Annotated in this window: 102 protein-coding genes and 2 pseudogenes (1 of these 104 only partly in view); 44 read left to right on the top strand and 60 right to left on the bottom strand. The window is 61.5% G+C overall.

All coding sequences use genetic code 11. The features are described 5' to 3' along the window. Positions 1-31 precede the first annotated feature (31 nt). The gene (locus FNZ07_RS08705; RefSeq protein WP_091015574.1) at positions 32-283 is read right to left on the bottom strand and encodes a hypothetical protein; all 252 of its coding nucleotides are present in this window, start codon (positions 281-283) and stop codon (positions 32-34) included. 93 nt (positions 284-376) lie between these two features. Here FNZ07_RS08705 and FNZ07_RS08700 point away from each other — a divergent pair, with 93 nt between their 5' ends. Continuing rightward, the gene (locus FNZ07_RS08700; protein WP_091015572.1) at positions 377-1,204 is read left to right on the top strand and encodes an AraC family transcriptional regulator; all 828 of its coding nucleotides are present in this window, start codon (positions 377-379) and stop codon (positions 1,202-1,204) included. A 70-nt stretch (positions 1,205-1,274) separates the two neighbouring features. On the opposite strand, the gene FNZ07_RS08695 is transcribed toward FNZ07_RS08700, so the two are convergent. The 10 genes from FNZ07_RS08695 to osmF form a co-directional block, all read right to left on the bottom strand. Continuing rightward, on the bottom strand, positions 1,275-3,335 hold the full coding sequence (locus FNZ07_RS08695) for a family 2A encapsulin nanocompartment cargo protein cysteine desulfurase (RefSeq protein WP_091015569.1): 2,061 nt from the start codon (positions 3,333-3,335) through the stop codon (positions 1,275-1,277). Continuing rightward, on the bottom strand, positions 3,310-4,242 hold the full coding sequence (locus FNZ07_RS08690; RefSeq protein WP_091015567.1) for a family 2A encapsulin nanocompartment shell protein: 933 nt from the start codon (positions 4,240-4,242) through the stop codon (positions 3,310-3,312). Before FNZ07_RS08690 ends, FNZ07_RS08695 begins: the two co-directional genes overlap by 26 nt. 95 nt (positions 4,243-4,337) lie before the next feature. Further along, positions 4,338-4,658 carry a helix-turn-helix domain-containing protein gene (locus FNZ07_RS08685; protein WP_091015564.1) on the bottom strand — a complete coding sequence of 107 codons (321 nt, stop codon included), beginning with the start codon at positions 4,656-4,658 and terminating at the stop codon, positions 4,338-4,340. After that, on the bottom strand, positions 4,655-5,632 hold the full coding sequence (gene epsC, locus FNZ07_RS08680) for a serine O-acetyltransferase EpsC (RefSeq protein WP_091015561.1): 978 nt from the start codon (positions 5,630-5,632) through the stop codon (positions 4,655-4,657). The genes FNZ07_RS08685 and epsC overlap by 4 nt, the downstream gene beginning before the upstream one ends. Positions 5,633-5,668: 36 nt before the next feature. After that, a complete protein-coding gene (locus FNZ07_RS08675) occupies positions 5,669-6,145 on the bottom strand; it encodes a rhodanese-like domain-containing protein (RefSeq protein WP_091015559.1) in 477 nt (158 codons plus the stop codon). 217 nt (positions 6,146-6,362) lie between these two features. Continuing rightward, a complete protein-coding gene (locus FNZ07_RS08670; protein WP_091015557.1) occupies positions 6,363-6,566 on the bottom strand; it encodes a cold-shock protein in 204 nt (67 codons plus the stop codon). A 196-nt stretch (positions 6,567-6,762) separates the two neighbouring features. Continuing rightward, the gene (locus tag FNZ07_RS08665) at positions 6,763-7,530 is read right to left on the bottom strand and encodes an ABC transporter permease (RefSeq protein ID WP_091015554.1); all 768 of its coding nucleotides are present in this window, start codon (positions 7,528-7,530) and stop codon (positions 6,763-6,765) included. Further along, entirely contained in the window at positions 7,527-8,465 is a 939-nt protein-coding gene (locus FNZ07_RS08660) for an ABC transporter ATP-binding protein (protein WP_091015551.1), read from the bottom strand. The genes FNZ07_RS08665 and FNZ07_RS08660 overlap by 4 nt, the downstream gene beginning before the upstream one ends. Next, complete coding sequence (locus FNZ07_RS08655) at positions 8,462-9,616, bottom strand: ABC transporter permease (RefSeq protein ID WP_245811628.1); 1,155 nt, start codon at positions 9,614-9,616, stop codon at positions 8,462-8,464. The genes FNZ07_RS08660 and FNZ07_RS08655 overlap by 4 nt, the downstream gene beginning before the upstream one ends. Before the next feature lie 80 nt (positions 9,617-9,696). Next, positions 9,697-10,614, bottom strand: coding sequence for a glycine betaine ABC transporter substrate-binding protein OsmF (osmF, locus tag FNZ07_RS08650; RefSeq protein ID WP_091015544.1), 918 nt, complete (start codon positions 10,612-10,614; stop codon positions 9,697-9,699). A 333-nt stretch (positions 10,615-10,947) separates the two neighbouring features. Here osmF and FNZ07_RS08645 point away from each other — a divergent pair, with 333 nt between their 5' ends. After that, entirely contained in the window at positions 10,948-12,054 is a 1,107-nt protein-coding gene (locus tag FNZ07_RS08645; RefSeq protein ID WP_091015541.1) for a porin, read from the top strand. 23 nt (positions 12,055-12,077) lie between these two features. Here FNZ07_RS08645 and FNZ07_RS08640 read toward each other — a convergent pair whose 3' ends face one another. Continuing rightward, positions 12,078-12,971, bottom strand: a complete 894-nt coding sequence (locus FNZ07_RS08640) for a LysR family transcriptional regulator (RefSeq protein WP_091015539.1) — start codon at positions 12,969-12,971, stop codon at positions 12,078-12,080. A gap of 145 nt (positions 12,972-13,116) precedes the next feature. Here FNZ07_RS08640 and FNZ07_RS08635 point away from each other — a divergent pair, with 145 nt between their 5' ends. The 3 genes from FNZ07_RS08635 to FNZ07_RS08625 all read left to right on the top strand — a co-directional run bounded on the left by FNZ07_RS08635 (position 13,117) and on the right by FNZ07_RS08625 (position 16,784). Beyond that, positions 13,117-14,409 carry an MFS transporter gene (locus FNZ07_RS08635; RefSeq protein ID WP_091015537.1) on the top strand — a complete coding sequence of 431 codons (1,293 nt, stop codon included), beginning with the start codon at positions 13,117-13,119 and terminating at the stop codon, positions 14,407-14,409. A gap of 31 nt (positions 14,410-14,440) precedes the next feature. Then, the gene (locus FNZ07_RS08630) at positions 14,441-15,346 is read left to right on the top strand and encodes an amidohydrolase family protein (RefSeq protein WP_091015534.1); all 906 of its coding nucleotides are present in this window, start codon (positions 14,441-14,443) and stop codon (positions 15,344-15,346) included. A gap of 121 nt (positions 15,347-15,467) precedes the next feature. Next, on the top strand, positions 15,468-16,784 hold the full coding sequence (locus FNZ07_RS08625) for an MFS transporter (protein WP_091015532.1): 1,317 nt from the start codon (positions 15,468-15,470) through the stop codon (positions 16,782-16,784). 45 nt (positions 16,785-16,829) lie between these two features. Here the strand turns inward: FNZ07_RS08625 and FNZ07_RS08620 are convergent, their stop codons facing one another. After that, positions 16,830-17,252: a type II toxin-antitoxin system VapC family toxin gene (locus FNZ07_RS08620; protein ID WP_091015530.1), complete on the bottom strand. Its 423-nt coding sequence runs from the start codon at positions 17,250-17,252 to the stop codon at positions 16,830-16,832. Next, entirely contained in the window at positions 17,252-17,497 is a 246-nt protein-coding gene (locus FNZ07_RS08615; protein ID WP_211367811.1) for an AbrB/MazE/SpoVT family DNA-binding domain-containing protein, read from the bottom strand. The genes FNZ07_RS08620 and FNZ07_RS08615 overlap by 1 nt, the downstream gene beginning before the upstream one ends. A gap of 986 nt (positions 17,498-18,483) precedes the next feature. Between FNZ07_RS08615 and FNZ07_RS08610 the strand changes: the two genes are divergently transcribed. Then, entirely contained in the window at positions 18,484-20,436 is a 1,953-nt protein-coding gene (locus FNZ07_RS08610; RefSeq protein WP_091015527.1) for a S53 family peptidase, read from the top strand. Between the two features lie 151 nt (positions 20,437-20,587). Here the strand turns inward: FNZ07_RS08610 and ftrA are convergent, their stop codons facing one another. After that, positions 20,588-21,550: a transcriptional regulator FtrA gene (ftrA, locus tag FNZ07_RS08605; protein WP_091015526.1), complete on the bottom strand. Its 963-nt coding sequence runs from the start codon at positions 21,548-21,550 to the stop codon at positions 20,588-20,590. A 97-nt stretch (positions 21,551-21,647) separates the two neighbouring features. Between ftrA and FNZ07_RS08600 the strand changes: the two genes are divergently transcribed. Then, positions 21,648-22,064 (top strand): rhodanese-like domain-containing protein, encoded by a 417-nt coding sequence (locus FNZ07_RS08600; RefSeq protein WP_091015918.1) that lies wholly within the window; start codon positions 21,648-21,650, stop codon positions 22,062-22,064. A gap of 55 nt (positions 22,065-22,119) precedes the next feature. Here FNZ07_RS08600 and dapA read toward each other — a convergent pair whose 3' ends face one another. Further along, positions 22,120-22,983, bottom strand: a complete 864-nt coding sequence (dapA, locus tag FNZ07_RS08595) for a 4-hydroxy-tetrahydrodipicolinate synthase (protein WP_091015524.1) — start codon at positions 22,981-22,983, stop codon at positions 22,120-22,122. Positions 22,984-23,341: 358 nt separating this feature from the next. Here dapA and FNZ07_RS08590 point away from each other — a divergent pair, with 358 nt between their 5' ends. After that, positions 23,342-24,634, top strand: coding sequence for an aspartate carbamoyltransferase (locus FNZ07_RS08590; RefSeq protein WP_091015522.1), 1,293 nt, complete (start codon positions 23,342-23,344; stop codon positions 24,632-24,634). A gap of 29 nt (positions 24,635-24,663) precedes the next feature. Here the strand turns inward: FNZ07_RS08590 and FNZ07_RS08585 are convergent, their stop codons facing one another. Beyond that, entirely contained in the window at positions 24,664-25,455 is a 792-nt protein-coding gene (locus FNZ07_RS08585) for a substrate-binding domain-containing protein (protein WP_407670685.1), read from the bottom strand. Positions 25,456-25,553: 98 nt separating this feature from the next. Continuing rightward, a complete protein-coding gene (locus tag FNZ07_RS08580) occupies positions 25,554-26,636 on the bottom strand; it encodes a zinc-binding dehydrogenase (RefSeq protein WP_091015520.1) in 1,083 nt (360 codons plus the stop codon). A gap of 101 nt (positions 26,637-26,737) precedes the next feature. Between FNZ07_RS08580 and FNZ07_RS08575 the strand changes: the two genes are divergently transcribed. From FNZ07_RS08575 to FNZ07_RS08550, 6 genes are all read left to right on the top strand, one after another. Further along, positions 26,738-27,682: a LysR family transcriptional regulator gene (locus FNZ07_RS08575; RefSeq protein WP_091015517.1), complete on the top strand. Its 945-nt coding sequence runs from the start codon at positions 26,738-26,740 to the stop codon at positions 27,680-27,682. 170 nt (positions 27,683-27,852) lie between these two features. Beyond that, positions 27,853-28,599, top strand: a complete 747-nt coding sequence (locus FNZ07_RS08570) for a 2Fe-2S iron-sulfur cluster-binding protein (protein ID WP_091015514.1) — start codon at positions 27,853-27,855, stop codon at positions 28,597-28,599. Between the two features lie 11 nt (positions 28,600-28,610). Then, positions 28,611-29,612, top strand: coding sequence for an FAD binding domain-containing protein (locus FNZ07_RS08565; protein ID WP_091015512.1), 1,002 nt, complete (start codon positions 28,611-28,613; stop codon positions 29,610-29,612). Then, on the top strand, positions 29,609-31,834 hold the full coding sequence (locus FNZ07_RS08560) for a xanthine dehydrogenase family protein molybdopterin-binding subunit (RefSeq protein WP_091015509.1): 2,226 nt from the start codon (positions 29,609-29,611) through the stop codon (positions 31,832-31,834). Before FNZ07_RS08565 ends, FNZ07_RS08560 begins: the two co-directional genes overlap by 4 nt. A gap of 119 nt (positions 31,835-31,953) precedes the next feature. Next, positions 31,954-32,556, top strand: a complete 603-nt coding sequence (locus FNZ07_RS08555) for a nucleotidyltransferase family protein (RefSeq protein ID WP_091015506.1) — start codon at positions 31,954-31,956, stop codon at positions 32,554-32,556. A 34-nt stretch (positions 32,557-32,590) separates the two neighbouring features. Continuing rightward, a complete protein-coding gene (locus tag FNZ07_RS08550; RefSeq protein ID WP_091015504.1) occupies positions 32,591-33,307 on the top strand; it encodes a PIG-L family deacetylase in 717 nt (238 codons plus the stop codon). Positions 33,308-33,501: 194 nt separating this feature from the next. Here FNZ07_RS08550 and FNZ07_RS08545 read toward each other — a convergent pair whose 3' ends face one another. The 4 genes from FNZ07_RS08545 to aepX form a co-directional block, all read right to left on the bottom strand. Continuing rightward, positions 33,502-35,169, bottom strand: a complete 1,668-nt coding sequence (locus tag FNZ07_RS08545; RefSeq protein ID WP_245811595.1) for a DUF2957 domain-containing protein — start codon at positions 35,167-35,169, stop codon at positions 33,502-33,504. Positions 35,170-35,808: 639 nt separating this feature from the next. Continuing rightward, positions 35,809-36,876 (bottom strand): 2-aminoethylphosphonate aminotransferase, encoded by a 1,068-nt coding sequence (locus FNZ07_RS08540; protein ID WP_091015502.1) that lies wholly within the window; start codon positions 36,874-36,876, stop codon positions 35,809-35,811. After that, the gene (aepY, locus tag FNZ07_RS08535; RefSeq protein WP_091015500.1) at positions 36,876-38,090 is read right to left on the bottom strand and encodes a phosphonopyruvate decarboxylase; all 1,215 of its coding nucleotides are present in this window, start codon (positions 38,088-38,090) and stop codon (positions 36,876-36,878) included. Before aepY ends, FNZ07_RS08540 begins: the two co-directional genes overlap by 1 nt. Next, complete coding sequence (aepX, locus tag FNZ07_RS08530; protein ID WP_091015497.1) at positions 38,087-39,790, bottom strand: phosphoenolpyruvate mutase; 1,704 nt, start codon at positions 39,788-39,790, stop codon at positions 38,087-38,089. Before aepX ends, aepY begins: the two co-directional genes overlap by 4 nt. A gap of 727 nt (positions 39,791-40,517) precedes the next feature. Between aepX and FNZ07_RS08525 the strand changes: the two genes are divergently transcribed. The 3 genes from FNZ07_RS08525 (at position 40,518) to FNZ07_RS08515 (ending at position 43,501) form a co-directional block, all read left to right on the top strand. After that, positions 40,518-42,242: a peptidoglycan D,D-transpeptidase FtsI family protein gene (locus tag FNZ07_RS08525; RefSeq protein ID WP_091015494.1), complete on the top strand. Its 1,725-nt coding sequence runs from the start codon at positions 40,518-40,520 to the stop codon at positions 42,240-42,242. 203 nt (positions 42,243-42,445) lie between these two features. Beyond that, a complete protein-coding gene (locus FNZ07_RS08520; RefSeq protein WP_091015492.1) occupies positions 42,446-42,706 on the top strand; it encodes a DUF2866 domain-containing protein in 261 nt (86 codons plus the stop codon). Positions 42,707-43,027: 321 nt separating this feature from the next. Further along, the gene (locus tag FNZ07_RS08515; protein ID WP_091015490.1) at positions 43,028-43,501 is read left to right on the top strand and encodes a nuclear transport factor 2 family protein; all 474 of its coding nucleotides are present in this window, start codon (positions 43,028-43,030) and stop codon (positions 43,499-43,501) included. A gap of 15 nt (positions 43,502-43,516) precedes the next feature. Here FNZ07_RS08515 and FNZ07_RS08510 read toward each other — a convergent pair whose 3' ends face one another. Then, the gene (locus FNZ07_RS08510; RefSeq protein WP_170275697.1) at positions 43,517-44,476 is read right to left on the bottom strand and encodes an acyltransferase family protein; all 960 of its coding nucleotides are present in this window, start codon (positions 44,474-44,476) and stop codon (positions 43,517-43,519) included. Positions 44,477-44,643: 167 nt separating this feature from the next. On the opposite strand from FNZ07_RS08510, the gene FNZ07_RS08505 reads away from it, so the two are divergent. Next, complete coding sequence (locus FNZ07_RS08505) at positions 44,644-45,555, top strand: LysR substrate-binding domain-containing protein (protein ID WP_091015911.1); 912 nt, start codon at positions 44,644-44,646, stop codon at positions 45,553-45,555. Positions 45,556-45,568: 13 nt separating this feature from the next. Here FNZ07_RS08505 and FNZ07_RS08500 read toward each other — a convergent pair whose 3' ends face one another. The 4 genes from FNZ07_RS08500 to ampC form a co-directional block, all read right to left on the bottom strand. Beyond that, positions 45,569-46,207, bottom strand: a complete 639-nt coding sequence (locus FNZ07_RS08500) for a 2-hydroxychromene-2-carboxylate isomerase (RefSeq protein ID WP_091015485.1) — start codon at positions 46,205-46,207, stop codon at positions 45,569-45,571. Next, positions 46,204-47,046 carry a CmcJ/NvfI family oxidoreductase gene (locus FNZ07_RS08495; RefSeq protein ID WP_091015483.1) on the bottom strand — a complete coding sequence of 281 codons (843 nt, stop codon included), beginning with the start codon at positions 47,044-47,046 and terminating at the stop codon, positions 46,204-46,206. Before FNZ07_RS08495 ends, FNZ07_RS08500 begins: the two co-directional genes overlap by 4 nt. A gap of 456 nt (positions 47,047-47,502) precedes the next feature. Next, the gene (locus FNZ07_RS08490) at positions 47,503-47,904 is read right to left on the bottom strand and encodes a cupin domain-containing protein (RefSeq protein WP_091015481.1); all 402 of its coding nucleotides are present in this window, start codon (positions 47,902-47,904) and stop codon (positions 47,503-47,505) included. 17 nt (positions 47,905-47,921) lie between these two features. Continuing rightward, positions 47,922-49,094, bottom strand: a complete 1,173-nt coding sequence (gene ampC, locus FNZ07_RS08485; RefSeq protein WP_091015478.1) for a class C beta-lactamase — start codon at positions 49,092-49,094, stop codon at positions 47,922-47,924. Positions 49,095-49,266: 172 nt separating this feature from the next. On the opposite strand from ampC, the gene FNZ07_RS08480 reads away from it, so the two are divergent. Continuing rightward, positions 49,267-49,851, top strand: a complete 585-nt coding sequence (locus FNZ07_RS08480) for an IMPACT family protein (protein ID WP_091015476.1) — start codon at positions 49,267-49,269, stop codon at positions 49,849-49,851. Between the two features lie 9 nt (positions 49,852-49,860). On the opposite strand, the gene FNZ07_RS08475 is transcribed toward FNZ07_RS08480, so the two are convergent. From FNZ07_RS08475 to FNZ07_RS08440, 8 genes are all read right to left on the bottom strand, one after another. Then, positions 49,861-50,802 (bottom strand): TauD/TfdA dioxygenase family protein, encoded by a 942-nt coding sequence (locus FNZ07_RS08475; RefSeq protein WP_091015474.1) that lies wholly within the window; start codon positions 50,800-50,802, stop codon positions 49,861-49,863. A 275-nt stretch (positions 50,803-51,077) separates the two neighbouring features. Beyond that, entirely contained in the window at positions 51,078-52,739 is a 1,662-nt protein-coding gene (locus FNZ07_RS08470; RefSeq protein WP_091015471.1) for a GMC family oxidoreductase, read from the bottom strand. Between the two features lie 9 nt (positions 52,740-52,748). Beyond that, positions 52,749-53,966 (bottom strand): mandelate racemase/muconate lactonizing enzyme family protein, encoded by a 1,218-nt coding sequence (locus tag FNZ07_RS08465; RefSeq protein WP_091015469.1) that lies wholly within the window; start codon positions 53,964-53,966, stop codon positions 52,749-52,751. Continuing rightward, positions 53,963-55,273, bottom strand: a complete 1,311-nt coding sequence (locus tag FNZ07_RS08460) for an MFS transporter (RefSeq protein WP_091015909.1) — start codon at positions 55,271-55,273, stop codon at positions 53,963-53,965. Before FNZ07_RS08460 ends, FNZ07_RS08465 begins: the two co-directional genes overlap by 4 nt. 149 nt (positions 55,274-55,422) lie before the next feature. Beyond that, positions 55,423-56,847 (bottom strand): aldehyde dehydrogenase, encoded by a 1,425-nt coding sequence (aldA, locus tag FNZ07_RS08455; protein ID WP_091015467.1) that lies wholly within the window; start codon positions 56,845-56,847, stop codon positions 55,423-55,425. Positions 56,848-57,048: 201 nt separating this feature from the next. Continuing rightward, the gene (locus FNZ07_RS08450; RefSeq protein ID WP_091015465.1) at positions 57,049-59,709 is read right to left on the bottom strand and encodes a GH92 family glycosyl hydrolase; all 2,661 of its coding nucleotides are present in this window, start codon (positions 59,707-59,709) and stop codon (positions 57,049-57,051) included. 289 nt (positions 59,710-59,998) lie between these two features. Next, positions 59,999-62,950, bottom strand: a complete 2,952-nt coding sequence (locus FNZ07_RS08445) for a GH92 family glycosyl hydrolase (RefSeq protein WP_245811594.1) — start codon at positions 62,948-62,950, stop codon at positions 59,999-60,001. Between the two features lie 586 nt (positions 62,951-63,536). Next, entirely contained in the window at positions 63,537-64,022 is a 486-nt protein-coding gene (locus FNZ07_RS08440) for a GNAT family N-acetyltransferase (RefSeq protein WP_091015463.1), read from the bottom strand. A gap of 318 nt (positions 64,023-64,340) precedes the next feature. Between FNZ07_RS08440 and FNZ07_RS08435 the strand changes: the two genes are divergently transcribed. The 3 genes from FNZ07_RS08435 (at position 64,341) to FNZ07_RS08425 (ending at position 66,899) form a co-directional block, all read left to right on the top strand. Next, positions 64,341-65,003: a GntR family transcriptional regulator gene (locus FNZ07_RS08435; RefSeq protein WP_091015905.1), complete on the top strand. Its 663-nt coding sequence runs from the start codon at positions 64,341-64,343 to the stop codon at positions 65,001-65,003. After that, positions 64,987-66,255 carry a dicarboxylate/amino acid:cation symporter gene (locus FNZ07_RS08430; RefSeq protein ID WP_091015460.1) on the top strand — a complete coding sequence of 423 codons (1,269 nt, stop codon included), beginning with the start codon at positions 64,987-64,989 and terminating at the stop codon, positions 66,253-66,255. The genes FNZ07_RS08435 and FNZ07_RS08430 overlap by 17 nt, the downstream gene beginning before the upstream one ends. A gap of 107 nt (positions 66,256-66,362) precedes the next feature. Further along, a complete protein-coding gene (locus FNZ07_RS08425; RefSeq protein WP_143098118.1) occupies positions 66,363-66,899 on the top strand; it encodes a hypothetical protein in 537 nt (178 codons plus the stop codon). A 5-nt stretch (positions 66,900-66,904) separates the two neighbouring features. Here the strand turns inward: FNZ07_RS08425 and FNZ07_RS08420 are convergent, their stop codons facing one another. Continuing rightward, complete coding sequence (locus FNZ07_RS08420; RefSeq protein WP_143098117.1) at positions 66,905-68,113, bottom strand: MFS transporter; 1,209 nt, start codon at positions 68,111-68,113, stop codon at positions 66,905-66,907. A 142-nt stretch (positions 68,114-68,255) separates the two neighbouring features. Here FNZ07_RS08420 and FNZ07_RS08415 point away from each other — a divergent pair, with 142 nt between their 5' ends. Together FNZ07_RS08415 and FNZ07_RS08410 are read left to right on the top strand one after the other, a co-directional pair. Beyond that, a complete protein-coding gene (locus FNZ07_RS08415) occupies positions 68,256-69,281 on the top strand; it encodes an AraC family transcriptional regulator (RefSeq protein ID WP_407670684.1) in 1,026 nt (341 codons plus the stop codon). Between the two features lie 36 nt (positions 69,282-69,317). Continuing rightward, a complete protein-coding gene (locus FNZ07_RS08410; protein WP_091015455.1) occupies positions 69,318-70,601 on the top strand; it encodes a cystathionine gamma-synthase family protein in 1,284 nt (427 codons plus the stop codon). Positions 70,602-70,735: 134 nt separating this feature from the next. On the opposite strand, the gene FNZ07_RS08405 is transcribed toward FNZ07_RS08410, so the two are convergent. Next, the gene (locus tag FNZ07_RS08405; RefSeq protein ID WP_091015452.1) at positions 70,736-71,494 is read right to left on the bottom strand and encodes a dimethylarginine dimethylaminohydrolase family protein; all 759 of its coding nucleotides are present in this window, start codon (positions 71,492-71,494) and stop codon (positions 70,736-70,738) included. 29 nt (positions 71,495-71,523) lie between these two features. Further along, on the bottom strand, positions 71,524-71,955 hold the full coding sequence (locus FNZ07_RS08400) for an Lrp/AsnC family transcriptional regulator (RefSeq protein ID WP_091015450.1): 432 nt from the start codon (positions 71,953-71,955) through the stop codon (positions 71,524-71,526). A gap of 368 nt (positions 71,956-72,323) precedes the next feature. On the opposite strand from FNZ07_RS08400, the gene argG reads away from it, so the two are divergent. The 4 genes from argG (at position 72,324) to FNZ07_RS08380 (ending at position 76,057) form a co-directional block, all read left to right on the top strand. Next, positions 72,324-73,658, top strand: coding sequence for an argininosuccinate synthase (gene argG, locus FNZ07_RS08395; protein ID WP_091015448.1), 1,335 nt, complete (start codon positions 72,324-72,326; stop codon positions 73,656-73,658). A gap of 37 nt (positions 73,659-73,695) precedes the next feature. After that, positions 73,696-74,490, top strand: coding sequence for a hypothetical protein (locus FNZ07_RS08390; RefSeq protein WP_091015898.1), 795 nt, complete (start codon positions 73,696-73,698; stop codon positions 74,488-74,490). Positions 74,491-74,552: 62 nt separating this feature from the next. Continuing rightward, entirely contained in the window at positions 74,553-75,296 is a 744-nt protein-coding gene (locus FNZ07_RS08385; protein ID WP_091015445.1) for an SDR family NAD(P)-dependent oxidoreductase, read from the top strand. A gap of 119 nt (positions 75,297-75,415) precedes the next feature. Further along, entirely contained in the window at positions 75,416-76,057 is a 642-nt protein-coding gene (locus FNZ07_RS08380; protein ID WP_091015442.1) for a DsbA family oxidoreductase, read from the top strand. Here FNZ07_RS08380 and FNZ07_RS08375 read toward each other — a convergent pair. Beyond that, positions 76,029-76,577 (bottom strand): DinB family protein, encoded by a 549-nt coding sequence (locus tag FNZ07_RS08375; protein ID WP_091015439.1) that lies wholly within the window; start codon positions 76,575-76,577, stop codon positions 76,029-76,031. The two genes, FNZ07_RS08380 and FNZ07_RS08375, sit on opposite strands and share 29 nt — an antisense overlap. Before the next feature lie 565 nt (positions 76,578-77,142). On the opposite strand from FNZ07_RS08375, the gene FNZ07_RS08370 reads away from it, so the two are divergent. Continuing rightward, positions 77,143-79,407 (top strand): right-handed parallel beta-helix repeat-containing protein, encoded by a 2,265-nt coding sequence (locus FNZ07_RS08370; protein WP_143098116.1) that lies wholly within the window; start codon positions 77,143-77,145, stop codon positions 79,405-79,407. A 38-nt stretch (positions 79,408-79,445) separates the two neighbouring features. Here the strand turns inward: FNZ07_RS08370 and FNZ07_RS08365 are convergent, their stop codons facing one another. Beyond that, positions 79,446-80,609, bottom strand: coding sequence for a C45 family autoproteolytic acyltransferase/hydolase (locus tag FNZ07_RS08365; RefSeq protein WP_091015433.1), 1,164 nt, complete (start codon positions 80,607-80,609; stop codon positions 79,446-79,448). Between the two features lie 131 nt (positions 80,610-80,740). On the opposite strand from FNZ07_RS08365, the gene FNZ07_RS08360 reads away from it, so the two are divergent. Further along, a complete protein-coding gene (locus FNZ07_RS08360; RefSeq protein ID WP_091015430.1) occupies positions 80,741-81,622 on the top strand; it encodes a LysR family transcriptional regulator in 882 nt (293 codons plus the stop codon). 3 nt (positions 81,623-81,625) lie between these two features. Here FNZ07_RS08360 and FNZ07_RS08355 read toward each other — a convergent pair whose 3' ends face one another. The 10 genes and pseudogenes from FNZ07_RS08355 to FNZ07_RS08310 form a co-directional block, all read right to left on the bottom strand. After that, positions 81,626-82,201: a GNAT family N-acetyltransferase gene (locus FNZ07_RS08355; RefSeq protein ID WP_091015895.1), complete on the bottom strand. Its 576-nt coding sequence runs from the start codon at positions 82,199-82,201 to the stop codon at positions 81,626-81,628. 108 nt (positions 82,202-82,309) lie between these two features. After that, entirely contained in the window at positions 82,310-83,008 is a 699-nt protein-coding gene (locus FNZ07_RS08350; protein WP_091015893.1) for an MBL fold metallo-hydrolase, read from the bottom strand. Positions 83,009-83,049: 41 nt separating this feature from the next. After that, positions 83,050-84,201: pseudogene (locus FNZ07_RS08345) on the bottom strand (cysteine desulfurase family protein); the annotation flags it as partial. Positions 84,202-84,408: 207 nt separating this feature from the next. Next, the gene (locus tag FNZ07_RS08340; RefSeq protein WP_245811592.1) at positions 84,409-85,137 is read right to left on the bottom strand and encodes a hypothetical protein; all 729 of its coding nucleotides are present in this window, start codon (positions 85,135-85,137) and stop codon (positions 84,409-84,411) included. Next, positions 85,134-85,259, bottom strand: a complete 126-nt coding sequence (locus FNZ07_RS08335; protein WP_133116979.1) for an entericidin A/B family lipoprotein — start codon at positions 85,257-85,259, stop codon at positions 85,134-85,136. The genes FNZ07_RS08340 and FNZ07_RS08335 overlap by 4 nt, the downstream gene beginning before the upstream one ends. A gap of 48 nt (positions 85,260-85,307) precedes the next feature. After that, positions 85,308-86,009 carry an AIM24 family protein gene (locus FNZ07_RS08330; protein WP_091015425.1) on the bottom strand — a complete coding sequence of 234 codons (702 nt, stop codon included), beginning with the start codon at positions 86,007-86,009 and terminating at the stop codon, positions 85,308-85,310. Further along, positions 86,010-86,957 carry a prolyl aminopeptidase gene (gene pip / locus FNZ07_RS08325; RefSeq protein WP_091015423.1) on the bottom strand — a complete coding sequence of 316 codons (948 nt, stop codon included), beginning with the start codon at positions 86,955-86,957 and terminating at the stop codon, positions 86,010-86,012. A 135-nt stretch (positions 86,958-87,092) separates the two neighbouring features. Continuing rightward, entirely contained in the window at positions 87,093-89,435 is a 2,343-nt protein-coding gene (locus tag FNZ07_RS08320) for a cytochrome P450/oxidoreductase (RefSeq protein WP_091015419.1), read from the bottom strand. A gap of 153 nt (positions 89,436-89,588) precedes the next feature. Continuing rightward, positions 89,589-89,936: a VOC family protein gene (locus FNZ07_RS08315; protein ID WP_091015417.1), complete on the bottom strand. Its 348-nt coding sequence runs from the start codon at positions 89,934-89,936 to the stop codon at positions 89,589-89,591. Between the two features lie 217 nt (positions 89,937-90,153). Next, a pseudogene (locus FNZ07_RS08310) lies at positions 90,154-91,564 on the bottom strand (FAD-dependent oxidoreductase). A 169-nt stretch (positions 91,565-91,733) separates the two neighbouring features. Between FNZ07_RS08310 and FNZ07_RS08305 the strand changes: the two are divergent. The 4 genes from FNZ07_RS08305 (at position 91,734) to FNZ07_RS08290 (ending at position 94,814) form a co-directional block, all read left to right on the top strand. Beyond that, on the top strand, positions 91,734-92,693 hold the full coding sequence (locus tag FNZ07_RS08305; protein WP_091015414.1) for an AraC family transcriptional regulator: 960 nt from the start codon (positions 91,734-91,736) through the stop codon (positions 92,691-92,693). 88 nt (positions 92,694-92,781) lie between these two features. Next, positions 92,782-93,411: a TetR/AcrR family transcriptional regulator C-terminal domain-containing protein gene (locus FNZ07_RS08300; RefSeq protein ID WP_091015411.1), complete on the top strand. Its 630-nt coding sequence runs from the start codon at positions 92,782-92,784 to the stop codon at positions 93,409-93,411. Between the two features lie 67 nt (positions 93,412-93,478). Next, positions 93,479-93,847 carry a hypothetical protein gene (locus FNZ07_RS08295; RefSeq protein WP_091015409.1) on the top strand — a complete coding sequence of 123 codons (369 nt, stop codon included), beginning with the start codon at positions 93,479-93,481 and terminating at the stop codon, positions 93,845-93,847. Between the two features lie 139 nt (positions 93,848-93,986). Next, complete coding sequence (locus FNZ07_RS08290) at positions 93,987-94,814, top strand: SDR family NAD(P)-dependent oxidoreductase (protein ID WP_091015407.1); 828 nt, start codon at positions 93,987-93,989, stop codon at positions 94,812-94,814. Positions 94,815-94,840: 26 nt separating this feature from the next. On the opposite strand, the gene FNZ07_RS08285 is transcribed toward FNZ07_RS08290, so the two are convergent. Beyond that, positions 94,841-95,704, bottom strand: coding sequence for a metal-dependent hydrolase (locus tag FNZ07_RS08285; protein WP_170275696.1), 864 nt, complete (start codon positions 95,702-95,704; stop codon positions 94,841-94,843). Positions 95,705-95,730: 26 nt separating this feature from the next. Next, on the bottom strand, positions 95,731-97,260 hold the full coding sequence (locus FNZ07_RS08280; protein WP_091015403.1) for a flavin-containing monooxygenase: 1,530 nt from the start codon (positions 97,258-97,260) through the stop codon (positions 95,731-95,733). Between the two features lie 121 nt (positions 97,261-97,381). Between FNZ07_RS08280 and FNZ07_RS08275 the strand changes: the two genes are divergently transcribed. Next, the gene (locus FNZ07_RS08275) at positions 97,382-98,647 is read left to right on the top strand and encodes a PucR family transcriptional regulator (protein ID WP_211367807.1); all 1,266 of its coding nucleotides are present in this window, start codon (positions 97,382-97,384) and stop codon (positions 98,645-98,647) included. Between the two features lie 169 nt (positions 98,648-98,816). After that, positions 98,817-100,061, top strand: a complete 1,245-nt coding sequence (locus FNZ07_RS08270; protein ID WP_091015399.1) for a saccharopine dehydrogenase family protein — start codon at positions 98,817-98,819, stop codon at positions 100,059-100,061. A 50-nt stretch (positions 100,062-100,111) separates the two neighbouring features. On the opposite strand, the gene FNZ07_RS08265 is transcribed toward FNZ07_RS08270, so the two are convergent. Next, positions 100,112-101,443, bottom strand: coding sequence for an RICIN domain-containing protein (locus FNZ07_RS08265; protein ID WP_091015396.1), 1,332 nt, complete (start codon positions 101,441-101,443; stop codon positions 100,112-100,114). Positions 101,444-101,942: 499 nt separating this feature from the next. On the opposite strand from FNZ07_RS08265, the gene FNZ07_RS08260 reads away from it, so the two are divergent. Genes FNZ07_RS08260 through FNZ07_RS08250 form a run of 3 tightly spaced genes read left to right on the top strand, consistent with a single transcriptional unit; the run spans position 101,943 to position 103,450 of the window. Next, complete coding sequence (locus FNZ07_RS08260) at positions 101,943-102,356, top strand: DUF427 domain-containing protein (RefSeq protein ID WP_091015394.1); 414 nt, start codon at positions 101,943-101,945, stop codon at positions 102,354-102,356. A 53-nt stretch (positions 102,357-102,409) separates the two neighbouring features. Then, positions 102,410-103,159 (top strand): SDR family NAD(P)-dependent oxidoreductase, encoded by a 750-nt coding sequence (locus FNZ07_RS08255; protein WP_091015392.1) that lies wholly within the window; start codon positions 102,410-102,412, stop codon positions 103,157-103,159. Positions 103,160-103,180: 21 nt separating this feature from the next. Further along, on the top strand, positions 103,181-103,450 hold the full coding sequence (locus FNZ07_RS08250) for an NIPSNAP family protein (protein ID WP_245811591.1): 270 nt from the start codon (positions 103,181-103,183) through the stop codon (positions 103,448-103,450). Between the two features lie 111 nt (positions 103,451-103,561). Here the strand turns inward: FNZ07_RS08250 and FNZ07_RS08245 are convergent, their stop codons facing one another. Then, on the bottom strand, positions 103,562-104,653 hold the full coding sequence (locus tag FNZ07_RS08245) for an alkene reductase (protein WP_091015390.1): 1,092 nt from the start codon (positions 104,651-104,653) through the stop codon (positions 103,562-103,564). A gap of 137 nt (positions 104,654-104,790) precedes the next feature. Between FNZ07_RS08245 and FNZ07_RS08240 the strand changes: the two genes are divergently transcribed. Further along, positions 104,791-105,705 carry a LysR family transcriptional regulator gene (locus FNZ07_RS08240; protein ID WP_091015388.1) on the top strand — a complete coding sequence of 305 codons (915 nt, stop codon included), beginning with the start codon at positions 104,791-104,793 and terminating at the stop codon, positions 105,703-105,705. Between the two features lie 182 nt (positions 105,706-105,887). On the opposite strand, the gene FNZ07_RS08230 is transcribed toward FNZ07_RS08240, so the two are convergent. Next, the gene (locus tag FNZ07_RS08230) at positions 105,888-107,978 is read right to left on the bottom strand and encodes a pyridoxamine 5'-phosphate oxidase family protein (protein ID WP_170275695.1); all 2,091 of its coding nucleotides are present in this window, start codon (positions 107,976-107,978) and stop codon (positions 105,888-105,890) included. 51 nt (positions 107,979-108,029) lie between these two features. Then, positions 108,030-108,671, bottom strand: coding sequence for a glutathione S-transferase family protein (locus FNZ07_RS08225; protein ID WP_091015385.1), 642 nt, complete (start codon positions 108,669-108,671; stop codon positions 108,030-108,032). Positions 108,672-108,797: 126 nt separating this feature from the next. Here FNZ07_RS08225 and FNZ07_RS08220 point away from each other — a divergent pair, with 126 nt between their 5' ends. After that, positions 108,798-109,706: a LysR family transcriptional regulator gene (locus FNZ07_RS08220; protein WP_091015383.1), complete on the top strand. Its 909-nt coding sequence runs from the start codon at positions 108,798-108,800 to the stop codon at positions 109,704-109,706. Positions 109,707-109,743: 37 nt separating this feature from the next. On the opposite strand, the gene FNZ07_RS08215 is transcribed toward FNZ07_RS08220, so the two are convergent. From FNZ07_RS08215 to FNZ07_RS08205, 3 genes are read right to left on the bottom strand one after another with little or no spacing between them, the layout of a single operon-like run. Then, complete coding sequence (locus FNZ07_RS08215; RefSeq protein WP_091015382.1) at positions 109,744-111,081, bottom strand: MATE family efflux transporter; 1,338 nt, start codon at positions 111,079-111,081, stop codon at positions 109,744-109,746. 35 nt (positions 111,082-111,116) lie between these two features. Next, positions 111,117-111,776 carry a DsbA family oxidoreductase gene (locus FNZ07_RS08210; RefSeq protein WP_091015380.1) on the bottom strand — a complete coding sequence of 220 codons (660 nt, stop codon included), beginning with the start codon at positions 111,774-111,776 and terminating at the stop codon, positions 111,117-111,119. Between the two features lie 42 nt (positions 111,777-111,818). Beyond that, a complete protein-coding gene (locus tag FNZ07_RS08205; RefSeq protein ID WP_091015378.1) occupies positions 111,819-112,451 on the bottom strand; it encodes an FMN-dependent NADH-azoreductase in 633 nt (210 codons plus the stop codon). A 253-nt stretch (positions 112,452-112,704) separates the two neighbouring features. On the opposite strand from FNZ07_RS08205, the gene FNZ07_RS08200 reads away from it, so the two are divergent. Then, positions 112,705-113,085, top strand: a complete 381-nt coding sequence (locus tag FNZ07_RS08200) for a winged helix-turn-helix transcriptional regulator (protein ID WP_245811617.1) — start codon at positions 112,705-112,707, stop codon at positions 113,083-113,085. A gap of 13 nt (positions 113,086-113,098) precedes the next feature. Here FNZ07_RS08200 and FNZ07_RS08195 read toward each other — a convergent pair whose 3' ends face one another. After that, positions 113,099-113,686 carry a TetR/AcrR family transcriptional regulator gene (locus FNZ07_RS08195; RefSeq protein WP_091015376.1) on the bottom strand — a complete coding sequence of 196 codons (588 nt, stop codon included), beginning with the start codon at positions 113,684-113,686 and terminating at the stop codon, positions 113,099-113,101. Between the two features lie 302 nt (positions 113,687-113,988). Between FNZ07_RS08195 and FNZ07_RS08190 the strand changes: the two genes are divergently transcribed. Both FNZ07_RS08190 and FNZ07_RS08185 read left to right on the top strand, forming a co-directional pair. Continuing rightward, the gene (locus tag FNZ07_RS08190) at positions 113,989-115,062 is read left to right on the top strand and encodes an alpha/beta fold hydrolase (RefSeq protein WP_245811585.1); all 1,074 of its coding nucleotides are present in this window, start codon (positions 113,989-113,991) and stop codon (positions 115,060-115,062) included. A gap of 106 nt (positions 115,063-115,168) precedes the next feature. Continuing rightward, positions 115,169-115,343 carry the 5' portion of an alpha/beta hydrolase gene (locus tag FNZ07_RS08185; protein ID WP_091015374.1) on the top strand. It continues 599 nt past the right edge of the window, so only the first 175 of its 774 coding nucleotides appear in the window; its start codon is at positions 115,169-115,171; the stop codon falls past the right edge of the window.

Raw genomic sequence — 115,343 nt, 5'->3', positions numbered from 1 at the left:
ACGGTGTCTGGCCAGACCAAACGCAGATCATCTACTGCGCGTCGACAAACGCGCGCAGTTCGTCGTCGCGAATCTCGAGCACATCGAACAGCCCCAGCGCACGTAGTGCCGGTAACGCGTCGATGATATCGCGTTGCGCGGTCGCGCGTGCTTCTTCTGTAGCGCTCGCGTCGCGCCAGATCCGCGCGTTGGCAAGGAAGGCGCCGACTGTGCCCTTGCGGACCGGCACGCCATTGAATTCACCCTGGTTGAGGTGATCGGGAAGCAGTTCTTCGGCACGCATCGCGTACTCCTGTGGTGGTTGAGGCTTCCCACTGTAGATTGGCGCACGCGGATCGGCTGCGGTATAAAGGCCATTCGATACGTCATTCGCGCCATGTCAGCTCCCCTGCTCCCTTTTGTTCAACTCGAAGCAACCGACGGCCCACCGATCTACGCGGTCGAGCTGACGGGTGACGACACGCGCGTGACTGCTACGCATCGTCACGCGCGCGGACAACTGTTCGGCGCGATAACCGGGCTCCTGTCGGTGGGTACCGAGCATAGCCAGTGGGTCGTGCCCGCCACGCATGCGGTGTGGATTCCGCCGGATCTCGCGCACTCAATGCAATCGCATGGACCGTTCTCGGGGTGGAGCGTGTACGTCGCAGCCGCCGCGTGCAGGGCGCTGCCGGACGAGCCCTGCACCCTCCCGATGTCGCTCCTGTTGCGCGCCGCGATCAGCCGCGCGGCCACCTGGAGCGACGGCGCACTCGACGAAACGCAGATGCGCATCGCCGGTGTGATCATCGATGAAATCCGCTCGCTGCCGCGCGAGCAGTTCGGTCTGCCGATGCCTCGCGACGCGCGGCTCATACGCATTGCCAATGCGCTTGCGAAAAATCTCGCCGACAACCGTCGCCTCGAAGAATGGGCGCAGTGGGCCGCAATCGCACCACGCACGCTGTCGCGGCGTTTCATCACGGAAACGGGTTTTAGTTTCGCCGAATGGCGGCAGCGCGCACGCCTGATGCGTGCGCTCGAAATGCTAGCTGCCGGCACAGCCGTGACGCGCGTTGCCATCGATCTGGGTTACGACAATGTCAGCGCATTCATCGCGATGTTTCGTCGCGCGCTCGGTGTCACGCCGGCGCGTTATTTCGCGGCTCAAACGTCCGGTGACGGACCTGAGGCGATGAACGAAGCAAACCACGACGCACAATAAAAAAGCGTCGCGCGAACAGACCGAAATCCGTTCGCACGACGCCTACGCTTCCTCTTCCCGATACCTGCGGTCAGTAGCGCCGCGAAGCGAGCTTCTTCACCACCGACACCATCCGGTCGACTTCATCGCACGTGTTGTAGAACGCGAGCGAAGGCCGCACGGTCGCTTCAACACCGAAGCGCCGCAGGATAGGTTGCGCACAGTGATGACCCGAGCGCACCGCGATGCCCTCTTCGTTCAACGCGCTGCCAACCTCTTCCGTCTCGTAGCCCTTCAGCACGAACGACAGCACACTCGCCTTGTCGCGCGCGGTACCGATCAACCGCACCCCAGGCACGGGCGCCAGCACGCTCGTTGCGTACGCAAGCAGATCGTGTTCGTAGCGCGCGATGTTCTCGATGCCCACGCGCGTCACGTAGTCGATCGCCGCACCGAGGCCGACTGCATCCGCGATATTGCCGGTGCCGGCCTCAAAGCGTCCGGGCGGCGGCTGGAACACCGTGCGCTCGAACGTCACGTCCGCGATCATGTTGCCGCCACCTTGCCAGGGCGGCATGTCTTCGAGAATCGCACGCTTGCCGTAGACCACGCCGATACCGGTCGGCCCAAACACCTTGTGGCCGGAGAACACGAAGAAGTCCGCATCGATGGCCTGCACATCGACCCGCATATGCGACACCGACTGCGCCCCGTCGACCAGCGCTTTCGCGCCCGCACGATGCGCGAGTTCGACGATCTCCTTGACCGGCACCACCGTACCGAGCGCATTCGATACCTGCGTCACCGACACGATCTTCGTGCGATCGCTAAGCAGTCGCCGATATTCTTCGAGCAGCACCTGGCCGGTATCGTCGACCGGAATCACACGCAATGTCGCGCCGGTTTGCGCGGCAAGCTGCTGCCACGGCACGATGTTCGCGTGATGCTCGAGATGCGACACGATGATCTCGTCACCCTCGCCGACATGCTTCACGCCCCACGTCTTGGCGATCAGGTTGATCGCTTCAGTGGTGCCGCGCACGAAGATGATCTCGTCCGGCGACGACGCGCCGATGAAGCGCTGCACCTTGCTGCGCGCCGCCTCGTAGGCATCCGTCGCGCGACCTGCCAGTGCGTGTGCCGCGCGATGGATGTTGGAGTTCTCGTGTGCATAGAAGTACGAAAGCCGGTCGATCACCGACTGCGGCTTGTGCGTCGTCGCGGCGTTGTCGAACCACACGAGCTGACGTCCGTTGACGCGCTCCTGCAGGATCGGAAAATCGCGTCGTACGGCGTTGACGTCGAACGGCGGATGGCTCGACGGGCCGACAGCCGGAATGGCGCCGCCGGCTTTCGCGGGTTGTCCGGAAGCCGGCGCCTGCGCCGCATCGTCGATGAAGTAGCGCGAAGTGCTACCGCTCGATGCACCCGCGGAGCCAACGTCGTAAGGAAAACGCGACGTCGTCAAAGGTTCATCGGCACCGGGCAAACCAAACGACTGCGCGCTCACGCTGGTCCAGCCCGGCACGACGATGTCGGGTGTCGCACCGGCCGCAGACCGGTGATCGCTCGAACCGTCCAGAAAGTAATACGGCGATGGAGCCGATGGCGAAGACGGAACAGAGGCCCCACCCGCCGACGGACGCTGCGCCCCCACCCCTTCCGGCACACCCAGCGCAGCACCGCCAAACCGCGGATCGAGCGCAGGCGCCACCGTCACCACGTTATCGGGCAAACCGTTCTGCGCAGCGGCATGCGGTGCAAGCGCCGGCGCCCGATGACCGAGCGACAGCACATGCGTCGGCGCAGCAGGCAGCAGGTTCGCGCCCGCCACCTGCCCTTGCGGAATCGCGGCACCAGGCACGCCGGTACCGGCGCCGCCAGGACCCGCGAGCGGCGAGCCGGCCGGCACAGGGTTGCTCGCTTCCGCGAGCACGGGAGCGGCGAGCGGCAACGCGCCCGCCGTACCCGGCACACCACTCACGGCACCGCTGCGCGCCACCGGCAATGCCTCACCAGGCAATGCCGAGAAGAACGCGTTGGCAAGTTGCGCGAGTGTCGACGGATCGGGCAACCCCGGCGGCGGACCAGCAGGCACATCGAGCGGCAGGGCGCTGTCCATGTGCTTACTTGTAGGTGTCGGTGTAGTCATGGTACTTGCCGATCTCCACGTCATCGAGAACCGCCAGCGCGTCCGGCGAATGCACGGCCAGCGAGCAGTACAGCGAGATCAGATACGACGCGATCGCATGATTGTTGATGCCCATGAAGCGCACCGACAGACCCGGTCCCTGTTCGCCAGCAACACCCGGCTGGAACAGGCCGACCACGCCCTGGCGTTTGTCGCCCACGCGCAGCAGCAGGATCTTCGTCTTGCCGTCCGCGACCGGCACCTTGTCCGACGGAATCAGCGGGATGCCGCGCCAGGTCAGGAACTGCGAACCGAACAGGCTCGTCGTGGGCGGCGGCACACCGCGGCGCGTGCATTCACGACCGAACGCGGCAATCGCGAGCGGGTGCGTCAGGAAGAATGCCGGCTCTTTCCAGACCTTTGTCAGCAGTTCGTCGAGGTCGTCGGGGGTCGGTGCGCCCGTCAGCGGAAACACGCGCTGTTCTTCGGCGACGTTGGCAAGCAGGCCGTAATCGGGGTTGTTGATCAGTTGGCTTTCCTGCAGCTCCTTGATCGTTTCGATCGTCAGGCGCAGTTGTTCCTTGATCTGGTCGTGCGGGCTGCTGTACAGATCGGAGATGCGCGTATGCACATCGAGTACGGTGCTCACCGCGTTCAGGAAATACTCGCGCGGTTCTTCTTCGTAAGGAACGAACGTGCGCGGCAGCAGGCTTTCGTCTTCGCGCGCGGTGCAAGCCGCGACCACTGCTTCCGGATTCTTCACCTGGTTCAGCCGGTAGATACCCGCTTCGACCGGCAGCCATTGCAGCAGATGGGTGAGCCAGCGCGGCGAAATCGTCGAAAGCTGGGGAACGGTCTTGGTGGCATTGGCTAGTTGCCGTGCTGCGGTATCGCCGAGCGCCGTCAGGCCGCCCACTGTTGCTGTCATGTGTCGCTCCGGGGTCTATAGAAGAAAAACTGGAATGCTTATGAGCAAACGTGATTATGGAAACGGCGTCGCAGCCGCTCAACATGCTATAGACGTCACGCGGGTACGTTTGGGGCGGTGGGAGTATTCGATGTGGATGACGCAGTGGCTTTGCCGGAGCTAACGGGCACCACCGCTGGGCTCACGCTTCGCGGAGAATCCGCCGACGCTGCGCATAACAGCACCGCGATGCTTGCATCGAGCGCCTGTGCAAGTTTCTCGACAGTGACGATCGACGCGATCACCGAACCGCGCTCGATCTCGCCGACATACGAACGATTCAGCGCGGCATGCTCAGCCAGTTGTTCCTGCGACCAGCCGCGTGCTTCACGCAGGCGTCGCACTGTCACGCCGAGGTCTCGCACGATCTTCGTCACGACGCGACTCCGGCTACTGCAGCTGATTGTGGCGCCGGATTAGCATGTGCCGCACCTGCACCCACACCCGCACTCGTCGCTTCGTTGCGCGACACCGCCTGAGTGACATGCGAGCCAGGCGCGACATCCTGCGTAAGCCAGACGTTGCCGCCGATCACCGCACCGCGCCCCAGCGTCACGCGCCCAAGTATCGTCGCACCGGCATAGATCACGACGTCATCCTCGACGATCGGATGGCGCGGCAAACCTTTTTCGAGGTGCCCCTGAGCGTCACGCGGAAACCTCTTCGCCCCGAGCGTAACCGCCTGATAAACACGCACCCGTTGCCCGATCACCGAGGTCTCGCCGATCACGACACCGGTGCCGTGATCGATGAAGAAGCTCGCGCCGATCTGCGCCCCCGGATGAATATCGATGCCGGTTTCGCCATGCGCCAGCTCGGCGACGATACGCGCAAGCAACGGCAAACCAAGCCCATATAGCGCATGCGCGAAACGATGATGGATCATCGCCAGCACGCCGGGATAGCACAGCAGCACCTCGTCGACGCTACCTGCCGCGGGGTCGCCGTGAAATGCAGCGAGCACATCGCTGTCGAGCAGCGTGCGGATCTCCGGCAGCTTTGCCGCAAACGCCCTGACAGCCGCGCCGGCTTGCGCTTCGATTTCGTCGGCGGAACGTGGGTGGTGGCGGGTCCGGTAATGCAATTCGAGTCGCGCCTGCGCGAGTAACGCATGCAGCGCGGTATCGAGCGCATGCCCGACATAGAAGTTTTCACTTTCCTGACGCAGATCGGCTGGCCCAAGCCGCATCGGAAACAACACGCCCTTGAGCGTATCGACGATCTCCGCGAGTGCTTCGCGAGCCGGCAATTCGCGCCCGCCCGGCTCGAGCGAGCGCTTCTGTACTTCGCGCCATTGCTGGCGAGCCGTCTGCAGTGCTTCTACGATGTCGTCGATATCGAAAACTGCCACAGCGGCTCCCGGCTGAAAGTGTGTAAGTGAAAAGCGCTAGTCCTGCACCCAGGGCAGCCCGCGAAAGCGCCACCCGTTACTGCCGCCGCGCCGTTGCGCCGCATCGAGTTCGCCTTCAAAGCCTTCCAGAACATTGAAGACCTGGCTGAAACCGCCCTTCGTCGCAGCTTCGGCGGCGAGCGCCGAACGATTGCCGCTACGGCACAGCAGCAGCACGAGCGCATCCTTGCCGGTCTTCGCTTCCAGTTCGCGCACGAAGCGCGGATTGCGTGTCAGGCTCGTGCCCGTCGCCCATGCGACGTGCAGGCTCTCCGGCACATGCCCGACGAATTTCCGTTCTTCCGCGCTGCGCACGTCGACCAGCAGCGCCTTGCCTGCCGACACCAGCGCCCACGCGTCCTGCGGCGCGATGCCGCCTGCATAGGGCAAACCTGCTTCTACCGCAGCCAATCGCGCCGCTTCAAGCACATCGAGTGCCGCGTGCACAGGCCGCTCTTCGACTTCAACCGTCATGACATCTCCTTGCCGAATATCCGCGCGCGTCAGTGCGGCGGGGGCTGGCGAGGCGGTAAAAAACCGTCTATAGCCATCACGAGACACTATGAAATAACCCGGCCGGAAGGCGAACCAATTAATTGTGCTTTCTAAAGAAGCAGCGGTTTGGTCGCCACATGGGCATGCATGGGCATTCGTCAGAAGATAGTGGTTGAAGGCGACAAACGCGTGGCGGTTACACCGGCTTGATATCGGCGGCCTGCTTGCCCTTCGGGCCTTGTTTCACTTCGAAGCTGACCTTCTGGTTTTCCTGCAGCGACTTGAAGCCGTCCGCGCGGATTTCCGAGAAATGCGCGAACAGATCGTCGCCGCCGTCGTCCGGCGTGATGAAGCCGAATCCTTTTGCATCGTTGAACCACTTCACCGTACCCGTTGCCATCGTCGTTCCTTGCTATGCGAGACCCGTGCGTGTAGACAGAGCGCCGAACCCGCCGGGATCAGTTCGTTCGACGCCGGCTGAACGATACGGGAAGCCCACCGCATCGGGAACAAACGAATTCTTCGATGTTTATCAGCGCGGCTGACAAATCGCGCGCGGCGAGTGAGGTAAGCGAGGAAAGTGAGGTAAGCGCCGTTCAGCGCTCGAGGCGCGGTAACGCGAGCGTCGCGCCCGAGTCGCGTTGTGTGAGCGCACGCGCAACGACGCCGAGCGCGTCGTAGGCAAGCACGGCCAGCAGCCCGACGATCATCCCGCCTTGCAGGATGAACGCCGTGTTCGAGGTTTGCAGACCCGCGATGATCACATCGCCGAGTCCTTTCGCTGCCACCGTCGAACCGAGCGTCGCGGTGCCGAGATTGATCACCACCGACAGACGGATGCCCGACAGGATCACCGGCAGCGCGAGCGGCAGTTCGATCGACAGCAACTGGCGCAGCGGACCCATGCCCATGCCACGTGCGGCTTCGACGGTTGCAGCCGGAATGTCCTTGAGACCGGTAATCGTGCTCTCGAACACCGGCAGCAATCCGTACAGGATCAGCGCAATCAGCGTCGGCTTCACACCGAAACCGACCGCGGGCACCGCGAGCGCCAGCACCGCAACCGGCGGAAAAGTCTGGCCGATATTGACGATGCTGCGCGCAAGCGGCAGAAATTCGGCGCCCGCTTCACGCGTGACGAAGATCCCGGCGAGCAGCGCGATCACGGTCCCCACGAGACTCGCGCCGCCGACCAGCGCAAGATGCGCAAGCGTCAATCCAAGCAGGCTCGAGCGATCGTAGATCACAGGTGCGCCGTTCTCGGCGAGCGGCGCGAAGAGCGGCGCAAACCATTGCGGGCGAACCAGTAACGCGAGCAGTATCGCGAGCGCGAGCAGGCGCGAGGTCCGTGCGACGAGTTTCATCTCGGCCGCCCGGCGCGCGCGAGAATCGACGCGAGCGATACGCGGGTTCGCACGCTGCCGTCGGCCTGTGCTACCGGCAGGCTCTGCGTACCGCGCCACAGCAGTTCCGACAGCGCATCGCGCAGGTTCTGCGTACCGGCGATCGGCGCGCCATCGGCGGTACCGGGTTCGGCGATTTCATCGACCTGGGTCAGCGACAGCAAACGCAGCGGCCGGTCGGTACCGGCCACGAGTTTCTCGACGAAGCCAGGTGCGGGACGTGCGAGCAATTCGGCGGGCGTGGCAGCCTGTAGCACGCGGCCGCCGTCCATCACCACGATGCGATCGCCGAGGAGCAATGCCTCTTCCATATCGTGCGTGACGATCACCACCGTGATGCCGAGTCGCCGCTGCAGCGCGAGCAGATCCTCCTGCGCCTGGCCGCGGATGATCGGATCGAGCGCGCCGAACGGTTCGTCCATCAGCAGGATCGCGGGTTGCGCAGCCAGTGCACGCGCTACACCCACCCGCTGCTGCTGACCGCCGGACAACTGATGCGGAAACTTCGTACCGTACGTATCGGGATCGAGCTTGAAGAGCTCAAGCAGTTCGCGCACGCGTGCGTCGATGCGTGCCGTCTCCCAGCCGAGCAGACGCGGCACGGTCGCGATATTGCGAGCGACGCTCCAGTGCGGAAACAGCCCGTGCCCCTGGATCACATAACCGATGCCGCGCCGCAACTCTTCAGCGGGCACGCCGGACGTATCGCGTCCATCGATGCGGATCGTGCCGCTCGTCGGCGCGATCAACCGGTTGATCATGCGCAGCAGCGTCGACTTGCCGCTGCCCGATGTGCCGACGAGCGCGGTGATCGTGCCGCTGCCGATCACGAGCGAAACGTCGTCGACAGCGACGACATCGCCGAAGCGTCGACTGATCTTGTCGATTTCAATCATGCGCGATGTCCCTTGATGAATTCGGTCGCGGCGTCGAAGACAACGGCCGCGCTCAGTGCAAGCCCGATAGTCGGGGCGGCGCCGAGCAGCACGAGATCGATGGCCGACTGGCCGATGCCCTGAAACACGAAGGTGCCGAAGCCGCCACCGCCGATCAGCGCGGCGACGGTTGCGAGTCCGATGTTCTGAACCAGCACGATGCGCACGCCGGTCAGCACGACCGGCAACGCGAGCGGCAGTTCGACCGAGCGCAGACGCTGACCCGGTGTCATACCCATCGCGACGGCGGCTTCCGCCGTCTGCGGCGGAATCTGCCCGAGACCGACGACGACACTCGCCGTCACCGGCAGCAGCGAATAGAGAAACAGCGCGATCAACGCAGGCGCAACGCCGATACCGCGAATACCGAGTGCGGCGGCAAGCGGCACGTGGGCGGCGAGCAGCCCGAGCGGCACCATCATCAGCCCGTACATCGCGATGCTCGGAATGGTCTGGACAATGTTCAGCACCGGCAATGCGACCGCACGCAGCGCAGGCAGTTTCACGCACGCGATACCAAGCGGCACGCCAAACGCGACAGCCGCCGCAACGGAGCCCACAACCAGCTCGATGTGGCGCGCAGCTTCCTGCCAGAAGTTGTCCGCGTGCACCGCGTATTCCTGCATCACCGACAGGCCGTCCCATCGGCCGCTACCGAACAGCGCAGCGAGCGCGAGCCATGCGAGCGCGAGCACCGCGAGACGCGGTGCGGGACCGGGCGACAGTTTCGCGAGCGCGTCGGTGACCAGCATCGAGAACGCGAACGTGAGGATCCAGAAGCCGCCTGACGGCGACACACGGGCGAGCGGATGTTCGTCGGTGACGAGATGCGCGGGCGCGTATCCGACCAGCAAGGCGAGCCCTGCCAGCAGCGCGATGCCGACCACGAGCCGTAACGCGGCACGGCTACGCAGCAGCGCGAACAACGCGGCAGCCGCGAGCACCGCAACCGCAACCCTCGCCTCGCCGACGCTAAAGGTGTCGAGCAGACTGAGCCCTTTGCCCGACACGATCCGGTTCGCGCGAAACGTGACGAACGGTTCGAACGCGAGCGCTGCGGCGATCAGTATCGCGATCAGCGCACCGACCCGATCGACCTTGTCGACCAGCAGCGTGCCGCCAGTGGTACGTCGCCCGGCAAACGCAAGCGCCTGCGATTTATGCGTCTGCACGTTGCCTCCCGGGCCCGCCATTACTTGACGAAGCCTTTCGCTTTCAGATAGCTCGCCGCCACCGCCGCGGCCGGTTCGCCGTTCACCTGGATACGGCCATTCAGCGTTTGCAGCGTCTTCAGGTCGAGGCTCGCGAACACCGGCTTCAGATACCCGGCGATCTCCGGATGCGCCTTCAGCACCGCCTCGCGGATCAGCGGTGCGGGGGCGTAGACGGGTTGCACATGACGGTTGTCGTCGAGTACCACGAGACCGGCTGCTTCGATCGCGCCGTCCGTGCCGTAGACCATTGCCGCGTTAACCTTGTCGGTCTGTTCGGCGGCCGCCTTGATCGTTGCCGACGTGTCGCCGCCCGACAGCACGAGCAGTTGATCCGGTTTCAGCGTGAAACCGTAGGTCTTCTCGAACGACGGCAACGCGCCCACGCTGTTCACGAATTCAGCCGATGCCGCGAGCTTCACCTGACCGCCCGCCGACACCCATTTGCCAAAGTCGCTAAACGTATGAATATTGTTGGCCTTCGCTACGGTGCCGAGCAGCGCAACCGCCCACGTGTTGTTCGCCGGCGCCGGCGCAAGCCAGACGATGTGATTGGCCGCGTAATCGAGCTTCGCCGCTTCTTCATAACCCTTCGCAGCGTTTTTCCACAGCGGATCGTCGCCCTTGTTGAAGAAGAACGCCGCGTTGCCCGTGTACTCCGGATAGATATCGATCTCGCCGGTCGTGATGGCCTTGCGCACGATCGGCGTAGTGCCTAGGCCGATCTTGTCGGTGACGGCGATGCCGTGCGACTTCAGCACCTGCGCGATCAGATTGCCTAACAGATTGCCTTCGGTATCGATCTTCGATGCGACCGTGACAGTGTCGGCGGCATGCGCCCCGATCGAGGCCAGTAGAAGCAGCGCTGCAACGCCCTTGAGGGTGGGGGTGTATTTCATCGGTACCGTCGCTCCAGCGAGTGGAAGTTTCGTATGGGCAGCCGGTGCCTGCGATGCAGCGACGACCCGGGGACAACGGGCGCGCGCACTGTCCACGCGACAGACAATCGGCTGCAGTAGCTGCGCAGAATAGCGAGGGTGGGATGCGGCGCAAACCAACAAATTCAGATTTCCAAATGGTTGCGGCTGCAAACGGTACCCATCGATCTACCCGGCGTAAAACTAGAAAGCATTTCAGATCTATGTGGTTTGCAAGTCAAATTGGTGCCACGATAATCCGCCGAGGTCAAGAACAACCCTAGAACAACCACAAACAATCACAACGGATTATCGATGAAAAAGACACTCGCCGTCGCGGCCCCGTTCCTCGTTGCCGCATGCGCGGCGCATGCCCAAAGCGCCGTCACACTGTACGGCATCGTGGAGGACGGTGTGGATTTTGCCAGCAATGTCAATGGCAGCCATCTGGTCCAGACGGCCTCGGGCGTCACCGCGGGCAGCCGCTGGGGCGTACGCGGCACCGAAGATCTGGGCGGCGGGCTCAGCACGATCTTTCGCCTCGAAAGCGGCTTCGACATCAATTCGGGGCGCCTCGGCAGCGGCCTCGCGTTTTCGCGTAATGCGTACGTCGGTATCCAGAGCGAACAGGTCGGTACTGTGACGCTCGGGCGTCAGTGGGATTCGATCGTCGACTATGTCGAGCCGTATACGCTGAACGGCAACATCGGCGGCTATTACTTCGCGCACCCGAACGACATGGACAACACCGATAACGGCTTCCCGATCTCGAGTGCGATCAAGTACCGCAGCCCGACCATCGCGGGCTTCACGTTCGGCGGACTGTATGCACCGGGTGGCATCGCCGGCCAGTTCTCGAACAACGCGGTGTACAGCGCGGGCGGCACGTACTCGATCGGTGCGTTCAGCGCGGGGATTGGCTATCTGCGCATCAACGATCCGGAAGTGTCGACCCAGGGCTATCAGAACTACCCGGGCTTCACCAACGCGGTGTACGGCAACTTCCTCGCCAACGCGCGCGCGCAGAAGGTGTTCGGCGTCGGCGCGTCGTACCGTGTCCTGACTTCCCTGCGTCTGCTCGCCGATTTCACGAACACGATCTTCCAGCAGGGCAGCGCCGGTCACGATGCGACGTTCCAGAACTACGAACTGTCGGGAATCTACAACCCGACATCGGCGGTGACGATCGGCGCGGGCTATACCTATACGACCGGTCGCGATCATGCGAGCGATGGCGAGCCGAAATACAGCCAGTTCAATCTCACCGTCGAATACGCGCTATCGAAGCGCACGTCCGTGTATGCGCTGGGCGTGTTCCAGAAAGCCGCCGGCGATGCGACCGTGGCGCAGATCGCCGGGTTCAATCCGTCTTCGAGCCAGAAGCAGGCTGTCGGACGGGTCGGGATTCGTAGCATTTTCTGAGCGGCCTGCACGACGAGCCCTTCTTAATCGAGCCCTCGCGGCTCGATCAACCCCGCGAAGCGGTCGGCCAGCGCCGCCCGCGAGCGATGCGGCCACACCGCGCTCAATTCGAAGCGCGGCAGCGTCGCGCCGTCGCTGACCTCGCACAGCCGCACGCCGTTGAACTGCAGCGTGCGCACCGAATACGGCAAGAGCGACACACCGCAACCCGCGGCTACGCAGGCCAGCACGGTCAGCGAGCGGTTCGCGTCCTGCACGATCTCCGCCTCGTGCCCGGCCTGACGGAACGCACTCAGGATACCGGCGCGTATCACCGGCAACTGCTCGTGCGGAAACCACACGAGCCCGTGCTCCGATAACTCCTGCAACGTGACGCGGCCATCCGGCCCGACCGGAAACGAAGCGGGCAGCACCGCCACGAGACGCTCGCGGGCAATCAGCTTCTCCCGCATCCGCCCGCCTACCGCAACGGGCGTGTGCAATAGCCCGATATCGATTTCACCGCGCTCGAGCGCACTCACCTGCTCCGCGTTGCTCATTTCACGCAGCGCGAGCGCAACGTCCGGCACCGCGGCGCGCAACGCCGCCAGCGCGCGCGGCAGCACGTCGAACAGCGCCGCTGATGCAAAACCCACCGTCAACCGTCCGCCGCGCTGCGCACCGATTTCGCGGGCGCGGTGCGAAGCGGCGTCGATACGCGCGACGCTGAGCCGCACGTCGTCGACGATCGCGAGACCGGCCGGTGTCAACGCCGCGCCCCGCCGCGTGCGCGTGAACAGCTTGACACCGAGGTCCCGTTCCATGCGGGTCAGCGCCTGGCTCAACGCCGGCTGCGCGACGCCGAGCGTATCGGCCGCGCGCGTCACGCTGCCCGCATCGGCGATCGCGAGGAAGTATTTGAGGTTGCGTGTTTCCATGTTCTCGATATACGAAAGACATATGAAAAATGATCTTTCTCATAATACAACGCTATCCCGTGCGTCCCTAGAATGCGGAGACAAGGCGGAGTCGCCGCGGTTCGCCCACAGCGCGAACCGATAACCAGGAAGGTACGGAGACAGGATGAACTGGTATCGGGATATTTCGACGGCGGAAAAGCGCACGTTGTGGGGCTGCTTTGCGGGCTGGGCACTCGACGGCGTCGACACCCAGCTCTTCAGCCTCGTGATTCCGACGCTGCTCGTCACCTGGGGGATCGGCAAGGGTCAGGCGGGGTTGATCGGCGGGGCGACGCTCGTGGCTGGCGCGCTCGGCGGGCTGCTGGCGGGCTGGCTTTCCGACCGGTACGGACGCGTGCGCGCGTTGCAGATCACGGTGATCTGGTTTTCGCTGTTCACGTTTCTCAGTGCCTTCGCGCAGAACTTCGAACAGTTGCTGGTGCTGAAGGCGCTGCAGGGGCTCGGCTTTGGCGGCGAATGGACAGCAGGTGCGGTGCTGCTTAGCGAGACGATCCGCGCCCAGCATCGCGGCAAGGCGATGGGCATCGTGCAGAGCGCATGGGGCTTCGGCTGGGCTGGGGCTGTACTGCTGTACACAGTAACGTTCACGTGGATATCGCCCGAGTGGGCATGGCGCGTGCTGTTCGCGATCGGTGCTGTGCCCGCGCTACTGGTGCTGTATGTACGCCGCTCGATTAAAGAGCCACCACGCGCACCCGTACTGCGCGATCCAGGGCAGGTCCGTGCGACCGCGTCGCATATCTTCGATCGCTCGGTCATCCGCACGACGATCGTCGGTGCACTGATCGGCGTCGGCGCGCATGGCGGCTATCACGCGATCACCACGTGGCTGCCGACCTATCTGAAGACCGAGCGACATCTGTCGGTGCTCGGCACCGGCGCGTACCTCACGGTCATGATCACGGCGTTCATCGCCGGGTGTTTCGTCAGTGCGTGGCTACAGGACCGCATCGGCCGACGCAGGAACGTGATCCTGTTCGCCGTATGCTGCGCGGCCACCGTGAACCTGTACACCTTCCTGCCGATGGGCAACACCGCGATGCTGATCCTGAGTTTCCCGCTCGGGCTCTTCGCAGCGGGGATCCCGGCGACGCTCGGTGCGCTCTTCAACGAGCTCTATCCGCAGGGAATACGCGGTACCGGTGTCGGCTTCTGCTACAACTTCGGGCGCATCGTATCGGCGGGATTTCCGGTGCTGGTCGGACACATGGGCAACTCGATGCCGCTCGGTTCGGCGCTCGGCATCGATGCGGGCATCGCCTATGGGCTCGTCGTAGTCGCGGCGCTGATGCTGCCCGAAACCAAAGGGCGCAAGCTTGCTGCGGCGGAGCCTGCTGGTTCCGCTGCGTCTACGGCATCGAATGCATCTGCGGCGCCGGTGGCGCGGCGCGTGTGATTCCGGTGTCGATCTCTCTTCCTCTCATGCAATGACCCAGAGTCCCGTTCTTCCCGCGTTTGACGCTGCCCGCTCTGGCGACACCCCGGCCACCGCGGTCGCGCGCTGGTATCGCACGGACCCGGTCTGCATCACCGCCGTCGATACGCACGCGCATGTATTCGTGCGCGGCCTGCCGCTCGCGCCGCAGCGCCGTCACGCACCCGACTACGATGCGACACTCGCTGACTACGTCGCCCATCTGTACGCGAATCGCATCTCGCATGCCGTACTGGTGCAGCCGAGTTTTCTCGGCACCGACAACAGCTTTCTGCTCGACGTGTTGCGGCGTTATCCGCGGCGCTTTCGCGGTGTCATCGTGGTCGATCCCGCGATCGACCACGAGCAACTCGCGATGCTCGCGCGTGCCGGCGTAGTCGGCATCCGGCTGAATCTGCTCGGTCTGCCGCTGCCCGATCTACGCGATGCACGCTGGCGGGCGCTGTTCGAACGGATCAACGCGTTTGGCTGGCATGTCGAGGTGCATCGCGAAGCGGCCGATCTGCCGCAGATTGTCGGCGCATTGCTCGACGCGGACTGCACCGTGGTCGTCGATCATTTCGGCCGCCCCGATCCGCTTGTTGCCGCCGACGATCCGGGCCTGCGCTTCCTGCTTGGCACTGCGTCCAGCGGGCGCGTGTGGGTCAAGCTGTCCGCGGCCTATCGCAGTGCCGTCGACACCGACGGTATGCAACACGGACAGCGGCTCGCCGCGCTGCTGCTCGAACACTTCACGCCGACGCGCCTTGTCTGGGGTAGCGACTGGCCGCATACGCAGCACCAGCATCTCGTCGATTACGATACCACCTGTGCGGCGCTCGCGCAGTGGGTGCCGGAGCGCGAGGCACGCGAAACGATCCTTGTAGGTTCGCCGCGCCGGCTGTTTCGTTTCGATTAGCTGTTCAGCGGTAGCAGGACGATACGCAGCAACGCAAAGGCTGGCTGCGCGATACCCGAGGACCGCGTCGTTGGGTATCGCACAGCCAGCCTGCGACATAACAAATCAAGGAGACACGCTCATGGCTAAAGCGCTCGCCGAGGCAATCGTGCCGACCATCGGATCGACCGCTTCGCCGGTTCGAATCCGTTCGATCGTCGGTGGGCTCGCCGGCAATCTGATCGAGTGGTACGACTTTCTCGCGTACAGCATCTTCTCGATCTATTTCGCCCCCGCGTTCTTCCCCAGCGACAAACCCACCGTGCAACTGATGAACACCGCCGCCATCGCCGCGGTCGGCTACATCGCGCGACCGCTGGGCAGCTGGCTGATCGGCCTGTACGCCGACCGGCGCGGCCGCAAATCGGCGCTGACGGGCTCGGTGCTGGCGATGTGCATCGGCTCGCTGATGATCGCGCTCACGCCCGGCTACGCAACGATCGGTGTGTTCGCGCCGCTCATGTTGATCGCCGCGCGTTTGCTGCAAGGGCTCAGCATGGGCGGCGAGTACGGTACCAGTGCGACCTATCTGAGCGAGATCGCGCCCGCGAACCGGCGCGGCTTCTACCTTGGCTTTCTGCAGGTCAGTGTGGTGGCGGGACAATTGCTCGCGCTCGGGCTGATGCTGCTGATGCAGCACGTGCTGCTCACTGCTGCGCAGATCGAACGCTGGGGCTGGCGCATTCCGTTCGTCGTCGGTGGGGCGCTCGCGCTGTTTGCACTTTATATGCGCCGCAACGTGGTGGAAACCGAAGCGTTCACGCACGGCGCGCAGCATGCCGGTTCATCGGTTGCGCGCGAGATGCTGCTGCACTGGCGGCAGATCCTGCTTGCTTTAGGCATCACGGTTGGTGGAACTGTCGCGTTCTACACCTACACGGTGTACATGCAGAAGTTTCTTGTGAATACCGTGGGGCTCGGTAAGGAGACTGCAACGTTCGTATCGGCGGGAGCGCTGCTGCTCTATATGCCGCTGCAGCCGCTGTTCGGCCTTGCATCGGATGTAGTCGGACGGCGACCGGTGCTGATCTGCTTCGGCGTCTGCAGCACGCTGTTTTCGGTGCCGCTCTTCAATGCGTTGAGCCATACGCATAGCGCGACTACGGCGTTCCTGCTGTCGTTCGCGGGGCTCGTGATGCTGAGCGGTTTCACTTCTGTCCACATGCTCGCGAAAACCGAGCTGTTTCCGGTGCGCATCCGCGCGCTGGCGGTTGGACTGCCGTATGCACTGACTACCGCGATACTGGGCGGCACCACCGAGTTCGTCGCGCTGCGCTTCAAGGCAGACGGCCATGAAGCGTGGTTCTACTGGTATGTGACGGTGTGGGCGGGGATCTCGCTGCTTGTGTATCTGGGGATGCCGGAGACGCGGTTTCGTGCGGTGGGTTCGGCGGCGTAGCGGGTATGCAGTGAATTTGTGTCGGACTCCCGTTGTGTGCGGTGTTCAGAACTCGAGCGGCTCGATATTTACTTGTTTCGCGTTGCGGGCCAGCACGTCATCGAGCGTCGCGATGACGCCGGCCCTCGCATCCAAAGCAGAGGCAAGGTGCAGCGCATCACCCGCTCGAAGTCCCGTTGATGCATCCAGAGTCAGTGCCGCCGCGCGATGAAAAGTAGATGGCTCTACCGGCAATAGCCGCAAATCCCCGGTACAAAGACGCTCGAATGCCTGCCATGCCGACGCGCCTTGCTCAGCAGATATTTGCGCTGTCCGTTGCTTGATGCCAAGGGCACTGGCAAATTCGGTCACACACCAGGCCGCCGAGGCCAGTTCTTCGGAACACGTCGCATACCAACGCGCAATCGCAGCGCGGGTCGGCTCGTTCACGCACAGCGCCACCAGCACACTCGTGTCGACATACACCATCAGTAGCGTGCTCCGCGCCGCAGTTCTTCAATGACGGACTCCGTCACCGGCATGGTGTCGTGCATCTTTTCCAGTTCCCGAACGAACGCGGCGCGGTCCCACTTCGCGGCACGAATGCTGATGCCGCCATCGGCGGTCAAGTCTGCCTGTACGTGGTCGCCTTCCTTGATTCCAAGCCGACGTACATAGTCGGCGGGAATGCGTAGCGCGAGACTGTTGCCCCATTTTGCGATTTGCAGGTCCATCGAATCCCTCATGTATATACATAAACGTATATACATTGTAGCAAACGATGCACTGCTTGCAAGACTCGTCGGCTCGTCCGGAAGTACTAGGCTTGTTCTGTCGTCCTCCCGGGTTCCACGCAAGCGCTCTGCCTGACGTGGCGATTACTGCTTCGGATGCCGACGAGGACGATTCATACGTATTCCATTGAGCGCGATTTCTTTTTCACCAATCGCTATAACGATTCAGCATAATTTACTTTGCGCTTTCTTATTATTACATAATCGAATTGAACGATTTTTCAAAATTTTTCAAATTCCATCAAAAAAAGTTTGACAGTGGGTTATCTGCCTTATATCTTTTGATCACCCAATTTCCCACCGATCATCTCTCTTGATCAGTCGCCGCATTTTCCGATGGGGTTTTCCCGCAGATAATGCGACGCGCATGGCTGCCGGTCCGGCATTATCTGGCAAAGCTTTTATATTCACCGAATGCTTTCATTCCGACGAGGGTAGCGATAACTCGTTGGCGCTTGATATTTATTTGATGATTGACGATACAAAGCCATCCCATCGATATCATTAATATTATTTTCGGCTATGTAAATATGATTTCCCGATATCTGGAGAGATCACGATTGGCAGCGAATCGCCTCGCCCACGGCCCCTTTGGAGAATGTGCCAGACATGAACTGACCTGAATCTCGAAGTTGATCTGCTGATGAGAAATATCCAGCCAGCATGACACTCATTGCAAAGATTGAAATAACCGGTTTTGATTGACGGATGAATCAGCACGCCATTATGTCTTCACACCGCAGTCACCGGATTATCTGAGCTTCACATTTCCCACTACGGAGACGTTCAATGTCACCCTGAACCTACCCATCACCTTCCTGAGTTACGCGTGGAAATTCAATGCTTCCAATGACAGTTATCCGGGTCGATTCATAATATCCGTATATAACCGCATCGGTTCGTCGTCACTATTCTGGAGCTTACCAATGAAGAAAGTTACGCACGTCGACAGTACGTTTTCAAAGGGCTTTACCAAAGCACTCCTACCGTTGGCTATCGCTGCGACGCTAATACCCCTCAGCGCGCAGGCCGCGAATACTTCGAATAACTGGGTCGCAACCCGGACCGGCGCTTTCCTGCAGGCCGCGGCGCCATCCGCCAATACGGCTACGCAGTCCGAAGCCCAGAGCACCGCGACGAAAACGGGCGCCTTTACGCTCGGCGCCAGCGCTGCCACCGGAGTCGTGAATGCCCTTGTTACGCCTCTCGAATTAAGCCAGCCACTGCATATCACGGTGGTCCTGAAAAACCGCAATCAGGATCAACTCGACACTTTCCTGCGCGAACTCGCGCAACCGGGCAGCCCGAATTACCGTCAATTTCTGAAGCCGTCGCAGTTCAAAGCGCGCTTCGCGCCCACCGATGCCCAGGTTCAAGCCGTGGTCGAGCATCTGCGCGCCAACGGTTTTAGCAACATCCAGGTATCGGCGAACAACAAGCTGGTTTCCGCAGAAGGCAATGCCAATAACGCGCAGAGCGGTTTTCACGCAAGCCTGAAGCGCTTTAACTATCGCGGCAAACAGGTCTACGCCAACGACTCGGCAGCGTTGATTCCGGCGTCGCTGGGCTCGACTGTCGACGCCGTGCTCGGCTTGCAGAACGCCGTCGTTCCGCACAAGACGATCCACCGCGTGCTGCCTGGCAGCGCTGTTGCGCGTGAAGCACACGCGACGACCAACGCCGCCGCATCGCAGGTCGCCCACCAGCCGACCGACTTCGCGACGATCTACGACGCAGCCAGCTTGCCGGCCGCGAGCAACACCACGGTGGGCATCATCACCTGGGGTGACATGACCCAGACCATCTCGGATCTGAACACCTTCACGCAGAACGCCGGACTGCCGACCGTCAATACCTCGACGGTTGCCGGCGGTCAGGGAACGCTCGCCGACGACGGCGACCCGGCCGAATGGGATCTGGATAGCCAGGACATCATCGGGACGTCCGGTGGCGTGCAACAACTGATCTTCTATGCAGCGGTCAACGGCGACAGCCAGGATAGCGGCCTGACCGACGCGACCTTGACGGCGGCCTACAACAAGGCCGTCACCGACAACGTGGCGAAGGTCATCAACGTCTCGCTCGGTCTCGACGAAGCATCGGCGAATTCGGATGGCTCGCTGCAGGCTGACGACTCGGTCTTCCAGCAAGCGGTCGCACAAGGCCAGATCTTCTCGGTGTCCTCGGGTGACGCGGGCGTGTATCAGTGGTCCACTTCGCCGCAGGGCGCGCCGGGCTATATCGGCACGAACGACGGCAGCGGCGTCCAGACGACGATCAACCTGTCGCAGTACAGCGTCTCGTCGCCGGCCAGCTCGCCTTATGTCGTGGCCGTGGGCGGCACGACACTGTCGACGAAGAATACGACGACGTGGTCTGGTGAAACGGTGTGGAACGAAGGCACGGCATTCGCCGACCTCGACTCCAATGGCAACCCGGTCGACGATGCCGTGCGCATCTGGGCCACGGGCGGCGGCGTAAGCCAGTACGAAACGGCGCCGAGCTGGCAAACCACGGCACTGGGTTCGTCGGTGACCAAACGCGTCTTGCCGGACGTCGCGTTCGATGCGGCTTCCGCAACGGGCGCCCTGATCGTCATCGATGGCCAGGCGGGTCAACAGGTGGGCGGTACGAGCCTCGCGTCGCCGATTTTCGTCGGCGGCTGGGCGCGCGTGGAATCGGCGCACAACAACAGCCTGAGCCTGCCAACGTCCGGCTTCTATCAGACGTTCCCGACCACCACGACGTCGATCCATGACGTGACTTCGGGCAACAACGGCTACGGCGGCAAGGGCTATAACGCCAAGGTCGGCTGGGATGACACCACTGGCTTCGGCAGCCTGGACTTCGGCAAGCTGAGCGCGTCGTATGGCCAGTAAGCAGTAACGCCGTGCCCGCTGTTCGCTCCAAACGGATTGAATAGCCGGGTGCCGGCAATGATCCGCAGTCTCGAACACCCCTTTTCGAAGGGGTGTTCTGCTTTATGGCTGGATCGCACTCGACGATCTCGCCGCTTTCTCCGCACTACGCTTACGCTGCGCCGTCACCGAACTTGCGTCGATAAGCGCCAGGACTCGTCAATGCAATGCGACGGAAATGCCGGCGCAACGATTCCTCCGAACCGAAGCCCGCCCGCTCGGCAATCCGCGCCATCGGCAGGCGCGCATGCGTTTCCAGCAACTCGCGCGCAATCGCTACGCGCTCGCGCAGCAGCCATTCGTACGGCGCCATACCGGTAGCGTCGCGAAACTGGCGTTGCAATGTGCGCGGGCTCATCGCGGCATGCTTTGCCAGCGAATGCAGCGTATGCGGCAACGCCGGGTTCACGCGCACCCAGTCCATCAGTTTGGCGAGGCGCCCGCTGTCGTCGGCGGGTAACGGACGTGGGAGGAACTGCGCCTGCCCGCCCTCGCGATGTGGCGGCACGACCAGACGTTGCGCGACGCGATTCGCAATTGCACTGCCGTAGTCGCGGCGCACGAGATGCAATAGCATGTCGATCCCCGCCGCCGATCCCGCCGATGTAATCACCTGCCCTTCATCGACGTACAGCGCATCGGGTTTCACGTTCAGTTGCGGGTAGCGCTTTTGCAGCTTCTCCGCATAGCGCCAGTGCGTCGTCACCGTCTTGCCGTCGAGCACTCCCGCGGCGGCGAGCACGAACACACCGGAGCAGATCGAGCAGAGCCGCGCGCCGCGTCGATACGCCGCGCGGATCTTGCGCAGCAGCGGCTCGGGAGGCGCTTCATCGGGGTCTCGCCAGCCCGGTACGACGATCGTCGCGGCGCGCTCGAGCATGCGCAGCGTATAGGGCGCCGCGACGGTAATACCGCCGGCCGCGCGAATCGGACCGGGCTCGCTCGCGCAGACCGCGAACCGGTACCACTCGACATCGAGTTCCGGGCGCTCCAGCGCGAACAGTTCGGTCACGCATCCGAATTCAAATGTGCAAAGCCGATCGTAGACAAGGGCAACGACGAGATGACGGTCCATGGCGCGATGTTACCGGAGATTGTCGATTACGCCACTGCCGTGGGTTGCTGTTGCGACGCAAAATGATCACTCGATATCGTTCATCGGAACCCACATCATGTCGACTCTTTCAGCCAACGCCGTCACCGCAATCCCCGCCGCGGAAAGCACCGCCGCCCTCGCCCACTTCCAGGCATCGTTGCAATTCGAAACCGACTGCTCCGACGTCGCCGGTGCGCTGTCGTCAGGATCGCCGGGCTTCGTGCTGCTCGACGTGCGCAGTCCTGCGCTCTATGCGCAGGGCCACGTGCCGGGCGCAGTGAATCTGCCGCACGGCAAGATCGTCGTATCGAAGCTGCTCGACTATCCGTCCGACACGCTGTTCGTCACATATTGCGCAGGCCCGCACTGCAACGGCGCGACGCGCGGCGCGATTCGTCTTGCGCAGCTTGGGCGGCCAGTGAAGATCATGTCCGGCGGCGTTACGGGCTGGCTCGACGAGGGCTTTGAACTCGCACGTGCGGCTGGCGGTTGAGCGCGTTGCGTTGAGTAACGCTGCGTTGCCACACGCTAAGGCGAGCCACCGGCGCTCACCCCGCCACCAGCTTCTCGAGCCGACTCTGCAACTCATCGGTCGCGCAGGTCATCGGCGCGCGCAACTCGTTGCGCAGCCATCCCTGCGCGGCCAGTGCGGCCTTCACCGGGCCGGGGTTGGGCTCGGCGGTCAGCGCGCGAATCAACGGCGCAAGCGTATGAAAAATCGCGCGCCCTTCGTCGAGTCGTCCAGCCGCAAGCGCGCGATACATCTCGACGAAGCGCTCCGGCCGCAGATGCGCCGACGCCGCAATCGCACCGCTACCGCCGATACACAACGTGTGAAAAATATCGAGGTCATCGCCGGCCAGCACCTGCAACCGCCCATCGAGTATCAACGTCAGCGTGGTATCGGCCGAACCCGCGCAGTCCTTAACGGCTTCGATCCGCGGATGCGCGGCGAGCGTCAACAACGTTTCGATTTCTAACCGCACACCGGTGCGATACGGAATGTCGTACAGCACGAGAGGCTTCGTGCTCAGATCCGCGAGTCCCGCAAAGTAATCGACGAGACCACGCTGCGCGGGACGAATGTAGTACGGCGCGGACACGAGCACACCGGCCACCGGCAGATCGTTCAACTGGGCGATGCGTGCGCGCACGCTCACCTCGCGGTTGCCCGATACGCCGACCAGAACCGGCAACGATAGCGGGCCAGCGGCCGCCAGTACCGTCGCGAGTACGGCGTCCTGCTCACGCGCATCGAGCGCGGCGGGCTCACCGGTCGTGCCGAGCGCGACGAGACCCGACACGCCTGCATCGGCATACAAACGTACCAGCCGGCGCAACGCATCGTGATCGACCGCGCCGTCGGCAAACGGCGTAACGATGGGAATCCAGATACCCGAAAAAATAGACATGACTTAACCTCGAACGCGACCGTATCGGTTCCGTTCAGCGGTGCGGGGGAAGCGGTGTCGAGGAGAGAAAACGCGGGCCTTGACTGGCTGTTCCGTCGCACATCTGACGACGGAACAGCTGGCTCCGGTCAGATGAGCAGCTGTTTTTTTGCTTTGGCGCCCACGGCACCGGTGGCTCCGTACGCGCACACGCGGCCTGCCATGGCGGCAGGAAGCAGGTTGCGGGAGAGGTGGGGAGCGTTTTGCATGTCGGGCAGTGTACCAGGATTTCGCGTTTGCACGCAAAACGGGCTTGACTTCCCGTCCGGTCGAATTAATATACGCATCGCGTACATAACCACGACCGAGAGGTGCCCGCATGAGCGTCCCGCAACAAGCCTTCCTTCGCGACGCGATGCGCCGCCTGAACATGACCCGCGACGGCTTCGCGACCCGCATCGGCGTGACGCGACGGGCGCTCGACACGTGGTTGCTGCCCGACGACTCGCAGGAATCGCGAGCCATGCCGGAGATCGTCGAGCGCTTCGTGTCGGAAATCGTGGTGCACGGCGAGCCTGGCGATAAATATACGCAGAGCGTAGACTCACAGTCGCTGGCGAGCCAGATGCTGTTCGAGGGCAAGCCGCAGTTGCTGTCGGTCGATCAGTTCTCGCGCGACTCGGTCGAGGCGCTCTTTCGCGTCGCGGACATCATGCAGCCGATCGCACGACGCCGGAAAATCTCCCGCGTTCTGGAAGGCGCCGTGCTCGGCAATCTGTTCTTCGAAGCGAGTACGCGAACGCGCGTGAGTTTCGGCGCGGCGTTCTGCCGGCTCGGCGGCTCGGTGTGCGATACGACAGGCTTCACGTTTTCGTCGATGGCCAAGGGCGAGTCGATCTACGACACGAGCCGCGTGATGAGCGGCTACGTCGATGCGCTCGTAATCCGCCATCCGGAACAGGGATCGGTGGCCGAATTCGCGCGCGCGACCAACGTGCCGGTGATCAACGGCGGCGATGGCCCCGGCGAACACCCAAGCCAGGCGCTGCTCGATCTGTACACGATCCAGCGCGAGTTCTCGCGGCTCGGCAAGATTGTCGACGGCTCGCATATCGCGCTGGTCGGCGACCTGAAGTACGGGCGCACCGTGCACTCGCTGGTCAAACTGCTGTCCCTGCATCGCGGCATCAAGTTCACGCTGATCTCGCCGCCGATGCTCGAAATGCCCGCGTACATCGTCGAACACATTTCGCGCAACGATCACGTGATCGAACAGACACACGATCTCACTGCGGGCCTGCGCGGCGCCGACGTCGTGTACGCGACGCGCATCCAGAAAGAGCGCTTCACCGACGAATCGTTCGAAGGCTATACGCCCGACTTCCAGATCAACCAGGCGCTCGTCGACAGCGTGTGCGGCCCGGAAACGCTGATCATGCATCCGCTGCCGCGCGACAGCCGCCCCGGCGCCAACGATCTAAGTACCGACCTGAATCACGATTCGCGTCTCGCGATCTTCCGTCAGACCGACAACGGCATCCCGGTGCGTATGGCGATCTTCGCCGTGCTGCTCGGGGTCGAGAAACTGGTCCAGCATTCGATGCGCGACGCCGCGTGGCGCGCGCCCGCGTACCTCGGTCCCGACGATGCCGTGTTTCACGGCATCGACTGACTCGACACCGCCGCGTGGTGCTACAGCGGCTACTGCGCGAGCGGTTCGAGCCCGCTGCGGGTGATCACGGGCGCCGCGGCCGGCGACGCGAGGAAGTGGATCAACGCCTGCGCACCGGCCGGATCCTTGCTGCCAGCAGCAATGCCGGCTGAGAACGTCGTGTATTGCTGCACGTCGTCCGGCAGTTTGCCGACCACCGTCACACCCTTCACGGGCAACAGTTCGCTCACCTGCTGAAAGCCGATCTCCGCCTCGCCGCGTGCCACGACGTTGCCGACCGGCTCGGCGGGAATCATCCGGCTCTTGCCTTTTACCTGCGCCTCGATGCCGAGTTTTTTGAACAGCTCGTTGCCCACGTAGACGCCGCTCGCGCTGTCCGAATACGCAATCGATTTCGCCGCAAGCAGCGTCTGCCGCAACGCGTCGTCGGAGTGGATGTCGGGTTGCGGCGCGCCTGCGCGCACGGCGATGCCGATCGGCGAGCGCGCGAAATCGACCTTGCTGCCTGGCACCACCTTGCCGGCCTTGATCAGATCGTCGAGCGCATAGCCGACCATGATCAGCACGTCGGCCGGTTCGCCGCGTGCGAGGCGCACCGGGATCGCGTTTTCGGTCGTACCCATCGACGGCCCCCACGCCGTGGCCAGCGTATCGCCGCTCGCGTGTTCGAACTGCGGGCCGAGCTCGCGGTAGGCCGCCGCAAAACCGCCGGAGATCATCACCTTGACCTCGTCCGCGTGCGCTGCGCCGATCGTGCCGAACCATGCGCAGCAGATTGCGCCGAGCGCCAATGCGCCGAATCGTGTTTGCCGTGTCTTCACCGCTGCTGTCTCCAGTCTGTGTTTTCGTATCGACCCAAGCTGCCGGTACGTCGTGCTTCGCGCATCGGCAGCCAGCGGCGATGGTACCCGACACAGCCTCAAGCCCGCAGCGACCCCGCCACGGCCACCGTGCATTGCAGCCCCTGCATGTTGCCCGCCGCATCGATCGCGGATTCGAGCGCGGTGAACGGAAACTGCTTCAACTCGACCGCCTCCAGCGATAGCTGCCGCGATTTCACCAGCGCGACCAGCGCCAGATAATCGGCTGCCGTGTACATGAAGTTGCCGATCAGTTCCCAGTTGTTCAGCAGCATCTCGCCATACGGCACCGGCAGATCGACCAGCATGCTGCCCATCAGCACGAGTCGCCCGTTGCGGCGCAGGCTGCGCAACGTGGCAAGCGTCGCGTGCGGGTCGGACGCCTGCCCGACCATATCGAACGCGAGATCCGCGCCGCCGTCGGCGGCCGCGCGGATGGCGGCGACATCGCGCGCGGCGTCGCCGCTCAGCACGACCGGTACGACGCGCCCGGCACTGTGCGACGAAAGCGCCTGCAACGGCTCGATGCGGCGCCCGAGCGCCACGACGCGGCTTGCGCCGAGTGCGAGCGCAGCCAGCACCGCCGCCGAACCGAAGTAGCCGGACGCGCCATTCACGACGATCGTTTCGCCGGCCTGCAGATGACCGCGCCGCAACCCGCCGAACGGCACCGCAAACTTGCCGAGCGCGGCAAGACGCGCGGAGTCGATGTCATCGAGACCGTCGAGCGCAATCAACGTCGAGGCGGGAAACTCCGCGAATTCGCGCAGCGTGCCGTGCGGAAACTCATCGAGCATCGGTGCGCTGTCCCCGCTGATACCGGTCAGCCCGATCAGCACCTGAGCGGGCTCGCGTACCGTTTCGTTGGCGATCCAGTACGGATTCACCGCGACGCGCTGGCCCGCGCGAAACGCCAGTACGCCATCGCCCACCGCGGCGACGCGCCCCACGCCATTGGTGCCCGGCGTGAACGGCCCGGGCGGAAACGCGTACGGCAGCTTGCCTTCCAGGTACGCCCGCGTGTAACTCAGGAGCGGCACGGCTTCCATCTGCACCAGTACCGCACCGCGGCGCGGCGCGGGCGTGTCGACATCGCGCAGCGCAAGCGGCTGACCGGGTTTATCGAGCATCCAGGCTTTCATCGGAATTCCCCTTCGTGGTTTCGATCAAGACTCAAGACGATTGAACTCTAGAGGCTCGCTACGTATTCTTGAAATCAATTACCCATATAAGACCCATCAACATGATTGATCTGCGCGGTATCGATCTGAACCTGCTGGTGTCGCTCGATGCGCTGTTAGCCGAATCGAATGTGACGCGTGCGGCCGAGCGTCTTCATCTGACGCAGCCCGCGGTCTCGACGCAACTGGCGCGCCTGCGACAGATCTTCGGCGACCCGCTGCTGATCCCCGCGGAAACCGGCCGCGGCATGACGCGCAGCACGCTCGCGCTCGAACTAATGGAGCCGCTGCACGCGGCGCTGAAGAATCTCGAAGCCGTGGTACGTCATCAATCCGCTTTCGATCCACACACCGACGCGCGCCGCTTCGTCATCGCCGCCAATGACAACGCGACAGCCGTGCTCGGACTCGAACTGATGGAGCGCCTGCCGACGCTTGCCGGCCCGGACGTGCGCATCGCGTTCGTCGTCGCCGATCAGCCGTCGACAACGGGCCGACTCGAACGCGGCGAAATCGATCTGCTGCTCGGGTCCGAGCGGATGGTGCCGGCTTCGATGAAGGCCCGCAAACTGTTCGACGACCGCTTCGTCGTCGTGCAACGCAAGGGGCATCCACGTGGCGCCGCACCGCTCGATCTCGATGCGTACTGCGCGCTGAATCATGTGCTCGTGTCGACGAGCGGTGGCAGTTTCCATGGCTTCATGGACGAGCATCTCGAACCGCTCGGACGTTCGCGTCGCGTCGTGCTGTCGGTCCAGCATTTCACGCTGGTGCCCGAACTACTCGCGCATACCGATTACGTTTCGACCATGCCCGCGCGTTTTGCCGAACGGCATCGCGAGCGTCTCGATGTGTTCGATCTGCCGTTCGAGGCGCGCGGTTTTACGCTGTTCGCCGCATGGCATCCGCGCAATCACGCGGACCCGTCGCTCGTCTGGTTGCGCGACACGCTCGCACAAATTTCCGGCGAATGGCAGCCGGATGGCGCGCAGATGGCGGGCCTGTAATCCATCGCGTTCGGGCCCCGCACGCGCTTTACTTTCCACTTCGTTGAGCGCAACGTTCACGTCTGACGCGCGGCACCGAAATTGCTGATTCGAATCGTTGTGCTGCGGCACATTGAAAGATCGATGCTGCCGCAACCTGCATCGATCTTTCATGGAGCAAGCAGAACGTCATGTCCAGTCATTCCGATCGTCAGAATCCGGGCGACGCGCCCGGCACATCTTCCGCAGAAACTTCCCCCGTGCCCGAGCAACCGTCGCGACGACGCTTCCTGCAATCGGCGGCGGCTGCTGCTACGGTGGGCGCCGTGCCGTATGCGCACGCGCAGACTCAGCCCGCTGCCGAATCGGCCAAACCGCCGGCACCGGTACCGCCTGTCACGCATCCGCCCGTGCCCGCGCGTGCGGTAACGCTCAAAATCAACGGCCGCGACTACACGCTGCAACTCGAACCGCGTGTCACGCTGCTCGATGCACTGCGCGAATACGCGGGACTGATGGGTACGAAGAAAGGCTGCGACCGCGGACAATGCGGCGCGTGCACGGTTATCGCCGGCGGCCGGCGCATCAATGCGTGTCTCACGCTGGCCGTGATGCACGACGGCGAAGCGATCACCACGGTGGAAGGACTCGCACAGGGCGATGCACTGAGTCCGCTGCAACGTGCGTTCATCTCACACGACGCGTTTCAGTGCGGCTACTGTACGCCCGGTCAGTTGTGTTCGGCGACCGCGCTGCTCGGCGAATTCGCTGCGGGCACCGCGAGCACCGTTACTGCCGATGTACGCCGACGCCCGCCGCAACTGACCGATGATGAGATTCGCGAGCGCATGAGCGGCAACCTGTGCCGCTGCGGCGCCTATCCGAACATCGTGGCCGCGGTGCGCGCGGTCCACGCCGGCACGACCGGCGACGCGTAAGGAGACCCGACATGGATGCGATCTCCTACGAACGCGCCGGCGATATCGCCGACGCACTGCGCGCCGCACAGCAGCCCGGTACGGTGTTTATCGGCGGCGGCACGAATCTGCTCGATCTGATGAAGGGCGGCGTGACGCGCCCCGCGAAACTCGTCGATATCACGCACATTCCGGGGCTCGACACGATCGTGTCGTTGCCCGACGGCGGTTTGCGTATCGGTGCGCTGGTGCGTAACAGCGATGCCGCGAATCATGCATGGGTGCGCGAGCGCTATCCGCTGCTGTCGCAGGCGCTGCTGGCAGGCGCATCGGCGCAGTTGCGCAACATGGCCACGGTGGGCGGCAACCTGATGCAACGCACACGCTGCTCGTACTTCTACGACACCGCGTTCACCGAGTGCAACAAGCGGCAACCAGGCAGCGGTTGCGCGGCGCTCGACGGCCACAACCGCATGCACGCAATTCTCGGCGCGAGCCCGCAGTGCATCGCGGTCAATCCCTCCGATATGAGCGTCGCACTCGCCGCGCTCGATGCGAACGTACGCGTGAGCGGTCCGCGCGGCGAACGCGTCGTGCCGTTCGGCGAGTTTCATCGGCTGGCTGGCGAGCATCCCGAGTTCGACACGACGCTGCAACCTGGCGAGTTGATTACCGCGGTCGATCTGCCGCCGCCGCTTTACAGCGAACATACGCACTATCTGAAGGTGCGCGACCGTGCGAGCTATGCGTTTGCGTTGGTGTCGGTGGCGGCGGCGTTGCAGTTCGACGGTGCGACCGTACGCAGCGCGCGCATTGCTCTGGGCGGTGTCGCGCACAAGCCGTGGCGCGCAACGGCCGCGGAACAGCGCCTCGCCGGTCAGCCGCTCAGCGACGCACTGCTTCACGACGCGGCGGCAGCCGCATTGCAGGACGCGCGGGCCCAACGCGAGAACGGCTTCAAGATCGCGCTCGCGCAACGCGCAATCATCCGCGCAGTGAACCAGGCCGCCGGGCGGCAAGGAGGTGCCGCATGAACCCGACTCCCTCGCTGATCGGGCAACCGCTCGATCGTACCGACGGTGTGCTCAAGGTTACCGGCGCAGCCCGCTATGCGGCTGAATTTCCCGAAGCGCGGCTCGCCCACGCGGTCCTTGTGACGAGCACGATTGCACGCGGCACGATCGCATCGATCGATGCTGAGCGCGCGCAGTCGCTACCCGGTGTGCTGCTCGTGATGACCAGCCGCAACGCGCCGCGCCTGCCGAACGGCGGTCGCTCCGCCCTCACCCCTCCTGCTGGACGGCGCCTGTCGCTGCTGCAGGACAACGAGATTCACTACAGCAACGAACCGGTCGCGGTCGTGGTTGCCGATACGCTCGAACATGCGACGGACGCGGCCCGCCAGTTGCATATCGTCTACGCAGGCACGCCGGCCACGCTTGACTTCGCGCAGGCGAAAGCAAACGCCTACGCGCCCGATCGCCCGCAGGGCAGACAAACCGACACGCAGCGCGGCGATCTGGAGGCCGGTCTGCGCGACGCGGCGGTACGCATCGATGCGGTGTACACCACGCCGATGGAACACCACAACCCGATGGAGCCGCACGCGACGATGGCGATCTGGGACGGCCCGCACCTCACGCTGTACGACTCGACTCAGGGCGTGAGCGGCGCAAAGCGGGCTGTCGCTGCCACGCTCGGCATTCCCGCCGACAACGTGCACGTGATCTCGCCGTTCGTCGGTGGTGGCTTCGGTTGCAAGGGGTCGTCGTGGTCGCATGTCGCGCTGTGCGCGATGGCGGCGCAGCAGACCGGCCGCGCGGTGCGGCTCGCACTCGAACGTCCGCAGATGTTCGGCCCGGTAGGCGGACGCCCGTTCACCGAGCAACGGATGACGCTCGCCGCACGCGCCGACGGCACGCTCACCGCGATGCGCCACGACAGCTTCTCGAATACATCGATGATCGAAGACTGGACCGAGACCTGTTGCATGGTGACGCGGATGTCGTACGCGGTACCGAACCAGGTGACGACGCATCGCCTCGTGCAGCTGAACGTCGGCACGCCGACCTTCATGCGCGCGCCTGGTGAAACGACCGGCTCGTTTGCGCTCGAATCGGCCATGGACGAACTTGCGTACGCGCTGAAGATGGACCCGCTCGCGCTGCGCCTGAAGAACTATGCAGAGGAAGACCCGCAGGAACACAAGCCGTGGTCGAGCAAATCGCTGCGCGAGTGCTACCGGGTCGGTGCGGAGAAGTTCGGCTGGTCGCGTCGCACAGCCGCACCGCGTTCGATGCGTGCCGGCGACACGTTGATCGGCCTCGGCATGGCAACCGCGACGTATCCGGCGAACCGCAACCAGGCGTCGGCGCTCGCGCGAATCCTGCCGGACGGCAGTGCGACAGTCGCATCGGGCACCCAGGATCTCGGCACCGGGACGTACACCGTGATGACCCAGGTCGCCGCCGATGCGCTCGGCTTTTCCCCTGCAAACGTGCGTTTCGCGCTCGGCGATTCGTCGCTGCCGCAGGCACCGGGGTCCGGCGGCTCGCAGTCGGTCGCGAGCGTATCGCCGGCGGTGCGCGAAGCGGCCACCCAGGTGCGCAACCAGTTGATCGCACTCGCGCTCGCCGATCCCGCTTCGCCGGTACACGGCTCAGCGCCCGACGACGTAACCGTCGAGAACGGCTGGGTGACGCGCCGCTCGGACCCGACGCGCCGCGATCCGGCCGCGGCGATCATCGCGCGTGCAGGCGGCCAGCCGCTCGAAGCGCAGTCGACCGTCGCACCGGGCGCGGAGAAAGCGCAGTACGCGTTCCACTCGTTCGGCGCGGTGTTTGCCGAGGTGCATGTCGATGCGACGCTCGGGACGATCCGCGTGCCGCGTCTCGTCGGCGTGTACGGCGTCGGGCGCTTGCTCAACGAGAAAACTGCACACAGCCAGTTGATGGGCGGCCTCGTCTGGGGTATCGGTGCGGCGCTCGAAGAGCAGACTTCGCTGGACCTGCGCTACGGACGTTTCGTCAATGCGAACCTTGCCGAGTACCACGTGCCGGTGAATGCGGACATCGGGACGCTCGACATCGGTTTCATCGATGAAGTCGACCCGTACATCAATTCGCTCGGCGCGAAAGGCATCGGTGAGATCGGGATTACGGGTGTGTCGGCGGCGATTGCCAATGCGGTGTTTCATGCGACCGGTGTGCGAGTACGCGATTTGCCGGTCACGCTCGACAAGGTGTTGACGTCTTGAAGCGCTGAGGTTTGCATTGGCATCTTCGCCGATATTGCACGACGAGGCAGGCGGCTGTGCTTGCCTCGTCGGCACTTGCGCCGCACAATCGGCGTCACTCCCCTTCTTCGGCGCACCCCATGACCTACGTTTCGCTTGCCACCGGCGTGCTGCTCGCCGCCGGCTACGGGTCGCGTTTCGATCCCGACGGCATCCACAACAAGCTGCTGGCGCGTCTGCCCGAAGGTAAATCGGTTGCGCACGAGGCTGCGCATCGTCTGAAGCTCATCGTGCCGCGCGTCGTTGCCGTCGTGCGGCCAGGCAGCGACGCGCTCGCGCGCGAACTCAACGATGCGGGCTGCGATGTGGTGTTCTCGGCTGCAGCCGGACGCGGAATGGGCGCCAGCCTCGCGGCGGGCGTCGAAGCCTGCGACGACGCCGAGAGCTGGATCGTCGCGCTCGCCGACATGCCGCGCATTGCGACCACGACGATCGAAGCGGTGGCGAGTGCGCTGGGCGGTGGCGCATCTCTGGTTGCGCCGTTCTATCGCAACCAGCGTGGACATCCGGCCGGCTTTGGCATCGCGCATCGGGCGGCATTGCTTGCGCTCGACGGCGATGCGGGCGCGCGCGCGCTGTTTGCGGCGCACACGGTGACGCGTGTCGATGTCGACGATCCAGGCATCCTGCGCGATATCGATACGCCTGACGATCTGCGGGATCTGGATAGCGCTCACGCGTAGCGGCACACCAACGCCACCCTCTTTCCACAAGCTCATGAGCGAAACCAGCCCGCGCCTCTTTGTCCTGTCACCTCATTTCGACGACGCCGTATTCAGTTGCGGCGCGTTGCTGGCTACGCATCCGGATGCGGCCGTCTGTACAGTCTTCGCCGCGCCGCCCGAACACGATATGCATACCGAGTGGGACCGCAAGGCTGGTTTTTCTGGGGCGCACGAAGCGATACACGCCCGCACTATCGAAGACAACCGCGCGCTGTCGTTGCTCGATGCGATTCCGGTGCGTATGCCGTTCCGCGACAACCAGTACCTCGATTCGCCGTCGATCAGCAAGCTCGCGGCGGCACTCGAGGAGACCATCTACGGCTCGACTGCGAACACGCTGCTGATGCCGCTCGGTCTGTTTCATCCCGATCACCTGCTCGTGTACCACGCGTGCTGCGAGATCCTGCCGCGGCTCGCGCATCTGTCGTGGTTCGCTTACGAGGACGCGATTCATCGCTGCAATCCGGGGGTTGTGCAGACGCAGCTCGACGATCTTGCGCGGCGCGGCATCGTCGCGACGCCGGCGCAGCCGGCCGCTGCGCATACGATCGATCCCGTACGCCAGGCGGTGATCAAACACGAAGCGGTCGCGGCGTACGAGAGTCAGTTGCGCGGGTTCGGTCCGCATGGCTGCGATGATGTATTCAACGCCGAGCGCTACTGGCAGCTGACGGTCTCGCGCACGGCGACGCGGCGCGCGAAGAAATAGCCGCGGCTGGAGTTCGTCGAATCCAGGCAACCGCGCGCGGCATCGCCCACGCTGTCGGACAAGGGCCGCCGTTACGCGAGCGCCGCCCGCTCCATCCGAACCACGCACGAAAAAAAAGCGCCGGTAACCCCGGCGCTTGCTAACGGAGACCGCTGCGCCTTCCGGCACGCGGTCCCCCGGACCACTGTACGGTGCTACTGCACGAATGCACCGACCGTCAGGAACGGATTCACTGCACTGACGTTAGACGGGCTCTGCGTCGTGAACTGCTGGTTCACACCGTTCATCAACAGCGCATACACCTGACCGACCTTGATGATTGCGCCCGTGTCGCCAGCCTTGTAAATCGCCGTGTTGCCCGACATAAGCGGTGTGGTCGCCGTGACCTTGACGAGGCCTGGTTGCGTCTGCGTGAAGTCCATCGTGAAGTTCGACGAAGTCGTGGCCGCGAACGGATTCAGCAGGCCACCGGTAGGCGGCTGGAACAATGCCGCCGTCGAATTCACACTGGCGTTCGTCGATGCGCTGGCGTCGAGGCAGGCACCTGCAGACGCATAGATGGTCTGGCCACCCACACCCGCAGCGGTCGAAGACTGGCCGCCGTATGTAACGAGACCGCAGGCCGACACGCTGTTGGCGCCGACATACCCGCCGCTCAGATCACTCTGGGTAAGTGTCGTAGCCGGTGCCAGCAGCGAGATGCCGATCTGATCGTCGAGGACCGAGCCGAGCAGCGGACTGGTCGGATTCACATACCCTTGGCCAACCCGAATGATGACTGGCACTAGTGTCCCACCAACGTTGCCGACGATCATTACACCGTGAGCCGTGTCCGGCGCGAAAAGCGCTATCGGCGAGACGCCTACGCCGATGGCCGGATAAACCTGACTGCCCGTCACAGGGCCGCTCCTGAACACGTTATCAGCCGAGCCATCCGCATTGGTCCTCAGCGTCCACGGCGACCCCGTTGACGAGCACGAATACTTTGAAGTATCCGCAACGCAGGTGCCATCCGCCTTAAAGGTTTCGGAGGCCTGGATCGCGTCCGGCTGCCAGCCGAGCTGACCTTGCGTGGGCGCCCCCCCTGGAGTCGCGCTGGGGGCAGTCTGGTACGGCGTACCTTCAGGCGTGATGCGGAAGCCGAGTTCGTTGTACGTTCCCGCCACCTGTGAAAAATCCGTTACCGTCTGGCTGAATCCGATGAACGGGTATGAATCGAACGTCCGCGACGGTACCACGCCGAGCGTCAGCCCCGGGAAAGGTGTCGCGCCGGCGAACTGGATCGTCGCTCCCGGAATCGAGCCCCCCATGATCCCCATCCCGACAAACAGTATCGGCGGGTCTTGCGGATTGATCGTGACTTTATAGGTACCGTCGGCAGTCGCACCGTTTTGCAGCACGATCGCACAGCGGTTCTGCTCGGCGCTCGGCAGCGCAAACGGCGTTCCAGTCCCGCCAGGTGGCGTATAAAGGTTCGGTGTGGTGTACGTCCCGTTAATCGTCAGTCCGGCGCGCGTATTGTTGACCTGCCCCGCGGATGTCGGCACTTCCGACTCCACGAACGTCATCTGATACGTCTTCGGGTTCGCCGTAGAATTGAATTTCACCTTGATGTATTCGCCGCTACCCGATCCGCCGGTATACGTCGTCGAATAATCGAGCGAGGTCGGGCAAAGCTGGACATTCGATGGCGGCGAAGTCGGTCCGCCCGACGGTCCGCACGCGGCGCCCGAACATTGCGCCACGTTCACTGGCCCGGGGTTCCCCGGGTTATCGCCATTACATGCAACCAGCAGCAATCCTGCCACTGCCATGCCAGCCAGGGTTTTGACGGGAAAACCGTCACGCACGATGCGCGTCATCTTTTGTCTCCTCCGGATTTATCGTTTGAATGATCTAGCTGTTCCCGTCGTATCCGGCCACGATATTCGCTCGAATAAAACCCGAAATTTCGAGGAACGCGCGGCCGCCGGGATCATGCTTTTCTAATTTAAAGCCGTGGAATGCGGCGCTATGAATGTACGCAGGACATTGCCTCGCATTATTGTCTCCCTTGGCCCGATCTTTACATGCAACTCGTCGCAAAACTTAAACCGGTTAAGAAAGAATGTACATAGAGGCGTGCATCCAAACTCCCGCGCAGGCGTGTTCCAGCCTCCATGCTGGCTGGTCGGTTCGTTTCAAACGCACGTCCATGCGGAGTGAATCGCGTAAAAAGACGATGCCGCAACGCACCAATAAGCGAATGGCATCAAACGCGAGTGGCTTCGCCGTGATGCCGGTCGCTGCGATCAAGCGAACGCGGCCAGGAATGGATCGCCGTATTGCGTGGAAGGAAGCGAGGTGGGGTGTTAAACAAACGCTGAGATAGCGTGGTGTGTCGATTGCGACCGCAACAGCCGCGTTGACGACGAAGTCCCGAAGGTCTCGCCGTCAACGCTTGCCGCCTCGATGCCGTGTTCGACACCGGGCGCTCAATCTGCCCAGCCTGTTCAACGCGTTCAGCGTGAAAGTTCGCTGAAGCCCTGCAACAACCGGTCGACGTCGGCGGCATGGATGTCGCCCATCGTCGAGATGCGGAACAGTTCCGCCGACAAACCGCCCTGTCCCGCATAGATCACGAAACCGCGCGCCTTCAACGCATCGTGCAGTTGCGGGTACGACACGCCGTCCGGCAAACGGTACGCCCGCAACACCACCGACGACTGCTCCGGCGCCACCGCACTAGCAACCCCACGCGCCGCCAGCCCTGCGCGCGCCTGCTCGGCAAGCGCCGCGTAGCGTGCATGGCGCGCTGTCCAGCCGCCTTCGTCGGCGAGTTCGCGCAGCGCCTCGACGAGCGCGTAGTACGCATGCACCGACGGCGTGAACGGCGTATTGCGCTGATCCTGCAATCGCGCGAGCCGGCTCAGGTCGAGATAGAACGTGCGGCTCGCCGCTTGAGCCAACGTATCGCGTCGCACGATCACGAATGCCGCGCCCGGCACGCCGTGCAGACACTTGTTCGCGGTCGCCGCCACGGCAGCGATGCTGCCGTCGTTGAAATCGATCGCTTCGGCACCGAAGCTGCTGACGCCATCCACCAGCAGTTGCACACCGCGTTCGCGACATACAGCGCCGAGCGTACGCAGATCGTTCAACCGGCCCGTGGTGGTTTCATGGTGGATCACGGCGACATGCGTGAAGCCGCGATCCGCGTCGAGACGCGCCACGATGCGCGCGAGATCGGGTGCTTCCATCCATTCGTGCTTCACGACTTCGTGCGCGATCCGGTATTGCGCGGCGATGTGAGCAATCCGCTCGCCGTACACACCGTTCTCGACGATCAGCAGTTTGCCGTGCTCGGGCACCAGCGCTGCCACCATGCTTTCGACCGCTGCGGTACCTGAACCCGTCATCAGCACAGCGGACCATTGCGCGGGGTCCAGCCCGTAGACGTTCACTAGACGCTCGCGTGCCTCGTCCTGCAAATCGAAGAACTCGCTCTCGCGATGACACAGATCGGTTTGCAACAGGCTACGGCGCACGCGTTCAGTCAGCGTGACAGGGCCGGGATTCAACAACAGCATCAACGCTCTCCTTGCGCAGCGCCGATGTGGCGCATCAGGCGCGTCTTCACATCGGGCGGGGTAATCGTGGGGCGCGGCAGGCCATCGGGGGTGCCGCGTTTGATCGCGAGACGGATGAAACGCGAACCGCGTGCCTGCGCCGGTGCCGGCGATGCAACGGTCGCGAGCGTTTCGTCGAGCACCGCGAGATCGTCGGTTTCAACCGCCGACGCATAACCGCACGCCGCAGCCACACCCGCAAACGATACCTGCGGCGAAACCGTCGCCTGGCCGCCCGTGGAATCGTGTGCGCCGTTATCGAGCAACACATGCGTCAGATTCGCCGGACCATAGGCGCCCAGCGTCGCGAATACGCCCATGCGCATCAGCGCCGCACCGTCGCCGTCGAGCGCGACCACCTGCAGGTCGGGCCGGGCGAGTGCGAGCCCAAGCGCGAACGGCGTGAGGCAACCCATCGAGCCGACCATATAGAGCTGGTTCGGCCGGTCGTCGATTGCGTAGAGTTCGCGGCCGCAAAAACCGGTCGACGCCAGCACGACCGTCGAGTCGACCGGCGTATGCGCGATCACGCGTTGCAATGCCTGCTGCCGTGTCGGCAGCGCTTCGGCCGGTACGCCGCGCGTGACGCTACGCGCTGCCGGAGCGGCCTCGCGCGACGCTGCGGGCGCCTGCTTCAGCTCGTATGGCGCGACGCTGCCCTTCTGCATCACGAGCGCATACGGCCGGCCAGTTTCGTCCATATAGGCAATCGCACGATCGAGCGCGGGACCAATCGCATCGGCCTCAGTGGGGAACGTCTCCCACGGAATCTCCATCGTCTCGAGCATCGCCGGTGTGATCGGGCCCATCAACGCGTGTTGCGGTTCGTCCGGTACACCCGGCTGGCCGCGCCACGTGACGATCAGCAATTGCGGCAACCGGAACGTCCACGTCAGCGACGTGAGCGGGCTCACCGCATTGCCGAGCCCCGAGTTCTGCATCATCGTGACACCGCGTCGTGTGCGACCCGCTGTGCCACCTTTTACATCGCCGCCGAGTGCAACACCGGCAATCAACGCAACCGCATCGCCCTCATTCGCCGCCGACACGTAGTGCAACGACGGATCCTGCAACACGTAGTTGATAAACGGCGTCAGGTACGAACACGGCACGCCCGCATACCAGTCGAAGCCGCGCTCGCGCGCCGCCTCGACGAACTGTGCCGCTTCGATCATTGCGCAGCCCCGCGTTGCGCATCGCCAGATGCGAGCGGTGTCTGCGCGTGCGCGAAATCACCGGCACGACGGAAGTCTTCCAGATCGTTCACACCGCGCCAGTGGCCATGCACGTACTGCACTTCGACCTGCTCGCCCGCATCGATCAGCGCATTGAGCAGCGCCGGAATATCGAGCGAATCGAAATCGGGCCGCTCGCGCAGTTGCGCAAGCACTGCCTTCAGACGTTCGATGCCCGCGCCGCGCACATTCAGAAGTCCGATCCAGCGACCCTGCGGCGCCGTGCCGCTCGAGGCATCGCCCTGCAGTTCGCTCGAGATGCGTTGCAGCAGCACCTTGTTGCCGAACAGACCGCGGTCGTCGGCGGCGGAGCACCATGCGAAGTCGCGCACGCTGCTGTTTTCCGCCTGCGTCAGCGACGAATCGACGACGACGCTGAACTCCGCTTCACTTTCGACCAGATCACGCACGATATAGCTACGGAACAGCAGATCGCCGTACGAAATGACCGTGTCGGTCTGCAGCGTGTCGGCGGCGCATGCGAGCGATGCGAGTTCGCCGGTTTGCGCATGGCGTTCGTTGACGACGAGCTTGATGCCGGCCGTATCGATCGCGTCGGCACGATAACCGCCGACCACCGTGATGTCGTTGACGCCCTGCTTCTTGAAGCCATCGACGAGCCAGCGCAGCAGCGGCTTGCCCGCCACCGGCAGCATGACTTTCGGACGCTCTTCGGTCAGCGCTTCGAGTCCTGCACCGCGGCTCGCCGCGAGCACGATCGCAGCACCGGTCGCACGCGAAGCCGACAGATAGCGGCGCTCGGCTTCCGAATATTCATCGGCATCCTGCAGACGGAAAATTTCGTTGACTGCCGCGATGCGGTCTTCGACATCGACGAGCGTTTCGTTGTCGTGGATTTCCTTCGCGACAGCCTGCATCGCCGATGCTGCCGAACGGATCAGATGGTTCGCCCAGATCACGACGCTGATGCCGGCCTTGCGGAACACTTCGGTTGGCGTCGAGTAGTACTTGGTCGGCACGATCACGAGCGGACCGCGGCCGGCCCATTCGCGTGCGAACGTGAGAATTTCATCGGGACGCGACAGCTTGCTGTGGATCAGGATCGCATCGGCGCCCGCCTGGCGATATGCCTCGGCGCGACGCAGCGCTTCGTCCATGCCCCAGCCCGCGATCAGCGCTTCGACGCGCGCGACGATCGAGAAATCGTCGTCGGACTGCGAGTCCTTGCCGGCCTTGATCTTGCCGCAGAACTCGTCCATTTCCGCAAGCGGCTGACGCTCGCCGTTGATAAAGCTGTTGGTCTTCGGAAACTGCTTGTCTTCGATACACACGCCTGCGATGCCGCGCTGTTCGAGCTTGCGCACGAGGCGTCGTACGTTATTGAAGTTGCCGTAGCCGGTGTCGCCGTCGAGCAAAATGGGCAGATCGCTTGCGTCGGCCATGAACTCGAGTGTGTCGACCACCTGGGTCCAGCTCGCCTCGTTGTTGTCGCGCACGCCGTACTGCGCGGAAATCGCGAGGCCCGAGCCCCAGATCGCGCGGAACCCGGCTTCTTTAACGATGCGCGCGGACAGGCCGTTGTGCGCTTCCATCATGAATTCGAGCTGGTTGCTGGTGAGCATCTGACGCAGGCGGCTGCTGCGGGAGGCGGTAAGAATGGAGGGGTCTCGTGCGTTCATCTCGTTGTCTACTCCGGGTAGCCGCCTGAGTGGCGGCGGAATGATGTGCTGGCCGCTGTGTGCAGCAGCAGCGCCGTTCTCCGCATTTTCCGACAGGTCTGGAGACGGCCAAAAATCGCGACTATAGCGGAAATGAAACGCCGCCGTTGGAAACGTGACACGTTTATGGCAATTGGTGGAAATGCTAGGAGAAATGTGGTGTTTCCGGCCGCAAACGCAGGCCCCGTACGGGTCTGCGACGAGTTGCATCGTGCGCATCACGCAGCTTTCATTCCGCTTTTTATTTCGCCTGACGTTTTGGTTTTTCGAGTCCGGGAAGAGCGGATCGTGTCGTGTGTTTTTATATCGGCGGTTTATCGTGCGAGCCGATAAAAACATCGACTACGCGTTACGCGAATAAAAAAGAAGGCGCTCACGGTGAGCGCCTTAAAACACGCCGCGTCGGAGACGACGCTCTTATCGAACGAATCTCCCGCACGGTTTTTACAATCAGACCATTGCAGTGTGACGCGCCGGTTTCGATGTGCGCGTTATCCACATTGAATGTGCTCTCGCGTACCGACACGGCAGTCACGATTTGCCAGTCGCAATTCACGACTCTCGGGCCGAACACGCAGCTCGAATGCCTCTTGCGCAAACGCATTATTAATATTACGTTTCGATTACACTTCGTGCCGCACCACTATCTCATGTCATCGCCGCCCCGTTCCTGCTCTGCACCGCACTTATGACGCACAAGAAAAAACCGCAGTCTCACGATTCGTACGCACCGGTGGCACGCAGCACCCTGCTCGCGGCGCGATTGCCGATGTGGCGTTCGAAGTTCGTCGTGCTGGTTGTCTTCGCGGCATTCGCAGCGCTGCTCGGGCGCGCATTCTGGATTCAGGTGGTGAATCAGGATTTCTACGTCGAGCAGGGGCAGAAGCGCTATCAGCGCACCATCGAGCTCGACGCGACGCGCGGGCGCATTGTCGACCGGCATGGCGCATTGCTCGCCGTCAGCCTCGCCACCTACGAAATCTGGGCCACACCGAAACTGCTCGACGACAGCACCTATGCGCCGCTCGCGAAGCTGCTCGATCTGCCGCTCGCCGAACTGCGGCGACGACTGACCGGCGACCGGAGCTTCGTGCTGCTCAAGCGCCAGGTCGATGCCGAAACCGCCGACCACATCGGCAAGCTCGGGCTGGCGGGCATCACGCAGATCGCCGATACCAAACGTTTCTATCCAGAAGGCGAGGCCGCCGCGCACGTGGTCGGCTTCACTGACATCGAGGACCACGGCCAGGAAGGTGTGGAGCTTGCCGCCAACGATCCGTTAAACGGCGTACCTGGACAACGCGAAGTGATCCGCGACCGGCTCGGCCGTGTAGTCTCCGAAACCGGACCGCTCGTCCCCGCCCGCAACGGCGCGACGATTCACCTGACAATCGACCGCCGCATCCAGCAACTCGCGTACGCGCAACTGAAGCTCGCCATCGCGAAGCACGACGCACAAGCGGGCAGCGTCGTCGTACTCGATGCGCGCAACGGAGAAATCCTCGCGCTCGCCAACTATCCGAGTTTCGATCCGAACGACCGCGCACGTCTCACCGGACGTCAATTGCGCAATCGCGCCGTGGTCGATACGTTTGAGCCCGGTTCGACGATCAAACCGATCGTCGCCGCGCTAGCGATGGACCTCGGTAAAGTGCGGCCGCAAACCATCATCGATACGGCGCCTGGGTACTACAAGATCGGGCCCAGTGTGATTCACGACACGTCGAATCACGGCAAGATGACTGTTGCCGAAGCAATTCAGAAGTCGAGCAATATCGCACTCGCCAAGCTCGCATTGAATCTACCCGCCGAAACAATCTGGACGAAGTATCAGGACTACGGGCTCGGCCGCGCGCCGGAACTGACCTTTCCTGGTGTCGCCGCCGGCCGCGTGCGTCCGTACCAACGCTGGCGACCAATCGAGCAGGCGACGATGGCCTACGGCTATGGTCTCTCAACCTCGTTGCTGCAGATGGCGCAGGTCTACACCGTGTATGCCGGCGACGGCACGCTGCACCCTGCCCGTCTGCTGCTCGACGATACGAACGACATGCCGCTCTCCGCAGACAGCAGCCGCCGCGTGACGACCCCCGCCACGGCTGCGGCCATCCGCAAGATGCTCGAAATGGCGACCAGCGCAGGCGGGACCGGACGCGCGGCGGAAGTGGCCGGTTATCGCATCGGCGGTAAAACCGGTACTGCCCGCAAGCAGATCGGAGCGACCTACGCGAAGAACCGCTATCGCGCGCTTTTTGTCGGTATGGCGCCGATGAGCGATCCGCGGCTCGTCGTCGCGGTGATGATCGACGATCCGGCCGGCAAGGCGTTCTACGGCGGCACGGTAGCAGGCCCGGTGTTCGCGTCCGTGACAGGCGGCGCACTGCAACTGCTCGGTGTGCCACCGGATGCATAGCCGGTTTGCGGTACACATCGGCACATATCTGTACATATCGATACACATCGGTGCCGCGTTTTAAGTCTGGCTTAATTCTTCCCTGCAACCATGCACTCGACATCCCCTGTTGAGCCGCCGGAGTACAGGCGGCACTTTTTTAACTCGAGATGTCGTCGGCGTACCGGACACATCACAGGCATTCCTGCAAAAGGAGTCAAACCATGACCGAAGACGCGGTGTTTACCCATCTGCAGGCCATGTCCGCCAACCTTCATGCACAGCAGATTCATTCGTGCAAGGTGTCGGCACCGCAACAACTCCCCTGGGGCCGCTCATATCGCGTCGTCGAATGGACGCTGAAGCACGATCCCGAGAGCCGGCGCCGTGCAGTGCCCGCCGAATACACCGCGACCGAAATTGCCGAACTCGTCATTTCCCACGTACCGGGACGGCGCTTTTGCCAGCAAACCGAGCAGGCGTAAGTTCCAGCGGCTCGCCCGGCAACCGGGCCGCGCTCAAAGAAAACATTCCCCCGCGATCCAGGCGTTGCGCCGACGTGTCATCGCCACCCTCCCGAACAAACCGGTAACCCGCGACAAACGGCACCATCTGTCGCCGCGTTGCAGTTACCGCGAAATCTCTTCTCTCCCCCTGTCAGTTTCCCGATTAAGGCATCGCGTCGATGCAGATCGTCCGGAAGATGGTATTTTCCTCTCGTTGAAATGAGCGGCGCCTCACGGCTTGCGCCCGCTTAGGCGATTTTCACGAGAACGCAGACACCATCAGCAAGGAGACCATGCCCCATGAGTGACACCCACGCCGCATTGATTACCCGCTTCTACGAAGCCTTCCAGAAGCTCGATGCCGAAACGATGGCCGCCTGCTATGCAAGCGACGCTGTTTTCAGCGACCCGGCGTTCGGCGAGTTACGCGGCGCGGAGATCGGCGACATGTGGCGCATGCTCACGCAGCGTGCCCAGGATTTCTCGCTCACGTTCGATCATGTCGTAGCTGACGGATCAACCGGGAGCGCGCACTGGATCGCGCACTACGTGTTCACGCAGAGCGGCAATCGTGTGGTCAACGACATTCAGGCGCGCTTTGTTTTTGCGAACGGTCTTATCGCCGAACATCGCGACAGCTTCGACTTGTGGCGCTGGTCGCGCCAGGCGCTCGGTGCCAAAGGCACGCTGCTGGGCTGGACACCGTTCGTGCAGAACGCGATCCGCCAGCAGGCTCGCAAGGGGCTCGCCGCGTTTCGTGCGAAACGCGGCTGAACACCGCGCAAACGCCTACAACAGCAACTTCAACCGACGGTCGAGCGCGATGACCAGAGGGCTGACCAGCAGGCTCAGCCCGATCGCGATCAGGAACAGCACGGTCCCCGTATGCATCCCCATGAGCCCCATCATCGCGAAGATGAAGTACGGGTGAATGAAATAGATGACGGTGGAGACCTTCGCATAGAGATCGGTGGTGAGCGTCCCCGCGCGACGCTGCACGAACAGGAAGATCGCCGGACACGCGAGAATCAGCGAGAAGCAGTTGTCGAAGTGATCGCGCACCGGATGGAAGAAGTAGATGAGCGAGCTTTCGACAAAAAGCGCTAACACTCCAAGCACGGTCAGCGCCAGCACCGTCGAATCGGACAGCGCATTCGCCCGCCCCTTCGCAATCAGAAAACCGATCGCATACATCGGAAAGCCGAGCAGCAGGAAGTTGCGGAACAACCAGTAGTTGTTGAACAGCTTGTTCAGATACAGGTGGCTGCTGTCGACGTAGTTGAAGACATACTGAGCTGCGGCGCCGAGCAGGAACAGCAGCACTGCGGCCGTCAGTAGCTTCGCGTCGGACCAGCCGCGCACCCAGTACAGCACCAACCCCGCGCCAAGCGACCCGGCCAGGTACCACAGGTGGTGATAACCGATCACGAGCTTCAGTAGAAATTCAACGTCTTCCTTGATCGATTGCGGATGATGCGGATAGTAGAACGGTAGATACAGCACCATCCAGACCGCATACAGCGACGCCATCCGTTTGGCCCACGGCAAGAGCGGCTTGCCCTTTGCGACGATGTTGTAGAAGTAAAAGCCGTTGATGATAAAGAACAGCGGCACAGCGATCCGCAGGAATCCGTTGACGAAAATAAAGCTCAGATAGTCGGACGTTTCCTTGAAAATTTCGGCGTGCAGTGCGACCACCATCGCGGCCAGCGCGATCTTCGCGAAATCGATGCTTGCACTTCGCTGCATAACGCTTCTCCGGCAATAACGTGAATGACCGGTGATCTTAGCCTGGTAAAAATGACGAAAAAACGATTCTGTCTTGTGCCGGATCGTCGTTTGGGTTGTTTTGCCGTGTTTCGCCGGCTGTGCTTCAATGCTTGCTGTCGACTTCCTTGCAGGCATGCGCCATGGGAATGCCCGTTCCGCTCGTCCATCTGTCATCGCTGGATCTGATCCGCGGCTTCGTCGCGGTCGGGCGCCGGATGAGCATCACGCTCGCCGCGCAGGATCTCTGCGTAACGCAATCGGCGGTCAGCCGGCAGGTGCATGCGCTCGAACGGCAACTGGGCGTGCGGCTGCTGGTGCGCGGTCATCGGTCTATAGCGTTCACTGTCGAAGGCGAGCGGCTGTTTCGCAGCGCGGACAGCGCGCTGCAGCAACTACAGGACGTGTTCGGCGTTATCCGCCCGGCCGGCGCGGCACGGCCGGTCACGCTCAGCTCGAGCATCGGCTTCACCGGGTTGTGGCTGCTGCCCAGGTTGCGCGCCTTTCAGCAGCAATATCCGGGAGTCGATGTACGCGTCAGCGCGAACAACAGCATCGCCGATCTGCGCCGCGACGATATCGATCTGGCGATCCGCTATACCACGGCTTCGCTTGCACCACGCGGCGCGGTGCGGCTGTTCGGCGAGACGATTGCGCCGGTTGCACATCCTTCGCTCGGCCTGCATGCGCTACGTTCGCCGCGCACGCTCGCGCGGTTGTCGCTGCTCGAATTCGACGATGCGCAGCACCCGTGGCTGCGCTGGCATGACTGGCTCGCTGCGCGCGACTGGCAGGACGCGAAGCCGCACGGGATGCTGCATTTCAACCAGTACGATCAGGTAATCCACGCCGCGCTCGCGGGACATGGCGTTGCGCTCGGACGGCTCGAACTGATCGGTCCGCTGCTCGACGAAGGCCGGCTCCTGCAGCTTGCGCCGCCACGTCCGGCTGCCGAAACTGCGCATGCCTACTGGTTGATCCACGCGCAGGAACGGACGCGCGATGAAGTTGGACGCGTGGCTGAGTGGATCGTAGAACAGGCACGCGCGCAATTGCAGTAGGTCGACCCACAGGTTATGCGTTCGGCGATGCGCAGAACGCCAGTGCATCGTCGAGGCGATCATTGCCCCAGAACATCTCGTCACCGACGAAGAACATCGGTGCGCCGAAAATACCCTTTGCCTGCGCGCGCTCCGTCTGTCTGCGCAAACCGAGCTTGTTTTCGTCGCTCTGTGCGTCCGCCAGAATCTGTGCAGCGGGTAAGCCGAGTTGCGCGAGCACGTCGCCGACATCGTCCGCCGATGCAATGTCACGGTCCTGCGCGAAGTTACGCAGCGTGATCCGCCGGCAGTACTCGCCGATCCACGGTTGCCGCGCACCGACCAGGGCCACCCGCAACGCAAGCAGCGAGTGGCGCGGGAACGTGCTCGGCCGAACCCACTGCAAGCCGTACTTGCGGCACTCGCGCACCATGTCCTGCCACACATAGGCGCCCTTCTCCTTCTGCGCGACGAACGGCGACGCGTCGTAGCCGAGGGCGTGGAAGATCGGCCCTAGCAGGAACGGCTGCCAGCGCACCGTCACGCCGCGCTGCGCTGCGGCCGCCTCGATGCGCATGATGCTGAGATAGCTGTAGTTGCTGGCGAAGTCGAACCAGAAATCGATCGTGGCTGGCTTAGTGGTTGAATTATCGGCCGATGCATCGGTAGTCATCGAATCTCCTCCTCTACGTCGTAGGCAACCAGGCACCGCAGTTCGATGCTTTCGCGTAGCGGCGCATCTGCCGGGGTGAACGGATGATCGAACGCGGTGTGCAGCGTGTAGCGGGCCACCCCGCTAATCTGCGCATCGTACTGCTTGAATACCAGCGCTTCATCGCGAGTCATCTGCGAAAACCAGCACCAGCGATGCATCGGCGAATGCAGCGCGGTGTAAATCTCGCCAGTGCGCTGCGGATAGCGTACTTCGCTTTCGACGAGATCGGCCGCCATCACGCTGCGCGCATCGCAGACTGCCAGCGGTGTATCGAGCACGGTACCGCGAATCGATCGCCAGATATTGACGATACTGTAACGCCGCACGCGTGCGGCTGCACCGGACACACCCTGTGTATACAGCACGCGTTGCAGTCGGGCGCGGCCCGATGCCTCGGTATAGTCGTTGTGAATGCGTCCATTGGCCGCCGCCAGTCCGTCGGCGCCGCGCCGCCCGAACGTGAGGGCCGCACGTCCCGCTTCGCGCCGGCGCACCAGATGATCGAAAACCCACGCACGTGACGCGCCTGTTACTGCAAGCGCCAGTTCCATGGCTTCCCGGTAGTAAACGGTCTTCACGACGTCTGCGTCGAGAAAGTCTTTCACCGCGGTGGGTGCGGCGCGCAATTCGAAACCCTCGCGATGAATCGACGGAGGTTGTGCGAAGCTGCGCGCATCCGTGATCGGCATCGGGCGACGCTCATACTCCGCGCTTTCCCAGGGCAGGCCGGACGGCGGCTCGTACGCGTAGCTGACTGGGCGCATCGTTGTTGGCACGAGATAGCTGAGAAATGCCATGACAGGTTGCGTATCAGGACTTGAAGCAGGACTTGAAGCAGGACCTGAAGCAGGACCTGAAGCAGAATCTGTAGCAGCAACCGCGGACTGCGGCTCCAATGAGGTGTTCATACCGGCTCCATGCAAGCGGACCGCGGCGGCCGCGCAGCACGATTGCCGTGCGACCCGGTCGGTCGATGCAACCATTGAAGCCGATGGTCGATGCGTGCTCAAACGACATTTCGGTGCGGCTCACATGAGCTGGACGCATGCGAAAGCTTCGCGGACACACCAAAAAGAAAAGCCCCATGAATCTTTCGATCCACGAGGCCGTGACAAGATCGGTGGCAGATGAGGAGTCCGCCTTCGCCCCCAGCCAGGAGCTAGATTCGTCACGCAATGGATTATCCCGGTCGCGCTGTGTTTCGTCATCGCGCAGGTCGACAAAAAACCATTGCGGAATCCGTGGCAATCGAATCAGTGCGGGACCGGAATATTGAAAGGCTTACCCGGTACCCATGCCCACGTAGCGACGACCTTCGCGCCCACAGGTCCGGCTGCCGTCTCGTGCGCGACGTTCGCCGGCATCCGGTAGCTTTCGCCTGCGTGAACGACTGTTGCGGGTTGACCATCTACCTGCACCGTGAGCTCGCCCTCCAGCACATAGACAACTTCAGGACCGGTCGCCTTGTGCCACGGTTTGACCGCATTCGGTGGGAATTCGGCAATGCCCATGCCCATCTCGCGATCCGTTCCCGGAACCGGGACACGTTGCAGAACGACCGTGTCTTTCGCAGCCGGCATCGCGCCTGCCGCAAAGACGGACTGCATACCCATCAAGATCGCCGCGACAAGAGAGAAGCAACCAAAGCGTTTCATCGTCACTCCATCTGGATTCAATGTTCGCCGCCGGCGATGGCCGTGAGAATCCGGTATGCCGTGCTCACCCGTTCATCGATGGGGAAGCTCCTGTTTGCGAGGATCACGATTCCCAGTTGCTTCTCCGGGATGAATGCCACATACGCACCGAAACCGTTGGTCGAACCCGTCTTGTTGATCCACACGTCTTCACGTGGTGCTTGCGGTGGTTTGAATTCGCTAACGGGTGTCGCGTTGAAAATCATCTCCGGCGAGTTACCTTCCTGCAAGGTCTTCAGCGCAACCGGGTACGCATACTGTTCCCATATCAGGTCTTGCGTCATCACCCCGGCCTTGAAGTAGCCGGTGTGTGTTTGCGTAATCGCGCGCTGCAGTTTCTCGTCCAGCTTCAACTGGTTCATGTTGGCTTGCAGGAAGCGCGTCATGTCGGCGGCCGAGGTCTTGATGCCATACGCTTCGGTAGACAGCACTCCGGGCGCTACGCGGATCGGCGTACCGTCTTCTTTATAGCCCTGCGCATAATCGGCCATATGGGCTTGCGGGACGTCGAAGTAGCTGTTCGTCATGCCGAGCGCCGCAAACAGGCGCTGCTCGGCCAGAGCGGCGAAACCCTGCTTCATGCTCGTTGCCGTGAGCACGCCGAGCATGCCGATGCTGATATTGGAGTAGGTCCGCTCTGTGCCGGGCGCGTAGGCGGGTTGCCAGGCTTTCAGATACTGCATCAGTTGATCGTTGTTGCTGACGTTATCCGGCACCTGTAACGGCAGGCCGCCCGGCGTATGCGTGCCTAGATCGAGGACACGCGCATCGGCGAACCGGCTGCCGCTCAGCAATGGCAGATACTTGCCGACTTTATCCGTCAAGGCGAGCTCGCCATCGACCTGCGCAAGAGAGGCCAGCGTGGCCGTAAATGTCTTGCTGATCGATCCGAGTTCGAACAGGGTGTTCTGTGTGACCGGCTTCCTGGTTTCTAACGAAGCGACGCCATAGCTGTACACGTAGTGCTGTTGTCCATCGATGATCCCTATCGCCATGCCTGCAATGTTGTTCTTCGCCATGACCGGTCGTACGGCTTCGTCAACCGCCTGTCTGATCTGGTCTTGCTGGTTGCCGGCGGCGTGACTGATGGAGGTAGTCGCGCACAACGTCACGGCAATGGTTGCCATGAGGCGGATGACTGTGAGCTTCATTGGCGGGGCTTCCTTTAATCTCTGCGGGTTGGTCGACGGGACTCGGCTGCCCGAGAATATCGGTCCTTTCGGTAGCAAGGACAATCGACGATTATTTGCAGGAGGGTAAAGAAAATATTGTGGGTTTGTTACGATGCGCGTTTATCAATATGTATTTTTATCTCGCCGCCTCATGACTCACTCAATCGCCGCCCCCTGCACACGGGAAATCGAAATCCGCAAGAGCCGCTTTATCGCTCACGCGATTCCCGTCGCCGATCGCGACGCTGCGATGGGCGAGCTGCGTCGTCTGCGCGGCGAGCATCCAGCCGCGACGCACGTGTGCTGGGCGTTGCTCGCAGGCGGTCAGTCCGGCATGTCCGACGATGGCGAACCATCCGGCACAGCCGGTCGTCCGATTCTCGAGGTGCTGCGGCATCACGATCTCGACGGTGTACTCGGCGCGGTGATCCGCTACTACGGTGGCGTCAAGCTCGGCGCGGGCGGGCTCGTGCGCGCGTACACCGATGCGATCGCGAGCGCGCTGCATGACGCAGTGCTGATCGAGCGTATCGCTCAGGTTCAGTTACAGGTGGAAGTTGGCTACGCCGACGAAGCGCGGGTACGCCGCTGGATCGAACAGGACCAATACGTGCTGCTGCAAGGCACGCATACGATGAACGTGTGTCTTACGATCCAGCTACCCGCCACCGCGCTGGAGCGTGCCCGCAACACGCTGCGCGACCTTACGCAAGGCCGCGCGGTGTTTCCGGATTAAGCGTGCGTGCTACGCAGCCTTCGTATCCGTCACAGCAGGATTCGGTTCGCGTCTTAGCGTCACACTGCGCCGCCCATCGACACTCACCGGCACATCGCCGGCAATCGTCACGCGCCGCACCACACGATGCGCATCGCCATAGTCGTTGACGGCATAGTGCTGGGTCGCGCGGTTGTCCCAGATCGCGACATCGCCGGTCCGCCAGCGCCAGCGCACGACGTTCTCCGGGCGCGTCACATAGCCTTGCAGCAGATCGAACAGATGGGCCGATGCACTCGGCGTCACACCGACGAAGTGCTTGATGAAGTGCCCGAGTATCAGCGTCTTCTCGCCGGTCTCAGGATGCACGCGCACCGCCGGATGCTCGGTTTCGTAGCGTGTCGACACGAACTGCTCGCGATAACGCTTCGCCGCTTCGACGTCGCGCCCGCGGCTACCGACGCTCGTATGGTTCGCGTAGTCGTATTCGTTGCTGTGCACGGCCCACAACTGTTCGGCCAGCGCCTGCAACGGCGGTGGCAGGTCGAGATAAGCGGTCGCGGTGTTCGCCCACACCGTGTCGCCGCCCACCTCGGGAATCGTCACGCCGCGCAGGATCGACGCCTGCGGATAGGCATCGACAAAGGTCACGTCGGTATGCCACGAGTTCGCACGACCACCGCGGTGCGAATCGAGTTCGAGCAGATAGTCGGTACCGTCGATCACCGGCACGGTCGGATGCGACACCGGGTCGCCGAGCCGTTTGGCGAAGGCTTCCTGTTCGGCGTCCGTCAAGTGTGTCTGATCGCGAAAGAAAATCACCTTGTGACGCAGCAGCGCCGCGCGTACCGCGTCGAGCACGGCGGGTTCTAGCGTGCTCGATAACCGCACGCCGCGAATTTCGGCGCCGATGCGGCCGGTCACCGGTTGGATGTCGAGTGCGTTCGATGTAGCGAGGCTTAACGTCGTCATGGTGGCTCTCCAGGATGGGATGGACAGACAGCACGACGCCGTGCGACGTGGGGAAAAGTGGCGTAGCTGTCGATCGAACGATCTAATCAGCGTTCGCCGCCTCCGTAAAAGACTTGTTTTTTCTGTGCTTATGACGTGAGCGAGGTAATGCATTTCAACATGCTGCGCCAACGTCGAATACGGCGCGATTACAGCACGCTACGACAAGATCGCAACGAAAAGGCCGTGCGGAACGAACTGACTCCGCACGGCCTTTTCGATCAGCGTTTCATGCATCAATGCGCAGTGGCCAGTTCCTGCGCACGCGGCGCTTGCTCCGACTCCGCCACCGCATCTTCAAGTATCATCGCCGCGCCCTTCTCCGCGACCATCATCGTCGGCGCGTTGATGTTGCCCGACGTGATGTTCGGAAACACCGACGCATCGACCACGCGCAGCCCCGCCACACCATGCACGCGCAGCCGCGAATCGACAACCGATGTATCCGGATCGGAACCCATCGCACACGAACCGCACAGGTGATAGATCGACCCCGACTGCTCGCGGAAATACTGCAGCAGCGCAGCATCGTCGTCGACCTGCGGCCCCGGTGAAATCTCTTCGACCGTGATGCCCTGCAACGCCGGCGTCGCCATGATCCGCCGCACCAGACGACACCCCTGAATCACTTCGTCGATATCCTTCTGCGTCGAGAGCGCATTGATGCGGATCTTTGCTGCATCCTCCACACGATTCGACGCAATCTCGATCGAACCACGGCTGGTCGGTCGGCATGGATTGAACGCCAGCAGGAACCCCGAATACGGCTCCGGTTCGAGGCTGGCGGTGCTGCTCTTCGGAATCCGGTACGACAGCGGATTGAAGTACAGCTGCAGGTTCGGTTGCGCCTCGTGCTCGCTGCCGCGGAAGAACCCGCCCGACTGGTTCACGCTCATCGCCAGTGGCCCTTTGCGCGTGAACAGATATTGCAGCCCGAGCTTCAGCTTGCCGAGCAACGGGCGCATCTCATCGTTTAGCGTCTTCACGTTCGCTCGGTAGTAGAAGCTCACGCACAGATGGTCCTGCAGATTCTGCCCAACCGCCGGCAACTCATGCACGAGCGGAACACCGTGACGTGCGAGCAGCGCGCGATCGCCGATGCCGGACAGTTGCAACAGCTTCGGCGTATCGACTGCACCGGCGGCGAGAATCACCTCGCGGCGCGCGTTGAAGCGGCGCATGCTGCCGTTCTGTTGTACGACGACACCGGTCGCGCGACGTGCATCGTCGAACAGCACCTGGCTTGCCAGCACTTCACGCTCGACGGTGAGATTCGGCCGGCTCAACGCCGGATGCAGATACTCGAAACTGCTCGACGAACGCTGCCCGTTACGCGTGTTTACGTCATAAATGCCGGCGCCTTCGAAGCGCGCGCCGTTGAAGTCGTCAGTACGTGCGTAGCCTGCCTGCTCGCAGCCCTTGAGAAACACGTGGCAGATCGGATGCACGGTGTCCTTCATCGGCGAGATGCGAATCGGGCCGTCCGCGCCGTGATGCACGGTATTGCCGAGCGGATGCGATTCGAGCTTGCGGAAATACGGCAGCACGTCGGTAAATGACCACCCTGGGTTGCCCGCCGCCGACCAGTCGTCGAAGTCGTGCGGCTGGCCGCGCACGAAGATCATCGCGTTGATCGAGCCGGAACCGCCCTGCACCTTGCCACGCGGGCAGTAGATCGGACGGTTGTCGAGCGCCGATTCGGGCTCGCTGTAGTACATCCAGTTGTAGGTGGCGTTGTAGTAGGTCTTCGTGAAGCCAACCGGCACACGAAACCAGAACGAACTGTCCTTGCCGCCCGCTTCGAGTAGCAGCACCGAATGCTCGCGCGATGCCGACAGACGCTCGGCCAGAATGCAACCCGCCGAACCCGCGCCGACGATGATGTAGTCGTAGTCCATCGTATGTCCTTAGCCTTTGGCGGGCGCGAGGTCCTTCACATCGGCGGGCTTCGCGGCCATCTGCAGATGCAGACGCTCGCCCGTATAAGGCGTGTGCTGCCGCACCACGTCCATGTTCAATTCGACACCGAGTCCCGGCTCGCTCGACGGAATGATGTAGCCGTCTTCCCAGCGAATCGGTGTCTTCAGAATGTCCGAGTGAAAACCGCCCCACGTACCGATGCTTTCCTGAATCAGGAAATTCGGTGTGCAGGTTGCAAGCTGGATACTCGCCGCCGCGCCGACCGGGCCGTTGTACAGGTGCGGTGCGACCTGCGCGTAATACACCTCGGCGAGCGCCGCGACCTTCTTCGCTTCGAGCAGGCCGCCCACACGCGCCACGTTTAGCTGAATGATCGAAGCCGCGCCTGCTTCGAGCAGCTTGTGGAATTCGTACTTGGTCGTGAGCCGTTCGCCGGCCGAAATTGGAATGCTCGTGTGTTGCGCGACCTGCGCCATTGCAGCTTCCTGGCCCGGCGGCACTGGTTCCTCGAACCACAGCGGGTCGTATTTTTCGAGCCGCTTGGCGAGCCGGATCGCCGACGAAGGCGCCATCTGCCCATGCGTGCCGAACAGCAAGTCCGCCTTGCTGCCCACTGCCTCGCGGATCTTGCCGCAAAAGAGTTCGCACCGATCGAGCACTTCGAGCGACAACTGATGCCCCGAATACGCCGTGTAAGGACCCGCCGGATCGAACTTCACCGCCGTGAAACCGCGGCGGACGTTTTCCGCTGCGCATTCGGCGGCAAGATCGGGATCGTCGTAGTCGTATTCGCCGCGGCTGTTCTTCGGGTACAGGTAGGTGTACGAGCGCAGCCGTTCGTTGACCATGCCGCCGAGCAACTCATACACGGGCTTGTTCGCAGCCTTGCCGATTATGTCCCAGCACGCCATCTCGAGGCCGCTCACGACACCCATCATCGTCAGATCGGGGCGCTGCGTGAAGCCGCTCGAATACGCCTCGCGCCACAACCGTTCGACGTGATGCGGATCGCGATCGAGCAGATAGCGCGCGAATACGTCGTCGATGATGTGCGTCATCGCGCTCGGGTGGAAGGTCGCCGAATAGATTTCACCGACGCCTTCGATCCCGCAATCGGTCTTGAGCTTCACGAAGATCCAGTACATACCGCCCAGATGCGGCGGCGGCACCGCGACGACATGAGTTTCGAGCGAGATCACTTTCATGAGCGAACTTCCTTCCTGTTGAGCATATTGCGTAGTACGAGCCCCGCGCAGCCGCCGAGCATCGCGACTGCGGCGACATAGCCGAAGTACATCTGATAGCCAGTCACACCGGGAAACGTTTGAGTCAGATAACCGTTGATAAGCGGTAGAAACACATCGGGCGAATAGCCGATCACCGAGATCAGGCCGATGGCGAGGCCCATCGTTTGCACCGGCACGTTGCAGCGGTCGAGCAGCGACCAGTAGAGACCGCGAATTGCGTAAGTCAGCACGCCGATGAACAGCACGAGGAACACGAGCATCACGTGGCTCTGGATGTGCGGTGCGACGATCAATCCGCAGAGCGACAGCCCCGCCAGAAACAGTGCAATGACGAGCACGGTGATCTTCGAATAGCGGTCACCGAGAAAGCCGCCACCGATGCCGCCAATCGGTCGCATCCACAGCTTGAGTGTCGTGATCGTGCCCGCCATCACCACCGAAAGACCGATGCCGCCTTCATGCAGATACGCGGAAAAACTGTAGGTTGCCCAGAACACCTGATAGCCGCAGAACACGATCGCTGCGACGAGCCACAACTCGGGAATGCGCGCGAGCGTCAGCAGATCGGTCAATACGTTGTTACGCTTCTCCGTGGTCTGCGCGTTCGATGCGCGGTTTGCGTCCGAGTTGTCTTTCACCAGCGCCAGCACGATGCCGAGCCCAATGCACAAAAACGCGTACATGTAGACCACCAGCTTGAAACCGTACGCAACCGGTTCGCCTCGGGTCTGCGTCATCCACGCGAACAGCGTGATCGCGATCGTCGCGAGCAACGCTTCGACGAGCCCGCGGCCGCCGTCGAGAAAGCCGAAGAAGCGGCCCTGTTCGTCGTGGCCCGCGATCGTCGTCACGCGCTTGATCACGGCTGCCCAGAACGTGAGCCCCGTCGTCAGCCCCCAGCCGCAGAAGATCACCATCAACGTGGCAAAACCCGGCGCGCTTGCGTACCAGAGTCCGAGCGCGCCCGTTGCCAGCAGCGAAAAGCAGATCAGCAGACGCGGCGCGATGCGATCGGCGAGCCAGCCGCTCGGCAGATAGCTCAGCAGAAAGATCGTGCCCAGCGACGAGTACAGATAGCCGAGTTGGCTGTCGGTGATGTGGAACACTTCGAGCATCGTCGGCTGATAGACCTGCCGCAGATACAGGATCGGGTAGATCGCGCCCGCGGCGATGACCAGTAGCGCGAGCTGCAGATAGCGCTGCGCTTGCGTATCGCACGTTTCGTGCGTTTCGCGCGATGAAGCGGCGTCGCCGGATAACGGCAGCGCGGCGGCAGATTTAACGACAGGTCGTACAGACACAGAAGCGCTCCTGAGAGACGCAGGACACGAACGACCATAACTGGCGTCCGTTACGCGGCGTCCCCGATATCGTTGTTATGGTTACGGCGCGCTAATGCGACGCCGTGAAAATTTCAATACTTCATGACCACAAGACGCGTCTGCGTGAATTCGAGCATGCCGTGCTTGCCATCGTCGCCACCAAGACCGGAGCGTTTCCAGCCTGCGTGAAAGCCTTGATAGGGATCGGCGGGCGTGCGGTTCACATACAGTTCGCCGGCTTCGATATCGTTGGCGACTTTCATCGCCGAGCGGTAATGCTCGGTGTAGAGCACCGACGAAAGACCGAACTGGTGATCGTTGGCGAACGCGAGCGCTTCATCGAGCGTGCTGTAGCGGATCACCGGCATGATCGGACCGAAGGTTTCTTCCTGGACGATCTCCATGTCCTGACGGCAGTTCGACAACAGCGTCGGCGGATAGAAGAAGCCCTTGCCGTCGGGCAGCACACCACCCGTCTCGAGCTTCGCACCGGCTGCGACCGCGCGTTCGACCATCGCGTGAATCCCGCGGCGCGACGCGTCGTTGACGAGCGGTCCCATCAACGCCGGATCTTCGCTGCGATCGCCGAAGCGCACGTTCTGCATGTGCGCTTTCAGCAGTTCGACGAAACGGTCGTGCACGCTCTCGTGCACATACACGCGCTCGATTGCCGTGCAAAGCTGGCCGCAGTGCGTCGTCTTCGACGCGACGAGTTCGCGCGCGGCACGCTCGAGGTCCGCATCGGGTTCGATGATTGCCGGTGTCTTGCCGCCGAGTTCCAGCGAGGGCTTCGCGATATTCGTCTTGCAGTAGTCGAGTACCTTGCGGCCCGCGGCGACGCTGCCGGTCAGCGTGATCATTCCCACTGCCGGATGCGTGCAGACCGCTTCCGCAGTCGCATGGCTCATCGCGAGTATGTTGACGACGCCGGCCGGCAGTTCTGCGCGTGCCACGGCCTTCGCGATTTCGAATGCGGACGTCGGCGTGTTGTTGCTCGGACGCACCACTACCGTGTTCCCCGCGATCAACGCCGGCGCGATCTTGCGCATCAGCGTGTAGACCGGGTAGTTGAACGGGATCAGGGCCGCGACGACGCCGATCGGCTCGCGATGCAGCACCAGGTTTTCGTCGGGGGTATCGCTGGGAATCACTTCGCCTTCAATGCGTCGCGCCCATTCGGCGTGATAGCGGGTGATCTGGCCGGCGTAGATCGCCTCGTTGGTCGCATCGGCGAGACTCTTGCCGGATTCTGCGGCCAGCGCTGCGCCGATCGCGGGCGCGCATTCGGTCAGCGCATCGGCGAGCTTGTGTAGCCATGCACCGCGCTCGGCAGACGGCAGCTTGCGCCAGCCTTTCTGTGCGCGTGCCGCGGCGTCGACGGCGGCGACGGCCTCGGCGCGGGACGCACCCGACACCTGCGCGACGGCCGCTTCAGTGGCCGGGTTGTAGACGGTGATGAGTTCGTCGGTAGCCGGGTCGATGAACCGGCCATTCACAAAGTTCCGCTCGAGTCGCATGGTTCCTGCCTGTGGGCGTAGCGCGGCGACGCGCATAACCGGCGGCTATGGGAGACATGCAACCGGCGCATGAGCGAAATTGTTCTACGCGGCTGGCGGGCGGGACAAGCGATTAATCCGCGGGGGAACGTGCGGAAAATGAATGTTAGTCGAGGGGCGTACGTGGCATGAGGTACCACGCACGCCCCTGTCCTCCCGGCTTTACGGCGCCGGCGTTGCGAGCGGCTGCGTATAGTCCGCCGCCGGGCCGGACGGCGGCAGCAGTGCGGTACCGCTTGCCCAGTCTGTCGGTGTAGCCGACAGCGTATAGGTCAACGTGCCACCGTTTGCGATGTCGGCGAGCGGCAGCCACGAACCCGTCCAGGTCTTGCCGTTCAGTTGCACCGACTTGATATACGGCTTGTTGTTCAACAACGCTTCATCGTCGGCTTCGATACGCAGCTTCTTCGTTCCGTCGCCGAGCCATACCGTCATGCCCTTGAACTGCGGCGTCGACATCGCCAATCCAGGCGCGGACGGAATCACCGGGTAGAGCCCGAGCGACGCCCACAGATAAAAGCCCGAAGTTGCACCAAGGTCGTCGTTGCCCGGCAGACCGCCCGGATCGTTATTGAACGTCTGCTTCAGGACGATTGGAATGACGCGTTGCGCCAGTTGCGGCGTGCCGGTCCAGTTGTAGGCCCACGGCGTTTGCAGCGACGGTTCGTTGCCGATATACAGCGTGCTGCCACCTTCCCCGCTGTTCAGCGTCGACCCGCTCGGCAGCGCGCCGCCGTACGGGTTGGTCGCGTCGAGCCCGAACAATGCGTTCAGTTGCGCGATTGCAGTCGCATTGCCGCCGAGCTTCGCATTCAAGGCTGTGTAGTCGTGCCGCACCGTCCACAGATAATTCGGCTCCGTCGATTCGTGGAAGCCTCCGTTGTTCGGATCGTTGAACACCCACTGGCCGCTCGAATTCTTCGGCACGAGCGCCGCCGTCACACCGCCGAAATAGTTCTGGCTCGCCGGAATACTCGCGTCGAAGATGTTCGCCCAGTTGCCTGCGCGCTTATGCAACGCCGTGACATTGCTCGCGTCCTGCGTTTTGCCGAGCGCGGCGAGGAAGTTGCCGATGGACTCGTCGGTGGTCATGAACTCCAGCGTCATCGATCCCGAGTGATTGTTCGGAACGATATCGGTCGCGACGTAGCCGTTCTTCAGATAGAAACTGCCGGCCGCCGGCACCACGCTCGATTTATCGTTACAGGCGCCAACCGTGTATGTCCCGCCCGGTGTCTTGCCGAACGCCGATTGCAACATGTACTTGCGCGCAGTCGCCGTATCGAACGAACGCGCGCCGAACACATACGCGCCCGCAATTGCGTTCGGCGCATGATCGCCTTCCATCGGCGTGGTGTCGTCGCTGCCGTCCACCCAATGCGGAAACGCACCGCACTGGCTGGCATCGGCGACGAGCGACTGCATCATGTCGCTCACTTCCGAAGGGAACAGCAACGCCTGCAACTGCGTTTCCGACCGGTACGTGTCCCACAGCGAGAAGCCGGAGTAATGCGTCTTGTAGGCGGCCGCATTGCCGGGCACCGGGTGCTGCGACACGTTTGCCGTTGGCCTGGACGGTGCCGTGTTGGCCGGTGCCGACAGATTCGCCTGCTGCATGCTGCGGTAATCGCCGTTCACATCGCTATAGACCGTCGGCCCCGTCAACGTGTGATACAGCGCGGTGTAGAACTGCGTGACGTAGTTATTCGCGGTTTGCAGTTGCGCCGAGCTCAGGCTGTCCATCGCGCCAGGTGCGGCAAGATCGAGCTGCACCGTATTGAGCCGATGATTCCAGATGGCCTGCTGGTTCTGCTGAACGGTGTCGAACGACCAGTTCGGGTTCTCGGTGGTCAGGTTCAACTTTGCATTGGCTACGCTGACCGACGAAATGCCGACCTTCAACTGAACGACCGTCGGGCTGCCCGCTGCACCCTGCGCGAAGCCGATGTTAGCGACACCGTTTGCGACCTTCGTCGTCTTCGGATTGATCGCCGTGTCGAAGAGCATGTAGAAGTACACCGGCTTGTACCAGGTGCCGCCGCAAAACGCGCCGACTACCGTCTGCCCCGATACGACGCCCGCTTGCGCATCGACCGCGATATTGACGAGCTTCGGCGATACGCCGCTCTTCATGCCGTTGCTGATCAGCGCGTTGACGACGAGCGACGGGCTCATCGAAGCTGGAAACGTCAGACGTGCCATGCCGGTGCGCGTCGTCGCCGTCAGTTCGTTGACGATGCCGTTGCCGGTCTTCACCTTGTAGTAGCCCGGCAGCGCGCTTTCGTCGGTGTGCGAGAACGTCAGCGGTCCGCCGCCGGGAATCATCGCCACCGCACCCTGGCCACGGCAGCCGGGACCCTGCAGATGCGTGAGGCTAAAGAAGTCGATACTCGAATCCCCGTAGAAATAGCCCCCGGAGCCTTCGCCATACGGCGATTGGCTGCCCGGTGTGTCCGGCCCGAAGCTCACCATCCCGAACGGGGTTTCCGCCGCGGGATTGAGGTTCCCGGGATAACCATAGAGGCCCATGTCCGGCGTATTCGTGCCGATAAATACGTTGACGAATTTCGTCAGGCCCGCGATGTCGGTGCGCGTGACGGCAGCAGGTGTGTTCGTGGCCGGCGCGGGCTGTGCGCTTGGCGTGCCGGCTGATGGTGTGCCAGCGGATGGCGTCCCCGAACCGCTGCCCGCTCCACTCGCAACCGGATTGTTCGTGGGCGTGCCGGGATGCGCGGCAGTCTGGGTCGAACCGATGTCGCCGCCGCAACCGGCGAGCGTGGCCATGCTCGCCATGACTGCGGCGAGTCTTAGTAGATTTTTCATGCGTGTCATCTCCCTTCTTATTGGACGCATCGAGCGATGCGCTAACTACCCCTAGCTACCCCGAACTGACAAACGTGAGCGCGCGACAGCGCGCCACGCAGTCAGCGTTGCTGTTCGTCCAGATGATCTTCCTGAGATGGAAGTGGTCGAACTCTTCGATGCGGTGGATTGCCGCTCTCGTGGCGGCTTTACGACCGAAGGCATTCAAGGCGAATGCCCTGGTCACACCGCTGATGTCTTTGCGTAGCCGGACGGGAATCGGCCCGGTGGGTCCGAAGTGTTGCCCCGCTCAACTCCCCACTGCGATGCCGAACACATGCAGCTTGCCGGTGCTGGCCGTGCGCGGCAGCGTCACGCTCGCGACCGTCTTGCCTGTGGCAAGCGGTACCTTGATCGCAAACAGATACGTCTTCGTGTTGTCCTTCTGACCGTTGCCCTGGTTGCGGTACGACATCGTCAGCGCAGTCTGTGCGCCCGTACTGACGCTGGCCGAGCCACCGTTCAGCGTCCAGTCGTCGAAAGCGAGCGTAAAGGTCGTGGATGTGCCATCCGAATACGTGACGCGTGCCTGACCGCTGCTCGGTCCGTTATTGGACGAACCCAGCACGACCAGATTGCCGCCCGACTGCGCGCCGCTCAACGTGATCGTCTGACCGAGCGCGACCGCGTTGTTCAGCCCACCCATGCCCGAGGTCGGGAACGTCGCGCCATCGAAGACGAACGGCTGGCTCGCGTTCCATCCGGCCGCCGCCATCGCGTTCGACGAATAGCTGTACAAGCCGCCATCGAAGTCCGCACCGTTGCCGTCCGTGTTGGCACTGCCGTCGGTACCGGCACCGTGATTGTTGAACGCATCCAGCATGTTCTGGGCGACCGGTACGGCGAACGAAGGCGGCGCATCGGACGCAGCACTGCCCCAGTCGGACGCTGACGTGCCCATCGTGAAGTCCATCTTCGCACCGCGGTCCAACGCGGCGAGCGGCAACCAGCTACTGGTCTGCGCAGCGCCGTTCACGGTCAGGCTCTGCACATAGTTGGAATCGGGGGCGCCGCGCGCAGCGATCCGCAGCGTCTTGCCGTTGCCGAGATGCACGACGATCGACGGGAATTGCGGACTACCGATCGCAAAACCGCCCACCGCCGGAATCTGCGGATACAGGCCCAGTGCGCCCCAGACATACCAGCCCGACACAGCGCCGAGGTCGTCGTTGCCAGGCAGGCCATCCGGCTTCGTGCTGAACGCCGTGTTCATGATCTGCTGCACGACGTTCTGCGTGCCCGACGGCGAACCCGCCCAGTTGTACATCCACGGTACTTCGAAGGTCGGCTCGTTACCCATGTAGAAATTGGGCAGGCTCATCCCCGCGTTGAGCACCGTGAAGAACGTATTCAGGCGCGACACCACCGCCGTGTTTCCGCCAAGCTGCGAGAACAGCCCCGCTGCATTGAACGGCACCATCCACGTGTATTGCTCGGCGTTGCCTTCGACGTAGTTGTCGGTGCTATTCGGGCTTTCAGGCACCCAGCTACCGTCGCCGTTACGAGCGGCAAGCAGCGGCGGCGTCAGCGACGTGTTCAGCACGTTCTGCCAGTACGCCGAATGGCTCAGCGCCATCTTCTGGATCGTGGTGTTGCCGAGCGCGCCGGCAAACTGCGACACCGCGAAATTGCTGCTCGTGTACTCGAGATTCGTCGAACCCGCGGCCCACACGCCGTCGCCGGGAACCAGATGGCCGGCACCGAGAAAATCGTTCAGTCCGCCATACGTGGTCATGCCTGGGTTCTGACACGCGGTACCCGGAATGTTCACCATCTTGACCATGTGGGCGAGCGCGCCCTTCTGATCGAAGTTCCTCGCGCCGAACGCGTACGCGCCGGCAACCATCAACGAGCCCGCGTCGCCTGGCATCACGCCGTCCTCGACGTTGTCGTTGACCCAGTGCGGAATCGCGCCGCACTGATCGGCGTCGTTCACGAGCGACTGAACCATGTCGCTGGTTTCATTCGGATGCAGGATCGCTTTCAAAGGAATCAACGAGCGATAGATGTCCCAGCCCGAAAAACTCGTGTACTGCGCGGCCTGTCCGTGCGCCACGGTATGGACGGCGTTGTCGAAGCCGATGTATTGCCCGTTGACGTCGCTAAAGACGCTCGGTGCCCACGACGCGTGATACAGCGCCGTGTAGAACTTCGTCATAGCATCGGGCGTGCCGCCGGATACCTGAATCGAATTCAGCCGCTCGTTCCAGGTCCGGTCGGCGAGTGCCTTGATGCCGTCGAAGTCCCAGCCCGGGTTCTCCTTCAGCAGATTGCGTTTCGCGTTGTCGACGCTCACGTAGGAGATGCCGACCTTCATCAGCACCGTCGATCCCGCATCGAAATTCATCGTCGCGATGCCGTTGCTGAACGACGACGTGCTGTTGAACGGCTTGCTGAACTGCGCGTAGAAGTAGACCGGCACGCTGGTGGAATTGCCGCAGAATCCGCCGCCGATCGTGCTGCCGGAGATCGCATTGCTTGCGACCTTGATGATGCTGCCCGAGACCTGCGAGCGCGTGTTGGTTCGCGTGGCGTTGAGCACGAGGATCGACGGTTGCGAAGCCGGATAGGTGAAGCGTCCGAACCCGCTGCGCAAGGTCGCCGTCAACTCGACCTTGACCTGGTTGTCGAGCAGCACCGAATAGGCACCGGCCTGCGCGTGCTCGTTGCTGTGCTGGAAGGTCGGGACCAGCTTCGTGACATCGGTGGTCGGCATGACGGGGAATTCGCCGTCGTTGCCCGAACATCCGGCGCCGCTCATGTGCGTCAGGCTAAAGCCCTGGATGCTGTTGATGTCGTAGTAGTAGCCCGCCGGGGAGCCCGGCTCCGCGCTGTTTGAAGGGGCCGGTGTCGTATTCGTATCGGGGGCCCACTGAACCATGCCGGACGGCAAACCCGCCGCGGGCACTACGCTGCCAGCCTGACCCGCAGGCACGGGGTTCGGCGAATTGCTCGCCAGCGTGCCGATCAGCGGATTGACGTACTGCGTCACCCGCATCATGGAACCGGACGCCGCAAGATTCTCGGCACTATCGGCCGCTGCCGCACCTGCCGAGCCGCCGGCACCCGCCGACGAATTCGCGTTCTGGCGCGCAACCGCTGCTGCATCGACCGGCCCGCTGCCGGGATGGCTGTCGCCACCGCATCCGGCCAGAATGCCTGTTGCAAGCAGAACGAAGATGACCTCGCTGAATCTCTTCACAATCGTCTCCTTACTTTGCGATTATTGTTTAGTAGACATCCTAAACATTATCTTTTCTGACAGCCGGAAAGATGGCGTAAGCGAGTCTAGACGGATTAAATCGTCCGTGTCAACGGCGACTCTTTTACCGTGATTTGTTTATTCAATTTGCTAAACAATTCAGAATTACCGAATTTAGTCAATTCAGTAAACAACGCAATGCGGCGCAGCAATTTTTTGTCACAGTCGCCGGCGCTCGCCGAAGCGCGGGCGCGTCGGAGACTACAGCGCTGTAGCAGGCCAGAACCGGCGTCTCGATGTCAGTGGCATGACATGCGCAATGCGTAAATCGACGCATGCAATTGTCAATTCGGAGAGCACGGCGTAGTGGTGAATTGTAAAATACGAGGAATGAAAGCGATGATGAGGCCGGCTGTTTTCCCGTTGAAAGCCGGAAGTAAAGCGTGCATTTCGCCGCAAGCAGATCTGTCTGTTTATCGCAGGAAAAACCCGGTGGTCCTTTTGCCGTGCTCAATCGTCCAGGTACAGCGTTTCCACCGATATTTTTTTGACATTTTTTCAACCTGCCGCAGTCCCGGCAACCCAATCATTCGACGTCCGGCGCAGGTTTGCCCGGCAGCACGTAGTGCATTTCATAGAACAGCACCCCGGCTCTTGACGGTAGCGTGAACGGCGGCGACGACGACGCAAAACCGATCGAATCGTAGAATCCCAGCGCGCTTTCTCGTGCGGTGCACCAGACCAGTCGTCCACCTTTATGCTGTGCGTGATCGATACACAGCTTGATCATCAGACGGCCAAGGCCGTATCCCTGCCACTTCGGCTCGACGGCGACCCCTCGCAGGCGCCACGCCGTATCTCCCGGCGAACCTGGAAACGCTTCCTGACATACGGTTGCAACAGCAACGATTGCATCCTGATCGTAGACGGCCAGATGCAGGGTCGACGCCTCATCGTCACCGCGAAAATGGCTAGCCTCTGTATTGCCGTCCAGCAGGATCGTGCTTCGAAGTGGAAAAACCCGTTCTGCGGAAACGGAACGGATTGAGAAAAGCGATCGGTCAAACGACATAACGAGAGTCCCCCTGTCATCAAACAAAATTAACCGAGCTTTTACGAATCCACAACATCATTTATATGATCCGCACATACACATTCGCGCCCGCAAACCCACGCGCAGTATCCTGCGGTATCCAATACGCACACGCTGGTATCGCCAACAATCCTGGCGGATACCCCGACGCTATGCGCCTTAAATCAAGACACGCCCGTTATTCCTGAGACTGCTTTTTTCGGTGAAAATAACGGTTGCACGTTGTCCGCAAGAGCGTAATCATCTCTGCAAATCCTTTTGCCATCCATGTGAAAAACTCCACTGAGATCTCAGATGATGGAAGCGCCACAATCCGATACTCAGGCCGCCTACATCCAGATTCGCTCGCGAATACTCGACGGGCGGCTGGCGCCCGGCGACCCGGTATCGCCCCGAAGCATAGCCGACAACCTGATGCTTGGACACACGCCGGTCCGCTCTGCGATACAGCGCCTGATCGTCGAAGGGCTGGTCGAGGCCATCCCCAAGAAAGGAACCTACGTCACCGCACCGACCACCAACGATCTACGCGAAATTTTCGAGGTGCGCCTGGCTCTCGAGAGCACGGCCGCCTACCTGGCTGCGGCGAACGGCCCAACCGACGGCCTGAACCACGCGATGGAGGAATTGCTGCGGCTGCTCGATCAGCAATCGACCAACGTAATGGCCGAGCAGCGCCACGGCTGGGTATTCCATCAGGAGATGTTCGCTGCCTGCCGGAACGAACGACTGTTCACGACTTACAAGGTGCTGCGGGCGCAGACGGGACCGGCGCTCAACGAACTACAGCACCACGACGCGGCCACGGTGCGGCGCGGAACGCTGGAGCATCTGAATATCTATAAAGCAATCAAGGCGAAAGAGCCGGAAGAAGCACGCCGGCATATGTGGAATCACATCGTCGATGCAACTGATGCACGAATTAATTTAATCCGGACGCAACATGAATCTGCCAAATAATCGAAAAAGAATATCAATGCCGTTACAGATGCTGGCGGGGCTTGGGCTCGGCATCGTCTTTGGACTCTTCGTGCCGGGGATCAGCACGAAGCTCGCGTTTATCTCCACGATTTTCGCGCATGGGATCAAGATGGTCGTCATGCCGCTGATTCTTTTGTCCGTCACGCTGGGGACGTTTCGGGCTGGCGTGCAACGCGCGCACCTCGGTAAGACTGCCCTCTGGAGCATCGTGTTTTTCGTGATCATGACGCTGCTGGCGAGCTCGCTGGGACTCGGGCTCAATCTGCTGTTCCGCCCAGGCCTCGGGGCCAGCCTCGCAGAGACTGCCGCAATGCCGGCGAACCTCGCGGGGGGTATCGACTGGACGAAGTTCCTCGTGGATATGGTGCCGGCGAATATCGTCGGTGCGCTGGTCGAAGGTAATGCGTTGCCGGTGCTTGTCTTCGGCGTGTTGCTGGGATCGGCGCTCTCGGTGGTCGAAGATCGCGCGGCGCCGCTGGTGGCGGTTCTCGAGTCGTTTCTGGCCGCGCTGTTCAAGATGATCGAATGGGTCATCGCGCTGTCGCCGTTCGCCGTGTTCGCCAGCATTGCCTGGTTGCTGGCGTCGAAAGGCGTGTCCGCCATCACACCGCTGATCAAGCTGCTCGGCATCGCGTATCTCGGCATGGCCGTCCTCGCCATCGTGCTCACGCTGATCCTCAAACTGATCGGCCTGTCGCCGCGCGCGGTCATCAAGCAGGTCAGCGAACCGCTGATCCTCGCGTTCAGCACACGGTCCTCGGAAATCACCTTCCCCGTGCACCTGAAGAGGCTGACGGAAATGGGTGTTCCGCAGTCCGTCGCGTCGACCATCCTGCCGCTTTCGTACATCTTCAATCGCGATGGCGCGGTGCTATATACGGCGCTCGCAGTCGGTTATCTGGCGGACGCCTATCACCTCGCATGGAGCTGGCCGGTGATGTTCACCATCGTCGTGCTGACCATCATCACGATCGACGGTGCGGCCAACGTTCCGTCGGGTGCCATCGTCGCCATCACAGCCATTCTCTCGGCGGTCGGTTTGCCGGCCGAAGCCGTGCTGCTGATCCTCGGCATCGACGCATTCTTCGACATGGGACGTACCGCACTGAACGTGTACGCAAGCACCGTTGCGACTGCGGTTGCCATGCGGATTTCTGGCGAGCCCTACAGCGGGCCCGCAACCGACGAGCGAACGGCTGGACCGTTGGGCTCGCTGCGTGAAAACACGTAACGGGATGACTTGAGACAGCGCGAGAGCAGAGAAACCAGAGCGGTCGACGCAGGTGTTGCGAACACCCGCATCGACCTAACCACGGATGATTTTTGAGGAGCTACACCATGGCTGCCCGTGTTCTACGGCAAGCTCGAAACCGCGGAGCAACGTCCAGTGCGGCACCGGTCGCGCGTCTGCGGCCCGTGTATAGAGAGCAGACAAACCGCCTGCGGGCTGCGCCGTCGCGCCAGCACAGCAGCACTGCGCTGGCGGACCCCTTCACCAGTCTGATGCGGGCCGAGGGCGCGATCCGTGCGTCGGTCGGCGAGCGCGGCGCCGGGCGAAGCGTATCGCGCCACGGCCTCTCGCCGGCACTGATGCACGAACTGACGACGATCTGGGAACAGGCACACACGGCCCACGCAAAGGGCGGCGACCCGGTACTGGGCGACGTCGCCGACCAGCTCGCGACGATCATCTGCGATTGCGGCAACGACGCGGTGCCAGGCGATGTCGCCGACCGGATCGCGACGATCATCGGCGATTGTCGCGGCGCGCTTGCAGCTGCATCGGCGCTGCCAGGCACCATGGACAGGTCGTCGAAAGGCACGTGCCAGTCAGGCACCACAGACCTCGCCGACGACTTGCAGCAACGTGGCTAGTGAGGTTACCCCCGGTGTGCCGCCGCATTGGCCGGCACACCGGAAAGTATCGCAAGCACGGCCACGACCAGCACTGCGGCACTTCCCATGAACACGCCCTTCGCCCCGCTCACGTCGAACACGACGCCACCCGCTGCCGCGCCTATTGAGATCGCCAGCTGAACGGCCGCGACGATCAGGCCGCCCGCGCTTTCCGCCTCATCGGGTACGGTCCGCGTGACCCAGGTGGACCACGCCACCGGCACGCCGCCGAACGCCACGCCCCATAGCGCGATCAACACAGCATCGGCGACCGGCGCACGCCCCAGGCTGACGAGCGCCACACCGATCAAGATCATCGCCGCCGGCATCGCAATCAACGTCAGTCGCAGGTTGCGTTCGAGCAGCCGGCCAGCCAGCGACGTACCGACGAAGTTCGCCACGCCGTAGCCCAGCAGAATCCCTGACAGGCCGTTCACGCCGACGCCCGACACGGTCTCCAGAAAAGGCCGCAAGTAGGTGAAGAACGCGAAGTGTCCGGTGAACACCAGGATCGTGGCGAGCATGCCGAGTCCGACCGTCGGTCGCATCAGCACGTCGATCAGTGTGCGTAGCCGCGTCGCTCCGTTCGGCGCCATCTTCGGTAAGGTGGCGGCCTGCCAGACGAGCGCGAGCACGCCGAGCGCGGCTGCGATCAGAAACACGCTGCGCCAGCCGATCAGGTTGCCGAAGTAACTACCGAGCGGCGCGGCGGCAATCGTCGCGACAGACACGCCGCTGAAGATGATCGACAGCGCGCGCGGCACCATCGCTGGCGGAACGAGCCGCATCGCGGTCGCCGCCGACATCGTCCAGAAACCGCCAAGCGCCACGCCGAGCAGCACGCGTCCGATCAGGATGGCCGGCAGGTTCGTGGCGAAACCGACCACCAGGTTCGACGCGATCAGCAACATCGTGAATGCGAGCAACACGCGCCTCCTGTCGATGCTGCGCGTCAGCGTGGCGGTCAGCAGGCTCGTTACGAGTGCGACGGCCGCGGTCATCGTGACCGCCTGCCCCGCCACGCCCTCGGTCACGCCGAGGCTCGACGCGATCGGCGTGAGCAGGCTGGCGGGCAGAAACTCCGCCGTGACCAGGGCAAAAACGCCGAGCGTCATCGAGAAGACGGCACCCCACGCCGGTTTCTCGCCCTGCTCGACCGATAAGGCCTCCGCGACCTGGATAGTGGTGTCCATGCTTCGTTGCGCTCCGAATACGGGTTTACTCGATGAGGGCACAGTGTAAGGATAAGCGGCAGGACGGTCTATGACATAAAATCCGCTATCCTTGATCTATCGTCCGGACCCGATACTGTCCACACCACTCGGGGATTTGAAGATGACTTCGCAGGTGACGCATATGCCGCAGCAATCCGATTCCCACGACCTCATCAGCGATCTGCTGCTCGGCATGCGCCTCTTTGGCGTGCGCTACCGACGCATTCAGGTCGCACGCCCGTTCGGTATCGCCTTCGGTACCGTGCCGGGGCGAGCCCAGTTTCACTTTGTCGGTCGCGGGCCGGTTGTACTGCGCACGGCCAGCGAGACCTACCGGCTCGAAGCCGGCGACGCGCTGTTGCTGCCGCATGGCGCCGCACACGAACTGCTCTCCGCACTGGACGTGCCGAGCCGCGCGATCACTGCGTTCGAGACCGCACCGCTATGCGATTCCGTGACTCAGGTCGACACCGCGAAACACGGTGCCCCCGCGGACACAAGCAAAGGAAAAGACGCAAGCGAAGCATCCGCCGGCGCCGACGACGCATTGATCTTCAGCGGCTGCATGGAGCTCGATCTGGGCGGCATGCAGCCGCTCGTCGCCGCGATGCCCGAGGTGATGCATGTCGGCACGCTGCTCGAACGCTACCCGGAAATCCGGCCGATGCTCGATGCCATGGAACGCGAATCCTGCGGCGAACGAGCGGGCTTCGCCGGCATCCTCGCGCGGCTTGCGGATGTCATCGCCGCGTTCATCGTGCGCGGCTGGGTCGAGTGCGGCTGCGGCGACGCAACGGGCTGGGTGCAGGCCCTGCGCGATCCGCGCCTCGGTCGTGCGATCGTCGCGTTGCATCGCGATCCGGGCCGCAACTGGACAGTCGCGGAACTGGCCTCCGAGATGGGTCACTCGCGCTCCGTCTTCGCCGAGCGTTTTCTGGCTGCAACGGGCATGACGCCGGTGCGCTATCTGACCGAATTGCGCATGCGTCTCGCATCGCAATGGATCACCCGCGATCGCGAATCGATCGAAACGGTTGCGTATCGCCTGGGGTACGGTTCGCTCGCAGCTTTTAGCCGCGCCTTCAAGCGCGTCGTGGGACAATCGCCGGGCGCAGTGCGCGCGCAGGATGTAGCGGCGGTCGACTAAAAACGCCGAACCGTACAATCTCAAGTGGAGCCATCAATGGCCTATCGCAACTACCATAAGCGCACGATCGCCGGCCGCGATCTGCATCCCGAGACACAGATGATGTCGTATGGCTACGATCCCTTCCTCTCGGAAGGCTCGGTCAAGCCGCCTGTGTTTCTGACATCGACGTTCGCGTTCCGTACCGCGGAGGACGGCGCCGACTTCTTCGATATGGTCTCCGGTCGCAAGCCCTCGCCGGAAGGTGAAAGCGCGGGGCTCGTCTACAGCCGTTTCAATCATCCGAATCTGGAAATCGTCGAGGACCGGCTCGCGCTGCTCGACGGTTCCGAATCGGCCGTGGTGACGTCGAGCGGCATGTCGGCGATTGCCGCGGTGCTGCTCGCATTTCTGCGCCCGGGCGACTGTGTCGTGCAGTCGGCCCCGCTGTACGGCGGCACTGAAACGCTGATCTCGAAGTTTCTTCCCGAATGGGGCATTACCGCGCAGGTGATCGACGACGGTCTGTCGACGGATGCGATTCGCGACGCACTCGAAGCCGCCGCGAAAAGAGGCCACGTGCGCATGTGCTACATCGAGACGCCGGCCAATCCGACCAACGCGTTGTTCGATCTCGAAGGATTGCGTCGCGAGATCGATGCGTTCGAAACGCGTCACGGCTATCGTCCGCTTTCGGTGTGCGACAACACGATGCTCGGGCCGCTGTACCAGAAGCCGGTCAAGCAAGGCATCGACCTCTGCGTGTATTCGCTGACGAAGTACGTCGGCGGACACAGCGATCTCGTCGCGGGTGGCGTGACAGGTACGCGCGCCCTCGTCACCAAGGTGCGCGGCATTCGCAGCTCGCTCGGCTCGCAACTCGATCCGCACTCGTCGTGGATGATCACGCGTTCAATGGAAACGCTCGTGCTGCGGATGGAAGCCGCTGCGCGTAGCGGCACCGCCGTCGCACGATGGCTTGCGGACAATCCGCATCGGCCGGTTAAGGTATTGCACTCCGAACTGAACGATGATCCAGCGTACCAGGCCGTTTATCGACGGCAATGTACGGGGCCGGGATCGACGTTTGCGTTTGTGCTCGATGGTGGTCGTGAACAGGCGTTCAGGTTTATCAATGGTCTGACGCTGTTCAAGTCGGCGGTCAGTCTGGGCGGCACGGAATCGCTGATCTGTCATCCGGCGTCGACGACGCACTCGGGCGTGCCGGCCGCGGCGCGCGCCGCCGCGGGGGTGTCCGAGGGATTGATTCGCGTCTCGGTTGGACTCGAGCACCCGGACGATCTGATCGCCGATCTGTCGAATGCGCTGGAGCATTGCTGAGCGTGTGACGGCGCCTCGCCGGCCACGGCCGTGCGAGGCGCCTCGCATCTAAACGCTCATGTTCCGATGAGTCCCAATGAGCCCCGATGGTCCGGCAAACGTCCTATCGTATGGAATCGTTGCGCCGGACCCGGTTAGAACCGCAGCGACAGGCACGTTAATCCGCCATCCATCTTGTGGAATTCGCTCGCGTCGAGCACGTGCACCGGCATATCGAGCGCAGCGATCTTCTCGTGCACGCGCGGATAACCGGCAGGCGTTAGCAGCGCACCGTTAACCGGCAGCGTGTTGCACGCATATTCGTCGGCGGTGTCGATCACGATCCGGCGAAAACCATCGAACGCGCGATGCCCCGCGAGCGCCTCGGTCACGAGCAGCACATCGTCGCCAAGATAGTTGAGCACCGATTTCAGATGCAGCCCGGCTTCGAGAGGAATCGCTTCGACGGTGTAGCCGTGTGGCGCGACGAGTGCCTCGAACGCGGCGATACCGGCCGCATCCGTGCGACCCGACAGTCCGATGTAAAAACGTTTGTCGACCTGCATCACATCGCCGCCGTCAAGCCGCCCGTCATGCATCGGTAGCAAGCTACGATGCGCAGCAAGCGGCGTAGCAATCGAATCGATCTCGCCGCGCCGCGCGGGTGCGCCGGGACGCGTGATGACCGCGAATTCCGCGGTGACAACGGCGACGTCCTCGACGAAATGGCCGTCCGGAAATGCGTCGAGCGTCGGCAGTTCGATCAGTTCGACACCGAGCGAACGAAACGCGTCGCAGTAGGCCTGGAATTGCGTCAGTGTCCTGGCGTAGTCGGGGGCACCCGACTGCGCAGTGGTGAGGCCCGCGCCGCACGATGCAGCGGGACAACGGACGATTGCCTTCGTGAAATGCATCGAAAATCCTCCTGACCGGTTCGGCAAACTCACGCCTTGTGCGTTGAAAGCAAGATGCTCGTCTCAGTGGTCGCGATCCCATCGATCAAACGAATCGTCCCAAGAACGCGATCGAAGCTCTCCAGCGAATCCGCCTGCAGCTCCGCGACCATGTCCCAACGGCCGTTCGTGCTATGAATCGTCGCGACGTTCGGGTGACCGCGCAGCACCTTGACGACCGACGCGGCCCGATTGCCCTGCACGGCAATCGACATCAGCGCGCGGATCCGGTGGCGCTCCGCGCTCGCCTTCAGCCGCACCGTATAGCCGACGATCACACCGCCCTGTTCGAGTCGCGTCATCCGGTTCTGCACGGTCGCGCGCGCGACCCGCAGTTCCTTCGCAAGCGCGACGACCGGCAGCCGCGCATTGTCGCGCAGCAGCGCGATGAGTTGCCGGTCGATGTCGTCGAGCGCAATCATGTGTGCGTCCTCATGGTGGAGCGAAGCCGGTCGGCACAATGGAGCGCTCCGGCATAAGGTGTTTGCAGTACTGGCCGCGTTGATCGCGCCAGCACGAATCGATCATATTGCCGGCGCAATGTAGCATTTTGCTTATTTTATCGACAAAACTGACACTATTGCCGGCTTTTTGCTGGCCAGAATTTTAGAAATAATGCGTCTATCGAGCGGGGCACACGGCCGTGGACAAGTAACAGGCCATCGATAACGGATTCGACAACGACACCGAGATCGCCGAAAATCGTCCATTGAATCAGCCCTATCGAGCCGCATCGCGCCGCAACCTCATCCTTTAGTTCTTGCGTCACCTTCAACCAGGCAATCCTCAGATGACTACTATTCTCGAAAGCCTTCCGCTGCAACAACGCGTGGGCATCGCGTTCTCCGGCGGCCTCGATACCAGCGCGGCGCTGCACTGGATGCGCATCAAAGGCGCCGTACCGTACGCGTACACGGCAAATCTGGGCCAGCCCGACGAGCAGGATTACGACGAGATCCCGCGCAAGGCGATGCAATATGGCGCGGAAAATGCCCGCTTGATCGATTGCCGGGCCCAGCTCGTCGCTGAAGGCATTGCGGCGTTGCAGTCGGGCGCGTTCCATATTTCGACGGCCGGCGTGACCTATTTCAACACGACGCCGATCGGCCGCGCTGTAACGGGCACCATGCTCGTCGCCGCGATGAAGCAGGACGGCGTGAATATCTGGGGCGACGGCAGCACCTATAAGGGCAACGACATCGAGCGGTTTTATCGCTATGGCCTGCTCGTGAACCCGGACCTGAAGATCTACAAACCGTGGCTCGATCAGGCGTTCATCGACGAACTCGGTGGCCGCGCGGAGATGTCCGAATTCATGCACAAGGCAGGATTCGGCTACAAGATGTCCGCAGAAAAAGCCTATTCGACCGACTCCAATCTGCTCGGCGCGACGCACGAAGCGAAGGATCTCGAGAGCCTTGAAAGCGGCATCCAGATCGTCAACCCGATCATGGGCGTGGCGTTCTGGCGCGACGACGTGCAGATCGCGCGCGAACAGGTCACGGTCCGTTTCGACGAAGGCCGGCCGGTCGCACTGAACGGCGTCGAGTTTACGGATGCGGTCGAACTGCTGCTCGAAGCAAACCGTATCGGCGGACGTCACGGACTCGGCATGAGCGATCAGATCGAAAACCGGATCATCGAAGCGAAGAGCCGCGGCATTTACGAAGCACCGGGGCTCGCACTGCTGTACATCGCGTACGAACGCCTCGTCACGGGCATCCACAACGAAGACACGATCGAGCAGTATCGCGAAAGCGGTCGCCGGCTCGGACGTCTGCTGTACCAGGGTCGCTGGTTCGATCCGCAGGCGATCATGCTGCGCGAAACAGCACAACGCTGGGTCGCCCGTGCGATCACCGGCGAAGTGACGATTGAGCTGCGTCGCGGCAACGACTATTCGATCGTGAACACCCGCTCGCCGAACCTCACCTATCAGCCCGAACGGCTGTCGATGGAAAAGGTAGCGTCGACGTTCTCGCCGCGCGACCGGATCGGGCAGTTGACCATGCGAAATCTGGATATCACCGACACGCGCGACAAGCTTCAGGTCTACGCCAAGGTCGGTTTGCTGACACCGGGTGACACGTCGGCTCTGCCGGAACTGAAGGACGACAGCAAGTAAGCAAGGCAAATAAGCGGAGCCCGCGACGATGACCGGCATGCTTGCGCTCAAGCTCACGCTCGTCCCGCTGTTTCTGCTCATCGTCTCGATGTCGGGTAAGTGGTGGGGGCCGGCCATCGCTGGGTGGCTGGCCGGTCTACCCGTCGTAGCCGGTCCGATTCTTTATCTTCTCGTCCTCGCGCACGGCCCGGTTTTCGGTGCGCGTGCGGCGATACTTTCTCTCTCTGCGATCCTCGCGTCGGAAGCGTTCAACTTCGCTTACGCATGGACGTGCCGTTCGCGTCCGTGGCCGGTTGCGCTCGTTGCCGGTCTCTGCACGTGGTTCGTTTGCGCGTTTGCCCTTTCGTTTCTACCGACATCGCCGATATGGGCTGCTGTTGTGGCGTTTGCCGCGGTCTGCTTCGGCCAGTCGTTTTTGCCGCGTAGCGCGGCTGTCGCGGCGGGGTCGCCGCTCACACGCTCCGATCTGATCGGCAGAATGGTTGCCGGCGCAACGCTTACGATCGTGGTGACGTCGCTATCGGGGCGGATGGGCCCCACGTGGAGCGGTTTGTTCGCAGTCTTCCCGCTGCTTGGAACCGTCCTGTCGGTATCGTCACATCGCGCGCACGGGCCCGATTTTGTCGTGTCGTTGTTGCGCGGCATGGTGCTCGGCAGATTTTCGTTTGCCGCGTTCTGTTTGCTTCTGTCGTTCGCGTTGCTGCATCAGCCTGCCGTCGTGGCGTTTGCAGAAGCTGCCGCGCTAGCGATGCTGGTGCAATGGAGTAGCAGGAAAATTGCGCTGGCGTGGCGTGCGAACCTCGACAAGCAACGTGCGGTTACGACAGCGTAGTCGTTCAAACCGAACTCACCCGTACGAAGTCGGTCGATCTAAAAACCATCTCTCGCACCGCCATGAAAACTTCGCTGCCCGTTGCGCTTGTCACTGGTTCGACTTCCGGTATCGGTGCTGCGATCGCCCGCCGGCTCTCAATGGATGGATACGCCATCGTCCTGCATTCGCGCAGTTCGGTCGAAACGGGACGCGCGCTCGCCAGTGAACTCGGCTCCGCCACGTACGTGCAAGCCGATCTCGCCGATGACGCGGACCGCGTGAAGTTGATTCGGGAAGCCATTGCCGCGTGGGGTCGACTCGATGTGCTGGTGAACAACGCAGGAATCAGCCGCGTTATCCCTCATGCCGATCTCGCTGCGGCCACACCGGACGTGTGGCACGAGTTGCATGAAGTCAACGTGGTCGCGCCGTTTCGTCTGGTGGCGGAAGCTGAAGCGGCGCTGCGCGAAGCTGCTACACGTGGAAAACCGGGTTGCGTCGTGAACGTAAGCTCGCATGCCGGGGTTCGGCCCAAGGGCGCGTCTATTCCTTACGCAGCGAGCAAGGCCGCGTTAAACCATGTGACCCGTTTGCTTGCTGTGTCGCTGGCGCCTGCTATCCGCGTGAATGCGGTCGCTCCTGGGCTCGTGGATACGCCTCTCACGGCGGACTGGACGCAAGCGCAGCGGCTCTGGAAAGAGCGAGCACCGATGCGCCGGGCAGCGAGTCCCGAAGACATCGCTCAGGCGGTGTCATTGCTGGTCGCCTCGGACTATCTGACGGGCGAGATCCTTCTTTCGGACGGCGGGCTCAATCTCACGTAGCACGCGCATGCGGGACCATCCGGGCGTCACTGCAAGAATCGGCGTTTCGAGCTAACCTGTGCGGAAATTCAGTGCGATGCCAGCCTGGCTGCACTGCACGTTATCCCGTCAGGAAAGCAATGAAACAAACCATCACCATCGATCTCGTCTCCGATGTCGCCTGCCCATGGTGCGCAGTCGGCCTGTCTTCGCTCCAGCTCGCACTATCGCGCCTCGACGAAACGGTCGACGCGCAAATCGCCGTGCATCCGTTCGAACTGAATCCGCAGATGGGACCCGGTGGCGAAGCCATCGTCGACTATCTCGGCAAAAAATATGGACGCACACCGGAACAGATCGCCGAATCGCAAGCGATGATCCGCGAGCGCGGTGCGAGCGTCGGCTTCGTGTTCGGATCGCGCGATCACGTCTACAACACGTTCGATGCACACCGCCTGATGCATTGGGCCGGCATTCAGGGCAAGCAGGTGCCGCTCAAAATGGCGCTGCTGCGCGCCTATCATTCCGACGGTAAAGACCCGAGCAATCACGAAGTGCTTGTCGAAGCGGCGCAATCGGTAGGGCTCGATGCGGAAGACGCGCGCGGTGTGCTGCAAAGCGGACAGTATGCCGACGAGGTTCGCGCAGAAGAACGCAAATACCAGGCAATGGGTATTCAGTCGGTACCCGCGTTCATCTTCAACAATCGCTACCTGGTGAGCGGCGGGCAACCGGTCGAAGCGTTCGAACAGATCATCGAACGGGTTCTGGCGGAAGCGTAGTGTGCCGTTCGCCCGGCAAAGCACGACGCGCGGGCTCGACTTCGTGCAGATAGCCAGTAAAAGTGTCCCGCGGTGAGGACGTCGTGAGCTGAGTCAAGATTCGGCCGACTTCGCCGCGGTGGTATCCGGCGTGCGTGACGACATGTCCAAGCATTTCCTCGCGCGACATTCGCCCAGGCGTTCCGTCTGTGAAGAGAAACTCAATCGCTTCGGTGAGTTCCGTCTCGCCCAGACGTTCAACGTACGCGATATACCACTGATCCGTTTCCGTGATCGCTCTCGATAAATCGTCCAGTTTCGGCGCCTCGGCCGTACCTGTGTTCGTATAGGCGTGCCGCACGCGCTGAAGATTCGCGACGAAAATCCGATCGACGACGTGGGCGTGATTGAGGATGCTAACCGCCGTGTAGTACTCGTCGTTTGGCGACTCATCCTCAAGCCTGGCCAGCCCTGCAATCAGCCCTTCGTCGGCCCATGCCTTGTAGCGGAATAGAGAAATCAGAAGCGCTCGTGCACTCATTGTGGCTTTCCAGAATGGCGTGTTGCTTCGGGGTTGATAGAGAACCCGACGTTAGCAGGCCGTGCGGATTTCCAGACATTGAGAACGACGAACAGGGATTAGCAAAAACCCTAATGTCTTGGTGCGTCGCACTTAAGATAGCGTTCGCGTATGAATTGTTTATTCATATGCGAACTTCAACATAAAAATCCGAGAACTAGCCACACCCCTTTATCGATAAATGTAATGTCGGCGCGATCACGAACAGAGGGAACACCCCATGACTCCAGTCAGTTCAGTGAAGGGCAACGCCCCGCTACGCTCATCGGCGGTGATGTACAGATTATTTCGAACGGTGGTTGTTGGTATTAGCGTGGTACTGGCAGGTTGTGGAGGCGATGGAGATAGCACAAGCCAGTCGAGAGCCGAACTGGCTGCGCAAAACGCCGCATCGCCGAGCACGTCGAATACCGCGTCGAGGATGCTATATGCGAGTCCATCCGGGTCATCGGGCGACTGTTCGCGAAGCGCCCCTTGCGATCTGAGCGGCGCCCAGTCGGCCGTGCGATCCCGAGGGTCTTCTGGTGTGACCGACGTGCAGGTTCAGCTTGCCGATGGCATATATAGGCTCGCAAGCCCGTTGAAATTCGGTCCAGCAGATTCCGGAACGCCTGGTCATCCGGTCGTGTGGAGAGCGATGACCGGTGCGCACCCGGTGATCTCCGGCGCGACGCAGGTCACAGGATGGTCGCAATCGGGTACCAGCGGCATATGGTCAGCGCCCGCGCCGGCCGGCAGCAACTCCCGACAGCTCTACATCAACGGCGCACCCGCACTCGTGGCACAGCGGACGCCCGACCAGCTTGGATTTCTCGGCGGATGGACAGGCTCGGCGACCGGCTACAGCATCGCTAACGACAGTGTGGCCATGGCCTGGTTCGCCACGCTGAATGCGGCGCAGATTGCCAATCTCGAGTTTGTCTTTACGCAGGGCAATGGTGCCTGGACTGAATCGCGGTGCAGGGTAACGAGCTATTCGAACGGCACGCTGACCATGGCGCAGCCCTGCTGGACCAATGTCACCAGCCGGGTCTCGTTCGCACAGCCCAGCGGCGGTCTTCCATCGATGAATTCGAGCACGATGCCGTCGTCGATTCAGAATGCCCAAGCCTTGATCCAGCCAGGCCAGTGGTTTCTCGATTCGAGGGCGAATGTCCTTTACTACGAGCCCCTGCCCGGGCAGCAGATCGCGGCACTGGATGTGGAGCTTCCCCGCCTGGAGACCCTCGTTCAGGGAGCGGGATCGCTAGCCCACCCATTGCATGACGTGACATTCTCCGGGCTGCAGTTTTCCTACGCGACGTGGAACGATCCATCTACCTCAGCCGGATTTGCCGACGTTCAAAGCAATCTGCGGATGACGAGCACCGGCGGCAATCAGGGCATGTGCAATTTCTCCAGCCCTGCCGGTTCGTGTCCTTGGGGCGCATTGACGCAGCCGCTGGCCAACGTCAGTTTCAGCGCATCGAATCACATTTCGTTCACCGGGAATCGCTTCATCGATCTTGGAGGCGCGGGCCTCGCGTTCATGTACGGATCGTCGAATAACCTGATCCGCAACAACGAGTTCGCCTCGATTGCTTCGACGGGGATCCTGATGGGCTGCACGTCCGACCCGACTCCCACTCATTCATCGGACGCCGCGGTTATCAAGCAGAACTGCAATCCCGATCTGGCATTGGTCGCAAACGATGTGATCGGTGCAAACGAGATCATGAGGGATAACAAGATCATCGGTAACCTGATTCACAACGTCGGCACCGACTATCCTTCCGCATGCGGCATCACCTTGCTGTTCGGCCGAAAGACCGTTGTCACGCAAAACGAAATTCACGACGTGCCCTACTCGGCCATTACCGCCGGTGTCATCCAGGGGCATGTCGACAATTCCGCTCATCCTGACAACTCGACCAACGTCAATGACAGCAATACCCTCAGTGACAATCTGTTGCATGACTACATGGAAGGGCTGACAGACGGAGGCGCGATATACATCGAAGGCCATCAGGCGCAGTATCAGTACAAATCGGATGGCGTGACGATCGACCCGGTGGCCACTCTGGCTCATGGTATGCAGGTGACCGGCAATGTCGCTTACAACAGCAATAACGTCATGAGAACCTACTACGACGATGCCGGTTCGGAGTGGATCAACTGGAAAGGCAATGCGTCCTTTAACTCGATCGGCCCGTTTAAATCTGTCCAGGGCGGATGCGAGCCCACAGGGCACTTCTGGATCACCGGGAATTATGTCGATGCGGCGTTGAACGATTACAACACCTGTCCGCCGCTTCCTGTCGATGCCAGCAACGACAGCGGCAACGTCACCATCACCGCCATGTCGGACATTCCCTCAACCTTGCTCGATCATGCGGGACGAAAAAGAATTCGCGACGCCATCACGGAAAGCAGCATCAATGGTCGCATTGGCGACAATTCATCGCAGATCACCTACAGCGGTTCATGGCAAGCGGTCAACAACCGGTCGTCCTTCTATGACTACCTGCATGACCTTCATTACACGATGAACAACAGCGATACGATGACCATGTCATTTACCGGCACGGCCATCCAGGTGTTCGGTGAGCAATACATCGATCAGGGCAACCTTGGTATCGCTATCGACGGTGGCGCGCAACAAGTCGTGAATACGGTACCCGCCGATGGCGAACGACACTCCAACGTAGCTGTGTATACGTCGCCATTGCTGACTCGGGGCCAGCACACCATCACCGTGACCAAGTTGTCGGGTACATACGCCACCATGAACGGTGTCTATATCGCCCCTTAGGATGTAACGATTCACACTTGGCGAGTGCAGCAGTTCGCTCAGGCACGCCCGGCTGGATGATTCGAATTCTGGTCATCCAGCCGAACCGGGTCCGCCGTCAGGCTATAGCGCGTGAACGTTCGGTTCAGTGCCGGCAGCGGCGCAACGTCCATCTCGCCGAGCGCGGGTTCCATAACGACCATCGCCACCGTTGCAGTCGTGGAATGGCGGGTTCCGGGTCTTGGCGGGCGGCACACCGCGAACGGCGTACCGAATGAATCGAACAGCGCCTGTTTGAGTTCCTCTCTGCCGATCAACCCCGATTGATTCAAAAGCTTGCGCACGCGCCAGTCGCGATAGTGGCTATCGGGCGAATTCTCGCAACCCGTATCGACCAGCTTCGATCGGGCGACCGGACTGACCCAATGATTCGCATGCACGATCAGTTGATCGTCGCCGGGATAGATGGGGAAGTGCTCATCGGGCGCGCACTCGAGATCGATGCCAAAGCCCTCCGCCATACCGAGCATCACGTTGTTCGAACAGGACTTCGGTGTCGTTGCCACGATCTTCAACGCATTCGCGAAAACGGACTGCTCGAGCGCGCTACGACGCAGCAGCGACAACGGAACACCAAGGCTTTCGAAGTCGCGTGAAGACTCCAGATAATTGGCGGTGATCGATACCCCGGCGCTGTTGAGTCCGCTGCGCGCGAGGCCACCCGCTTCGACGAACGTGAGGAAGTCGGGACCGTCGTCGTTGTGCACGCGCAGGACAACTCCGGTTTCGACACAGTCGGCACGCCAGTCCCAGTTCTGCCCGTGAATCAGGCGCCCTGTCGCCGATCGCTCGGGAAGAATCAAGGCGCCGGTACATCCGTCGCCGCCTTCTTCATCGACGCCGGGCACCTTCTCCGCGCGCGCTTTGGCGAGCACTTCGGTGCGCGCATTGATCATCACGATGTCTGCGAACGGCACACCGGAGCCCTCGGCAATGCCGTGCATTTCGTCGAGGTAGTGCGCACCGAATTCGCCGATGCTCTTTGCGAACGACAGGATCAACTTGTCTCGAGATGCCGCGCTATAGCCAAGATTTTCAAGCGTACGACCATACATGTCGGCACTTTTGCGAATCCGGTCTGCCGCCTGTTTGCCATACTGGCGACCTCGCTCAAAGGCGCCACCGGTCACGGAAACAAAGGGAAAGGGAGCGATTGTTTGCATGGTTGTTCGTCACGAAAGGTGTGCCGCAATTCTGAGCTTCTGAAAGCAAAAATAAAAATACATTTTTGTTTCTGTTTGATAAACCGAAACTTTAGAATTGCCGGCATGACAGGCTACCTGCGAGACGCAAGATGAGTGAAATCCGCACGCTACGCACCTTTCTCGCGGTCGAGAAATACGGCTCGCTGGCCGCTGCTGCCGATCGCATGGCGTTGACGCAAGCAGCCGTTGGACAACAGATGAGAACGCTCGAAGAGGAATGTCGCCGCCCGCTATTCGACCGGTCACGCCGGATGATCCGGCTCAATGAAGCCGGTCGCGCGCTGGTGGTTCACGCGAGTCGCGTCGTCGCCGCTTACGATTCGCTGATACTCGGCGCCGATACCACCGACAACCTCGCGGGCTCGATTACGGTCGGAGCAACGGGCTCGGCGATGGGATTTCTTTCGAACAACGTGATCGCGTTAAAGGCGCGCTATCCCGAGTTGAATGTGCGTCTGGTGTTCGGAGATTCCGCCGATCTCCTGCGCCGGGTACGTAGCGGCGAGATCGATGGCGCACTGGCTGTCGAGATGGTGCGTGCCGACACGACATCGGAGCGTTGGACACCGCTCTATGACGAACCGCTGGTGCTGCTGGCAAGCGCATTGATCCGCTCCGCCGACGAAGATTCGCTAGCGCTTCTGCAAGCGCAACCGTTCATCCGGTTCGAGCGTCGTTCGCTGACGGGCGCGAATGTGGAGCGTGTACTGCGACGCATGCACGTGAAAACCAACGACGTGCTCGAAGTGAATTCAATCGCGGCAATCATCGAACTGGTTCGGCAGAATGTCGGCGTGTCGATCGTGCCGCAGCTCAGGCACGTTCAGTGGTCGAAGGATACGTTGCTCGATGTGCTGCCGCTGCCGGTTCCGGGATGGCGGCGTGTCATTGGCATTCTCGAGGGGCATCGTCAGCCGCATATCACGTCGGTTTTGCGGGCGCAGCTTGTGCAGGCGCTGATTCAGGCTTGAGGTTCAGGCTGGCGTGGGTAGCGTGTTGCAAGACTGATAATCCCTCGCAAGGAGCCCATACAGTGCGCTATCTGAAACTTCGTCACCGACTAACCAGCGCTCGCGCAACAGCCCTTCGCGGAGAAATCCGAGTCGTTCGAGCAGCCCTGCCGAAGCGATATTGCGGGGATCGATATCCGCTTCGATCCTGCGCAAACCTGGTTTGCCGAACGCGTGCCCGATCACCGCGGACACTGCCTCGGTCATATACCCACTGCCCCAGTGCTTGCGTTGCAGACTAAAGCCGATCTCTGCGCGCCGACATTGCTCGTCAACATGAAAGAGATCGCAAGTGCCGATCGCTTCACCGGTTGCCTGCAGTTCAAGCACGCAAACCAGATCCTGGCCGCTAGCGGATACCTTCAATTTGCGCTCGATACGATCCGTTGCCTGATCCAGATGCGTCATCGCCGGAAATGCGAAGTAGCGCATCGCTTCCACATCCGACCAGATGGCGAACAGCGCCGGCGCGTCTTCATGACGGAGCGGCCGCAGAACAAGGCGTGAAGTGGTCAGCGTAACGGGCGCGAAAAATGGCATGGCGAGATCGGGAACTGGAAGTAGATCGGACGATTTGAACATGCGAGCCTTCAACGGACAACTGTCTGTATCAGACCAAGCGGTTGCAGCGGTCTCCCAAACAAGCTCTCAATCGCCCCGCCCACACCGCAGATTCGCCGGAATAGCGACATCCATCATCTTCGGGTCCGCGAGATTCAGGCCGTTCATGATTTCGACGTACTCGGCCTTCGATTTCCCCGTTATACGTGGATTCGCTACCTTCTCTTCACCGATGCTCGTCGACGTTCGCCCTCGATAGTCATGAGCGGGATAGACGACCGTGATGTCCGGCAGCGTAAAAAGCTTGTTGACGATCGAATCCCACGACTGTTCGGCGTCGCCGCCCTGAAAATCCGTGCGCCCCGTCCCGCCGATTAGAAGCACATCCCCTGTGAACACCGCCGCCGGTGCATCGGGGTTCAACACGAAGCTAAACGACTCGTCCGTGTGACCGGGTGTGTAGAGCGCACGCAATTGAATCCCATCCGCGCGCAAAACCTCCCCTTCGCTGACACGTCGCGACACACACTCTGCTTTCGATCGCTCACCCATGATCGTGCAGCAGTGCGTCGCGTCGCGAAGATCGCCGAGCGCGGTTATGTGGTCAGCATGCGTATGCGTGTCGATCGCATGAACGAGGCGCAGATCCAGCCGCTCGATGATGCCCAGATACGCATGCAGATGCTCTTTGACGGGATCGATGATGAGCGCTTCGCCTCCTGCACGGGAGGCGAGCACATAGGTGTAGGTGCTTGAGGCGGAATCGAAGAATTGATGAAACAGCATGTCCGACGTAGTGCTCAAACCAATGGAAAAGCAGACACGCCGGCGGCTTCCGGCATGCATTGCTCGACGACCTGCCGGATGCTGGCGATGGCCCAGTCGACGTCTTCCTCTGTGCTAAAGCGACCCAGGCTGAAGCGGATCGTTCTGGACGACGCCTGATCGCTCAGTCCAATTGCGCTCAAAACATGCGATGGCGTTCCGGCCGCGGAGTTGCAGGCCGAAGTCGACGAAACGGCAAGATCGCCAGCGAGCATAAATGGAAAGAAACCAGAGTGGTCGATGGTCAAGCTTAGCGTATGCGGAATGCGAAGCGTGTTCCGCGCATTGTGTCGAACGCCATCGAGTGACAATACACCAGCAAGCAGACGTTCGCTGAGCCTCGCGATTCGCTGCGTATCCGCGTCCATCTCTGCTTTAGCGATTGCACACGCTGTTCCCATCGCGACAATCTGGTGTGTCGCCAGCGTGCCCGAACGTAAGCCACGCTCGTGCCCGCCGCCGTGCATCTGCGGCGCGATCCGTTGTGCCGCCGCCGAACTCACGTACAACGCGCCAATGCCCTTGGGTCCGTACACCTTGTGCGCGGAAATCGACATCAGGTCGATGCCGAGCGCTTTGACATCGATGGGCGTTTTGCCCAGCGCCTGGGCCGCGTCGACGTGCAGCAATGCGCCGGCTGCATGCACGATCGGGGCGATGGCAGCGATGTCCGTCAGCGTGCCGATTTCGTTGTTGACCAGCATCAGCGAGACGATGCCTGTATCTGGTCGCATCGCGCCGGCTACCGCCTCGACGGTGATGGCGCCGTGCTGATCCGGATCGACGTAGCTCACCGCCCATCCCCGGCTCTCGAGGCTGGCCACGGTATCGAGAATGGCCTTGTGTTCCAGACGGCTAGTGACGATATGACCGGGACGCGCCGCCAAATCGGCGAAGCCTTTCAACGCGAGATTATTCGACTCCGTTGCACCCGAGGTCCATACGATCTCATCGGGTCGCGCACCGATCGCACCCGCAACTTCCGCTCGCGCAGCCTCGACGAGGTTGCGTGCCCGCATGCCCGCCTGGTGGGAAGTCGAAGCCGGATTGGCAAATGCGCCGTCGATACCGAGGCACTCGACCATCGAAGCAATCACTCGGGGATCGGCGGGCGTGGTGGCGGCGTAATCGAAGTAATGCAGATGGGTGCTCATCGTCGGTTTGTAGAGGTCGCTGGAGCGTTAAATTGTACGGAAGCACACGTAGAAAAACGTCCCAAAGAAATCCACGAATTCGTCGATTTGTAGAACACGGACGATGTAAAATTGCGGTCAGGTAGATTTATTTTCTACCAATACGGTGTCATTCGAATCGCGAACGTACCCTAAGCAGTTTCTGCCTACAGCCGTTGCTTCGCCGGATTATTGCCGGGGAGCAATCCCGACGCCATCGGGTTTCAGTCGATCGGACCTGACCCAACCGGTTACTGGGCCGTTCGATTTTGCGTTCAGATAGACGACCGAGGTGAAGTTTCCGTACTCGGAATAGGCATCCACTGTCTCACCTTCGAGGATGAAGACACCGCTCATTCTGCATGACACGTCGGGAGCCGAATAGAACTGAAGGCGACCGGCTCCTGTCACCAATCTGCCCGCCTCGTTACCGGGAATCAGCACGCCCTTCTTTGATGCGAAGCCGTTCAGCTTTTCACAGGACGAAGGGTCTCGATTCGCGCCCGCCATGCATTTCGACACGAAATCGCGGAATCTGCTCGCGTCTACGCTCAACACATCCGGACGATCGGGATTCCGTGTTACGTCATAGACTCGCAGTCTCGCGACATCCAGATTCACCCAGCCGATGGTGAGTTCCCGGTCCGGATTCTCCGGGCTGTTCGCTGGCACAAAGAGTCGGACGCTGTACAGAGGTTTCGACGCATCTGCGTTCGTGTACGTCACTTCCGGCAACTCGACCTGGATATCCGTCTTTGGAAATGCGGTATCCCTGAGCGCCGGGACGATCAGGGTGCGCAGTTCCTGCCGGCAGGAATACGTCGACGCATGGCATTGGGCCGACCACACCGCGAGCACGGCGATCGCGAGGCGGCAGCACGCCGACCACCACCCCGCCACCTCACCACCAGATCTCAAAGCGCCTTCTGAACCGTACGAGCCGAGTTCGAAATATCCTGCCCCGCACCGGCCACCGTATTGCAGCCAGTCAAAAGAATCGAAGCGCCCACCGCCAGCAGCATGACAAAACGTACCAACATACCTACCTCCCGTTTGCAAAGTTAAATGATAGCGAGCCTCGGTTTTCCTTACCGGTCGCTCGTCGAGTTATTCACGTACATCGACTGGATGCCGACGCGACCCGGGCCCGTGAACCGGTTCACGATGAAGTTGAAGCCCGCTGCGAAAAGACCGCTCGACAGTCTGTCCACCACAGTATCCATCTTCACGTCCGGGTCCTTGTAAAGCCAGCCGCCGGGCTCCACATCGATCGTCTCGCCGGCGGCCAGCACTTTCTCGAAGACGTTTCCGTATCCGTGCAACCAGAGCACGCCGTCCTCGCGATGCCCGCGAAACTTGTCGATGAAAAAACCGCTCTGGCCGAGAAACATGTTGGTGATGCCGCGCACGCGCTCGAACGTGTATTCGACATTTTCGGTGGCGGCAAGAAACTGATGCTCACGCACATGAAGCTCTTCGCCCGCACGCAGATGAATCGGCACAACGTGGCCGGCACCATCGCGGCTGAACGCGATAACACCATCGCCGCTTGCTTCGGTAACGAACACCTGCATGCCGGCCAGCATGCGTTTCACCGCGCCCTTGAGCGGCTTGATGCTAATGCGAACGTTCGAGTTTTTCCAGAGCAGGATGTGGTGCTCGAAGTAGACCGGCGTGTTCGAGACATCAACCGACAACACCGGCACCAGTTCACCACCGATGTGGTAAGTCACGCCCCCGAAGGTTTCGTCGGTTGCAGCGGTGGGCAAGAGCCGGGGTAGCTGATTCATTTATCGACCTGTCGATGAGTTTGCGAAACCGTCCGTCGCCGCGATCAGCGCGCGCAGAATGCCGGGCTCGTTGAAAGCATGACCGGCGTCCGGAATCAGCTCGAACTTCGCGGTTGGCCACGCACGCGACAAATCCCACGCAGTGCGCGCCGGCGTCGCCACGTCGTAACGGCCTTGAATGATCACCCCGGGAATATTCGCGAGGCGATGGGCGTCACGCAGCAGCTGCCCTTCCTCCACGAACCCCTGATGAACAAAATAGTGATTCTCGATCCGGGCGAACGCAATAGCGAATTCCTCGTCGCCGAAATGCTCCTTCAATTCAGGGCTCGGCAGCAGCGTAAGGGTGCGCCCTTCCCATAAACTCCACGCGCGAGCCGCCTGGCGCTTCACGGCTTCATCGTCGCCGGTCAGGCGGCGGCGATAGGCGGCCATCATGTCTCCCCGCTCGGCAACCGGAATCGGCGCGAGGTATTCCTCCCAGAGATCGGGGAACAACCATGACGCACCGTCCTGGTAGTACCAGAGCAACTCGGCGCGCCGCAGCGTGAAGATGCCGCGTACCACCAGTTCGCTCACGCGCTCCGGGTGGGTTTCGGCATAGGCAAGCGCCAGCGAGCTACCCCACGAGCCACCGAAAACCAGCCATTTCTCGACGCCCGCCAGCTCACGCAGCCGTTCGATATCGGCTACAAGATGCCAGGTCGTATTGTTCTCGAGGCTCGCGTACGGCGTAGAACGACCGCAGCCGCGCTGGTCGAACAGCATGATCTTGTAGCGCGCCGGATCGAATAGCCGCCGATGGTCCTCGCTACATCCGCCGCCTGGGCCGCCGTGGAGAAAAATCGCCGGCTTGCCGTTAGGGTTGCCGCACAACTCCCAATACACGCGATGTCCATCGCCGGTGTCGAGGAAACCGTGTTCGTAGGGTTCAATAGGTGGGTACAAGAGTTTTTCCTTTATTCGCGAAGACTTCCTGCAAGGTGCGCAACGTATGGCGATACGGGGGAGAACTTTACCACCGGGGACGAACGCAGAGTCCGTCAGCTCAATTCGCCCGACTAGGGTGACGTGTGCCCGGTATCAAAGCTCCAGCGTGAGCCTCGTGCCTTGCGCACGCGAGCAGCAGGCCATCATTCGCGTATTCGACTGCCGTTCGGTTTTCGTCAGCACGACATCGCGATGATCGACTTCGCCGGCCAGAACGCGCACCTCGCACGAGCCGCACAATCCTTCCTCGCAATCGCTCTGTACGTCGACATTCGCCTGTCGCAGCGCAGCGAGCAATGTTTGATCGGCAGCTACGGTCACGACGAGCCCGGAGTCCTTGAGTTCCACGTCGAACGCGTGCTCGCGGTCTGGATCGCGTGTGCCGATCGACGAGACGAAATGCTCGATTTTTAGCGTGTTGTCGGGCCAGTTCGTGGCTATTTGTTCCAGTGCGTCGAGCATATTCGCCGGACCGCACGCATATACCTGGGTTGCATCGTCGACCCGCAGCGCGCTGAAATCGTTACGCGTGTCTTCATCGGACACATACACTCGCAGGCGATCCCCATGTAGAGCGGAGAGCTCGTCGAGCAGCACCATCGATGCACGCGTACGTCCGCTGAAATGCACTTCGTAGTCGATGCCCAGTTCTTTCGCGCGCCGTGCCATTGCGCTGATCGGCGTAATGCCGATACCGCCGGCAATCAGAACCACCCGCTGCGCTGTTTCGTCGAGTCGAAAGTGATTGCGCGGGCCGCGTATGTGCAGCAAAGCGCCAGGCTTGACGGCGTCGTGCAGCCATACCGAGCCGCCGCGACTATCGTGCTCTTTAAGCACCGCGATTTCGAACGTCTCCGCTTCGGCTGGATTGCCGCACAGCGAATACTGCCGCGAGATGCCGGTATCGCCGCACTCGACGTCGATATGCGAGCCCGGCGTCCAGCGAGGTAGCGGCCGACCGTCGCGCGACGCAAGCTTGACGCGCACGATGTCGGCTCCGGCGTAGATGACGGACGTCACGACGACCGGACGGCTGATTGCGTGTGCGGACGGTTCGCCGATACGCACCGCCGTGCGCGGTCGCAGCACCGATAGATCGTTTCGCTCGGGGTTCAGCGCCGGGTCCCATTCGATCAGCAGGTGCTCGGGGCCGCGAAACGACGTATTGGGCACGTAGCTAAAGCGCTGTTCGGCAAGGCGCATGTGCGGCAAACGGCGCGTGAACGCTTCGAGGAAAATCTGCATCTCCATGCGGGCGAGATTTTTCCCCATGCACTGATGCGAGCCATAGCCGAACGTGAGATGGTCGCTTGCGTTCTCGCGGCGGATATCGAACAGATCGGCTCCCGCGAACTGACGTTCGTCGCGATTCGCCGACGACGTGACGATCAGCAGTTTCGATCCTGCAGGAATCTCGACGCCGGAGATCGTGACATCGCGGGTCGCAAGACGTCGCCATGCAGCGATCGAGCCGTTGTGCCGCAAACACTCTTCGACCGCGTTCGGTATCAGGCGTGGATCGTCGCAGATATCGCGCCATGCCTGTGGGTGCTGAAGCAGCAGCTTCAGCGCGTTCGCCGTGGCATTCGCGGTGGTCTCGTGCGCGGCCACGATGCCGGCCATCATCATCGAATGCAGATACGAATCCGTTACCACCTCGGGCAGTTCCTTCTGCTTCCGGATGCCGTATTGCATCCAGCCGTGCCCGTTCGGATTGCTCCGCATCTTCTCGAGGACATTTCCAGCAAACCGCCAGAACTTGCCGACAGCCTGCGCGACTTCAACCTGCTCTTCGGGCTTGGGCCGTCCCCACGTATTGACCGTGTGCGCAATCGAATACTTGCGCAACGTGTCCATGTCTTCTTCGGGCACGCCCAGAAAATGCAGTGCCACGGTAAGCGGGACTTCCCACAGTATCTGATCGACGAGATCGGCTTTGCCGTCGTTGATGAACCGGTCGACGTATTGGCGTACCAGTCGGCGCACCATCGGCTTGTGCCGCTCGAGCGCCTCGGGTGTGAACGGCTCCATCAGCGCGCGACGACGCGGCATATGGGCCGGCTCGTCCTCGTTGACGAGCGTTCGGCTCATTGCATAGCCGTATGAGGCGAGCACTTCGTTTGCCTCGGGTCCGGTCGGTGTGATTTTTTCGAGTGCGATCGACGGGCTGAACGTCATGTTGTCGCGAAAGATCGCCTTGATGTCGTCGAAGCGCGTGACGACCCAGTAGCCGAGCTTGGGACTGTAGAAAACCGGTTGCTGTTCGCGTGCCCAGCGGACGTATTCGGGGGGGTCTTGCTGGTAGGCGTCTTCGAATGGATCGAAGTCGGCGGCGCGGTGGTTGATCGGGCAGCCGTCTGATGTTGATGGCGGGCTGCCTGTATTGTCATGGAACGGACACGACGCCGTACGGTTCGGATTGATAGCGTCGCTCATCCGATGTCTCCTGATTGCCCCTTATTTGCGTCAGTATCATACGCCAACGACGATGCACGCATTCGTGCTAGCCGCACACACGAGCGAGCATGCACGCACTGAGATCTGCACCGACACACTCGTGTAGAACCGCCATATGACGGCCAACGGCAATCAGCCAGCCACTGGCCGTTTCGCCGACAACACCATCGGCACACCACCCGCACCCGTCACCACCGCACGCACCTCATGAGGTCCTTCATGCGGCGGGCTAAGCAACTGGCCCCCGCCTTCGATAATGGAAGCGACCGCTGCGTGGATGTCATCGACGCGAACCACCAGAGAAATCGAATCGACCATCCGTTCTTCTCCCGACACCAGCGCCAGCATCTGACCACCCGCATCGAGCGCGCAATAACGATCGCCGTCGCGTATCTTCACCACACAACCCAGGTTGCCGGTTAGAAACTCGACGGCTGACCCCATGTCGTCCACAGGCACCAGCAAGGAGTGAATTTTCATCGTGGGAAGTTCCCTGGTAAGTTTTCGGTCAGGCAGGCATCCATCCAGCCCTGACGATGCTTATCGGATCATCGACGTAACCGACGTCAATACTCCCACAAATACTGCATCTGAATCTCGTCACCCACGTACGATTCCCGGTGCACGCTCGCCAGTTACATCGACGTCGGCACCGGCACCGGGACACACTCGTGCAAGCTGAAGATAGCGAAGAGCCCTATGTCGCAGCCCGAGCCGGCACATTCCCGAGCAACGGCCCAAGCCCTTCCGCATAAGTCAGATGCGAAATCACCGCATCGCGCAGCTTTTGATAAGGCAGGCCAGACAATATCGCCGTCTGCATCGCGGCCAATACCTCGCCCGCTTCTGCGCCTATCATCGTGAAGCCCAGAATACGGTCATCATCTGCACTGACGAGTACCTTCATGAAGCCCTGTGACTCATCGGTTGCAAGCGTTCGTAGCACGTTCTTCATAGGCAGCTTTGCGACACGAACCGCGATGCCCTTCTGCTGCGCTTCACGTTCGCTTAAGCCCACGTGCGCCAGCGGCGGCTCGGTGAACATCGTGTATGGAATCAACCGGTCGGCGGTACTGCGATTTCCGCCCGCCATGTTGTCGCGCACGATCCTGAAGTCGTCGACCGATACGTGCGTGAACTGCGGACTGCCCGCCGCTTCGCCGATCGCCCAGACACCAGCTGTCGACGCTTGCAGCCGTTCGTTCACGCGAATATAGCCGCGCTCATTCAGCTTGATACCGGCCTCTTCCAGCCCGATCCCAGTCGTATTCGGAACACGCCCCACCGCAACGAGCAGGTCACTGCCTTCGATCACCCGTTCGCCGGAATCGGTGCGCAACGCGACACGCACACCCGCTCCCGAACGCCCTTCCACCTTCAACGTTTCGGCATTCAGGATCACGTCGATATCTTCGCCACGCAGAATGCCTAGCATCTCTGCGGAAACATCATCGTCCTCACGCATCATCAGTCGCTCGTTGCGCTCGATTATCGTCACGCGGCTACCGAAGCGCCGATAGGTCTGCGCCATCTCGATGCCGATGTATCCGCCACCCAGCACGACCAGATGCGCCGGCACGTAGTCCAGTTCCAAAGATCCGATATGCGTGAGCGGCTCGGCTGCGCGCAGCCCCGGGAAATCGGGAATCGCCGCGTGCGTGCCGACATTGATCACGACCTGGTCGCCGCTCACCGTGCGCTTGCCGCCGTCGTTCAGTTCGATTTCGATCGTCTTCGGTCCGACAAACTTGCCGCTACCCATGATCAATTCCGCGCCACTTGCCGCGTACGCGTTCAGGTGCGCGGTGACTTCGCGTTCGACCATATCGCGCTTGCGCTCGCGGACCTTCGCCATATCGACGGTGACCGGGCCGGTCACCACGGCGCCGAAATCGGCCGCATGTCGCGTCACATGCGCCACGCGCGCTCCAGATCTCATTCTTGCTCGGCAGACACGCGACGGCCGGGCATGAGCCGCCCACCCACTGACGCTCTACGACAGCCACGCGCTGCCCCAAGCGACCGAGATGCCATGCGAGCAGTTTGCCGCCCTGGCCGCTGCCAAGAATCACAGTATCGAAATGTTCAACTTCCGGGGTGTGGCTCATGATGGAACTCCTTCAGGGGTGGGTTTAAGAGCCTCCACTGTAGATTCCCTGGGCGATATTTTCGATGCTATAAATTGTCATTTATATGCTCAAACGTATCATTGCGCGTTAAAATCCCGATTCTTGCCGTACCGGTGTGCGCCGCCGATAAACCTCGTCATCCGATCGCATGGACCTGCTAAGCCGACTGCTTTCATTGATACCCGTCACGGGGCGGCTCGAACTGCGCTGTCTCTTTGGTGCGCCGTGGAAAATCGATCAGGCTGTCTCGGGTGTGCGCGAAATCCCGTACCACGTTCTGTTGTCGGGGCATGCCGTTCTCGAAGACGTGAACGGTCCATCGGAACAGCTAACGGCCGGAGACATCATCCTGTTTCCCGCCGGCAACGCGCATCTAATTCATGACGGTAGCGGCGCAACAGCGGGGCCCGAATCCAGCAGTCCAAAAGCATCGTTGACCGTGATTGAAAACGACGGGGCCGGCGAGAAAGCGGATTTTCTCTGCGGCCGCTTCCTGCTTGGCGCAGTTCCAGACAGACTGTTGCGCGATCACCTGCCGGGCCGTCTGGTCGTGCATAGCGCATTGCCTGAGCGAGGTGGGGACATCGACGACCCGGCACAGTCCATGGCCCGCACCCGGTTGAGGCGTCTGATCGAATTGATGCATGAAGAAGCCAACGATCCAGGCGCGGGCAGCGAGATGTTCGTCAATCATCTGTCGGCGGCGCTGTTCGCACTCACGTTGCGTTTTGCTACGGAAGGTGCCCAGCCGCCCCATGGTCTGCTTGCGCTCTCGCGGAAACCTCGCTTGCAACCGGCCATTACGGCGATGTTCGAAACACCGGCTGAACCCTGGACGCTCGATCAGTTGTCGACGCTCTGCCATATGTCGCGGGCGACATTCATCCGGCAGTTTCAGGAAGCCATCGGTCGCTCTGCCGCCGATGTCCTCACCGAAGTTCGCATGACCATTGCAGGCCGCATGCTGTTGCATGCGGACACGCCTGTTGCGGAGGTCGGCGAGTCGGTGGGTTATCAATCGGTTGCCGCGTTTCAACGTGTGTTCAAGCGGCATGTCGGGGTATCGCCGGCACGCTGGCGTTCTTCGGGTGGAAATCTTCAGGCGTGACGGCAAACTCAGGCGTTTCAGGCACACTGTTACCGATTCGCGGTCTTCTTACGCGGCTCCCGGCAAGCAACCTTTAAACAAGATCTCTATGGCGATACAGAAAGAACAGGTAATCGAGGCAGCGATCGAACTTCTCGATGAGCTTGGCATCGAGGGCGTAACGATGCGCAAGCTTGCGCAGGCGCTCGACATCAAGGCGGCCTCGCTCTATTGGCACTTTGAAAACAAACAGGTGCTGATGGACGGCATGGCCGATCTCCTGATGGAAAACGTCGCGCGCAAGATGCCGCGTAACCGCACGTGGGAAGAGCAGTTGCGGCAAGTCGCAGGTGAAATTCGTCGCGCGATGTTGAGGCATCGGGACGGAGCGCGCGTGTTCGCCGGTAGCAACGGGGTGACCGAAAACGTGATGCGGGTCGGCAACGCGCTGATCGCCTCGCTGGTCGAGGCTGGCGCAGACTCGCGGCTCGCCGCCTGGGGTTCGTTCAGCGTGCTCTACTACGTGCTTGGCTTCGTGATGGAGGAACAGGCACTCGGCCCCGACAACGGCATCGACCTGAAAGCGCGCCAGGCTGCCTTCGTCGCGCTCGCCAATACGGCCTATCCGCACGCGCATGATGTTGCCGGCGACATTTTCAATCGCAACTTCGACCAGCGCTTCGCGCTTGGCATCGATCTGCTCATACGCGGAATCGAGAGCAGGATCGCCGACGCTTGATTAACTAACGTTGTTAGACTAATCTAACGACGTTAGCTTATTTCAGCTTCTGCGAAGAAGGTCGAAGATGTTTCTCGATACAACGCATTTTCCACTCGTACGCATGTGTCTCGCGCACGCTGAGCCCGAGTGGGAATCGCAATTCGACGCGCTGTTCGCCCGCGCACAACGCTTTGTCCTGTTGAGCGTCGAGTCGCCGCGCGATGGAGACGACGCCCCGCAAAACGAGCGCAAACAGCATGCGCTGTGGCTCAAGCGGAACCGTCCTGCACTTACCCAATGGTGCGCCGGCGCGGTGATCGTGCAAACAAGCCGCACGCTGGCCATCGCGTCAAAGGCGATGGCGCCGGCCCTCGCGAAAGCATTCGGCTTTCCTGTTCGAATCGTCGAAAGCGAAGCCGACATCGACGCCGAAGTCGCGCATCTGCTCCGGTAGCAATACCCCCCCAACCTGTCTTCCGGGTGATGCATCCTGTTACGCCTTTTTCGCCCCACAAACTAACATCGTTAGACTAACGGTGGTAGAGTCAGGTCAAACCAGGCCGGTGGTCCGGCCTCTTCGGGAACGAATTCATATGAGCAAGAAAGTCTGGTTTATTACGGGTGCTTCACGTGGCTTCGGCCGCGTCTGGGCCAAGGCCGCGCTCGCGCGCGGCGACAGCGTTGCCGCTACGGTGCGCGACATTGCCGCACTTGACGATCTCGTTCAGTCGTATGGGAGTGCGCTTCTTCCACTCACGCTCGATGTCGCCGATCGCAGCGCCGTGTTCTCCGCCGTTGGAGAGGCGCACCGGCACTTTGGCCGCCTCGACGTGGTGCTGCATAACGCGGGTTACGGCCTGTTCGGCGCAGTCGAGGAAACAGAAGAAGCGGCAGCACGCGCGCAGATGGACACTAACTTTTTCGGTGCGCTGTGGGTCATCCAGGCCGCGTTGCCGTTGCTGCGTGCACAGGGCGGCGGTCACATCCTTGCGGTATCGAGCCTCAGCGGCATCATCACGTTCCCGACGGCGAGCGTCTATGGAGCGTCCAAATGGGCGGTCGAAGGATTGTGCGAAACGCTGGCGAAAGAAGTCGCCGACTTCGGCATCAAGGTCACGCTGATCGAACCAGGCGGTTACGATACCGACTGGCGCGGCGCCTCCGCGCAACACTCGGCGAAACTGGACGCATATACCGGCCTGCGCGAGAAGCTCGCCGCAGCCTATGGCTCCCGCACCCTGGGCGACCCAAGCGCTACAGCCGATGCGATCATGCAGGTCGTCGACGCGCCCACTCCACCGTTGCGTTTGCTACTCGGTAGCACGGCATTGCAGATCGTCGAACACACCTACACAGACAGGCTCGCGACCTGGCGGCAATGGGAAACCGTTTCGAAGGCCGCTCAGGGCAATGCAAGCTGACACGCAAGCGATCACGCCACCGCGTATCAAACCGCTTGCGCCAGAAGCGCCTGACACGCCTTGTGCGGACTTTCACTACGCTGATATTCCGCGAGCCAGATCGGATAGCTCTGCATGACCGGGATATCGGTGGGGTGAAATCCAGGCCGGAAGTACGCGGCAATTTTCGTGTTGTAGCTGGAAAACACGCCTTTTGGACCGTACATCCAGTTCAGATTTTTCAGCATCATCCACTTGCGCGCCGGCCAGCTAAAACCATCGGCCTTGAGCATGCGATCGGAGTTCTTGAAAAGCAGCCTGTTTGATTTCCGCACAGCGATGATCATCGCCGCGCAGCGACGGAAATAGCCGATACTCGTGACCGATTTCATCACGTTGAACACCACCGACTTGTGCTCCATTTCTTCGATGGCGTGCCATGCAAGCAACGCCTGCATACGCGGATCGGCACCTTCCATGATCATCTTGCGGCCGAAGAATGCCTCTGCCATCAGCGACGTCATATGCTCGAAGGCCGCTGTCAGCGCCACGTTGAAGTCCGGAGACCAACGACGGGTATAGCCGTCCAGAATGGTCTTCTGGACCGCGAGCATTTCATCGACCGGCATCCCCTGCTGCTTCAGGACGTTGTTGAACGTCGTGTGAGCCATGCCGTGCTGGCCTTCCTGACGCGTGAAATCCTTGATCTCCTGCGCGAGCACCGGGTCTTTGACGCGCTCGCGGAAATAGCGAACGCTCGAGATGAAGTAGCGCTCGCCGTCCGGGAAGGCCAGTTGCAATCCATCTAGCAGGCGCGTCCTGAACGGATTGTTGTCGAACCAGAAGCGCGGGATAGTCTCGTCGAGGCCGAAGTCCAGGTCCGAACGAGGAACGATCGGGGGAGTGTTCATTGCTATGGTATTCATTGCTGTAGTACTCATTTCGCGCCTCCTGCAACGCGACGAACCGGTGACGCGCCTTGCGACGCAGACACAGGCGCGGGCGCGAAGGCAAGCGCCTTGTCGGCAACCGCTCCTTTGCGAAGAAGCTTCACGTCCTGGAAGTAATCCATCGACATAACCCACGGCGCACCGGGCCCCTGACGCGGCAACTTATCCAGAGCCCGCTGCACATAGCCCGCGCCGAAGTCCAGCAACGGGCGGGTTGGCAAACCTTCGGGCGCTACGGGTTGGCAGCTCGCGTAGCCGTTCTTATCCATATACGTGAGCAGGCGGCAGAAGTGCTCGCACACCAGTCCAACCTTGAGCGTCCACGAGGCATTCGTATAACCGATCGCAAACGCGAAGTTCGGAATACCGGAAAGCATCAAGCCCTTGTAGGCGACGGCCTTGCTGAGATCGATCGGCTCTCCGTCCTTCGCCAGCGAGATGCCACCGAAGAGCTGCACATTCAGACCGGTTGCCGTAACGACGATGTCGGCATTCAGTTCGCGTCCGGACTTGAGGCGTATGCCCGTTTCGGTAAACGTATCGATGTGATCGGTGACGACCGATGCCTTGCCTTTCCGCAGCGCCCTGAACATGTCGCCGTCAGGCACCGCGCATACGCGCTGGTCCCAGGGGTTATAGGGCGGATTGAAATGCTCGTCGACCGGATAGCCTTCGGGCAGGCTCTTCCGGTTCGCGTAGCGGATCAGTTTGCGGGCAGCCTGCGGATAACGTTTGCAAAAGCGCCAGATAGCACGCGACAGACTGATGTTCTTGCGACGGATCAACGCGTGTGCGAGCTCGCTGGGCAAGATCCGGTGCAGTGCGTTCCCCAGAGTATCGCGCGACGGCAAACTGAGTACGTACGTCGGCGTGCGTTGCAGCATCGTGACGTGCGCGGCCTTCGGCGCAATCGCGGGAATGAGTGTCATCGCTGTTGCACCGCTGCCGATCACCACCACGTTCTTGCCCGAGTAGTCGAGATCTTCGGGCCAGTGCTGCGGATGGATCACCTGCCCCTTGAAACGCTCCAGACCTTCGAACCTGGGCGTAAAACCTTCTTCATACCGGTAGTAGCCGCCGGCACAGAAGAACCATCGGCAGGTCATCGTTCTGCGCGCACCGGTGGCCACGGCTTCCACGATCACTTCCCACTGTGCTTCGGCACTTCGCCAGTTCGCGGAGATCACCCGTTGGCCGTAGCGAATGTGTCGCTCGACGTCGCCTTCGCGTGCCGCTTCGCGCAGGTACTCGAGGATCGATGCGGCATCGGCAATGGACTTTTCATTGGTCCATGGTTTGAACGCGTAGCCAAAGGTGTAGAGATCCGAATCCGAGCGAATGCCGGGGTAGCGAAACAGACTCCAGGTGCCACCCAGCTCACTGCGCGTTTCCAGAATCTGATAGTGCTTGCCGGGGTGCGCGTCGCTCAGATAGCGGGCCATGCCGATGCCGGAAATGCCGGCGCCGACGATCAGCACCTCGACGTGATCGGTGGGCAGGATGGAATGGACAGTCATGAAGTCTCCTCGACAGGGCTGCAACCCAATTGCAACTGGGGACATGTTATTGACTACCTCGGTCCCATCCTAGGGTTAAAATGCACCGACATTGAGCCCGTATGGTGCTAAACAACCCAAAATGCCCACCTTCCCTGCGTTCTCCGACACGACGTGGCCAGCACCCTCGCCACAGGTTTGCGAGCTTTTGCGCCGCGGCGCCGAAATCGCGCTGGCGTTGCCGCCGGAATCGATGAAAGAGCTGGATGCGGCGCGAAGCCCGGAATTCGCGGGGCAATCGGTGGCGGAAGATCCGGTCATGTTCGCTTCCGCGCGGCGCATTTATCGCGCCGGCGTCGTGCATTGGGCGTCCGCGAACATCCTGCATCCGGGCCAGCCCGTGCCGCCCTACATCACACCCGACATGGAACACAACGCGCGCGAGCTGGCCCGGCGCGGCATGGCGGCACTCATGATGAGTTCGGCCAGAGCGGTACAAACCGTTGCTTGGCGGCTCTGGATGCAGATCGCCTTCCAGTTGACCCGCGATCCATCGCTACTCGAAGAACTACTCGATGTCTCCGCACGTTCGATCAGCGCATTCATCGACGCCAACATGCTGGCGATGAGCGCCGTAATCCAGGAAGAACGCGAGGCGCGGCAGCGCGACAGCCATGTCGAACGACGCGAGCTGGTGACCCTGATCCTCGAAAACGGCCAGGTCAGTGCGTCGTCAGCCAGCAACCGGTTGGGCTATCCATTGGAGCAGGCGCACTACGGCGCCCTGATCTGGAGCGAGGCCGCGGCCCCGGAATTGCATCGGCTAGAAGAAGCGGCAAAGGCACTGGCAACCAGTCTGTCCGCGCCGCAGCCGCTCATCATCCTGGCCGGTCCGGCGACGCTGTGGGTGTGGTGCTCCGGGGCAACGCGCGTGGACAGACCGTACCTCGAGGCGACACTGCGCACGTTGCCGGAAGTGCGCATTGCGATGGGATCGTCGGGGCGCGGCATCGATGGATTTCGTCGCTCACATCTCGAAGCGCTCACCGTGCAACGTGTGGTCGGCAGATTGAATACGCCGGCTGCCGTGGTCGGTATCGAGCAGATCCGTCTCGTGGCCTTGATGACGCAGGACACCAAGGGCGCACGCTATTTCATCAGCCAGACGCTGGGGGAACTGGCCAACGCATCGCCGACGTTGCAACGATCGTTGCGCGCATTTCTGCAACACGGTTGCAATGTGACGGCAACGGCGGACGCCCTGCATACGCATCGCAACACATTGCTGCGACGGCTTGAGCGTGCGGAGGCGTTGCTGCCTCGTCCGCTTGCCGATCAACGGCTCGATGTGGGCGCGGCACTCGAAGTGCTCGCGTGGACGCGGCCGGAGGCGGATGGCGCGGAGTGAGGGAGCGGTCGTGGTACGGGCGCGGGCAGAAAGAACTGACTTGCCCCTCTACCCGAGCGCTTGACCTTAAGGTCGTCTTTAATCTTAAAGTGCTGGCTGACGTCTGTTGATTAGCAGACCCCAGGTGCTGCCGATACTCCCAAACAAACTCGCACTCAAGGATCCCTCCATGACCGCCCGTGACTATGATCTCGTCGTGTTTGGCGCCACGAGTTTCGTTGGCCAGATCTTGACCCGGTACCTGTCCGAATACCTGTCGAGCGGAGCGGAGACCTTGCGCTGGGCGATTGCCGGCCGCTCCGAAAGCAAGCTCAAGAGCGTGCGGGATTCACTGGGCGCGGCGGGCCAGTCCTTGCCGATCATCGTCGCCGACGCGGCCGACGAAGCCCAGTTGCAAGCCATGTGCACACGAACGCGGGTCGTAGTGTCCACCGTCGGCCCTTACGCGTTGTACGGTGAACCGCTGGTCAAGGTCTGCGCGCAAAGCGGTACGGACTACTGCGATCTCACCGGTGAAACGCCGTGGATCAGGAAGATGGTCGAAAAGTACGAGCCTGTGGCCCAGCAATCGGGAGCACGTATCGTCCATTGCTGCGGCTTCGACTCGGTGCCTTCGGATATGGGCGTGTACTTCCTGCAGCAGCAGGCGAAGCAACAGTGGGATGCACCGGCTACTCACGTGAAGATGCGCATCAAGACGCTGAAGGGAGGCGCGTCGGGGGGCACGGTGGCGAGCATGCTCAACGTCGTTCAGGAAGCCGTGGCCAACCCCGCTTTGCGCAAGGAACTGCTTAATCCCTATTCGCTTTGCCCTAAAGATCACGGCTTCACGGCGCGCCAGCACTACGTGAAATCCGCGGAGTTCGATGCCGACTACAACGCGTGGATTGCACCGTTCGTCATGGCGGCCATCAACGAGCGTGTCGTTCATCGCTCGAATGCACTTGCGGATAAGGCGTACGGTAGCCAGTTCACGTATGACGAAGCCATCATGACAGGCACCGGCATCAAAGGCTGCTTGTCCGCTCTCGCGGTGGTGGCCGGCCTCGGTGCGTTCATGCTGGGCGCGGTCGTCAAGCCGATACGCATTGTGATGGAACGCTTCCTGTTGCCGAAGCCCGGTGAAGGCCCCAGCCCCGAGGCTCAACTGGCCGGCCGCTACGATTTACGTTTCTTCGGCCGCACCGATGATGGACGGACGTTACGCGTGAAAGTGACCGGCGACCGCGATCCCGGTTATGGCTCCACCGGCAAGATGCTTGGTCAGGCAGCCATCGGTCTCGCACTCGATTACGCCACGGACGATGTCAAGGTCGGGCGGCCCGGCGGCTTCTGGACACCTGCCACGATGTTCGACGAGCGCTTCATCGAGCGGCTGGTTCAACACGCCGGGTTGCGTTTCGAGTTGGCGTGAACTCAGGTGCCGGCCGCTCAGCGCTAACCGGCACCCCTCCTTCATCCGTCTTAAGGCTGTTGTGTCAGGATGAAAGACTGCGCCGCGGTACCGTTGCAGGTGTACTGCTGCAACTGCACGCCATTGGCCGTAGAGGCCGATGGCACATCGAGGCAAAGACCGCTGTTGCGCGCAACGAACTTGTAGGTCCCGTTGCCGTTCGACACCGGCATCCATTGCTGATTCGTGCCGCCACCGGAACCCCATAGCTGGATCAGCGCGCCACTCGCCGTAGCCGAAGGGCCGCCCGTGACATCCCACACCAGTGCCGCATTGCGGTTCGTTATCGTGTAGTAACCGCTATCGGTAGGCGTGAGTTGCCATTCCTGGTTGTATTGACTCCCACCGCAACTCCATTGCTGAGCGATGGTGCCGTTGGCGGTACCCCAACTCGCCGCATCGACACAGGCACCACTATTCTGGTTGCTGACCGTGTACCAGGCGCTGCTGTCGATCGTGCTGCCTGGCTGGTACACCCGCACATAGTCGACCAGTATCGTGCCGGTACTCGGCGTGCTGCCATCCGTCGTGCCCGGAAATCCACCACCGCCTATCGCAAGGTTCAGCAGCAGATAGAAGGGCTGATTGAAAACCCATTGCGTGCCGGCTGGAATATTCGACGGCGTGATCGTGAAGTACGGCTGTTCCGGATTGTCGCGATAGAACTGCATCATGTTTTGCGTCCAGATCACACCGTACGTGTGATAGCTGGCGTCGTCCACGCGTCCACCATTTGGGAACGTGAACTGGCTACCGATGCCGTTGGCTCCCGAATAGCCCGGCCCATGAACCGTCGAAGACGTTTTGTTCGGACCGTAGCTCTGTACCCACTCCATGATGTCCTGCTCACCCGATGCTGGCCAACCAACCGAGCCGATATTGTTGCCGAGCATCCAGAACGCAGGCCAGAAACCGTCCGCCACCTGAAGCTTCATACGCGCTTCGATACGTCCGTACTGGAATGCTTCTTTTCCAGAGGTATTCATGCGACCCGAGGTCCAGGTGCCGCCGTTGTTAATCGCCTTGATGATCAGATTGCCGCTGCCGTCCTGGTAGATGTTGGAACTATTCGGATCGCATGGTGCGGTTCTCGAGTAAGGCGAACAATATGTTTCCAGCTCGCCATTGCCCCAACCGCCACCGCCCGTGTCGTAGGTCCATTTGGTGGAGTCCGGCGCGGCGCCGGCTGCGCCGTTGAATTCGTCGCTCCACTGAAGCGTCCATGTTTGCGCATGAAGCGGCGCGCTGGTGGCAATCAGTAATGCAAGGGTCGATGAAACGGTGTAAAGCGCACGCATTGCACTAAAGCGCTTGCTGGATGTGATGCCACTCGAATCAATCATGGGAACGTCTCCCCTCTTTTTAAAGTTGCGAACAGGGATGCTCTATGAATCGCGAGCAGATAACTACACAAGCAGAAGTGAACAACGCGATTGAGTGTCGTGCTGCGGTGCGAGACAAGGCGATGACCAGTACGCCTTTCTATTCACAGCAACCAGGAGTTGTCCTGTGCCAAAGAGATGAATGTCACTCTACCTCGCCCGATTCGACGCAGGGATGCGCGACACATATTCATCGTGTCGCGCTTGTGTATTTATTGGCGCAATCAGAAACGGAATGCGGTATGAATCGTGTGCGCGCTAACAGCAGAGCGGCAGTCGAACTACAGGTATGCCCGCGAGGCATGCCTACCAGCCTGGAAAGTCTTTCTCTTTTTATCCGTGCGTCATTAGAGTGTGTGATTCGCAGCAAGGCGGATATCGCGAGACAGCACCAGGAATTGAATGCATAGCGTGTCTGATGAACACCCGCCTCCGACGAATTCACTGAAGGAGCGCTTTCATGTCAAGCCACGCCACGCCGGTAAGCAAGACGGTCAGGATTCCCGGTCCCGATCATCCGATCACTATTGAACGCACCGGGTCGCGCGTCGTGGTCACACTTGCCGGGCAGATCATCGCCGAAACGCACGACGCGTTGACGCTCCTCGAAGCCGGCTATCCCGCCGTCCTTTACATCCCGAGAAAGGATGTAGACATGACGCTGCTCGAATCCTCTTCGCACACCACCTACTGCCCCTACAAGGGCGACTGCACATACTACTCGATCCCTTCGGGTGGCGAGCGCTCTGTCAATGCCGCCTGGGTTTACGAAAATCCGTTCGACGCGGTCGCGGTAATAAAGGCACATCTCGCCTTCTACCCGGACCGCGTCGACGCGATAGAAGTAGACATGGGTGCCGTCGTACTGCGCTGATAACCCGAGTCACGAATGAAAGCGCGAACGCGCTACCCCAACAAGGAAACACCATGGATATCCGCCCCGTTGTACTCATCACCGGCGCGCTGACCGGCATCGGTCGCGCGACCGCTATCGCTTTCGCCCGCGAAAAAGCGCGCGTCGTTGTCTCAGGCCGTCGTATCGAAGAAGGCCGACAACTCGCCGATGAACTTCGTGCGCTTGGCACAGAAGCCGACTTCGTGCGGTCGGACGTGCGCTTCGAAGACGACGTACGCGAACTGATCGACCGCACGGTCGCCCACTTCGGAAGACTGGACATTGCGGTGAATGCCGCCGGCACGGAAGGCGAATGGAGCCCGGTAACGGAGCAAACACCGGAACGCTACGCAGCCGTCTTCGACACCAACGTCCTCGGCACCCTGCTAGCGATGAAACACGAATTGCGCGTGATGGCGCAGCAAGGCAGCGGCAGCATCGTCAACATTTCATCGACGATGGGCTCACGCGGCGCGGCCGGGGCTTCGTTGTATGTGGCCAGCAAACACGCGGTGGAAGGTCTAACGAAGTCAGCGGCACTAGAAGCTGCGGCGTTCGGCGTGCGTGTCAATGCCGTCGCGCCCGGCCCGGTTGAAACCGCAATGCTCAACCGGCTCACCACCACCGACGAGCGCAAGGCCGCACTTGTCGCCGGGTTGCCGCTCAAGCGTGCGGGAACCCCCGAGGAACTGGCCGAAGCGATCGTATTCGTCGCATCGCCCAGGTCGAGTTTTATGACCGGGGAAATCCTCAGAGTGAATGGTGGGAAGACCGCCTCGTAATCGATCGCCCGGGAGCCGCTCATGCTTTACGAAATCCGCACCTACACCTTCAAGCCGCTACGCGGCGCTGAGTGGCTTGCGTTATATAAGAGCGAAGGTCTGCCCCTCCAGCAGGAATTTCTCGGCGAACTGATTGGCTTCTTCACAACCGAAATTGGCGACATTAGCGAAATCGTCCATATCTGGGGCTATCAAAGCCTGGACGACCGTATTCAGCGTCGCGACCGAATGGCTGCAGATAGTCGCTGGCAAGAATTCGGCCGCAAAGTGAAGGCCTCGATAGTCTCGTGAAGATGGAGTCGCGCATCATGCGACCAACCGACTTCTCTCCGCTCAAGTGAACAACCGGTCAACCGTCCTCACACTGTTTGATGAACTGAGGGCGATCGGCTCGTCAAGCCACTACGCTCGATACGCCGGATAGTCGGCATAGCCTTTGTCGCCACCATAGTAGAAGGTGGTCCGGTCATAAGCATTGAGTGGAAGGCTGAGACGCAGTCTCTCAGGAAGATCCGGATTTGCGAGAAAGTGCCGCCCAAACGCAACAAGGTCGGCGTCACCCTTTTCCAGAATTGCGTCGGCGCCTGTCGCATCGAAACCGCCCGCGGCGATCACCGGTCCGCCAAACAACGGGCGAAGCAAGCCTGCCGCTACGGGTGGCTGGTCGTCATCCGAGACGTTACCCGTGACCCGCGGTTCAATGACATGCAGGTAGGCCAGTCCAAAGCGCGAGAGTGCTTGGGCAACATACGGGAATGTGACCTCTGGCGCACTGTCTGCCATCCCGCCAAACCTGTTGCTGGGGCCGATGCGAACGCCGACACGATCGCTGCCCCATACGGACGTCACCGCTTCGACGACTTCCAGAAGAAAGCGAACTCGATTTTCAACAGACCCACCGTATGCATCTGTGCGCTGGTTGGAGTTGTCCTGCAGAAACTGATCGATGAGGTACCCATTGGCGCCGTGTATCTCGACGCCATCGAAGCCCGCCTTCCTCGCACATTCCGCAGCGCTCCGATATTCACCGACGAGCCCCGGTATTTCCCACAACTCTATCGCCCTCGGCATCGAGCCTGTTACGGGACCGCTGGGCAGCAGCGCGCGTACCTCAGCCTGAATGGCAGACGGCGCGACGGGAGCCCGACCATCCGGCTGGAGCTCGACATGTGACTGCCTGCCGACGTGCCAGAGCTGGAGTACGATTCGCGCGCCTTTCGCGTGCACTGCGTCTACGATCTTTCGCCAGCCGGCAACCTGTGCATCGGTGACAATGCCTGGCGAGCCATATCCGCCATTTCCGGTCGCAGATATGAAGATCGCTTCCGTGATCAATAGACCACCGTCTGACGCACGCTGTCCGTAGTACGCCGCCATCAACTCACCGGGCACATTGCCAGGCAGATTCGCGCGCATCCGCGTGAGCGGCGCCAGGACGACGCGATGAGAAAGGCCGATTGCGCCGACCCGGACCGGTGAGAATAACTTCGACATGTAAGCACCTATAATGACTGCGTGATGTGTTCTGAAAACGTGCCAGCCAAATCCTGCCTGGAGTCTAAGTTAGTCTGGTGTGCGGAAAAAAGACTTTATAAGCATGGAGGCATGCTCGACGAGCATGCATAAAACGTATGGAGCTTCGGCACTTTCAGTACTTTGTCGCAGTGGCCGAGACCGGCAGCCTCACAACCGCAGCCGAGCAGAGACTGCACACGTCCCAGCCCTCGCTCAGCCGGCAAATCCGCGATCTCGGGGCCGAAGTCGGCGCGCAATTGCTGATACGCAGTGCGCGCGGTGTCGAGCTGACAGAGGCGGGTCTTGCTTTTCTGGAACATGCACGATTGGTGCTGATGCAGGCGGAGTTGGCCGCGAAAGCGGCGTGGAAAGTGGCGCACCCCGCGAAGCCCGTCTTTGCCCTTGGTTTTCTAACCGGCGAGGAAATGAACTGGCTGCCCGAAACGATGCGCACGCTATGCGATGAACTTCCAAACACCGAAGTAACGATTTCCAGCCAGAATTCCCCTCAACTCGGCCAGGCGCTGATGAAGGGCGAGCTTGATCTTGCCTTCATGCGCGCAGAACTGAATATGCCGGATCTCATTTACAGGCACGTCGACACCGAACCTCTAGTAGCAGCCATGCCACGCGATCACCGTTTCGCGGCCTTCGATGAAGTCGATCCTCGACATTTAGTCAGCGAGACGTTCATCGCTGTCTCGCGCGTGTCCCCCACGCTAAAGCTGGTTATAGACGAGTTCATATCGAAGCTGAACGTCGGTATACGTCCAAGCCACGAGGTCGATAATCTTGCAATGGCGATGTCGCTGGTTGCATCGACCCGCGGCATCATGCTGGTTCCAGCCTATGCGGAGAATCTGCTTCCAGCGTCGGTGGTTTGTCGGCCACTTGCCGGCGAACCGCCCACGATCGACCTCGTCATCGGATATAGCAAGACCAACACGTCTACGACGTTGAATCTGTTTCTCAACAGGGTTGACGACCTGATCTCTCGCTGCCTGCCAAGGCAAGCACGAAACGGGTACTAAGCGACGGATCTGTTGATCGTCGCGGGGATACCGTGTACAGCTAAAAGTGAAATTCCCGGTGCCGGTTATCGAGCGCCTTGCACGATCTTTCCGAAGACGTCCGCATGCTCACGGGGAGGCGTACGCCAATATTGCGGTGGTGCATCCACTGTTGCTCCGAGTTGCGCAGCAATGAACTTTGTTCAAAGATCGAGTGTTAACGCTTGCGCCGATCCATTCTCGTCGGCTAGCGGTCTACTCATGCAAATCAACGCATGGCCAGGCGCGATATCGGCTTCGGTTGGACCGTCATAAGCCACGCTGCCCTGTAGCACGCGAGTGGAACAGGTACCGCATATCCCCGAACGACAACTCGATGGCGCATCGATACCGCATGCTTCCGCGAATTCCAGCAGCGTGCCGTTTTTCGGCAGCCATTGCATCGTGCGTTGTGTGCGTGAGAACGTCACGGGTACGGCGTCCGCTGGTTGCCGCGCCGCATTGCTGGATTCGTCGTTCGGTTGCTTCAACGTAGTGCTAGTCACAGCGTCGGGCGTGCGTTTTACACTCGCTGGACCAAACGCTTCGAACCGGATGCGCTCGTCTGCCACGTTAAGCGCACGCAAACCTTCGTACAGGTCGCGCATGAACGCATCGGGACCGCACAGATAGAAATCGTAATCGTCGAAAGGCAGAAGACGTTTGAGCGCAGCGATGCTCACGCGTCCCGATGAGCTCATCGAATCAATCACCGCGTTGCTGTCGCTATCGAATAGATGCATCGAGACATCCGCATGACGATCCGCGAGTTCTTTCAGATATGCGCTGAACGGCCGCTCGCTGTCGTTGCGCGCGCCGTGGAAGAAATAGAGTGGTTTCGTTTGTGCATTCGTCGTACGCGCTGCGATAGCGTGCTGCAACATCGCCAGCATCGGCGTGATGCCAATGCCCGCAGAGATGAATACCGCTGCGCGCGTGGTTGACCGATCGTAGGTGAATGCGCCGCGTGGCGCCATCGTATCGATATGCATGCCGGCAGAAAGATGGTCGTGCAACCAGCTCGATGCAGCACCCTGACGCTTCACGCTGATGCGGTAGCGCTGCGCATCGCTCGCGTCTGAAAGCGTGTACGTGCGAACGATTGGTGTGCTCGCGCCCTCTACGGGTACGCGAATCGGCAGGAACTGGCCTGGTTCGAATGGCGGCAACGGTGTATCGTCGATCGATTCCATATAGAACGAGCGGATCGACGGTGTTTCGTCGTGCACTGCGGCGATCCGCAGTTTCCTCCAGACCGACGAATCGGATTCCTGCGCAGGTTTCAACGCAGGAAATTGAGGTGCGTAATCCACTGCGGACCAGCGAAACGGCAGCACCGCCCTGCTCCGGCGCACCTCGGTAATACGAAAGCGCACCAACCGTTCGGCCAGCGGAAACTCCGCCAGGTCCGGCCCTTCCCAGATGATTTCGGCGCGTGCCGCCACGTACAGCAGATCGCCGCTCTCGAAATCGACGAACAGCAAACCCGCGCGCGGATCGTGCGTCAGATTGCCAAGCGTATTGAAGAAGCGATTGCCGCTGAAGTCGGGCGTGGTCAACGTGTTCGCATCGTCGATGCGGACGAAGCCCGGCATACCGCCTCGATGCGAAACGTCCACCCCGCGCGCAAGGTTCGCTTCACTTGCGAGATTCGCACTGGCGATGAAAAACGTGTCGGCACGCGCGAGCAGCGCGCGGTCCGATTTGTTCAGCTCGGTTGCATGTTCGATTTCGGGTGGTGCTCCGGCAGATCCGCGCGAAATGAATTCGGGTGCACGCCCTTGAATGTATTTGGCGCAATTGCCGAAGCTCTGCAAAACTTCGAGCGTGACGACGTCGCCATTCACCGAAGACACTCTACCGTTGACCCGGTTGCGTCGGCGCGTCTGTGGTTGCAGCCCAAGGCCGCCGATCAACGCGCCCTCGCGCCAGCTGTCCGCAAGCGGATCACCCGGTAGCGCACCGCCTTCGATCCGCAGCGTGCGCGCATCTGGCGACGACACAAAGCCAGGCGCACCGACGCGCAACGTTGCCCATGGCTGTCCGCTGGCGTCGACGCCACCGAATACCATGAACGGCTGTTCCGCAAAAAACTGCCGATGCTGCTCCGGCATATACCGGCGAATCCCCCGCCTGCCGCTTCTGTCTGCTTCATCCGTCACGCCCGCGCGCTGCTGTACGGCGATTTCAGCGGCGTGAAAAGGTCCGGCGTCGGTGCTGCCGGCGGCTGAGCTCATAGAGGATGTTTCAGACATGGCGATTCCTCATCGTGGCAAATCGCGCGATACGATTCCGCGCGTGCGCCGTTATCCGGCTAGCAGATCCACCTTGGTAGACGGCATTGCGACAAAACGCGGCAACGCCTCGACGCGGCGCAACCACGCGCGAATGTTCGGATACGGCTCAAGCGTCACACCACCCTCCGGCGCATGCGCAATGTACGTGTGTGCCGCGATGTCGGCGATCGTCGCGTGCTCGCCGACCGCAAAAAGCTTGTCGGCGAGTTCGCGCTCAAGCACGTCGAACAGTTTGATCGCAATCTTTTGCGCAGTTTCGAGGTGATGCGGTGCATCGAATACGGTAACGAGCCGCGCGGTACACGGACCGTAGGCGATCGGTCCGGCGGCAAGCGAAAACCAGCGTTGTACCGCTGCAGCGCCCAATTCGTCTTGCGGCAGCCATGACGGATCGCCGTAACGCTTCGCGAGATACACGAGAATCGCATTCGAATCGAACAGCACCGTGTCGCCGTCTTCTATCGTCGGCACCTGACCGAACGGATTGAGCTGAAGATATTCCGGGCGACGATTGTCACCGGCGGCCATGTTCAGTTCGACTACTTCGAACGGCAGATCGAGCAGCGTCAGAAACAGCTTCACACGATGACCGTGTCCGGAAAGCAGCGTGGTATGCAAGCGAATCGGTTGGGCAGGTTTAGCAGCGGGCACAGGGGAAATCCTTTGAAATAGCGGGGGGTTCGAACTGGAACGGATAGGCAATGCTATCGGTCACCGCGTCGCGCGAGAAGACTGCTAAGCTTCAAAACATAGTCAATCGAAAGTGGACAATCGATCATGGCAGACATACGGGACATCAATCTGAACCGGCTGGTGATTTTCGCGGCGGTGGTCGAAGCAGGCTCTCTTACTGCCGCAGCGGCGCGCCTCGGCCTCGCAAAGGCGATGGTCAGCACACACATTCAGCGGCTCGAGAGAGAGGTTGGCGCGAGTCTGCTGGTACGAACCACTCGACAGATCAAGGTCACCGAAGGCGGCCGCGTGTTTTACGACGCGTGTTGCAGAATCTTGCAGACGGCCGAAGATGCTTTGTCGGCAGTGTCGGACGCAAGCGCTCCGGTGCGCGGTACGTTGCGCGTGAGCGCGCCGCACGACTATGGCGCGCTCGCGGTCGCGCCAGCACTGGTCGATCTGCGCCATGCTTATCCAGAACTCGACGTCGAACTGATTTGCAACGACAGCTACGTGGATTTGATCGCGGACAGCATCGATATCGCAATCCGGCTCGGTCGGCTCGCCGATTCGAGCTACCGCGCGGTGAAAATCGGCGCCTTCGTCAAATGGGTGGTGGCAAGCCCGGCTTTTGTGGAGAAGTGGGGGAAACCCCGCTCGCCGGCCGCACTGGCGAAATGGCCTTTTGTTGCACTGTCGGTATTGCCGCATCCAATGACCCTCGAATTGCAACGCGCCAATGGCGACATGAAAAACGTCCGCTGCAGCAGCGGACTTCAAGTCAACACCGCCGACGCCGCTCGCGCAGCCACGCTTTCAGGTGGCGGCTTCGCGCTGCTGACCGACTTCTCGATCGCGGCGGACGTGAAAGCCGGCCGCCTCGTGCGTCTGTTGCCCGACTGGACGACGGCGCCCGCGGGCATTCAAGCGGTGTTTCCACCAACAAGTTATCCGCCGGCGAAAGTACGCGCCCTGATCGATGTTTTCAGAACGCGGCTCGCTGTGTCTGCCTGATACGCTGCTTGAGCCAGTCTGAAGTCTCCATGCTGATTCAGCCAGCACTGCGAGAGCGCGCGACAAACCAGCGCCCCGATGCAACCGACCAGAGGATGATCACGCCGTACGCCACCATCGCAACGGCACCGATCGCGAAGAACAGCGTCAGCGACCTGGTAACCCGCAACGCCAATGTACCGACGCCGGCATACAGCACGAGCCGCAGCGCGCCCGCGCCGAGCGGCCAGCCGAGTCGGCCCGCGCCCTGCGACGCCAGATACAGCGAGAAGCCGAGCCCGAAGAAGCCGTAGAAAGGACCGATGATGCGCAAACACGTAGAGCCGGTCTGCAGCAACTGCTCGTTGGCGCCGAACAGGAGCAGCCACGCATGCGGCCACAGCGCTGCCGCGAGGCCAACCAGTTCGGCAAGCACGAAGGCCATCGCGCCACCGGTCAACGCTATGCGCCGTGCGCGTTCGCACTGTCCCGCGCCGATGTTCGCACCGACGAGCGCCACCATCGGTGCGCCGATGCCAAACGCCATCGGCATCAGCAGGTATTCGAGGCGCGTAGCGATTCCGTAACCGGCGAGCGCCGGAGTGCCCGCATGTGCAGCGACGGCGGCGCCAGTCAGCGCGATGAGTGCGTTCGTCAGAAGTGGATTCAGACATGCAAGACCGCCAACCATGAGAATGCTACGCATCGGCGCCCAATGCAGCGTGCCGCGTGACAGGCGAGCCGGATTGCGCCCGCTCACGCAATACCAGCCGAGTATCGCGGTACCCGCTGTGTAGTACGCAACGAGTGCCCAGGCGCCACCCGCGACACCGAGGTGAGGCAACGGGCCGATGCCGAAGATCAGACACGGCGACAGTGGAATCAGCAACACGGCACCACCGCAGATCATTGCGCCGGGTACCACCATGTTGCCCGTGCCGCGAATCACGCTTGCAAGCGCGTTCATCGCCCACATCAACGGCAAGCCGGCGAACAGCACGTGCCCGTATGTGCTGGCGGCGTCGAGTGCCGCACCGTGTGCACCGAGCATCTGGAACAGCGGCCGGGTAACCGCAAGCAGGACAATGGATAGCGCAATGCCGATGAGCGAGTTGAGGGCTACCGCGTGCCTCGCGAGCGGGTCGACCAGCGCCACATTGCCGGCGCCAAGCGCACGCGCGACCGACGACGAGATACCGCCGCCCATCGCGCCTTGCGACAGATTCTGCATCAGTATCAACATCGGCACGACCACCGCGACGCCTGCAAGTACCTGCGTGCCGAGTCTCGCGAGAAACCATGTCTCGACGAGGCCCGTCGACGACTGGGCCAGCATCATCAGCATGTTCGGCCAGCCCATGCGCGCCAGCAGTGGCGCAATGGGTGCTTCCAGCATGGAGCGCAGGCGCGACGGGACCACAGCATGGTGAGTCAATGATCATCGTGCGACTGAACGGCCGCTTCGATCTTGATGGCATTGCTGATCAGCGCCGCTATCTCGTCTTCCGATCGCGCGCCCTCGGTGGTCAAAGAACCCACCTTGAAAGTCGGAACAGACGACACGCCAGCGGCCCGCGCTCTCGCGATGTCGGCCTCCGTCTTCGTGATCTCCGCCTGGTCCGCGAGGAGCGCGTGCACCTCCTTGCGCTGGAACCCATAGCACGCAGCGATCTCGCCGAGCGTTTCCAGATCGGAAATATTGTGCCGGTCATCGAAGTACGCGCGTGTCAGTGCCACAGCCAGCGCGTGCTGCGTACCGCGCGCTCTGGCGGCACGCAGCAGGGTATGGGCATAAACCGTCCTGTAGACGTAGGGCTGGAGACTCAGGCTCAGGTGCAAACCGGAAGCGCGCGCCTCCGCTTCCGGTCGCTCGAAAGCAGGCGCCATGTTCACGATGCCTTTCTTACGAAAGTAGTCCGCCAGACGAATGCCTTCCGGCGGCGCATTCGGTATCAGCTCGTAGGGGTGGTGTTCGATATCGACAGCCAGATTCGGAAATCGCTCGGACAGCACTTTGTCCAGGCGATGCTGCCCGATGAGACACCACGGGCATACGATGTCCGAATACAAATCTATTTTCAATGCAGGCATGACGCCTCCATGAGAAACCAGTTTTCCTGCGGGCAGGATGAGTTAGATCACCATCGCGGGGAGTGCGTCGATGCGGTTCATCGCCATCTGCTCCGAGGCGGCGCTTGCCTCCGGCCCGAACACCAGCCCTTCTGCCACGATCACCTCAAGATCGTTAATCCCGATCAGCGCGAAGATGTGCCTCAAGTAGGTTTCTGCGTGCTCGCGGTGCGCGGAAGGCGAGCCCTCGGCATAGACGCCGCCCCGGGCAATGGCGACGATTACCCGCTTTCCCGCAGCCAGCCCCACGGGGCCCGCACCACTTCCGAAAGAGAACGTCTTGCCGGCGACCACCACCCGATCGATCCAGACCTTCAACGAACTGGGGATCGAGTAGTTGTAGAACGCGAGACCTATCACGATGGTGTCGGCGGCCTGGAACTCCGCGAGTACGCTCGCGCTTTCAGCAACGTCGTCCCGCTGTTCGGCATCCAGACCTGAAGCATCCGCCGACTGGACATGGACCGCGAATACCGGCTCCGTCAGATGCGGCAACGGATGGGCTGCGAGATCCCGATAGGTGATATCGAGGTCTTCATCGGCATTCTTGAGCTTGTCCACAATGGCGGCAGACAGGCGTCGACTCACCGAGTTGCTCGTTTGAATACTGGTATCGAGATGCAGCAATTTACTCATGGAAGATCCTTCACTTTAACGACTGCCCGAGGAATCGGGCGTGAATAGAAAAATGCATACGCACCCTTTAGCGGAAGTTAAGGTATGGTATCGACGCGCAACAAGCCGCCAGTGCGTAACGCTAAATTTGTACGTGAAACTATCTTTGATATCTTGTACATTGACAAGAACGCACTAATAAGTGCTGCACGAACACCGATGTTCCTTAAAGAAAATCCAGGAGAGTGCCGTGGCTAGTCGAGTGCCATCCGAAGTGACGACCCTTGTGCACGACGAAGAAATCCATGCCGAGTGCCGCGCAATGGCACAGGTACTGGATCGAATCGGTGACAAATGGACCGTGATGGTAGTTGGCGCTCTTTCGGACGGACCGCAACGCTTCAACACCATCCTGCGTACAGTCAACGGCGTGTCGCACCGCATGCTCACGCTGACCTTGCGAGGTCTCGAACGAGACGGTCTCGTGACCAGAACGGTTTATCCAACCATTCCACCCAAAGTCGAGTACGAACTCACTGAGTTAGGCAGTTCATTGATCGCGCCATTGAGAGCGCTAGCGGCCTGGGGAAGAAAGAATCGCCCAGCGATCGAGGAAGCAAGACTGCGATTCGATGAGCGACCAGAGACGGTGTAGGAAATGTGGTGGTTCAGGGTTTTCGCAACAGGGAGAAAAGTGGTCGCGCGAGACCTTTAAGAAGCGCGCGATCGGGACGCGTCCGCGCAAATACCCGAATACCTAAAGAAGTGCCGAGAAACAGTCTCGCGAGATCGGCTGCAGACTGATCCGTCGAAATCGACCCGTCCGCCTGACCCGCAGCAATGCTGTCGCGCAGGTACCGCTCGATCCGGCCAAAAATGTAGGTGACCACCTCGCGAAACTCTTCGTCATGTGGTGCGACCTCAAGCGCGGTATTCACCACAAAGCAGCCCTTGCGCAGCTTATCGCTGAGCGCCTCAGCGATGATCGCGTCGATGTACCGTTCTATCGCTTGCAGAGGCGGTGTGTTGCTCTCAAAAATTTCGGTGCAGTCGACGAGCGCAGACCGAACATATCGATCGAGCACCAGCCGATAGAGAGCCCGCTTGTCACCGAAGGCGTTGTACAGGCTTGGACTGGTCAATCCTGTGCCCTCGGCCAGATCACGCATGGACGTGGATTCATACCCGTTCACCCAGAAGTGCTCAGTCGCCTTGTCCAGTACCGCCTCTTCGTCGAACTCTCTCGGCCTCGCCATTTTCGTGCAACTCCCTGAATTTCCGTTACTCGCGGACGGATTTTAGCACGATCGATACAAAAATGGTGTGTCTGATGCTGCCGTTCGCGTGTGAACAGACACCTCATGACCATGTTTTATCACCATCGTTACAAAATTCATTGCACGTTTTATTACACACGTTATAGAATCCGTTCCGTCGATGCCGCATCCGGTCCAGATCACTGATATACGGCACGACTCCTTTACGTGCGGTTCCCTGCCGGGCGGTTCGCCGCCGCGCTGTGAGTCGCCCCCAACGAGAAACAACCTGGAGTACACAGATGAACGAGCATGCCAACGTAGAAGGGATTTATCCCGTCCCGGCCGTGATGCAGACGAACACGATCGAAGCCGACGGCGCATCCGCCCGGCAAACGTTCCCTCATGCTGAGAAACCGAAGAACTCCGCAAGCGTCTGGTCCGCGCTCTCCCGCACTTTTCGTCGAGTGGCGGTCGGCTTCGCCGCCAGCCTGACGCTGGGCACCCTGTCGGCGCACGCCGCGATCACCCCCTTCCCGGCCGACTTCCGCAACTCGGAGGTGGTGAACGGCGACGCGACGATCAACGTCCGCGTCGGCGGTCATGGGCCTGCCGTTGTGTTGATCCACGGCTTCGGCGAGACCGGTGACATGTGGGCGCCAATGGCCGCGGTACTCGAGAAGGACCACACCGTAGTCGTGCCAGATCTGCGCGGCATGGGCCTGTCCTCGCACCCCGCCGGCGGCTATGACAAGTGGACGCAGGCCGGCGACATCCAGGCAGTCCTCGACAGGCTCGGCATCGACCACGCCGACATCGTGGGTCACGACATCGGCGTGATGGTCGCGTATGCCTACGCGGCGCGCTATCCGGACAAGACAAACCGTCTCGTCGTCATCGACTCGCCGATCCCCGGTATCCCGCCGTGGGACCAGATCGTGCGCATGCCCGCGCTGTGGCACTTCAACTTCGGTGGCCGTGACGCCGAGCGTCTGGTTGCCGGCCGCGAGCGCATCTATCTCGACCGCTTCTGGGACGAGTTCGCCGGCGACCCGTCGAAGATCGATGAAGCGACTCGCCGTCACTACGCCGCGATCTACGCGAAGCCTGGTGCGATGCATTCCGCGTTCGCCCAGTTCCTCGCGATCGACCAGAAGGACGAGGACGACAACCTCAAGGCGATGCAGACGAAGCTGACGATGCCGGTGCTCGCCATCGGCGCCGAAAAAGCGTTCGGTGCCAACGTGGGGATCATTATGCGCAACGCGGCGACTAACGTTCAGGAAGTCATTATTCCAAACGCGGGCCACTGGCTGATGGATGAAGCGCCCGCGCCTACGATCGCCGCGGTGCAGGAGTTCCTTGCAGTGCATTGAATTCGGTGACGGCGCTTTCGCTCAGGCCGTCGGTATCGCGATCCTGCTGTCCATCCATTCAGCAATTCTGATTTGCCTTCGCAGCTTAACCACTCAAGGATTGATCATGCGTTTTCCCACCTTACGCTCTGTCGTGGCGCAAGCCATCTCCGCGCTGTGTCTGCATACCATCACCGCCGTGCCTGCGCTTGCCGCGCCTGTGAAGAATATCGTCGTGGTCCACGGTGCATTTGCCGATGCCGCGGGTTGGCGTCCTGTCTACAACATCCTGACGAAGGACG

Source organism: Paraburkholderia megapolitana, from assembly GCF_007556815.1.
In the GTDB taxonomy this organism is placed as follows: domain Bacteria; phylum Pseudomonadota; class Gammaproteobacteria; order Burkholderiales; family Burkholderiaceae; genus Paraburkholderia; species Paraburkholderia megapolitana.
The sequence above is the reverse complement of the archived record's forward strand: the minus strand, read 5'-3'. Positions and strand labels throughout refer to the sequence as shown.

What these genes read in the sequence shown, in the direction of transcription:
- FNZ07_RS08705 (WP_091015574.1), bottom strand. Translation starts at nt 283, where the DNA reads ATGCGTGCCGAAGAACTGCTTCCCGATCACCTCAACCAGGGTGAATTC.
- FNZ07_RS08700 (WP_091015572.1), top strand. Translation starts at nt 377, where the DNA reads ATGTCAGCTCCCCTGCTCCCTTTTGTTCAACTCGAAGCAACCGACGGC.
- FNZ07_RS08695 (WP_091015569.1), bottom strand. Translation starts at nt 3,335, where the DNA reads ATGACTACACCGACACCTACAAGTAAGCACATGGACAGCGCCCTGCCG.
- FNZ07_RS08690 (WP_091015567.1), bottom strand. Translation starts at nt 4,242, where the DNA reads ATGACAGCAACAGTGGGCGGCCTGACGGCGCTCGGCGATACCGCAGCA.
- FNZ07_RS08675 (WP_091015559.1), bottom strand. Translation starts at nt 6,145, where the DNA reads ATGACGGTTGAAGTCGAAGAGCGGCCTGTGCACGCGGCACTCGATGTG.
- FNZ07_RS08670 (WP_091015557.1), bottom strand. Translation starts at nt 6,566, where the DNA reads ATGGCAACGGGTACGGTGAAGTGGTTCAACGATGCAAAAGGATTCGGC.
- FNZ07_RS08665 (WP_091015554.1), bottom strand. Translation starts at nt 7,530, where the DNA reads ATGAAACTCGTCGCACGGACCTCGCGCCTGCTCGCGCTCGCGATACTG.
- FNZ07_RS08660 (WP_091015551.1), bottom strand. Translation starts at nt 8,465, where the DNA reads ATGATTGAAATCGACAAGATCAGTCGACGCTTCGGCGATGTCGTCGCT.
- osmF (WP_091015544.1), bottom strand. Translation starts at nt 10,614, where the DNA reads ATGAAATACACCCCCACCCTCAAGGGCGTTGCAGCGCTGCTTCTACTG.
- FNZ07_RS08645 (WP_091015541.1), top strand. Translation starts at nt 10,948, where the DNA reads ATGAAAAAGACACTCGCCGTCGCGGCCCCGTTCCTCGTTGCCGCATGC.
- FNZ07_RS08640 (WP_091015539.1), bottom strand. Translation starts at nt 12,971, where the DNA reads ATGGAAACACGCAACCTCAAATACTTCCTCGCGATCGCCGATGCGGGC.
- FNZ07_RS08635 (WP_091015537.1), top strand. Translation starts at nt 13,117, where the DNA reads ATGAACTGGTATCGGGATATTTCGACGGCGGAAAAGCGCACGTTGTGG.
- FNZ07_RS08630 (WP_091015534.1), top strand. Translation starts at nt 14,441, where the DNA reads ATGACCCAGAGTCCCGTTCTTCCCGCGTTTGACGCTGCCCGCTCTGGC.
- FNZ07_RS08625 (WP_091015532.1), top strand. Translation starts at nt 15,468, where the DNA reads ATGGCTAAAGCGCTCGCCGAGGCAATCGTGCCGACCATCGGATCGACC.
- FNZ07_RS08620 (WP_091015530.1), bottom strand. Translation starts at nt 17,252, where the DNA reads ATGGTGTATGTCGACACGAGTGTGCTGGTGGCGCTGTGCGTGAACGAG.
- FNZ07_RS08615 (WP_211367811.1), bottom strand. Translation starts at nt 17,497, where the DNA reads ATGGACCTGCAAATCGCAAAATGGGGCAACAGTCTCGCGCTACGCATT.
- FNZ07_RS08610 (WP_091015527.1), top strand. Translation starts at nt 18,484, where the DNA reads ATGAAGAAAGTTACGCACGTCGACAGTACGTTTTCAAAGGGCTTTACC.
- ftrA (WP_091015526.1), bottom strand. Translation starts at nt 21,550, where the DNA reads ATGGACCGTCATCTCGTCGTTGCCCTTGTCTACGATCGGCTTTGCACA.
- FNZ07_RS08600 (WP_091015918.1), top strand. Translation starts at nt 21,648, where the DNA reads ATGTCGACTCTTTCAGCCAACGCCGTCACCGCAATCCCCGCCGCGGAA.
- dapA (WP_091015524.1), bottom strand. Translation starts at nt 22,983, where the DNA reads ATGTCTATTTTTTCGGGTATCTGGATTCCCATCGTTACGCCGTTTGCC.
- FNZ07_RS08590 (WP_091015522.1), top strand. Translation starts at nt 23,342, where the DNA reads ATGAGCGTCCCGCAACAAGCCTTCCTTCGCGACGCGATGCGCCGCCTG.
- FNZ07_RS08580 (WP_091015520.1), bottom strand. Translation starts at nt 26,636, where the DNA reads ATGAAAGCCTGGATGCTCGATAAACCCGGTCAGCCGCTTGCGCTGCGC.
- FNZ07_RS08575 (WP_091015517.1), top strand. Translation starts at nt 26,738, where the DNA reads ATGATTGATCTGCGCGGTATCGATCTGAACCTGCTGGTGTCGCTCGAT.
- FNZ07_RS08570 (WP_091015514.1), top strand. Translation starts at nt 27,853, where the DNA reads ATGTCCAGTCATTCCGATCGTCAGAATCCGGGCGACGCGCCCGGCACA.
- FNZ07_RS08565 (WP_091015512.1), top strand. Translation starts at nt 28,611, where the DNA reads ATGGATGCGATCTCCTACGAACGCGCCGGCGATATCGCCGACGCACTG.
- FNZ07_RS08560 (WP_091015509.1), top strand. Translation starts at nt 29,609, where the DNA reads ATGAACCCGACTCCCTCGCTGATCGGGCAACCGCTCGATCGTACCGAC.
- FNZ07_RS08555 (WP_091015506.1), top strand. Translation starts at nt 31,954, where the DNA reads ATGACCTACGTTTCGCTTGCCACCGGCGTGCTGCTCGCCGCCGGCTAC.
- FNZ07_RS08550 (WP_091015504.1), top strand. Translation starts at nt 32,591, where the DNA reads ATGAGCGAAACCAGCCCGCGCCTCTTTGTCCTGTCACCTCATTTCGAC.
- FNZ07_RS08545 (WP_245811595.1), bottom strand. Translation starts at nt 35,169, where the DNA reads ATGACGCGCATCGTGCGTGACGGTTTTCCCGTCAAAACCCTGGCTGGC.
- FNZ07_RS08540 (WP_091015502.1), bottom strand. Translation starts at nt 36,876, where the DNA reads ATGCTGTTGTTGAATCCCGGCCCTGTCACGCTGACTGAACGCGTGCGC.
- aepY (WP_091015500.1), bottom strand. Translation starts at nt 38,090, where the DNA reads ATGATCGAAGCGGCACAGTTCGTCGAGGCGGCGCGCGAGCGCGGCTTC.
- aepX (WP_091015497.1), bottom strand. Translation starts at nt 39,790, where the DNA reads ATGAACGCACGAGACCCCTCCATTCTTACCGCCTCCCGCAGCAGCCGC.
- FNZ07_RS08525 (WP_091015494.1), top strand. Translation starts at nt 40,518, where the DNA reads ATGACGCACAAGAAAAAACCGCAGTCTCACGATTCGTACGCACCGGTG.
- FNZ07_RS08520 (WP_091015492.1), top strand. Translation starts at nt 42,446, where the DNA reads ATGACCGAAGACGCGGTGTTTACCCATCTGCAGGCCATGTCCGCCAAC.
- FNZ07_RS08515 (WP_091015490.1), top strand. Translation starts at nt 43,028, where the DNA reads ATGAGTGACACCCACGCCGCATTGATTACCCGCTTCTACGAAGCCTTC.
- FNZ07_RS08510 (WP_170275697.1), bottom strand. Translation starts at nt 44,476, where the DNA reads ATGCAGCGAAGTGCAAGCATCGATTTCGCGAAGATCGCGCTGGCCGCG.
- FNZ07_RS08505 (WP_091015911.1), top strand. Translation starts at nt 44,644, where the DNA reads ATGCCCGTTCCGCTCGTCCATCTGTCATCGCTGGATCTGATCCGCGGC.
- FNZ07_RS08500 (WP_091015485.1), bottom strand. Translation starts at nt 46,207, where the DNA reads ATGACTACCGATGCATCGGCCGATAATTCAACCACTAAGCCAGCCACG.
- FNZ07_RS08495 (WP_091015483.1), bottom strand. Translation starts at nt 47,046, where the DNA reads ATGGCATTTCTCAGCTATCTCGTGCCAACAACGATGCGCCCAGTCAGC.
- FNZ07_RS08490 (WP_091015481.1), bottom strand. Translation starts at nt 47,904, where the DNA reads ATGAAACGCTTTGGTTGCTTCTCTCTTGTCGCGGCGATCTTGATGGGT.
- ampC (WP_091015478.1), bottom strand. Translation starts at nt 49,094, where the DNA reads ATGAAGCTCACAGTCATCCGCCTCATGGCAACCATTGCCGTGACGTTG.
- FNZ07_RS08480 (WP_091015476.1), top strand. Translation starts at nt 49,267, where the DNA reads ATGACTCACTCAATCGCCGCCCCCTGCACACGGGAAATCGAAATCCGC.
- FNZ07_RS08475 (WP_091015474.1), bottom strand. Translation starts at nt 50,802, where the DNA reads ATGACGACGTTAAGCCTCGCTACATCGAACGCACTCGACATCCAACCG.
- FNZ07_RS08470 (WP_091015471.1), bottom strand. Translation starts at nt 52,739, where the DNA reads ATGGACTACGACTACATCATCGTCGGCGCGGGTTCGGCGGGTTGCATT.
- FNZ07_RS08465 (WP_091015469.1), bottom strand. Translation starts at nt 53,966, where the DNA reads ATGAAAGTGATCTCGCTCGAAACTCATGTCGTCGCGGTGCCGCCGCCG.
- aldA (WP_091015467.1), bottom strand. Translation starts at nt 56,847, where the DNA reads ATGCGACTCGAGCGGAACTTTGTGAATGGCCGGTTCATCGACCCGGCT.
- FNZ07_RS08450 (WP_091015465.1), bottom strand. Translation starts at nt 59,709, where the DNA reads ATGAAAAATCTACTAAGACTCGCCGCAGTCATGGCGAGCATGGCCACG.
- FNZ07_RS08440 (WP_091015463.1), bottom strand. Translation starts at nt 64,022, where the DNA reads ATGTCGTTTGACCGATCGCTTTTCTCAATCCGTTCCGTTTCCGCAGAA.
- FNZ07_RS08435 (WP_091015905.1), top strand. Translation starts at nt 64,341, where the DNA reads ATGGAAGCGCCACAATCCGATACTCAGGCCGCCTACATCCAGATTCGC.
- FNZ07_RS08430 (WP_091015460.1), top strand. Translation starts at nt 64,987, where the DNA reads ATGAATCTGCCAAATAATCGAAAAAGAATATCAATGCCGTTACAGATG.
- FNZ07_RS08425 (WP_143098118.1), top strand. Translation starts at nt 66,363, where the DNA reads ATGGCTGCCCGTGTTCTACGGCAAGCTCGAAACCGCGGAGCAACGTCC.
- FNZ07_RS08420 (WP_143098117.1), bottom strand. Translation starts at nt 68,113, where the DNA reads ATGGACACCACTATCCAGGTCGCGGAGGCCTTATCGGTCGAGCAGGGC.
- FNZ07_RS08415 (WP_407670684.1), top strand. Translation starts at nt 68,256, where the DNA reads ATGACTTCGCAGGTGACGCATATGCCGCAGCAATCCGATTCCCACGAC.
- FNZ07_RS08410 (WP_091015455.1), top strand. Translation starts at nt 69,318, where the DNA reads ATGGCCTATCGCAACTACCATAAGCGCACGATCGCCGGCCGCGATCTG.
- FNZ07_RS08405 (WP_091015452.1), bottom strand. Translation starts at nt 71,494, where the DNA reads ATGCATTTCACGAAGGCAATCGTCCGTTGTCCCGCTGCATCGTGCGGC.
- FNZ07_RS08400 (WP_091015450.1), bottom strand. Translation starts at nt 71,955, where the DNA reads ATGATTGCGCTCGACGACATCGACCGGCAACTCATCGCGCTGCTGCGC.
- argG (WP_091015448.1), top strand. Translation starts at nt 72,324, where the DNA reads ATGACTACTATTCTCGAAAGCCTTCCGCTGCAACAACGCGTGGGCATC.
- FNZ07_RS08390 (WP_091015898.1), top strand. Translation starts at nt 73,696, where the DNA reads ATGCTTGCGCTCAAGCTCACGCTCGTCCCGCTGTTTCTGCTCATCGTC.
- FNZ07_RS08385 (WP_091015445.1), top strand. Translation starts at nt 74,553, where the DNA reads ATGAAAACTTCGCTGCCCGTTGCGCTTGTCACTGGTTCGACTTCCGGT.
- FNZ07_RS08380 (WP_091015442.1), top strand. Translation starts at nt 75,416, where the DNA reads ATGAAACAAACCATCACCATCGATCTCGTCTCCGATGTCGCCTGCCCA.
- FNZ07_RS08375 (WP_091015439.1), bottom strand. Translation starts at nt 76,577, where the DNA reads ATGAGTGCACGAGCGCTTCTGATTTCTCTATTCCGCTACAAGGCATGG.
- FNZ07_RS08365 (WP_091015433.1), bottom strand. Translation starts at nt 80,609, where the DNA reads ATGCAAACAATCGCTCCCTTTCCCTTTGTTTCCGTGACCGGTGGCGCC.
- FNZ07_RS08360 (WP_091015430.1), top strand. Translation starts at nt 80,741, where the DNA reads ATGAGTGAAATCCGCACGCTACGCACCTTTCTCGCGGTCGAGAAATAC.
- FNZ07_RS08355 (WP_091015895.1), bottom strand. Translation starts at nt 82,201, where the DNA reads ATGCCATTTTTCGCGCCCGTTACGCTGACCACTTCACGCCTTGTTCTG.
- FNZ07_RS08350 (WP_091015893.1), bottom strand. Translation starts at nt 83,008, where the DNA reads ATGCTGTTTCATCAATTCTTCGATTCCGCCTCAAGCACCTACACCTAT.
- FNZ07_RS08335 (WP_133116979.1), bottom strand. Translation starts at nt 85,259, where the DNA reads ATGTTGGTACGTTTTGTCATGCTGCTGGCGGTGGGCGCTTCGATTCTT.
- FNZ07_RS08330 (WP_091015425.1), bottom strand. Translation starts at nt 86,009, where the DNA reads ATGAATCAGCTACCCCGGCTCTTGCCCACCGCTGCAACCGACGAAACC.
- FNZ07_RS08320 (WP_091015419.1), bottom strand. Translation starts at nt 89,435, where the DNA reads ATGAGCGACGCTATCAATCCGAACCGTACGGCGTCGTGTCCGTTCCAT.
- FNZ07_RS08315 (WP_091015417.1), bottom strand. Translation starts at nt 89,936, where the DNA reads ATGAAAATTCACTCCTTGCTGGTGCCTGTGGACGACATGGGGTCAGCC.
- FNZ07_RS08305 (WP_091015414.1), top strand. Translation starts at nt 91,734, where the DNA reads ATGGACCTGCTAAGCCGACTGCTTTCATTGATACCCGTCACGGGGCGG.
- FNZ07_RS08300 (WP_091015411.1), top strand. Translation starts at nt 92,782, where the DNA reads ATGGCGATACAGAAAGAACAGGTAATCGAGGCAGCGATCGAACTTCTC.
- FNZ07_RS08295 (WP_091015409.1), top strand. Translation starts at nt 93,479, where the DNA reads ATGTTTCTCGATACAACGCATTTTCCACTCGTACGCATGTGTCTCGCG.
- FNZ07_RS08290 (WP_091015407.1), top strand. Translation starts at nt 93,987, where the DNA reads ATGAGCAAGAAAGTCTGGTTTATTACGGGTGCTTCACGTGGCTTCGGC.
- FNZ07_RS08285 (WP_170275696.1), bottom strand. Translation starts at nt 95,704, where the DNA reads ATGAACACTCCCCCGATCGTTCCTCGTTCGGACCTGGACTTCGGCCTC.
- FNZ07_RS08280 (WP_091015403.1), bottom strand. Translation starts at nt 97,260, where the DNA reads ATGACTGTCCATTCCATCCTGCCCACCGATCACGTCGAGGTGCTGATC.
- FNZ07_RS08275 (WP_211367807.1), top strand. Translation starts at nt 97,382, where the DNA reads ATGCCCACCTTCCCTGCGTTCTCCGACACGACGTGGCCAGCACCCTCG.
- FNZ07_RS08270 (WP_091015399.1), top strand. Translation starts at nt 98,817, where the DNA reads ATGACCGCCCGTGACTATGATCTCGTCGTGTTTGGCGCCACGAGTTTC.
- FNZ07_RS08265 (WP_091015396.1), bottom strand. Translation starts at nt 101,443, where the DNA reads ATGATTGATTCGAGTGGCATCACATCCAGCAAGCGCTTTAGTGCAATG.
- FNZ07_RS08260 (WP_091015394.1), top strand. Translation starts at nt 101,943, where the DNA reads ATGTCAAGCCACGCCACGCCGGTAAGCAAGACGGTCAGGATTCCCGGT.
- FNZ07_RS08255 (WP_091015392.1), top strand. Translation starts at nt 102,410, where the DNA reads ATGGATATCCGCCCCGTTGTACTCATCACCGGCGCGCTGACCGGCATC.
- FNZ07_RS08250 (WP_245811591.1), top strand. Translation starts at nt 103,181, where the DNA reads ATGCTTTACGAAATCCGCACCTACACCTTCAAGCCGCTACGCGGCGCT.
- FNZ07_RS08245 (WP_091015390.1), bottom strand. Translation starts at nt 104,653, where the DNA reads ATGTCGAAGTTATTCTCACCGGTCCGGGTCGGCGCAATCGGCCTTTCT.
- FNZ07_RS08240 (WP_091015388.1), top strand. Translation starts at nt 104,791, where the DNA reads ATGGAGCTTCGGCACTTTCAGTACTTTGTCGCAGTGGCCGAGACCGGC.
- FNZ07_RS08230 (WP_170275695.1), bottom strand. Translation starts at nt 107,978, where the DNA reads ATGTCTGAAACATCCTCTATGAGCTCAGCCGCCGGCAGCACCGACGCC.
- FNZ07_RS08220 (WP_091015383.1), top strand. Translation starts at nt 108,798, where the DNA reads ATGGCAGACATACGGGACATCAATCTGAACCGGCTGGTGATTTTCGCG.
- FNZ07_RS08215 (WP_091015382.1), bottom strand. Translation starts at nt 111,081, where the DNA reads ATGCTGGAAGCACCCATTGCGCCACTGCTGGCGCGCATGGGCTGGCCG.
- FNZ07_RS08210 (WP_091015380.1), bottom strand. Translation starts at nt 111,776, where the DNA reads ATGCCTGCATTGAAAATAGATTTGTATTCGGACATCGTATGCCCGTGG.
- FNZ07_RS08205 (WP_091015378.1), bottom strand. Translation starts at nt 112,451, where the DNA reads ATGAGTAAATTGCTGCATCTCGATACCAGTATTCAAACGAGCAACTCG.
- FNZ07_RS08195 (WP_091015376.1), bottom strand. Translation starts at nt 113,686, where the DNA reads ATGGCGAGGCCGAGAGAGTTCGACGAAGAGGCGGTACTGGACAAGGCG.
- FNZ07_RS08190 (WP_245811585.1), top strand. Translation starts at nt 113,989, where the DNA reads ATGAACGAGCATGCCAACGTAGAAGGGATTTATCCCGTCCCGGCCGTG.